We start from the raw sequence: 93314 nt of genomic DNA on the forward strand, positions 1-93314 counted from the left end.
GGCACACCGACGCTGAAGGGCGCTGTCGAGAAGCGCCGGTCCACGCCACCGAAAGGGGCAACCAGCACGCTGCCCGCGACGTTGACGAAGTGGATGGAGATCAGCCCGGCGCGGATCGCCGCCTCGCTGTAGTCGCCGACGCGGCCGATATGGCCAGCATTGCGCAGCGCGGTGATGCAGATGCCGTTCTGCGATGCGCGTTCGATGCCGAGTGCCACCGCCTGCGGCGCCACCGTCTGGCCGAAGCCGAACTTGCCGTCGAGCACCGCGAAGCTGCCGCCGTCGGTCACCACCTCCGCGGTCTGGCCGCGCAGCACATAGCCAGCCTCGCACCATTCGACATAGCGCGGCACGCGCACCACACCATGGCTGTCATGCCCGGCGAGATTGGCGCCGAGCAGGTGCGCCGCGATGCGCGAGGCTTCGGCTTCGTCGCATGCGGCGGCGATGAAGATGCTGCGGACCAGCGCCTCGAGTTCGGGTGCCGGGATCCGGACGTCATTGGGAGCCATGATATTCCGTACTCTCTACTCTCAGGGAAGGGCCGCGACCTTGCGGGCATTGGGTGCCAGGAGGCGCATATAGGTCGGCTGCACCAGCATCTCAGTTATGTTCACCCGCGCCGGCATGGTCGCGACGAAGAGCGCCATGGCAGCGAGATCCTCGGGCTGCAGCAGGCGTTCGACGTCCTCCTGCGGGACCGGCTCCGGCCGGTTGAGCAGGATCGGCGTCGCGACCTCACCCGGGCAGATGCAGCAGGAGCGGATGTTGTGGATGCCGTTCTCCTGGTTGATCGCCTGGGAGAGGGCCACGAAGCCGGTCTTGGCCGCGGTGTAGCCGGGGCCGGAGAGGAAGGAGACGTTCTTTCCCGCCATGGACGCGATCTGGATGATGAGGCCGCCGCCCTTGGCCTTCATCGCCGGCAGCACGGCGACCGAGGTCTGGAAGGGCGCCGTCAAGTTGCCGTCGACCAGGGTGCGGATCGCCTCCGGCGTGAGCTGGTGCAGGTAGCGGCGCGGCAGGTTCGTGCCGGCGTTGTTCACCAGGATGTCCGGACCGCCGAATGTCTCGGCGACGGTCTTCGCTGCGGCGGTAACCGCGGCGGCGTCAGTCAGGTCGAGCGGCAGGATATGGGCGTCGCCGCCGGCCAGCGCCGCGGTCTCCTCCAGCGGTTCCTTCCGGCGTCCGGTGAGGACCACCTTCGCGCCCTCGGCGGCGAAGGCGACGGCGATGGCGCGGCCGATGCCGCTGCCCGCGCCGGTCACCCAGGCGGTCTTCCCTGCAAGCTTGCTCATCATAGAACCTTGTCTGTCTCGGGATCGATAATGTGCATCTGGTCCATGTCGGCGGCCAGGGTGATTGGCTCGCCGACCGCCACCGGGCAGGCGGGATCGAGCCGTGCGCTGATCTCGTGGCCGTCGATCCTGAAATGCACCAGCGTCTCCATGCCCATCGGCTCGATCACCTCCGGCGTCGCCGGGAAATCGGCGATGTTGCGCTTGTCGGTGGGCTTCTTGTCGGTCAGGTGCTCCGGCCGGATGCCGAGCAGCACCGGGCGCGCCGCATGCGGCGCGTAGCGTGCGGTGCGTTCCGGCGGCACCGGCAGGATGACGCCGGAGCCGAGCACGAGGCGCAGCCCATGGGCGTCGCCCTCGAGCCGTCCGGGGATGAAGTTCATCGCCGGGCTGCCGATGAAGCCGGCCACGAAGCGCGTCGCAGGATGGTGGTACAGCTCCTGCGGCGGCCCGACCTGCTCGATCACGCCGTGGTTCATCACCACCACCCGGTCGGCGAGCGTCATCGCCTCCACCTGGTCGTGGGTCACGTAGACGGTGGTGGTGCGCACCGTCTGGTGCACCTTCTTGATCTCGGTCCGCATCTGCACGCGCAGCTTGGCGTCGAGGTTCGAGAGCGGCTCGTCGAACAGGAAGACCTTGGGGTCGCGCACGATGGCGCGGCCCATGGCGACCCGCTGGCGCTGGCCGCCCGAGAGCGCCTTCGGCTTGCGCTCGAGCAGCGGCACGATATCGAGGATGCGCGCGGCATTGTCGACGCGGCGCTTGATCTCGTCCTTCGGGAATTTCCGGAGCGTGAGCCCGAAGGCCATGTTCTCGAACACGCTCATATGCGGGTAGAGCGCGTAGTTCTGGAACACCATGGCGATGTCACGGTCGCGCGGCGGGATATCGTTCACGACCGTGCCGCCGATCGCGACGTCGCCGCCGGTGATCTCCTCGAGCCCCGCGATCATGCGGAGCGTCGTCGATTTACCGCAACCCGAAGGGCCGACCAGGACCACGAATTCATGGTCCGCGATTTCGAGGTCGATGCCTTTCACCGCCTGGACGTTGCCTTCATAGGCCTTGACCAGCTTGCGAAGCGAGACTTGTGCCATCTGGGTTCAGCCCTTCGTTGCGCCGGCCGTGAGCCCGGCGATGTAGTAATCCATGAGGAAGGCGTAGATCACGACGGGCGGCAGCGCCGCGAGCAGGGCGCCCGCCATGATCTGGCCCCAGGCGAAGGTGTCCGCACGCACGAGCTGGGAGACGATGCCGATGGTCAGCGGCATCTGGTCCGGCGTGGTGACGAAGGCCGTCGGATAGACGAAGGCCGCCCAGGACACGGTGAAGGCGAAGATCGTCGCCGCGATGATGCCGGGCATCGCCACGGGCACGAAGATCTTCAGCAGCATCTGCGACCAGGACGCGCCATCGATCAGCGCCGCCTCGTCCAGCTCCTTCGGGATCGAGGCGAAATAGCCGATCATGATCCAGGTGCAAAAGGGCACCGTCAGCGTCGGATAGACCAGCACCAGGCCCCAGATGCTGTTCAGCAGCCCGAGGCCGCCCACGATCTGATAGAGCGGGATGAACAGCAGCGTGTCTGGTACGAGATAGGTGAGGAAGACGCCGGTGGCCAATGCCTGGCTGCCGAAGAAACGCATGCGCGCCAGCGCGAAGGCGGCGAGCACCGAGATCACCATGGTGATCGCCACCACCAGCACGGTGACGATGGCGCTGTTGACGAAGAAGCGCAGGAACATCCCGTTGCCGAGCAGCGCCGAGTAGTTCTCGAGCGTTGGCGAACGCACCAGCCAGGGATTGCCCTGCATGTTGGCGATCTCGCCGCTGCTCTTCAGGCTGGTGATGAACATGTAGACCGGTGGCGCCAGGAAGATGATGGCGGCCAGGATCAGCGATGCATAGGCCGTCCACATGGCCCAGCGCCGCTCGCGCGAGAGGCTGCCGGCCTTGCTGTAGATGCCGGCGGAGGAAGCGGTGGTCACCGACATCACATCTGCTCCTTGTTCCGACGCGTCACGCCGCGCAGCACGAAGAAGGCGCAGACCGCGAGGATCGGCAGCATGAAGAGGGACACGGCCGCGCCGCGCGGGATGTTCCCGGACAGGATGCCGACCTGGAAGGCGTAGCTCGCGAAGACATGCGTCAGGTCGCGCGGGCCGCCATTGGTCAGCACGCGGACGATGTCGTAGTTCGCGAAGGTGACGATCAGGCTGAACAGCACCGTGATGCTGATGATGTTCGCCATCATCGGCAGGGTGACGTAGCGCAGCCGCTGCCAGCCATTGGCGCCGTCGATCGCCGCCGCTTCATAGAGCTGCTCCGGCACGCTCTTGATCGCCGCCAGGTACATGATCATGAAGAAGGGTGCGCCGTACCAGACGTTCACCATGATGACCGCGATCCGCGCCCAGATCGGCTCGCCGAGCCAGGGAACCGCGGGAACGGCGAAGATCGAGAGGACATAGTTGATCGAGCTGTAGGTCGGATCGAACATCCACCACCAGCCAAGCGTGGACAGCGCCGGCGGAATCACCCAGGGCACCAGCAGCATGCCGCGCCACTTGCGCTGCCCCTTGGCCGGGATGTGGTGCAGCATATGCGCCAGCCAGAAGCCGATCAGCGCCTTCAGCAACACCGCCGTGATGGCGAAGATGCAGGACTGCCAGGCGACGCTCCAGAAGGTGTCCGTGTCGAACAGGATCTCGTAGTTGCCGAAGCCGATGTTGCGGACCATGGTCCGGTTCAGCGTCGACAGGTAGATGCCGTAGCCCGCCGGATAGGCGACGAGGCCGACGATCACGGCCAGCAGCGGCAGGGTCATCAGGAAGGCGATGGTCGAGCGCCGTCGCGCGAAGCGCTGCAGGCTGCCGGATCCGGGGGCGTGGGTCGCGGGCGTTCTGCCAGCGGTGAGCGTATCGGCGGGCATCTATTCCTCCTGCCGGGAAGCGAGGCGGGCGGAGGCTGCGCCCCCGCCCGGACGCGGTCAGCCGCGCGCGAAGTTGCGGAGTTCGCGTTCGGCCCAGGTCAGCGCCTGGTCGACCGTCTCCCCACCCTGCGCCACGCGGGCGATCATCTTGGTGTTGATCGCCTGGTTGTATCCCTGCACAGCGATTTCCGCCGGAGCCGGCGCGAAGGCGATGTTCTGCTGCGCATTGTGGTGCGGCTTCAGCGGGTAGTTGAAGACGACGCCGGTGGGCGGGCCTTCGGTCGCCCAGATCTGGAAATCCGACATGGTGCCGAAGGGCGGGATGTCGTAGCCGCTGCTGGTCGTGGTCTGCGCCTCCGCCTGCTCGCGCTCGGAGAGGAATTCGAGCAGCCCCTTGGCCGCCGGCTTCTGGCGGCTGAAGCTCCAGATGCCCCAGAAATACGGCAGGTAAGGCGTGAAGCGGCCGGCCGGGCCGGCCGGCATCGGGAAGGTCCAGCACTTCTCGGCCACCTGCGGCGCGTCGCGCTTCGCCACCGCCCAGGTGGAGGGCGGGTTGAAGATGAGCGCTGAGCGGCCGGAGATCAGCGCGCGATTGTTGGACGCGTCATCCCAGGCATAGACATCGTTCGGCAGGAAGCGGCAGAGACGCACCGCGTATTCCAGCGCCGTGCGCACCGCCGGATTGTTGCGCACGGTGACGTTGCCGCGCTCATCGACCAGGTTCGCGCCATAGCTGCGGAACAGCGCGCCGACCCAGTCCACGGCATCGGTGAAGCTGCCCATCGGCAGGCCGAAGGGTACCTGCGCCTGGGCGCATTTCTCGGCGGCGACCAGGAAATTGTCCCAGGTCCATTGGTCCACGCCCGGGCCGACCTGGTTGGCCGCCGGATACATCGCCTGCACATCGATGCCGGCATGCTGCTTCAGCAGGTCGAAGCGGCCGAGCGAGGGCTTGTGCTGGCTGCCGGACACCGCCGGAATCCCCCGCCAGGAGCCTTCGCGCTTGGCCAGGTATTCGGCGATCGGGTTGATCGCGCCGTATTTGGCGACCAGGCGGCCGACCACATCGTCCACCGGCTCCAGCAGCCGGGCGTGGGCCGAGGGCTCCCAGGTCGGGAAGCTCAGGATGTCATGGCCGGAGCGGCTCTGCGCCTGGGCGGCGATGGTCAGCAGGTTCTGGTTGCCGACCGAGGTGATGAAGTCGATCTGCACCTCGACACGGTTGCGCTGGCCCCATTCGGCGCAGAGGCGGCGCATGACGTCGTTGCCGACCGGCACCCAGTGGTCCCAGAAGCCGCAGCGCAAGGTGCCGCCGGTGCCCTGCGCATGCACCATCGGTGCCGACAGGACGCCGGCCGCCAGGACGCCCGCGCCGGAGCGCAGGACGTTGCGACGGGAAACGCCATTGATCGTCCGCTTGGACATTCCCTAGATCCCTCCCCATCAGGCCTTTTCGGCCTGGTTTGCGCGGCCACGTTAGGCAGGGCCTGCATGGTTCTGCAATCCTGCACGAGCACTGGATTGCGCCTTCGCACCGGTAAGGGCAGCTTGCCGGCATGGAGCTGCACAATTTCGATGCGATCGTCATCGGCGCGGGCATGGCCGGCGCCACCGCCGCCGCGCATCTCGCCCCCACCCGCCGGGTCGCCCTGCTGGAAGCCGAGGAGACCGCCGGCTACCACACCACCGGCCGGTCCGCGGCGATCTGGATCCTGAATTACGGGCCGCCCGATGTGCGGGCGCTCTCCGGCGCATCCCGCAGCTTTTTCGAGACGCCGCCAGACGGTTTTCCGCCGCTGGCGCATCGCCGCGCGGTGGTGACCCTGGCGCCGCCGTCACAGGCCGCTCATCTGGCGTCCATGATCGCGGAAGGCGCCGGGATCGAACCCTTCCCACTGGCCGAGATCGCCGTCCAGGTCCCCGTGCTGCGCCCGGGCTATGCGGCCGCCGCCGCTATCGAGCGCGACGCCTTCGACATCGACGTCGCCGCGCTGCACCAGGGCTTCCTGCGCACGGTGCAGCGGAACGGCGTGCTGGCGCTGCGCCATCGCGCGTCCCTGATACGGCGGACGGACGGGCTCTGGCATGCGGAGACCAGCGGCGGCGCGAGTTTCGCCGCCCCGATCCTGGTGAACGCCGCCGGCGCCTGGGGCGACGAGGTCGCGCGCATCGCCGAGATCCCCACGATCGGGTTGCAACCCAAGCGCCGCACCGCGCTGATCGTCGATCCCGGGGCGCATGATTGTTCCGCCTGGCCGCTGGTGGGCGATTGCGACCACACCTGGTACGTCCGGCCGGAGGCGCGGCGGAAGCTGATGGTCAGCCCGGCCGACGAGACCGACAGCGATCCCTGCGACGCACAGCCGGAGGAGATCGACATCGCGATCGCGATCGACCGCATGCAGCAGGCGCTCGACATCCCGGTAACCCGGGTGGAGCACGCCTGGGCCGGGCTCCGCACCTTCACCCCGGACCGGAGCCTGGCGATCGGCGCCGGCAGCGCGCCCGGCTTCTTCTGGATGTGCGGCCAGGGCGGCTACGGCATCCAGACCGCGCCCGCCGCCGGCGCGCTGCTGGCATGCCTGATCGACGGTCGCGACCCGGGGCCGCTCGCGGCCATCATTCCGGCCGTCGATCCCCGCCGCCTGGAAAGAACCACATGAGCCAAGCCGCCCTGCCGGACCTTATGAATCAGGCCGCCCTGCCGGGCTTTGCCGATGTCCTCGCCGCCGCCGAGCGCCTGAGGGGCCACATCATCCGCACGCCGCTGCTGCGCCACCCGCTGCTGGACCAGCTCACCGGCGGCACCGTGCTGGTGAAGCCGGAGCCGCTGCAACGCACCGGCAGCTTCAAGCTGCGCGGCGCCACCAATGCGGCGCTGCTGCTGGCAGCCACAGGCGACCGCGGCGGCATCGTCACCCATTCCTCCGGCAATCACGGCCAGGCCTGCGCCGCGGCCGCGCATGCACTCGGCCTCAAGGCGACGATCGCGATGCCCGCCGACGCGCCAGCCATCAAGGTCGAGAGCACGCGCCGCTGGGGCGCCGAGATCATCCCCTTCGACCGCCACAACACCGACCGAGACGCGCTGACCGCCCGGCTGGCGGAGGAGCGTGGCGCGACAGTCATCCCGCCCTTCGACCACCCGCATGTCATCGCCGGCCAGGGCACCATGGCGCTGGAGCTGATCGAGGACGCCAGGGCGATCGGCCTCTCCCCGGATGCGCTGGCGATCTGCACCGGCGGTGGCGGGTTGATCGGCGGCTCGGCGCTGACCGCCGAGGCGCTGATCCCGGGCGCCGAGATCTGGGCGGTGGAGCCGGAGGGCTGGGACGACACCCGGCAATCGCTCGCCGCCGGGCATCGCGTCGCAGTCGATGGCAGCGGTCCCGGCCTCTGCGATTCGCTGCTGTCGAAGCAGCCGGGCGCGCTCACCTTCGCGATCAACCAGCCGCGCCTCGCGGGCGGCGTCGCGGTGACGGAGGCGGAGGTGTTCCGCGCCATGCGCTTCGCCTTCGAGCATCTGAAGGTGGTGGTGGAGCCGGGCGGCGCCGTCGCGCTGGCCGCGGTGCTGGCCGGCAAGGTCGACGCCCGTGGGCGCATCGTCGGGCTGGTGATGAGCGGGGGCAATGTCGATCCCGCGGTCTTCGCACGCGCCCTGGCCGCTTCCGCCTGATGCTGCGCGGGCTGCGCCACCGCCCCCTGCTGCTGGCAGCGGTGGGCACTGGCCTGGCCTGCGGCGGCCTGCTCTGGGTGACCGGCGTGCGGGTGCCGACGGCGGTGCTGCTCGGCTGGTGCGTCACGGTGCTGACGCATGCGGTGCCGACCACGATGTCCGCGCTGCGCGCGACGCCAGCGGCGATCCGTCGCCGTGCCGAGCTGCTGGACGAGGGCGAGACCGCCGTGCTGCTGACCAGCCTCGGCGCCGCCGGCGCATCGCTGGTGGCAGTGTTCTGGCATCTGGCTTCGGCCGATGGTGAAGCCAGCCCGGCGCATGTGGCGCTGGCGATCGCCGCCATCGCGCTGTCCTGGGGTTATGTGCATCTGCTCTTCGCGATCCGCTACGCGCATGAATACTGGCGCGCCGGCGGCGGCCTCGACCTGCCCGGCGGCGGCAAGCCGGACTTCCCCGACTTCCTCTATATCGCCTTCACCATCGGCATGACCTTCCAGACTTCCGACACCGGCCTGGCGACACGCGTCATGCGGCGCCTGGCGCTCGGCCATGCGCTGGTGTCCTTCGTCTTCAACATGATCATCCTGGCCGCCGCGGTGAACATCGCGGCCGGCCTGGTACATTAAAGGCCCGGCACGCCTGTCGCGCCGGGCCCGTCAGTCCAATGGATAAAAGTAAAAGAAGGGGTGCGGGGGAATTCCTTCCCCCGCTCTTCCTCACCCGCGATGGGCCTCCCGCCCCCGCTCGGCGCTGGCCCAGCGGTGCTCATGCACCAGGCCGTCATCGAAATCCGGCTCCGGCGGGCGGTTGACCAGGGCCGGACGGTTGCGTTCGCTGCTGGCCCAGTTGTGGCTGTGCACCAGGCCGTCATCATGGTCGTCGTTGCGGGGAATGGACATGGTGTCGTTCCTTCTCAATGCGCCGGCGCGAACTGCGCCGCTTCGGTGCTGTGGGCCATGGCGGTGGTGCTCGCCTGGCCGCCCGAGGCCGCCATCGCCACCGCGTCGAAGTAGGAGACGCCGACCTCGCGCTGGTGGCGGACGGCGGTGAAGCCTTCCGTCTCGGCCGCGAATTCGGCCTGCTGGAGCTCGCTGTAGGCGCCCATGCCGCGCTCGGCATAGCCGCGCGCCAGGTTGAACATGGACAGGTTGAGGCTGTGGAAGCCGGCGAGCGTCACGAACTGGAACTTGTAGCCCATGGCGCCGAGCTCGCGCTGGAACCGGGTCGCGGCCTCGACGCCCATCTTCCGCTGCCAGTTGAAGCTCGGCGAGCAGTTGTAGGCGAGCATCTTGCCCGGGAACTCGCGATGGATCGCCTCCGCGAAGGCACGCGCATCGTCGAGGTCGGGGTCGGAGGTCTCCCACCAGAGCAGGTCGGCATAGGGCGCATAGGCGAGGCCGCGGGCGATTGCGTATTGCTTGCCGACCCCAGGCCTGATCCGGAAGAAGCCCTCCGCCGTGCGCTCATTGCCGATGAAGGGGCGGTCCCGCTCGTCGACATCGGCGGTCAGGAGCTGCGCGCTCTCGGCGTCGGTGCGGCAGAGCAGCACGGTGGGCACGCCCTCCACATCGGCGGCGAGGCGGGCGGCGTTCAGGGTGCGGATATGCTGGCTGATCGGCACCAGCACCTTGCCGCCGAGATGGCCGCACTTCTTCTCCGAGGCGAGCTGGTCCTCGAAATGCACGCCAGCGGCGCCGGCATCGATCATCGCGCGCATCAGCTCATAGGCGTTGAGCGCGCCGCCGAAACCGGCTTCCGCATCGGCGATGACCGGCGCCATGTAGTGGGTGCGGTCGTCCGCCTTGCCGTCGGCGCGTTCCAAGGTCGCGATCTGGTCGGCGCGGCGCAGCGCGTTGTTGATGCGCCGGATCACGGTGGGCACGGAATCGACCGGGTAGAGCGACTGGTCCGGATACATGGTGGCGGCGGAATTGGCATCCGCGGCGACCTGCCAGCCGGAGAGGTAGATCGCCTTCAACCCGGCCTTGACCTGCTGCAGGGCCTGCATGCCGGTGAGCGCGCCGAGGGTCGGCACGAAGGGCTCCTCCTTCAGGAGTTGCCAGAGGCGGCGGGCGCCGCGGTCGGCCAGCGTATGGGCGATCCGGAAGCTGCCGGCGAGGCGGGCGACATCGGCCTCGCTGTAGTCGCGACGGATGCCGTCGAAGCGGCCGGGCTCGGGCGTATAGCCGCCGAAGCCACTGCCGTCGGGGGCGAAGGCGGGGTTCGGGGTGGGGCGCATGTCAAATCCTCCTGTCGCCGGTGACGGCCGGCGCTGGTGAATAATTCACATTGCACCGCCGAATTTCATCCCCGAAAACCCGTGATGCGTGGCAATCTGGTGTGGTCAGCGACAGCTAGACCCTCAATTTGGTAAAGGCTGTAAAGATATGTCCCGCCCCATGATCGGCCGGACGGTGCGGCGATTGCGCCAGGAGCGCGACCTGACCCAGCAGGCCCTCGCCGTCCGGCTCGGCATCTCCGCCAGCTACCTGAACCTGATCGAGCATGATCAGCGGGCGGTCACCGCCGGCCTGCTGATCAAGCTGACCGACGTGCTGCAGGTCGACCTGGCGCGGCTCTCCGGCCAGACCGAGCGCCAGATGGAGGCCGGGCTGCGGGAGGTGCTGAGCGACCCGATGCTCGGGCTCGAGGCGGTGCCGGAGAACGAAGTGACGGCGCTGGCGGCCTCCGCCCCCAATGCGGCGCGCGCGATGCTGACGCTCTATCGCGCCTGGCGGGTGGCGCGGGAGGATGCTTCCGGCATCGCGCTGCCGAGCGGGCGCCGCATGCTGCTGCCGACCGAGGAAGCGCGCGACCTGTTCCATGACCGCGCCAACCACTTCCCGCCGCTGGAGGCGCTGGCCGAGCGCATCGGCGCGGAGCTCGGCGCCGCACCCGCGGAGCTGAACCACGCGATCGCCGAGCGGCTGCGCCAGCGGCATGGGCTGCGCATCCTGGTCGGGCCGCTGGAAGGCGCGCTGCGCCGGCACGATTCCGCGACGCGAACCCTGATGCTCTCGGAATCGCTGCCGCGCGAGAGCCGCGGCTTTCAGATGGCCTTCACCCTGATGCTGCTGGAAGGGACGGAGGCGGTACAGGTGGCGATCGGCCCGCCGGAGCCATCCTCCACCGAGGCGGCGCAGCTGATCCGCATCGGGTTGCTGAACTACGCCGCCGGCGCGCTGCTGATGCCCTACGCGCCGTTCCTGGCCGCCGCGCAGGCGCTGCGCCACGACGTGGAGGCGCTGGCGGCGCGCTTCGGCGTCAGCTTCGAGCAGGCCTGCCACCGGCTGTCGACCCTGCAGCGGGAGGGCGCGCGCGGGGTACCCTTCTTCTTCCTGCGCGTCGACCCCGCGGGGAATGTGGACAAGCGTTTTTCCGCCGCCGGCTTTCCCTTCGCGCGCTTCGGCGGCAGTTGCCCGAAATGGATCGTGCACCGCGCCTTCGACGCACCAGGAGCGGTGCGCGTGCAGGTGGCGAAGCTGCCGGACGGCGCCGCCTTCCTCTGCTTCGCACGCCGCGTCGAAGGCCCGGCGCCGCGCTGGGGCGAACCGGCGCCGCTGCATGTCATCGCCATGGGCTGCGACATCGGCCGCGCCGGGGAGATGGCCTATGCGGACGGGCTTGACCTCGACGCCGCGGCGGTCGGCATCGGCCTGTCCTGCCGGCTCTGCGAGCGTGAGGATTGCCGGAGCCGCGCCTTCCCGCCGCTGGAGCACCGCCTGGCGCTCGACCCTGCCGTGGAATCCGCCAGCCCCTGGCGCTTCGAGCGCGGCCGGGGTTAGCTGGCCGCCACAATTGCGGGGGGAAGCGCGCATGCTCGAGGTCTTCGGCCGGGCGAATTCGATCAATGTCATCAAGGTGCTGTGGCTGCTCGACGAGCTCGGCACGCCCTATGCGCGCCATGACGCGGGCATGGCCTTCGGGCGCGTCGATGATCCCGACTACCGCGCGATGAACCCGAACGGCCGCGTGCCCACCATCCGCGACGGCGATGTGGTGCTGTGGGAATCGAACAGCGTGCTGCGCTATCTGGCGATGACCGCGGGCGAGCGCGGCCTGGCGCTCTATCCCGCGGATCCGGCGGCACGCGCCAGCGCCGACCGCTGGATGGACTGGCAGCTTTCCACCCTGAGCCCGGCGGAGCGCAACCTGTTCTGGGGCCTGGTCCGCACCCCACCCGAGAAGCGCGACATGGAGGCGGTGCGCGCCGCGGTCGCGGCGAGCGCTGCCTGCTGGCGCATCCTGGATGCCCGGATCGCGGCCGGCGGGCCCTATATCGACGGCGCCATGATGACGATCGCCGATATCGTGCTCGGCGCCTATGCACGGCGCTGGTTCGGGCCGGAGGTCGCGATGCCGGAGATGCCGCAATTCCCGGCCCTGGCCGCCTGGTACGCCAGGCTCGGCGAGCGCCCCGGTTTCCAGCGCTGGGTTAATCCGAAGTTATATTGAGCCTCAATCGCCGGCGCCGGCATCCGCCGGCTTGGCTTGCGCGCTGTCAGGGCGCATTGGCGACATCGGTCGGTCGCGCGCGGGGCCGCATTCGCGGCCCCGGAGCATCGGCTTCGCCTCGCTCCGCAGAAATCGAGGGCGGCCTGCGGCCGCGGGGTTCGGGCCTGGGGCCGATCCGGCTGTACGGGAGACGTGATGGAACTTCCGCCTTTCGGTCCGCTCGCAACGACGCTCTTGAGCGCGCTGGTCGCCGGGCTGGCGCGCGGCTTCTCGGGCTTCGGCGCGGCGCTGATCTTCATCCCGCTGGCGAGCGCCGCGGTCGGGCCGCGCGCCGCGGCGACCTTGCTGCTGATCGTCGACAACCTGACGACCCTACCGCTGATCCCACCCGCCTGGCGCGTGGCCGCACGGCGGGAGATCGCGGTGATGGCCGCCGGCGCGCTGGTCGGCGCGCCTTTCGGCGCGGCGCTGCTGCTGAACCTCGAACCCGTGCTGCTGCGCTGGGGGATGTGCCTGCTGGTCGCGGCGATGCTGGTGCTGCTCGCCTCCGGCTGGCGCTATCACGGCAAGCCGCGCTTCGAGCTTTCCCTGGTGATCGGCGCCGTCTCCGGCTTCTGCTCGGGGGCGGCGCAGATGGGCGGGCCGCCGGTCGTCGCCTATTGGCTGGGCGGCGCGATCCCGGCGACCCGCGTGCGGGCGAATATCGTGCTGTTCTTCGCGATCACCGGCCTGATCAGCGCGGTGGTCTATGGCATCGGCGGACTGCTCAACACGCAACTGCTCCTGGTCGCGGCCCTGATGGCGCCGATCTACGGCGCCGGGGTCTGGGCAGGCGGCCGGCTCTTCGGCTTCGCAAGCGAGGCGACCTTTCGCCGCGCCTGCTTCGTGCTGATCGGGCTCGCCGCCCTGCTCGGCCTGCCACTCTGGGACGGGCTGCGCCGGTAGCGAAGGCTCACCCCTTCACGTCCATCGCCTGCCGTAGCCCATCGCTCAGCATGTTGAAGCAGATCGAGGTGACGAAGATGCAGGCACCCGGCAGCACCGCCACCCAGGGCTGCACATAGATCGCAGTGCGCAGCGTGTTCAGCATCAGGCCCCATTCCGGCTCCGGCGGTTTGGTGCCGAGGCCGAGGAACGACAAGCCCGAGGACAGGATCATGCAGACGCTGATCAGACCGGTGGCATAGACGAAGATCGGCCCCAGCACGTTGCCCAGCACATGCACGCGCACGATGGTGAAGGCCCCCGCGCCGGAGGATCGCGCCGCATCCACGAAATCGAGGTTGCGGACGCTGGTGGTGACGCTTTCGGCGACCCGGATGATCTGCGGCACGAAGACCATGGTCAGCGCCAGGATGGCGTTGAAGATGCCCGCACCCAGCGCGCCGGAGATCGCGACCGCCAGCAGCACCGAGGGGAAGGCGTAGAAGACGTCGGTGGTGCGCATGATCGCCATGTTCACGCGGCCGCCGGCATAGCCCGCGAGCACGCCGAGCGTGGTGCCGATGACGAAGGCAAGCGCCACCGGGACGATGCCCATGAACCAGGAGAGGCGCCCGCCATGGATCAGCCGCGTCAGCATGTCGCGGCCGAGCTCGTCGGTGCCGAGTGGGTAGTTCGTGGTGCCGAGGCCGCGCAGGCGCCGGATCATGCTGCCCTGGTAGGGATCGTGCGGTGCCACCAGCGGCGCGAAGACGATGACCAGCAGCATCGCCAGCAGCACGATGGCGCAGGCGATGGTCACGGGGTCGCGCCGCACGCGCTTCCAGACGCCCGCCCAATAGCCCTGGGAGCGTACCGCCGCCTGGCGCGCCTGGACCGCGAGTTCGGCTTCCGCCGCGGTGGGTGTGGTGCTGCTCATGCGCGCTTTATCCGGGGATCGAGGGCGGTCTGCATCAGATCGACCAGCAGGTTCAGGGCCACGAAGAACATCGCCAGCACCAGGATCGTGCCCTGCAGCACCGGCAGGTCGCGCTGGAAGATGGCGCTGTTCAGCAGCAGCCCGGTGCCGGGCCAGGAGAACACCGTCTCCACCAGGATCGACCCGCCCATCAGGTAGCCGAGCTGCAGGCCCATCACGGCCAGCGCGTTCGGCGCGGCGTTCTTCACCACATGCAGGAAGACGTCCAGGCGACGCAGCCCCTTGCCGCGCAACGCCGTGACGAATTCCTGGTTCATGATCTCGGCGACGATGCCGCGCACCGTGCGGGTCACGATGCCCATCGGGATCACCGCGAGCGTCACGGCCGGCAGCACCAGGTGCTGCATATGCTCCCAGTTCCAGGCCCAGTCGCTGCTGCCACCGGGGCCTGCCCCCATCGCCGGCAGCCAGTTGAGCTGCACCGAGAAGATCACCACCAGCACCATGCCGAGCCAGTAATGCGGCACCGAGACGCCGGCCACCGCGATCGTGGTCGCCACGCGGTCGAGGATGGAGCCGCGGAAGGTACCGGCGACGCCGCCCAGCAGGCAGCCGATGATGAAGCCGAGCAGCGCCGCGCAGGTCGCCAGCATCAGCGTATTGCCGATCGCGGTCGAGAGGTCGGACCAGACCGGGCGGCCAGTGGCGAGCGATCGGCCGAGATCCCCTTGCACCACCTTGAAGAGCCAGAGCCCGAACTGCACCGGCAAGGGCTTGTCGAGCCCGTAGTCGCGCCGCACCTGCTCCACCACATCGCCCGGCGCGTCGGGCGGCACGATGGCGTTGATCGGGTCGCCCGGCGCGATCTGCACCAGCATGAAGCAGAAGAACCCGACCGCGAGGGCGATCGGCACGGCGTAGAGAATGCGCCGGATCAGATAGAGGAACATCGCGACCCCCAGGCTCGCTCCGTTGCCGAAGCAGGGAATGCGGCCGGCGGCGGATGCCGCCGGCCGCCACTAGACTACTGGATGCTCGGCAGCCGCAGGTCCACGAACCAGCTCTGCGGCTGCACGAAGCCGCGGACACGCGGGCTCATCGCCCGCGGGCCCACGTCATGGGCGATCCAGATGAACAGCGCCTCGTCGACCCCCGCCGCATGCAGGCGCGCCAGCGCCGCGTCGCGCTCCGCCGGTTCGAAGGCGTTGCGCGCGGCGGCGATCATCTGGTCGAAGCGCGGATCGTTGAAATGCCCCCAGTTGTTGGAGACCGGCGGCGCCATCTTGCTCTCCCAGAAGCGGACCATGGCGAAGAAGGGATCCATGGCGGCGAAGGAGACGTTGATGGCATGCGCGCCGCGCGCCGAGGCATCCTGGCAGCCGCGGCGCCAGTTGGTGAACAGCGCGTTCCATTCGATCACGTCGAATTCGATGTTGAAGCCGACCTGCCGCAGGTCCTGCTGCAGATACTCGTTCATCGACAGCGGCTGCATCTGGCCGGAGCCGGAGGCGCTGATCTGCACCTTGATGGTCACCGGCCGGTTCGGGCCATAGCCGGCTTCGGCCAGCAGGCGCCGCGCCTCGTTGCGGTCGGTGCGGATGTTGAAGCCCGGATTGCCCCACCAGGGATGGCCGGGCGCGACGGTGCCGACCGCCGGCGCCATGAAGCCGCCCAGCAGCTCCCGCAGGCCGTCGCGGTCGATCGCGAGGTTCAGCGCACGGCGGATGCGCACATCCGCCAGCGGGCTGCCCTGGGTGAAGCAGGGCTGCCAGGGCCAGACATGCGGCTGCGGGTTCTGCGCAATGACCATGTTGCGGGCGCGGAGCTGCGGCACGGCATCGGGCGACGGCGCCTCGATCCAGTCCACCTGGCCGGAGAGCAGCGCGGCGGTGCGGGCATTGGCTTCCGGGATCGGCAGCAGGACGATGCGCTCGGCGCGTGCCTTCTCGCCCCAGTAGCCGTCGTTGCGCGCCATCTCCGCCCGCTCGCGCGGGACCAGGCGGGTCAGGCGGAAGGGGCCGGTGCCGGAGGGCGCGGCAGCGAAGGCGTTCCAAGCGGCCTCGGCATTCGGCGTATTGGCGCGGTGCCGCTCCCAGGCGGCCGGCGAGGCCATGAAGAGATTGGTGAGGTTGATCGGCAGCAAGCTGTCCGGTTCGCTGGTGTAGAGCGCGACCGTGTGATCGTCGATCTTCTCGGCCCGGCGCAGCGTCGGCATGCGCGATGCGGTGAGGCCGACCTGGCGCGCGTCGTAATGCGGCGCCTCGCGGTCCAGCACCTTGCGGACATTCCAGATCACCGCATCGGCGTTGAACGGGCTGCCGTCATGGAAGGTGACGCCGCGGCGCAAGGTGAAGATCCAGCGGGTGCGGTCGGCCGGGTCGCTCCGCCATTCGGTGGCGAGGCCCGGGATCACCGTCGACGGCCGGTCGGCCGCGGACAGGTCCCACATGGTCAGGCTGTCGTAGAGCGGGATGCCGGTGAAGCGGTTGCCCTCGAAGCCCTGGTCAGGCTGGCCATGGGTGAGCGGGATATCGGCTGCGGTCATGCCGATGCGGATGGTGCCGCCCTGGGCATGGGCCTCAGGCGCCAGAGCAAGCGCCGGCAGCGCGGCCAGGCAGGCGGCGAGAACGAAGCGACGGAACATGGTGCGGTTGAACCCCCCTTCTTGTTTGGCCGCGACTTGGCGCGACCCCGGCGGGCAAACCGGCTCGCAAGGGTCGTGCCATGGTGCATGCACGGCTATGTTAGCGCAGCCGCCAGGGTCCCTGCCCAGCAAGAAGGCAAATGCCGCCAGATGAAGCTTCTGCTTGTGAACGGAAACACCGATCCGGCCATCACCGCGCTCATCCTGGCACGTGCGGAGGCAGCCCTGCCGCGGCTCGGGCTGCCGCATCTGAGGCTGGAGGCGGTCACGGCGCCCTTCGGGGCCCGCTACATCGCCAGCCGGGCGGCGGTCGCCGTCGCCTCCCATGCGGTGCTCGAGGCGCTGGCCGAGCACCTGACCCCTGCCCATGACGCCGCCATCATCGCCTGCTTCGGGGAGCCGGGGCTGGAAGCCGCGCGGGAGCTCTGCGCCGTGCCGGTGCGCGGCATGGCGGAGGCGAGCCTCGCGGTCGGCTTCCGCATCGCGCCACGCATCGCCCTGCTGACCGGCGGTGCCGCCTGGGTGCCGATGCTGGAGGAATTCTGCGCGTTGCGCGGCTTCGGCCGCGACCAGGTGCTGGTGCGCGCGGTCGCGCCCACCGGCGACATGATCGCGCGCGAGCCGGATCGCGCGCTGGCCCTGCTGGCCGAGGCGGCGCGGGACGCGGCGGCTGAGGGCGCGGCGGCGGTGGTGCTCGGCGGCGCCGGGCTCGCGGGTCTCGCGGAGCGCATCGCGGGCGAGGTGCCGGTGCCGCTGCTCGACAGCCTGGACTGCGCGCTGATCGAGGCGGCCGCCGGCTCGGCCACCGCCTGCCCCGCCTCGCAGGCGCCCCAGGCGGGGCTGTCGCCGACGCTTGCCGCGCTGTTCGGTCGCATGCCCGCAACCTGAAGGTCTCGTAAGGCCGTATCGCCTTTTTCCTGCGATGACGCGTGATAAGCTCCGCCGGCCAAAGCCCCTGATGTCAACGAGGGCTCAGCGAGGAAAACGTCCCATGCAACGTCGACACCTGCTCTCAGGGGCAGCCGCGGCCATGGCCGTCGGCGGTCGCCTTGCCGCCCCCGCCATCGGCGCCGAAACCAAGACGCTGATCCATGTACCGCAGGCCAGCATGGCCAGCCTGGATCCGGTCTGGACCACGGCGGTCGTCACCCGCAACGCCGGGGCGATGATCTGGGAAACGCTTTACGGGCGCGACGAGCAGCTCCGCGCCCGGCCCCAGATGGTCGAAGGCCACACGGTCGAGGATGGCGGCAAGCGCTGGACCATGCGGCTGCGCGAAGGGCTGCTGTTCCATGACGGCGAGCCGGTGCGCGCACGCGACTGCGTCGCCTCGGTCCGCCGCTGGATGAAGCGGGATCCGATCGGCCAGACCATCGAGGCGCGGCTCGATGCGCTGGAGGCGCCGGATGACCGCACCCTGGTGTTCCGGCTGAACAAGCCCTTCTCCTCGCTGCCCTACGCACTGGCGAAGACCCAGCCGACGCCGGTGATCATGCCGGAGCGGCTGGCCCTGACCAGCCCGCACACCCAGGTCGCGGAGGTCATCGGCAGCGGGCCGTTCCGCTGGGTGGCCAACGAGTTCGTGCCGGGCAGCCGCTCGGTCTTCGCGAAGAACGAGCGCTACAATCCGCGCAACGAGCCGGCGAGCTTCTGCGCCGGCGGCTATCGGGTGATGGTCGACCGGGTCGAGTGGCGCTTCATCCCGGATCCGGCGACATCAGGCAACGCCCTGATCAACGGCGAGGTGGACTGGATCGACCAGCCGCTGCCGGACCTGCTGCCGCTACTGCGGCGATCGCGCGGCGTCAGCGTCGAGGTCCTGGACAATTACGGCACCTTCGGTGCGATGCGGCCGAATTCCATGCAGGGGCCGACCGCCAACCCGGCAATCCGCCGGGTGATGCTGGCGGCGGTCGACCAGGTCGCCTGCATGACCGCGGCAATGGGCGAGGACCGTTCGCTGTTCCGTGCCCCGGTCGGCTTCTTCCTGCCCGGCACGCCCTCGGCAAGCGATGTCGGCATGGAGGCGGTGCTGAACCGGCCGAGCCTGACCGAGCTGAAGCGCATGCTGGCCGCGACCGGCTATGCCGGGGAGCGGGTGGTGCTGATGCACCCGACCGACCAGAGCTTCTACCACGCCATGACCAGCGTGGTCGCGGCGGGCCTGCGCGAGGTCGGCTTCAACCTCGACGAGCAGTCGATGGACTGGGGCACGGTGGTGCAGCGGCGGACCAGCATGGAGCCGCTCGAGAGGGGCGGCTGGTCGCTGTTCCCCTCTGGCTTCCCGGCGGCGGAGTACCGCGACCCGGTCTTCGCCTCCAACCTGCGCGGCAATGGCCGCGACGCCTGGTTCGGCTGGCCGGACGACCCGCAGGTCGAGGCGATGCGCACCGCCTGGATGGACACCACCGACGAGGCGGAGCAGCAGCGGCTGGACCGCGCGATCCAGCAGCGCAGCTTTGAGACGGTGCCCTTCATCCCGCTCGGCCAGTACCTGCCGCCGGCGGCCTTCCGGCGGAACATCACCGGCTTGCTGAAGGGCGCCGTGCCGGTCTTTTGGAATGTGAGTAAATCTTAGATGACTTATGTCTGACCTCAGGCGCCGGCGCCGGCATCCGCCGGCTTGGCTTGCGCGCTGTCAGGGCAGCTCCGGTGACGGCTGTCGGTCGCGCGCGGGGCCGCATTCGCGGCCCCGGGGCATCGCTGCGCTCGCCCCGCAGAGATTGGTGGCGGCCTGCGGCCGCTGGGGGGTTGGACTAGGCTGGGGCCTTTAGCGCCCGCTTAAGCAGGCGGTGCGCATGATCGCGCACGATGAGTGCAAAACGCAGGGGCCGCGGCGGCGGCACGATCGTCATCAGGCGCGAGGAATCCGGGGAACACGCCCATCACGGGGGTGCCTGGAAAGTCGCCTACGCCGATTTCGTGACCGCGATGATGGCGTTCTTCCTCCTGATGTGGCTGCTCAATGCCACGGACGAGGAGAAGCGCCGAGGCCTCGCGGACTACTTCTCGCAGGCCAACCTGCTCGGGCGCGGCGCCTCCGGCTCCGGCCAGCCCTTCGGCGGGCGAACCCCGCATGACCCCTCCCCGATGACCACGACCACCGGCGCGCCGCGTCTCCAGATGGGGACGGCCGTGGTGCTGGACATCGAGGAGGACGACAGCGACACGCCCGCCACGCCGATCGTCCGCCGCGAGGGCCCGCTCGGTGAAGACGAGGACGCGGAGGCGCGCCGCACCCAGGCGACCCCGGATGGCGCCCGCGCCGGTCCCGCGCCCGCGCATGCCGGCCCCGCGACCCGGCCCGCCGAGCTCCCCGATCCGGAGCGGCTCACCGATGCCGCACTCCATGCCGAGCAGGCCCGGCGCGAGCAGGCCGCTTTCGAACAGGCGGCCGAGCAGATCCGCCAGGCGGTCGCCGCCGACCCGGCGCTGGCCGATCTCGGGCGCCAGCTCATGATCGAACAAGTGCCGGAAGGGCTGCGCATCCAGCTCCTGGACGCGGAGCGGCAGCCGATGTTCGCGCTCGGTGGCGCCGCGCCCAATGACCGCTCCCGCGCGCTGATCGCGCGCGTCGCGCAGGTTGTCCAACGGCTGCCCAACGCCATCTCCATCGCCGGCCACACCGACGCCACCCAGTTCCGCGGCGCCGGCAGCAACTGGGATCTTTCGGCCGACCGCGCCAATGCCACGCGCCGCCTGCTGACCGAGGCGGGCGTCGCGGAGACCCGGATGCGCAGCGTCACCGGCATGGCCGACCGCGACCTGTTGATCGCCGACCAGCCGAACAACGCCGCCAACCGGCGCGTCTCGATCACCCTGATCCGGCAGGCGGGGGAGCAGGGCCGATGACCTCGATCGCCGGCCTTGGGCTGCTGCTCGGCGCCGTGTTCGGCGGCTACATGCTGGCCGGCGGCAAGTTCGGCATCATCATGCATGCCCTGCCCTTCGAGATGATGATCATCGGCGGCGCCGCCGCCGGTGCCTTCATCATGGCGAACAGCCTGAGCGACGTGAAGCACACGCTCAGCGCCATCGGGAAGAGCCTGAAGGGTGCCCGCTTCCGCAAGCAGGACTATCTGGAGCTGCTGAGCCTGCTCTACTTCCTGGTCCGTCTGGTGCAGACCAAGGGCCCGATGGCGCTGGAGCCGCATATCGAGAAGCCCGATGAGAGCACCGCCTTCCAGAAATTCCCGAAGCTCGCCGCCGATCACCACGCGACGCATCTGATCTGCGACTACCTGCGCATGGTCGGCATGAATGCCGACGACCCGCACCAGATCGAGGACGTGATGGCGCGGGAGCTGAAGAAGATCCACCAGGAGGAGCTGCACGCCTCCCACGCGCTGCAGAGCGTCGCGGATGCGCTGCCGGCGCTCGGCATCGTCGCGGCGGTGCTCGGCGTCATCAAGACCATGGCCTCGATCGACCAGCCGCCGGCGGTGCTCGGCGCCATGATCGGCGGCGCGCTGGTCGGCACCTTCCTCGGCGTGCTGCTCGCCTATGGCCTGGTCGGCCCCTTCGCCAGCCGGCTGAAGGGCGTGGTGGACGAGGAAAGCAAGTATTTCGAGGTGATCCGCGCTGTCCTGGTCGCGCATCTGCATGGCAATGCCCCACAGGTCGCGGTGGAGACCGGCCGCAAGATGGTCCCAAGCGACCAGATGCCGAGCTTCCCGGAACTCGAGCAGGCGCTGCAGGATCTGGTGATCGCTTGAGCCGACGGGCATCTTGACCTGCGGTGCGTGGCGGCACAATCAGCCGGGCCATGGACACCGCCCCCGACCACGCCGCCGCCTCCTCTCCCTTCCATGACCTGCTCGGGCTCGAGCTGGCCGAGTGGCGCGCGGGCTTCGCGCGGATGGTCTGCAGGCTCGGCCCGCAGCACATGAACCGCTCCGGCATCGCGCATGGCGGCGTGATCCTGGCGCTGATCGACCAATCGGCCGCCTTCTCCGGCCTTCATTGCACGGTGCCCGGCAATGTGCGGCGGGCGGTGACCGTCGACCTCGACTGCCGCTTCACCGGCCAGGTCTCCGCCGGCATCGTCAGTGCCGAAGGCCGCGTCGTCAGCGCCGGCCGCAGCATCTTCTTCTGCCGCACGGACGTCTTCGACGCGGAAGGCCGGATGGTGGCCTTCGGTGCCTCCACCCACCGCTACCGCAAAGGGAGCGAAGTGCCGGAGGGCGTGCCGGCAGGGACACCGGTGTAACCCTGTCCCGAAGTGGGCTCTGCCCTCTCCGGGACCGCGTCACACCAGCGCGTCCGTGTTCGCCCCGCACACCAGCACGCCAACCCTGGCGCCGGCCGGCGGCTGGAAGGCGCCGCAGACCAGCGCCGCCAGCGCGGTGGCGCCGCCGGGTTCCACGGCCAGGCGGCAGGCATCCCAGAGGCGGCGCCGGGCTTCGGTGATGGCCGCGTCCGGCACCAGCACGCTCTCGATGCCCTGCGCCTGGGCGGCGGCGAAGCCGAGCGCGCCGATCTGCCGTGCGCCCAGGCTGTCGGCCGCGACGCCGCCGACCGGGGCCGCCACCGGCCGGCCGGCGGCAAGCGCCAGATGCAGCGCCGGGCAGCCTTCCGGCTCCACGGCGACCAGCCGTGTCGCGCCGCCCCAGCCGGCGATGCCGCCGATCAGCCCGCCACCGCCGACCGCGACCAGGAGATGGGTCAGACCCGGCGCCTGGCGCTCGATCTCCGGCGCCAGCGTGCCCTGGCCGGCGAGCACGGCCGGCTGGTCATAGGCATGGATCAGGCGCGCGCCGGTCTCCGCCGCCCTCGCCTCGGAGGCCTGGCGGGCCTCGTCGTAGGTGGCGCCGCCGATCACCAGCCGGGCACCGAGTGCCGCGATGCGGGCGCGCTTGGCGGCACCGGTGATCTCCGGGACGAAGATCTCGGCGGGGACACCGAGGGTCCGGGCAGCGGCGGCGACCGCGGCGCCGTGGTTGCCGCCCGAGGCGGCGATGACGCCGGCACCCGGGACCGGCGCCGCCAGCAGGCTGTTGAAGGCGCCGCGCGCCTTGAAGCTGCCGGAGACCTGCAGATGCTCGAGCTTCAGGAGCAGCGGCGCGCCGGCGGGCAGCCCCAGCGCCTCCGGCGGCAGGGCGAAGACGGGGGTTTCACGGACATGGCCGGCGATGCGTGCGGCGGCGGCGGTGATTGCCGTGCGATCGGAATGATTCACATTCATCCCGTCAGGCTGGCAGGGCCCGGCCCGCAGCACAACCGCGCGGCGCTTCCCCCCTCGCCCCCTTTCTGCCATCTTCCGCACCCGCGAACAGGCGGGCGACCCCTTTGGAGGCGACATGACCTTCCACGGCGGTTGCGCGGCCCGGAACGGCGAGGGCGTGATGCTCCTCGGTCCGCCGGGGTCCGGCAAATCGGACTTGCTGCTCAGGCTGCTCGGCCACGGCTGGACGCTGGTGGCGGATGACCAGGTGGAGGTAGTTGCGCATGGCGGGTCCGGGCTCGTCGCTTGCGCCCCGCCCGCGCTCTCCGGTCTGTTGGAGGTGCGCGGCGTGGGTATTCGGAAGGACGTGCCGGTGACGCCGCAGGTGCCCTTGCGCCTGGTGGTGCGGCTGGTGCCGCGCGCCGATGTGCCGCGCCTGCCGGATGCCGCGGCCTGGACCCATGCCGGGCACGCCCTGCCGGTGCTGGCGCTCGATCCCTTCGCCGCCTCGGCCCCGGACAAGCTGGCGCTGGCGCTGGATGTCGCGCTCGGCAAGGCGCGCCTCGCCTCGGGCTTCGGCTGAGCACCTGACCCATGGACATCGCCCCCCCGTCCGATCCTGCATCCCCGTCCCAGCGCGAAACCGTCCTGGTCACCGGCCTGTCCGGTGCCGGGAAGGCGTCCGTGCTGAAGGTGCTGGAAGATCTCGGCTTCGAGACGGTGGACAACCCGCCGCTCTCGGTGCTGGAGGCGCTGGTCGGCGACGGCACCCAGCCGCTCGGCGCCGGCATCGATGCCCGCACCCGCGATTTCGAAGCCGCGACCGCGCTGCGCCTGCTGGACCGGCTGCGGATGCGTCCGGACATCGCGGTAACGCTGGTCTTCGTGACGGCCGAGGCGGATGTGATCCTGCGCCGCTATACCGAGACGCGCCGGCGCCACCCGCTGGCGCCCGGAGGCCCGCTCGGCAGCCGGGTCGCGGACGGCGTTGCCCGGGAAGCGGCGCTGATGGCGCCGCTGCTGGATGCCGCCGACATGGTGGTTGATACCACCGACCTGCCGTTGCCGGAGATGCGGCGGCTGATCGAGCGCCGCTTCCGCCCGGAAGGCGGGGGCCTCTCGCTCAGCGTGATGTCCTTCGCCTATCCGAAGGGGCTGCCGCGGGAGGCCGATCTGGTCTTCGACTTGCGCTTTCTGCGCAATCCGCATTACGACCCCGTGCTGCGCCCGCTGACCGGGCGTGACCCCGAGGTCGCCGCCTTCATTGAGGCGGACCCGGATTTCGCGCCCTTCTTCGCACGCATGACAGGGCTGCTGGATCCGCTGCTGCCGCGCTACACCGCAGAAGGCAAGAAATACCTGACGATCGCGCTTGGCTGCACCGGCGGGAAGCACCGCTCGGTCCTGGCAGCGGAACGCCTGACACACCATCTTCACGCAGACGGCTGGCGGGTGGCGCTCACCCACCGGGAGATCGGCGGCGGCATTTTGCCGGCCGCGGTCCCGGCCCCTGCCGCCGAACCCCGCAACGGCAGCGCCGCCGACGGGAAGACGGGTCGGGAGGCCCTGACGAAGACATCATGATCGGTCTTGTGCTGGTCACCCACGGCCGTTTGGCCGAGGAGTTGCGGCTCGCCATGGAACACGTGGTCGGCAAGCAGCCCGCCGTCGCCACCGTCTGCATCGGGCCGGAGGACGACATGGAACACAGCCGCCGCGATATCGGCGGCTGCATCGATGCCGTGGATCAGGGCGACGGCGTCGTCGTGCTCACGGACATGCATGGCGGCACGCCGTCCAACCTGGCCGTGCAGATGATGCAGGAGCGCGCCGGCGTCCAGGTGATCGCCGGCGTGAACGTGCCGATGCTGGTCAAGCTCGCGAAGCTGCGCGGCAGCGAAAAGCTGGCCGACGCCGTGGAGCATGCCAAGATGGCCGGCCGCAAATACATCGCCTGCGGCGCCGACATACTCAACGGCAATGTGAACGGCGTGGTGAAGAACGGGGGACGCGGCACGTGAACGAATGGCCGGATGATGCGGATGCGCGGCCAGAGCCCGTCATGACGCCCGTCGCCGCCGATGCCGGCACCACTGGCGGCGATCTGGTACTGCGTCGCACCATCGTGATCTGCAACGCCCGCGGCCTGCATGCTCGCGCCGCCGCCAAGCTGGTGGCGCTGGCCGAGCGATATTCCGCCTGCATGAACGTCGTGGCCAATGGTCAGACGGTGCCTGCCTGTTCCATCATGGGCCTCATGATGCTGGGGGCCGGGAAGGGCGCCCAGATCACGGTCGAGGCCGAAGGATGGGACGCAAGGGAAGCCCTGGACGCTGTGGCCGGCCTCATCGAGGCCGGCTTCCATGAAGACTGACGCGCCGAAGGAAGCGCCTTCGAAGGGGAAGCCGGGGAAAGGCAAGCCACGCGAGGTCCGGCTGACCGGCATCGGCGTGGCGCCGGGCGTCGCGATCGGCCCGGTCTACGACACCTCCGAGGCGCCGACCGAAGCTCCCCGGCGCTCCATCACGGAGGCGAAGGTCGAGGACGAGCGCGGACGGCTCGTCGCCGCCGTCACGCTGTCCCGCAAGCAGATCGCGAAGCTGCGCAACCGCATCTCCGTCCTGCCGGAAGAGGCGCAGGAGGAGATCGGGCCCCTGCTCGATGCCTATGGCCTCATGCTCGGCAATTCCCGACTAATCCGAGGGGCACGCAAGCGGATCGAGACCGACCTCCTGGCCGCCGAGACCGCGGTCGCCGATGAGGCGGAGGCGATCGCCGCCGTCATCCTCGCCGCCAAGGATGACGACAAGACCGGGCTGACCCGCCGCGCCGCGGAGGTGCGGGAGATCGGGCGCCGCCTGGTCCGCAACCTGACGGCCCAGCCTTTCCGCAGCCTCAAGAACCTGCCGGAAGGCTGCATCCTGGTCGCCGAGGAGCTGCGGCCGGCCGATGCCGCGCTGCTCGACCCCTCCCGCATCGCCGGCGTCGCAACCGAGGAGGGCGGCACCGACGGCCACACCGCGATCATGCTGCGCGCGCTCGGCATCCCTTCCGTCGTCGCCTGCACCGGCCTGACGGAGGCCGCCGTGCGCGGCGACATGGTGGCGCTGGACGGCGCCAGCGGCATCGTCGCCGTGCACCCGACGCCGTCCACCCTTGCCGGTGCGAAGGAGAAGCTCGCCGCCTTCGCGCGGGAGCGCGCCAAGCTTGCGAAGCTCCGCCGGCTGCCCGCCAAGACCACCGATGGCGAGCTGGTGGAGCTGCAGGCAAACCTCGAGATCCCGCAGGAGCTGCCGCTGATCGCTCAGGCCGGCGCCCAGGGCATCGGCCTGCTGCGCACCGAATTCCTGTTCATGAACCGCGAGGATCTGCCGGACGAGGAGGCGCAGGTCGCCGCCTATTCGCAGATCGTCGAGGCCCTGGCCGGCGATCCCGTCACCATCCGGGTGCTCGACTGGGGCGGCGAGAAGGACATGGAAGCGCTGGCGGAAGGGATCGTGCCCGCCCATGCCGGCCCCAACCCGGCGCTCGGCCTGCGCGGGCTCCGCATGCTGCTGAAGCGGCCGGAGCTCCTGGAAGTGCAGTTCGCCGCCATCCTCCGTGTCGCGGCGCGTGCGCCGCAGGGCGCGGTGCGCGTGCTGCTGCCGATGGTGACCATCCCGGACGAGGTGAAGCAGGCGCGGGAGATCTATGACCGCGTCGCGCGGCGGCTGCGCCGCCGCGGCGAGAAGCTGCCCGAGTCGCTGCCGATGCTGGGCGCGATGATCGAGACGCCGGGTGCCGCACTCGCCGCCGATGCCATCGCGCTGGAAGCGGATTTCTTCGCGATCGGCACCAATGACCTGGCGATGTACACCCTCGCCGTCGATCGCGCGGAGGCGGATGTCGCGCATCTCTACGACCCGCTGCATCCCGCCGTGCTGCGGCTGATGCAGTTCGCGACCGAGGCGGCGCTGCGCATCCGCATCCCGGTCTCCGTCTGCGGCGAGATGGCGGGGAATGCGAAGCTGGTGCCGCTGCTGCTCGGCCTCGGCATCCGCTGCCTGTCGATGAACGCCTCGGCGCTGCCGCGGGTGAAGCAGGCGGTGCGTGCGCTCGACATCACCGACTGTGCCCGCTTCGCCCGCCGGGTGATGGAGCAGAGCGACCCCGCCCGCATCCGGGAGCTGGTGAGCGAGTTCGGGGCGGAGAAAGCCTAGAACCCGCCCCCTCACGCGGGAGTGACCCTGCGCCCCCGCATGGCCGCATTTCCGTCGCCTCCCGGACATCGATGAGAATTCATCTTGGACCCGCGCGGAAGCCCGCGTGGCCTGCGGTGCAGCAGGCGGCCCAGAACCGGGAGCGGAGATCGATGTCGGGACTGACCAGGAAGATCCTGCTGCGCGGCGGCACCTTCGCGGCACTCGGGGCTATCGCCCTGGGGCGGGCCGCCCCGGCCGCCGCGGAGAGCCAATCCTCCGACAGCAATTCGGACTGCTCGAACGGTCGCTGCCGCCGGGTGGACCGGCTGACCATCGAGGATGAGCGCGGGCGCCGCGGCTATGTGCGGACCGAGCGCTGGCGGGAAGGCCGCCGCGACAGGGAAGAAGACGACGACCGCCGTCGCGCCGCGCCCTGGCGCAGCGGCCGCAGCCGGGATGACGACGACGATTGATGGCGGACGGAGAGGGGCAAGGTCCCTCCCGGCATGCCATCACCCGGCGGTGCGCCGCTTCTCCTGCGCGTTCCGCAGCAGCGCCAGGCCGCGATACACGCCGTGCACCATCTTGCTGTAGGGCAGCGCCACGAAGAGCGCGAGCACCAGGCCGAGATGGATCGCGAGCATCACGCCCATCGCCCCGGTGTGACGCACCGCGAGCAGCAGCAGCCCGGTCGCGCTGACCAGGAACAGCAGCAGCAGCATCGCGTATTCGCCGCCGAGCACCTGCTTCGCGACAGGCACCGGGTCGGTGACGATCTTCAGCCGGATCAGCCCGGCGGTGCCGATGCAGAGGAAGACGCCGCCCCAGGTGCCGAGCTGGACGGGCAGGCTGAGGAAGTCATAAGGCGAGTGCCAGCCGAAGATGTTATGGTAGATCGCGCCGACCGTGGTCGCGGCGAAACACAGCATGAAGCCGCCGAACATCGCCTGGTGCAGCCAGCGCTTCTGCATGGCGAAGCTGTCGTCGACGTCGTTGCAGCCATGCCCGCCGCCGCCGAGGTTGCGCAAGGTCACGATGTCGACCGCGGCATCCGCGACCGGCGCCGCCGCCAGCGGCGCGCCGCCGCTGCCACCGGTGCCGCGCCAGTAGCGGACGCCGCCGATCGCCATCGCGATAATGGCATAGCCGAAGGTGATGCCGGCGATGCCCATCATCAGCCAGAGCGGGATGACCCGGAAAAAGGCGCCTTCGCCGCGCTGCGCGCTGTAGAGCACCGTCGGGTCCTGCAGCGCCGCGGTCAGGATCAGCACCAGCGCGACGCCGAGGGCGGCGAGCAGCGACACCAGCGTGCCGTTGCGCTCGAAGGCGCCGCCCATGCCGGCGGGCCAGGCATAGGTGGCGTAGCTCTCCTGCCGGATGGTCGAGAAAGTCGCCGGCAGGTTGATGCCGAAGGCATGCGGCGGTGCGTATTGGCAGGCGTGGTAGCAGCCCTTGCAGCCGTGGCAGAGATTGGCGAGGTGGGTCAGGTCGCCGGTCGAGAATTCCCGCCGCATCGCCATCGCCGGGAACACCGCGCAATAGCTCTCGCAATAGCGGCAGGCATTGCAGACTTCGAGGTTGCGGCGCGCCTCGATCATTGCGTCAGATTCGCGCTCCGCGCGGGGGGCTTCAGTTTCTTGCATGGCGCGCGGCCTCCTCGCCCGCGAGGCGTCCGAAGACGGTGCCGATCGCCATCCCGAAGCCGGCCAGGTAGCCCTGGCCCAGGATATTGCCGGCCATGATCTCGCCCGAGGCGAAGAGGTTCGCCGAGGGCTTGCCGTCGGCCATCAGCACCCGCGCCCGGTCGTTCACCTTCACGCCGAGGAAGGTGAAGGTGATGCCGGGCCGCAGCGGATGGCCGTAGAAGGGCGGCGTATCGATGCGCCGCGCCCAGTGGCTCTTGGGCGGGGTCAGCCCTTCGGTGCGGCAGTCGTCGGGCTTCATCGGCGTGAAGGTGCCGTCGCGGACCGAGGCGTTGTAGTCGGCGACCACGCGTTCCAGCTTGCCGGCGTCGAGCCCGAGCTTGCCCGCGAGTTCCGCGATGGTACCGGCCTTCTCCGGCGGGAAGACGCTGGGCAGGTAGTTGTGCAGCGCCTTGCTGTCGGTGATGGCATAGGCGCGCTGATCCGGCTGCTGGGCGATCAGGCGGCCCCAGATGGCGTAGCGCTTCGGCCAGACATCCTCGCCCTCGTCGTAGAAGCGCTCCACGTCGCGGTTCACCACGATCGCGAAGGGCACGCAGTCGAGGCGCATGGCGAGGCCGCCATCCTCCATCGGCGCGCGCGCATCATTGGCGACGGCGTGGAACTGGGTGGGGTCGCCCACTTCCTGGATGCCCTGGGCGAGCAGGTCCTTCAGCACGGTGCCCTGGGCATAGGGGGTGCCGCGGATCTGGAAGTTATCGGCGGCGTCGCCCCAGTACTTGCGCAGCCATTCGCGATTCGCCTGGAAGCCGCCGGCCGAGGCGATGAAAGTCTTGGCCCTGACACGCTCCGGGAAGCCGCGGCAGCTCAGGATCGCTTCCGTCGCGAAGCCATCCTTCACCTCGATATGCTGCACCTCGGTATCGTAGAGGACGGCGATGCCGAGCTTCTCGGCGGTGCGGTACAGCGCATTGATCAATGCCTTGCCGCCACCGAGGAAGAAGGCGTTGGTGCGCGACAGCGACAGCGTGCCGGAGAGCGAGGGCTGAAACACCACCCCGCATTCTTCAAGGAAACCCGGCGCGTGCTGGGAGGCGCGGATGGTGGTGCGCGCCAGATGTTCGTCGGTGCGCCCGCCGGTGACCCGCAGCAGGTCGTCCCAGTACTCCTCTTCCAGGTAGCTCTCGGTCAGCACCCCGGTCGGCGCCGGATGCAGCGCCCGGACATTGCGCGTGTGCCGGCTGTTGCCGCCGCGCATCGCCTTCGGTGCATGCTCGGCGACCAGGACGGACGCTCCGGCCTCCCGCGCCGTGATGGCGGCGCAGAGCGCGGCATTGCCGCCGCCGACCACCACCACGTCCCAGATCCGGGTCAGGTCCACCATAGGGTCTCTCTCCTCGGGACGCCTATGTATCCACGGGTATCCAGTGAGGTCCAGATGGTTCTTCCAATCGGAGGGGCCGGTCCGCTACATGGGAGGCATGCTCCGCTCCCCGACGCCTCCCGCCACGCGCGACCTGGGTCAGGAAGCCTATGCGCGGATGCGCGACCAGATCCGGGACGGCTCCCTCGCCCCGGGCATCCGGCTGACCGAAACCGACCTCGCCGCCCGCCTCGGCGTCTCCCGCACCCCGATCCGGCAGGCGATCGCCCGGTTGGAGGCGGAAGGCCTGGTCACGCATGAGCCGCGGCGCGGCCTGACGGTCACCCGCCCCGACCACCAGCAGGTGGTCGAGCTCTATGTCATGCGCGAGGTGCTGGAAGGTGCGGCCGCGCGCCTCGCCGCCCAGCATGCCAGCGAGACCGAGATCGCCGCGATGACCGAGCTGGTGGCAAAGGAGCCGCAGTATTTCACCGATGCCCGCGCGCTCGCCGAGACCAACCAGCGCCTGCATGGGCTGCTCTACCTGGCGGCCCATAACCGCTACCTGCTGCGCAGCCTGGAACAGCTTTCGGCGACCATGGCGCTGCTGCCTTCCCTGCTGACCCAGGGCGGCCGGGCGGAACAGGCGCATGACGAGCACCGGACCATTCTCAAGGCACTGCGCCGGCGCGACGGCGACGCCGCGGAATCGGCGGCGCGGGCGCACGCGGTCGCCGCGCAACGCCACCGGCTGGCCTGGATGGTGCGCACCATCGGCGTGCCCATGGCGACGCCAGGCGGGTAAGCGCGTCCTCGGAAAGGGCACCGCCTTCCTGTCTAGCTTGGAGAGATACCAGGGGAGGCGACGTCAGCGATGGACCAACGCCGCCCTCACAGGACCATCCCCGTCTACGGGATGACGTAGCCGCGGGCGGCGCCGATGCTGCGGTTCCAGGTGGTGCTGCAGTCGGCCCAGACGCGGTTGCAGCCGTCGCGGAAGGTCGGCAGCACGACGGCAGTCACGGCGTCGCGGACACGGGCTTCGTCTTCGGGCGGCACGGCGGCGATGGTGGTCGAGAAGCGGCGGCCGGTGCAGGCGGGTTGGCCACCAAGGCAGGCCAGGGATTCCGCATCGCTGACCTCGGCGAGCTGCCAGAGCTCGCGCTCGAGCCGGGCGAAGGCGCGGGAGAGGGCTTCCTGCTGTTGGGGTGAGAAGCGGCGCCAGGCCTGGGCGCTCATGAAATGGCCCTGGATGCCGCCGGCGAGGGAGAGCGGCAGGACGTGGGTGATGACTTCACCCCAGTTGCCAGCATAGGCGGAGACGGCGGAGGTGATGCCGCAGGCGACGACGCCGCGCTGGAGGGCGGGGTAGACCTCGCTGAATTGCAGGCTGATCGGGCTGGCGCCGAGATGGGTGAGCAGTGCGGTCATGCTCGGCGTGTAGGAACGGACCTTGAGGCCGCGAAGATCGGCGACGCTGCGGACCGGCGCATTGCAGAAGAAGTATTGCGGACCGAAGGGCCAGAGGGCGACGGCGCGGGCGCCGAAGCGGTCCAGCAGGCGGCGATCGAAGGCTTCGCGGCCGGCATCGACGGCGGTGCGCAGCTCGGCGACGGTCGGGCTGACGCCGATGAGGTCGAGCCCGTCGAAGAAGGGCTCGTCGCGCGCAACCGGGCCGATCACCACCGACATCACGTCGAAGGCGCCGCTGCGCAGATGGCGCAACGCGTCGGCGGCCTGCACGCCGACCTGGTCCATCGGGTTGTAGGTGATCTGCAGGTTGATGTCGGTCTCCGCGGCGAGGCCGCCGTAGAAGGCGCGCTCGATGTCAATGTGCTTCTGGTTGGCCGCGAAATGCCCGGTGATGCGGAGCGGCATCGCCGGCCCTTGCTGCGCGGCGGCGGGGGCGAGCGGCAGCGCGAGGAGGCAGAGGGCCGCCACAGCGCGGCGGAGGTGGCGCAGCATTCCCGGATCTCCTTGATCAGTTCACATAGGTCAGGCGGGGCAGCCAGAGCGCCATGCCTGGGAAGGCGATCAGCAGCGCGGTCATCGCGACCATGGCGAGGAAGAAGGGTGCCGTGCCGGCGAAGACCTGGCCGATATGGCCTTCCCGCCGCACCGCCTGGATGACGTAGAGCGTCATGCCAACCGGGGGCGACAGCAGGGAGATCTCCCCCATCAGCACGATGAAGACGCCGAACCAGACGGGATCGATGCCGGCGGCGGTGACCACGGGGAAGACCACGGGCACGGTGCCGACCAGCATGGGGAGCGTCTCGAAGAAGACACCGAGCAGCAGGTAGAAGAGTGTGAGCGCGAGGATGAGCTGCAGGGGCGAGGCATCCATGCTGGCGACGAAAGCGCCGAGCGCCGGCGTCACGCCGAGCAGCCCCATGACGAAGTTCAGGTAAAAGGCGGCGGCGAGGATCAGCATGCTCATCGCCGTCAGGCTGGCAGTCGCGAGGAAGCATTCGTGCAGCATGCGGATGGTGAGCCGGCCGTAGAGGGCCGCGATCGGCAGCGCCGCCACCACCGCGAGTGCGGCGCTTTCGGTCACCGTCGCCCAGCCGGTGTAGATCGAGCCCATGATGATCACGAAGATCACCAGCGGCGGCAACAGATGCACGGCGCGGGCCAGGCGGACGCGCAGCGGATCGCTGAGCGGTTCCTGCCGCACCAGCCCGGGGCGTGCCCAGGCGATCAGCACGATGGTGGCCATGAAAAGCACGGTCATGACGGCACCCGGCACCACCGCGGCGGCGTAGAGCTGGCCGATCGAGGTGTTGGTCATGGCGCCGTAGACGATGAGCGCGATCCCGGGCGGGATGAGATTGCCGAGCGAGGCGCCGGCGGCGATGGAGCCGAGCACCAGCCGCTCGTCATAGGCGCGCTGCCGGAAGGAGGGGAGTGCCACCGTCGCGACCGTGGCCGCGGTCGCGACCGAGGAGCCGGAGACCGCGGAGAAGATCGCGGACGCGCCGACATTGGTATGCAGCAGCCCACCCGGCAACGGGTTCAGCCAATCCGCCAGGCTGCGGTAGAGGCGGTCGGTGCTGCCGCTGCGGACCAGGATCTCGCCCAGCAGGATGCAGAGCGGGATCGACAGCAGGACGTAATCCTCCATCGAGGCCCAGAGCTGGGTGCCGAGCGCCTCGACCAGCGCCGGGCTGAGATAGAGGCTGGCGCCGAGCACGGCGACCAGCAGCATCGCGATCGCGACATGCAGGCCGAGGAAGAGCAGCAGCACCATCAGTCCGAAGCCGAGGGCTGCTTCCGTCACGCCGATCATTCCGCCGGCTCCGCTTCCGGCGCCGTACGCGCGAGGATGGCGCTGGCTTCGGCGGCCACTTCCTCATCCAGGGTCATCGGGCCGTAGAGGAGGTTGAGGCGGCGCCAGTCGGTCAACAGCAGCCAGAGCGCGTGGCCAGCGAAGGCTCCCGCCGCCATGGCGAAGACGACGAGGCCGGCGAGCCAGGCGGATTGCGGGATCCAGAGCGCGGTCTGCAGCGGCGAATTGGCATGGGCCTGGAATTCGATGCTTTCCTCCAGCACGTGCCAGCCGCGCCAAGCGGCGTAGATCGCGCAGGCGGCAAGCAACAGGAAGGCGGCGGCGTTCAGCACCGCGCGTACCGGGGCTGGCATGCGGCCCAGCAGGAAATCGACGCGCGCATGTGACTTGGCGACCAGCGCCCAGGTGAAGGCCAGCGTCGAGAATATGGCGAGGGTATAGCCGCCGATCTCGTCGACGCCCTGCAATGACACGCCGAGCAGCTTGCGGCCCAGGATCTCCGCACAGGTGAGGAAGGCCAGCGCCATCAGCCACCAGCCGCCCAGGATCGCGAGCCAGCGCGCCGGCGCCTCCAGCACGCGGGCGACGGGGTTCTGCGCCGTCACAGCGCCGCCATCCGCCGCAGGCCGACCAGGCGGTCACAGAGGAAGAGCACCAGCACGGTCAGCAGGATCAGCAGGGTGGAGACGGCGGCGAGCGTCGGGTCCGGGCTGATCTCCAGGTAATTCAGGAGCTGGATCGGCAGCGTCTTGGTGCGGACATCGACCAGGAACATCGAGACCGGATAGTTGTCGAAGCTTGCGATAAAGGCGAAGAGCGCACCGGAGATGAAGCCCGGCAGAATGTTCGGCACCAGCACGCGCAGCAGCGCCCGTGCGTAGGAACAGCCGAGGGTGCGCGCCGCGTCCACCATCGCGAAGTCGAACAACGCCAGGCTGGCGAGCACGGTGCGCATCACGAAGGGCATGGTGATGACGACATGCGCCAGCAGCAGCGACCACCAGGCATCGCGCAGCCCGACCTCCCGCAGCGCCTGCAGCAGGGCGATGCCGAGCACCAGGCCGGGCAGCATGAGCGGTGAGACCATGAAAGCAGTGATCGCCGCCGACCCGGGCACCTGCCCCTTCACCAGCGCGATGGCGGCGAGCGTGCCGAGCAGCAACGCGATGCCGGTGGACAGTGCCGCGATCTGCGCCGAGAGCGCCAGCGCACCGAGCAGCCCGTCCACGTTGCGGATCTTCGCGTACCATTGCAGGGAAAAGCCTTCGGGTGGAAAGGCGAAGATCGGGGCTTCGGTGAAGCTCACGGGAATGACGACGACGATCGGCAGCAGCAGGAAGGCGATGGTGAGGAGGAGGGCGAAGCTGCTGACCCAGCGTGCGGCGCGATCCAATGGCCTCAGCTCCCCCGCGGCGTGGCGAGGCGCTTCTGCAGCCAGGCGGCGCCCACGACGACGGTGATCGCGACCGCCAGCAGCACCGTCGCCATGGCGGCGCCGAGTTGCCAGTCGCGCAGGTTCAGGAAGGCCTTGGCCATGACCATCGACATGGTCATGAAGCGGTCCCCCATCAGCAGCGACGGCGTGACGTACGCCGAAACCGCGAGCGAGAAGGTGATGGAGACGCCGGCGACCACGCCGGGCAGCGACAGCGGCAGGGTGACCCGCGTGAAGCGGAACCAGGGCGAGGCGCCGAGCGTCGCGGCGGCATCCGGCAGCCGCGTGTCCATCATGCGCACCACCGAGAAGATCGGCAGCACCATAAAGGGCAAGAAGACGTTGATCATCCCGGCATAAAGCGCGCCTTCGGTGAAGATCATGCGCACGGGCCGCTCGATCAGGCCGAGATTCTCCATCGCCCAGTTCAGAATGCCGTCGCGGCGCAGCACGATGCCCCAGCCGAAGCTCTTCACGATGATCGAGACGGTGAGCGGCAGGAAGATCAGGGCGAAGAGCACCACCTGCGCGTAACCGCGCGCCCGGGCCAGCGCGAAGGCCGCGGGATAGCCGAGCAGCAGCGCACCGCCGGTGGTGATGAGGCCGAGCTGCAGGGATTGCAGCATCACCTGCAGGTAATAGGCGTCGCCCAGAACCCGCGCATAGCCGTTGAGCGAGAAGCCGCCCGGCCCCCGGATCGAGGACCAGAGCAGCAGCAGCAGCGGCAGCAGGAAGACGACGCCCAGGAAGGCGAGCGCCGGCAGCACCAGCAGGGTCAAGCCGTCCGGGCGGCGCGGCGGTGCCGTCAGCGCCGTGGCGCTCATGGCGCGGGAAAGACCATGGCATCGGCCACGCGGAAGCTGAGCGGCACGGATGCGCCGGGCGCGATGCCATCCGGCAGGCGCGGCAGCTCGACGACGCCGCGGTCAGGTTCCACCAGGTCGAGATGAAGCTGGGTGCGGCTGCCAAGGAAGGAGATCTCGGCGACCCGGGCGGTGATGTGGTTGGCAGCCCCGTCCTGCGCCGAGCCGAGCGTCACCGCCTCAGGCCGCACGGCAACGATGACGGGGGAGCCGCGGAGGAAGCTGCCGGGCGCCCAGATGCGGCCGAGCGCGGTGTCGATGGCGATCTCGTTGGAGGCCGTTTCCACGACCCGGCCGGAGAGCCGCGTCGACTGCCCGACGAAATCCAGCACATAGAGGCTGGAGGGGCGGCCATAGAGCGCCGCGGGATCGGCGAGCTGCTCGATGCGCCCGGCATTCATGACCGCGATGCGGTCGGAGACGACCAGCGCTTCCTCCTGGTCATGGGTCACGAAGATCGCGGTGATGCCGACCTCGCGCAGGAGCTGCTTGAGCTCGACCTGCATGGTCTCCCGCAGCTTGCGGTCGAGCGCACTGAAGGGTTCGTCCAGTAGCAGCAGGGAGGGCCGCACCACCAAGGCGCGCGCCACAGCCACGCGCTGCTGCTGACCGCCGGAGAGTGCGGTGATCGCCTTATCGGCATGCGCTTCCATCCGCACCAGGCGCAGCGCCTCCGCGATGCGGGGTGCGGCTTCGCGCTTCGCGACGCCCTGTGCGCGCAGGCCGAAGCCGATATTCTCGGCGACCGTCAGATGCGGGAACAGCGCGTAGTTCTGGAACACCACGCCGACATTGCGCCGATGCGCGGGCAGCGTGGTGATGTCCGCCCCGCCCACCAGGATGCGCCCGGCATCCGGCCGCAGCAGGCCGGCGACACAGCGAAGCAGCGTCGTCTTGCCGCAGCCCGAAGGGCCGAGAAGCGAGACGAACTCACCCTTGGCGACCGCGATGCTGAGGTCGTCCAGCACCAGCGCCGCGCCGAAGCGCTTGGTCGCGCCGGAGACCGCGAGGTGGCCCGCCGCCCCGACACCGACGCTGACACCGCCATCCCTCACCGCGCGGCGATCTCACGCTCGAAGCGCTCGATCCAGCCATTGCGGTGATCGGCGAAATACTCCCAATCGAGCACCACGAGATCCGGCAGGCTGAGCTCCGCCGGCATGGTGGTCTTGGTGTTGGTCGGCTTGCTGAAGAAGGTGCGGGCGACCAGGGCCTGGGTCTCGGGGTTCAACAGCTCGTCGATGAACTTCATGCCGAGCTCGGCGTTCGGGCCATCACGGACCAGGGCTACGCCGGCCGGCATCGCGACCGTGCCTTCCCGCGGATAGGCGAGGTCGACCGGCGCGCGCTGGCTCTTGCGGAACAGCGTGGTGCGGCTGTCGGGGGAGAGGTAGAGATCGACCTCCCCGCTTTCATGGAGCTGCTGCGCCTGGGGCGGGTTGGTGGTGATCTGCAGGATGTTCGGCCGCAATTCCCGCAATTTGGCGAAGCCTTCATCGGCCAGGCGCAGGCATTCGCTGAGCGGCTTGCCGGTGGCGAGCTGGGTCGCCGCCAGCAGCGGCACCACCGCCTGGGTGATGCGCATGGAGATCAGGATGACCTTGTCGCGGTACTTGCGGTCCCAGACCTCGGCGTAGCTGGTCGGCGCTGGCCGGACGCTGCGCGTGTTGTAGGAGATGGAGGCGGCGGGGAAGCACCAGTTCACCCACATGGAATCGCGCGGCTTCGCATCCGCCTGCACATCCGCGAGGTTCGGGATCGCGGCACCCTTCAAGGTGGTGATGAGATTCTCGCGTTCCGCGAGGATGAGGACGGGGTCGTCCATCATCGTCACCGTCATCGTCGGCCGCGCCCGGTTGCTGCGCATTTTCTCGAGGTTGATCAAGCTGTTCGTGCCCTCGAACAGGATCTTGAAGCCATGCTTGCGCTCGATCGCCGGGAACAGGATGTCGGTGAGGCCCGGAGAAGCGGGGCCACCCACGAAGATCTCGGGCGTCTGGGCGCGCAGGATGGCCGGGGCGGCGAGCAGGCCGGCGGCGCCTTGCAGCAAGGCGCGGCGTGGCAGGCTGATGCGCATGACGGAACTCCCTGGCGGTCGCCCCCAGGGTCAGCAAGCCGCGTGCCGCGGATTGCGCTTCGATGACATCAAGGACAGACGCATCACCTGCCACGGGCCTGGGCAGAGGCTGCCCAGCCGCGGAGCAGCAGCGCTACAGAGTTATCCGCAGCTTCCCGGCGCTGCGCCCATTGCTGTCGCGGATGGGGTCCTCCACCGCTTCGATCAGCGCCGGCGCCGCGTCGCGCGCGAGCAGGCCGAGCTCCGCCAGCACCGCGACCAGCACCGCCATCTTCGCCCGCGATCCGCCATCGGCCATCTTGATCGCGATGCCGATGCCGCGCTCCGGCACGAAAGCCAGGTTGAAACCCTCCGCACCGCTCTTCAGCAGCACCCGGCCTTCTGTCGCACGGATGATCCGGCTGGTCGGCTGGTCCTGGCCGGAGAGATGGTCGGGATGGGCACGGATGGCGGCCTGGATGCGGCGGATCGCGGCGCGGCGCGTCTCGCTGGCGACGGCGGCCGCGGCGAAGCGGGCGGCGGCGCGCGCCATGTCCACGACCGGGAGGGCGAGCGCCGGCAGGCCGCAGCCATCGGTGCCGCGCGGCAGCGCCGCGGCGTCGCGGCCCACAAGCTCCGAGAAGGCTTCGAGGAACAGGCGCTGCGCCGGATGCGCCGGATCGTCATAGCCAGCCGCCGGCGCACCGATACGGCGTGCGAGGGTCAGGAAGCCGCAATGCTTGCCGGAGCAGTTGTGGAACACGCGGGAGCGGCCGCCGCCGGCCAGCAGCACGGCGCCGAGATCGGCTTCCCCGCGCGGCAGGTCGGGCCCGCAGACCAGGGCGGTCTCCGGCAGATCGAGCCGCGCCAGCCAGTCCCGCACCATCGCGGCCTGGAACCCCTCCGCCCGGTGGGATGCGCAGGCAAGGGCGATATGCGCCTCGGTCAGGCCGAGCGCGTCGATGGCGCCGCTCTCGACCAGGGCGATCGCCTGGAAGGGCTTCAGGGAGGAGCGCGGGAAGGTGACGAAGTCCGGATCGCCCCGGCGCAGCAGCAGCGCGCCGGAGGCGTCGGCCACCGCGACCACCCCCTGATGGAGGCTTTCGAGGCAGGGTCCGCGGTGGATTTCAGCAAGCGGGACGAAGGGCTTCGACATGCGCCCGAGAGTGCGGGGCCGCCCGCATGCTGTCGAGACCCTGCCGCATCCGCCGCCATGGCGCGCAAAAAAGAGTCAGGCGCCGCGTCCCGGCTGCCCTGATTTTAATCTCTTTGCCCACGATCCGCTCAATCTCTGCGATGCGGTGCAGCCGCGCAATGGATTCGCAGGGGGGTGCCGCTGGCATGGATATCGCAACGCCGCGAGCAACCACCGACGACGCGCCGGGCCGGCATGGCCTGGCGCGCCGAATACCCTGGAAGCCCAAGGAGATCGCACGCATGACCAAGCCGCTTGTCCCCTTCTCGCGCCGCGCCCTGATGGCCGGCCTTGGCGGCGCGCTGGCGATGCCCGCCATCCGCCCCGCCTTCGGCCAGGCCGCGCCGATCAAGGTGGGCGTGCTGCACTCCCTCTCCGGCACCATGGCGATCAGCGAGACGGCGCTGCGCGACACCGTGCTGATGATGGTCGAGTGGATCAACGGCCGTGGCGGCCTCCTCGGCCGGCGGGTCGAGGCGGCGGTCGTCGACCCCGCCTCCAATTGGCCGCTGTTTGCCGAGAAGGCGCGCGAGTTGCTGCAGGTCGCGAAGGTCGATGTCACCTTCGGCTGCTGGACCTCGGTCTCCCGCAAATCCGTGCTGCCGGTCTTCGAGGAGCTGAACGGGCTGCTCTTCTACCCCGTGCAGTATGAGGGCGAGGAGCAGAGCCGCAGCATCTTCTACACCGGCGCGGCGCCGAACCAGCAGGCGATCCCGGCGGTCGAGTACCTGATGGGCAAGGATGGTGGCGAGGCGAAGCGCATCGCGCTGCTCGGCACCGACTATGTCTATCCGCGCACCACCAATCGCATTCTGCGCGGCTACCTGAACTCCAAGGGCATCACCGATGCCGACATCATGGAGGAATACACCCCCTTCGGCCATTCCGACTGGCAGGGCATCGTCAGTCGGGTGAAGACCTTCGCCGCCCAGGGGAAGAAGACCGCGATCGTCTCCACCATCAACGGTGATGCGAACGTCCCCTTCTACCGCGAGCTCGGCAACCAGGGCATCAAGGCGGAGGATATCCCCTGCGTCGCCTTCTCGGTCGGCGAGGAGGAGCTGGCCGGCATCGACGCGCGGCCGCTGGTCGGCCATCTGGCCGCCTGGAACTACTTCATGTCGGTACAGGCGCCCGCCAACACCGAGTTCAAGAACACCTGGCAGGCCTACATCAAGAACCCGCGCCGCGTGACCAACGACCCGATGGAGGCGACGCTGGTCGGCTTCAAGATGTGGGCGCAAGCGGTGGCGCAGGCGAACAGCACGGCGGTCGATGCGGTGCGTGAGGCGATGTATGGCCAGAAGGTGGATGCCCCCTGCGGCTATTCGCTGGAGATGCACCGCAACCATCATCTGGCCAAGCCGGTGATGATCGGTGAGATCCAGGCGGACGGGCAGTTCAGCATCGTCTCCCGCACGCCGACGACGATCGTGGCCGAGAACTGGTCGCCCTTCATCCCGGAGAATGCGAACCGCCGCCGCGGCTGAGGTTTTTGACGCCTGAACCCGCGGGGCGGCGACGCTCCGCGGGCCGGATGACAGCATGACCCGCGCTCTGTTCCTGATTGTCCTGCTTCTCGCCGCATCGCTGCCGGCGCACGCGCAGGATGCTTTCCTCGATGCCCTCGCCGGCCTCGCCGGCGGCTTCACCCAGCAGGCGGAAGCCGCGGAACGCCTCGGCGCCGGCGGTGATCCCCGCGCCTTGCCGGTGCTCCGCGCGCTTGCCGACGGGCGGCTGCTGAAGCGGCCCGACAACACCCTGCTGATCCGCGCCGATGCCGGCGTGACCGAGGCCGCCACCGGCGCCGCGGCCGACGCGGCGGGGGCCGAGCCGGTGCGCATCAACAATCGCGTGCGCGTGGCGCTGCGCGGCGCGATCGGGCGCCTGGCCCTGGTCTCACCCGATGCGGCGGAGCGGGCAGCGGCGGCGGAGGCCGTGTACCGCACCCGCAGCGCCGAGAACATTCCCCTGCTCGAAGCGGCACTGGCGCGGGAAAGCGTGCCGCGCATCCGCGACCAGATGGCGCTGGCGCTGGCCGCATCGCGCCTGGTCGCGGCCGATGCCACCGTGCAGCGCCAGGGCATCGCGGCGCTGGCCGGCGCCGGCACCGAAGGCGCGCGCGCGCTGCTGCTGGAGGCCCGCAACGCGACGCCGGCGCTTGGCCCCGAGATCGACGCGGCGCTCGTCAGCCTCGACCGCGTCATCGCGGTGAAGCGCGCGGCGGAGACGCTGTATCAAGGGCTCTCGCTCGGCTCCGTGCTGCTGCTGGCCGCCCTCGGCCTCGCCGTGACCTTCGGCGTCATGGGCGTGATCAACATGGCGCATGGCGAGTTCGTCATGCTCGGCGCTTACGCCACCGTGGTGGTGCAGGATGCCTGCCGCGGCATTCCCTGGCTGGAGCCCTGGTCACTGCCGCTGGCGGTGCCGGCGGCTTTCCTGGTCGCCGGCCTCGCCGGCGCCATGCTGGAACGCGGGCTGATCCGGCACCTCTATGGCCGGCCGCTGGAGACGCTGCTGATGACCTTCGGCGTCGGCATGATCCTGCAGCAGGCGGTGCGCCTCGCCTTCGGCGCGCAGAACCGGGAGGTGATCAGCCCGGCCTGGATGATGGGCACGCTGGAACTGCCCGGCGGGCTGATGGTGACGCAGAACCGGCTCTGGGTGATCGTCTTCTCGCTGGTGGTGCTGGGGCTGACCATCGCCGCCATCCGCTTCACCCGCTTCGGGCTGGAGATGCGGGCGGTGACGCAGAACCGCCGGATCGCCGCGACCATGGGCATCCGCACCGGGCGGGTCGATGCACTGACCTTTGCTTTCGGCTCCGGCATCGCCGGCATGGCGGGCGTGGCGCTCAGCCAGATCGACAACGTCTCGCCCAATCTCGGCACCGGCTACATCATCGACAGCTTCATGGTGGTGGTGTTCGGCGGCGTCGGATCGCTTGCCGGCACACTGGTCGGCGCGCTGTCGCTCGGCGTCGTGAACAAGCTGCTGGAACCCTATGCCGGCGCGGTGCTGGCCAAGGTCGCGGTGCTGGTCGGGCTGATGCTGTTCATCCAGCGCAAGCCGCGCGGGCTCTTCCCGCAGAAGGGCAGGGCTGCGGGATGAGCGCCACCATCGCTACGCCGACGCCGTCCCGCCTGCGCCTCGGGCTCCGCGCCGCGACCATCGCGGTGATCCTGCTGCTGGCACTGATGCCGGTGCTGAACCGACTGCCGGCCGACCACGCGCTGCACATTTCCGACTTCGTGGTCAGTATCACCGGCAAATGGATTTGCTACGCGATCCTGGCGCTCGCGATCGATCTCGCCTGGGGCTATGCGGGGCTGCTCAGCCTCGGGCATGGCGCTTTCTTCGCGCTCGGCGGCTATGCGATCGGCATGCACCTGATGCGGCTGATCGGGCCGCGCGGCGTCTATGGCCATCCGGTGCTGCCGGATTTCATGGTCTTCCTCGGCTACACCGATCTGCCGATCTTCTGGTGGGGATTCCAATCCTTCCCCTATGCACTGTTCATGGCGCTCTTCGTGCCTGGCGTGCTGGCCGGCGTGGTCGGCTTCCTGGCCTTCCGCAGCCGCATCACCGGGGTCTATTTCTCGATCATCACCCAGGCGATGACCTATGCGCTGATGCTCGCCTTCTTCCGCAACGACATGGGCTTCGGCGGCAATAACGGCTTCACCGATTTCAAGGAGCTGCTGGGCATGCCGTTGAACGCCGGCGGCACCCGGGCAGCGCTGTTCTACGCCTCCCTCGCGACCCTGGTCGGCACCTATTTCCTCTGCGCCTGGATCACCCGCTCCAAGCTCGGACGGGTGCTGATCGCGGTGCGCGATGCCGAAAGCCGGGTGCGCTTCCTGGGATACTCGGTGACGCAAGCAAAACTCTTCGTCTTCGTGTTGTCGGCGATGATCTCGGGCCTCGCGGGGGCGCTCTATGTGCCGCAGGTCGGCATCATCAATCCCGGTGAGTTCAGCCCAGGCAATTCGATCGAGGCAGTGATCTGGGTTGCGGTCGGCGGCCGCGGCACGCTGATCGGCGCGGCGCTCGGCGCCTTCTCGGTGAACGCGATGAAGACCTGGCTGACGACGATCGCGCCCGACCTCTGGCTGTTTGCCCTCGGCGGGCTCTTCGTCGCGGTGACGCTGCTGCTGCCGAAGGGGCTGCTCGGGCTGCTGCGGGGGCGCCGGTCATGAGCACCAAGGGCCGGCTCTATCTCGACGGCGTCTCGGTGGTCTTCGACGGCTTCCGGGCGCTCAACAACCTCTCGCTGGTGGTTGAGCCCGGAGAGATGCGCGCGGTGATCGGCCCGAACGGCGCCGGCAAGACCACGATGATGGATGTCATCACCGGCAAGACCCGTCCGACCAGCGGCACGGTGCGCTTCGGCGATCATGACCTGACGCGGATGGATGAGGCCGACATCGCCAATCTCGGCATCGGCCGCAAGTTCCAGAAGCCAACCGTCTTCGATGCGCTGACCGTCTTCGAGAATCTGGAGCTCGCGCTCAAGGCGCCGCGCGGCCCCTTTGCCTGCCTGCGCTGGATCCTGACCGGGGAGGCCAAGGCCCGCATCGACCAGGTGATGGAGGAAACCGGCCTCACCGCCCGCGCCGGTGACCTGGCCGCGATCCTGTCCCATGGCCAGCGGCAATGGCTGGAGATCGGCATGCTGCTGATGCAGGACCCGCAACTGCTGCTGGTGGACGAGCCGGTCGCCGGCATGACCGACCAGGAGACCGAACATACTGCCGCCCTGCTGCGCCGCATCGCCGGCGAGCGCAGCGTCGTCGTGGTCGAGCACGACCTGGAATTCGTCCGTGCGCTCGGTCGCAAGGTGACGGTGCTGCATGAGGGCACGATGCTGAGTGAGGGCCCGATCGACCAGGTGCAGAACGACCCGCGCGTCATCGAAGTCTATCTGGGACGCTGAAATATGCTGCAGGTCGAAGGCCTCGAACTCTCTTACGGCGCCAGCCTCTGCCTGCGCGGCGTCGACCTAATGGCGGAGCCCGGCCGCATCACCTGCGTGCTGGGGCGCAACGGCGTCGGCAAATCCTCGCTCATGCGGTCGATCGTCGGGCTGGAGCGGGCACAGAAGGGTCGAATCACCTGGGAAGGGCGCGACATCATCGCGGTGCCGCCGGCCGAGCGCGCCCGCGCCGGCATCGGCTATGTGCCGCAAGGGCGGGAGATCTTCCCCTTTCTGACCGTGCAGGAGAATCTGCAGACGGCGCTGGCCGCGGCGCCGCGCGGCGCCATCGTGCCGGCCGAGATCTTCGACCTGTTCCCGATCCTGCGCCAGTTCCTGCGCCGGCGCGGCGGCGACCTCTCCGGTGGGCAGCAGCAGCAGCTCGCGATCGCGCGGGCGCTCACGGCACAGCCGCGGCTGCTGATCCTCGACGAGCCGACCGAGGGCATTCAACCCAACGTCATCAAGGATATCGCCCGGGTCATCGCCTATCTGGCCAGGGATCGCGGCATGGCGGTGGTGCTGGTGGAACAGTATTTCGAGTTCGCCCGCGACCTCGCGGATTTCATCGCCGTTATGGTGCGGGGCGAGATGGCGCTCGCCGGACCGGCCAAGGATCTGGACGAGGAGGCGGTGCGGAAGCTGCTGACGGTGTAATGTCGCGTTACTCTGCCCGATAGGCCAGCCGCAGCCCACCCCAATGGCGGCCGCGCACCGTGATCGGCGCCGAACAATCCTTCATTAGCGCGAAGACCCCACCACCCATGTCGCGGCGATAGGCCTGCAGCAGGAAGGGCCGCGTGCTCTCTGCCGCCGCCAGCCCGACGCGGTCGGCGAAGATGCGGCGGTTGCGCGCATTCGCCGTGTTCCAGGCGGTCTCGCCCGGCCGCTGCCGCTGACTGAATTTCGTGTTGTGCGTCGGCAGGTAACCATTGCGGTCCACCGCCGCGGCAAAGACCACGCGCGGATCGAGCGCCAGCAGTGGCTCCTGGATGGCGGGCAGCAGCCGGTCCGTCAGCGCCGTGCAGGGTGCCATCATCTGCTGCGGATCGGTCCCTGGAATCGGCCGATAGGTCGCATCGAACAGCGCCGCCTCGCTGATCTCGCCAGCCGCGATCGCCGCCTCGAGGGCCGCGCCGATCTCCGCCGCCGCGGTCTTCGCCGCGGTAATGAAGGGCGTGTCGGGTGTCTCGATGCCGGATTCGGCCAAGCCTTCCATCGCCTTCTCGCCCAGGGCGCGCAGCCGTTCGCAGCGCTCCGCGGCGCGCGCCAGCGCGCTCGCCGCCTCACCCGTCTCGACGCCATCGGCTTCGCAAGTCGCGCCCATGGCCGCGACCGCCTCACCGGTCCGACGCGCATCAGCGGCGATGCGCGCAATGTCGCCGGCCGCCTCCGCGCAGCGCCCCGACAGCGCGTCCGCGCCGCTGCGGATACGCTCGCCCGCAGCGCTGGCGGCTTCCGCCTCGCGCAGGTTGCCGGCCGCCGCCTTCGCGAGATCCGCCGCCACCTCGCGCAGCAGCACCACTGTCTGCGCGATACGCGCGGCGGCATTGCGGGCGCCTTCCGCCAGCGCCTTGACCTCGCCGGCCACCACGGCGAAGCCCTTGCCAGCCTCGCCGGCGCGCGCCGCCTCGATGGTGGCGTTCAGCGCCAGGAGGTTGGTCTGCCGGGCGATGCCATCAATGGACTGTGCCACCGCGGAGACATCGACCAGGCTGCGATCAAGCTCCTCGCAGCGCTGCCGCTGCCCGGACGCCGCCGCCACGACACGCCCGGCGGCGGCAGCGGCAGTGCCGGCGTCCTGCGCCAGCCCATCGCTCGCAGCTCGTGCCTCGATCATCAGCCGGTCCGCGCGCTCACTACCCTCGGCGATGCTGGTGCTGGCCGCCGCGATCGCCGCTGCCTCCCGTGACAGCGACACGGCGCTGCTCGCCCGCCGCGCCATGGCCGCCGTCAGGCTCTCCACGATCGCTGCCACATCCGCGGTTTCCACCGAAACACTGCCAATGCCCTGCGCCGCGGCGGCGAGGGCCGTCGGTGATGGCTCGGACGACATTATTTCCCCGTACTGATCGGTGCGGACAGCATGCGCATGGCGTGGTTAGCAAAGGGCTTATGGAGCCGAACGCTTCGTGAACGCAGGCGCATCGGCCAGCGCAATCTCCGTGCGCTCGGGCTCACTTCAGATGCTCTAGCCCTTTGTTTTGACGAGCAGATTCACGTCTGTGGGCGATTCCGCCCTCCGGCGATCTGCTCTAGGGTGGGCGGCGTCACGGAACGGGGTTGCTCATGTCCTTCGAATTCACCGGCAAGCGCGTCCTGGTCGCCGGCGGCAGCCGCGGCATCGGCCGCGCCATCGCACTCGGTTTCGCGCGGGCGGGCGCCGATGTCGCGATCTGCGCGCGCAGCCAGGGCCCGCTGGACGCAACCTGGGAGGAAATCGCGGCCCTCGGCGTCCGCGCGGCCGCGACCGCCTGCGACCTCGGCGACGGCGAGCAGGTCAATGCCTGGGTCGCGGCGGCGGCGGATGCGCTCGGCGGCATCGATGTGCTGGTCAACAACGCCTCCGGCTTCGGTGGGCCGGATACCGAGGAAGGCTGGGCGGCGGGGCTTTCGGTCGATGTGATGGCGACGGTGCGCGCCAGCCGCGCCGCCGCGCCCTACCTCAAGCTCTCGCGCGGCAGCATCGTCAATGTCAGTTCCATCTCCGGCTACAAGCCCTCGCTCCGCACGCCCGCCTATGCCGCGGTGAAGGCCCTGCTGATCAACTACACCCAGAGCCAGGCGGCGGCCTTCGCCCCCGACGGCGTGCGGGTGAATGCGGTGGCGCCGGGTTCCATCGAATTCCCCGGCGGCTCCTGGGAACAGCGGCGGCTCGCCGGCGAGCCGCTCTATGCCAATACCCTGGCCCGCATCCCCTTCGGCCGCATGGGCGAAGCGGAGGAGGTCGCGGATGTCGCGATGTTCCTTGCCTCCCCCCTCGCACGCTGGGTGACCGGGCAGACCATCGTCGTCGATGGCGGGCAGTTGCTGAGCTAGAGCATGATGCGCTCGCAAGCGCTCACGCATCATGCTCTGGCCCTTTGTTTGATCGCGTGATTCAGACTTTTCGGCGATTCCGCCTCAAATCATCACGCTCAATCCTCGACCGAGGGCCCGCGCAGCTTCTTCACGGCGCCACGCTTGGTCTTGCTGTCCATGCGCCGGCGCTGCGATCCCTTGGTGGGCTTGGTCGGCCGGCGCGGCGGCGGTGGCGGGGTGGCGGCTTCGCGGATCAGGTCCAGCAGGCGTTCCAGCGCATCCTCTCGGTTGCGGTCCTGCGTGCGATGACGCTGGGCGTTGATGACCAGCACGCCTTCCTTGGTCATCCGCCGCCCAGCGAGCGTCGCCAGCCGCGCCTTCACGGCGCCCGATAGGCTCGGCGAGTTGAGCACGTCGAAACGCAGCTCGACCGCCGTCTCCACCTTGTTGACGTTCTGGCCGCCGGGGCCGGAGGCGCGCAGGAAACGCTCCTCGATCTCGCGCGGATCGAGGCTGATGCGGGCGGTGACGCGGATCATGGCGTGGGCAGGATGCCCGCCGGCATCTCGTCCTTCAGCGCGACACCTGTCGCGCCGAGCGCCCGGGCGGCGCCGAGCAGCCAGAGGAGCTTGGCCGCCGCATCGCCGAAGCCGAGGCCGGCCGGGCGGATATTGCTGATGCAGTTGCGTTCCGCATCCGTGCGCCCGCGGCGCGGCGCCCAGGTGATGTAGGCGCCCATGCTGTCCGTGGCGGACAGCCCCGGCCGTTCCCCGATCAGCACCACGACGGCGGCGGCATCGAGCGCCTCCCCCACCGCATCGCCGAGCGCGACGCGCGCCTGTTCCGCCACCACGATCGCGCCGACATCGATCACCGGAACTAGGCGCGCGAGCAGCGCCGGCGCATGGCGCTGCACACCTTCGGCGCAGAGCCCGTCGGCGACCACCAGCACAATACGGCCGGACGCGGCCTCGCCAGCCAGCCGTGTCGCATCCGCCTCCGCGATGCGGCGGCCAAGATCGGGGCGCAGCAGGAACTCGCGCCGGTCACGCGCGAGACTGGCGACGCGCAGCACCGGCACTCCGAGCCCGGCGCATTCGGCTGCGAGCCGATCGCCATCGAAGGCGGACCATACCGCATCCCGTGCCCGGGCATGCGCTTCTTGGAAGTCGAGATGCGCCGCGGTCGGCACGGCATGCCCGGTGCGGCCGAGCCCGACCCGGGCCTGGGTGAAGCGCCGCAAATCCTGCCAGCGGGTCGGGGCCGTCATCCGAGCCCGATCAGCGCCGGCGACAGCGCGGGCGGGATCGCCTCCCCTCGGCCGATGCCCATGCGATCCAGCCAGGCCGCGAATTCCGGGGCCGGCGTCTTGCCCAGCACCGCACGTGCATAGAGCCCGTCATGGAAGGAGGTCGATTGATAGGCCAGCATCACGTCATCCGCCCCCGGCACGCCCATGATGTAGGTGACGCCGGCGACGCCGAGCAGCGTCAGCAAGGTGTCCATGTCGTCCTGGTCGGCTTCGGCATGGTTGGTGTAGCAGATGTCGACGCCCATCGGCAGGCCGAGCAGCTTGCCGCAGAAATGGTCCTCGATCCCCGCGCGGATGATCTGCTTGCCGTCGAAGAGGTATTCCGGGCCGATGAAGCCCACCACCGAATTGACCAGCAGCGGCGAGAATTCCCGCGCCACCGCATAGGCCCGCGCCTCCAGCGTCTGCTGGTCGACGCCGTGATGCGCCTCCGCCGAGAGGGCGCTGCCCTGCCCCGTCTCGAAATACATCACGTCCTGCCCGAGCGTGCCGCGATTCAGCGCCAGCGCCGCCTCCCGTGCTTCCTTGAGCAGCGCGAGCGAGACGCCGAAGCTGCGGTTCGCACCTTCCGTCCCGCCGACCGACTGGAACACCAGATCGACTGGCGCGCCGCGCTCCATCGCCAGCATGGTCGTGGTGACATGGGACAGCACGCAGCTCTGCGTCGGGATCGCGAAGCGGGTGCGCACCATGTCGAGCATCTCAAGTAGCCGCATCACTGCCTCGACATTGTCGGTCGCGGGATTGACGCCGATCACCGCATCCCCGGCGCCGAGCAGCAGCCCATCCAGCACGGAGGCCGCGACGCCGCGGGGATCGTCGGTCGGGTGGTTCGGCTGCAATCGGATCGAGAGCGTGCCCGGCAGCCCGATGGTGTTGCGGAAGCGCGTCGTCACCCGGCATTTCGCGGCAACCGTCACCAGATCGGCGATGCGCATGATCTTGCTGACCGCCGCCACCATCTCCGGCGTCAGGCCAGGTCGCAACGCCGCGAGCGCGGCACTGTCCGCGCCCTCCCCCAGCAGCCAGTCGCGGAAGCCGCCGACGGTCAGATGCGCGACCGGTGCGAAGGCGCCCAAGTCATGGCGATCCTGGATCAGTCGCGTGACCTCATCCGCCTCATAGGGGATCACCGCCTCGGCCAGGAAGGTCTTCAGCGGCAGCTCGGCGAGTGCCCGCTGCGCCGCCACCCGCTCCGCCGCACTCGCCGCCGCGACGCCGGCCAGCGTGTCGCCGGAGCGCGGCGGCGTGGCGCGCGCCAGCAGCGCCGCGAGGTCCCCGAAGCGGTAACGCGTGCCGCCGATGTCGTGCGCGTAGCCCATGCAAGTGAGAATGACGCGGGCCGGCGCGTCTTGCCAGCATCGCCGTACCGGCCGATGCTTCGGCCGCGAAGCGAGGAAACCATGGACCGAGACGCCCCAGAAACGCGTCCGGGCGCGGCCGAAGACTGGCCCGACCGGATCTACGACCTGCTCAAGCTGCACAATATCCGCCAGGTGGCGCTGGTGCCGGATGCCGGGCATTCCCGGTTGATCCGTCGCTGCCTCGCCGACAACACGATGAAGGTCGTGACCCTGACGACCGAGGAAGAGGGCGTCGCCATGCTCGCCGGCGCCTGGCTCGGCGGCGACCGCGGCGTGCTGCTGATGCAGAGCAGCGGCGTCGGCAACTGCATCAACATGCTGTCGCTCTCGCACATCCACCGCACGCCGATGCCGATGATCGTGACCATGCGCGGCGATTTCGGGGAGTTCAACCCGGCCCAAATCTCCATGGGCAACGCGACCCAGGCGGTGCTGGAGGCGATGGGCACGCTGGTGAAGCGCGCCGACACGCCGGAGGATATCGCGCCCACCGTCGATGCGACGATCCGCATGGCCTTCAACACCTTCCGCCCGACCGCGACCCTGATCGGGCAACGCATCATCGGCGCCAAAACTTTTGGGAAGGACTGACCCATGGTCGCACTCGGCAAGTCCGGCAAGCTGCACCGGCGGGAGCTGGTGAAGGCGGTCCTCGAGGATCGCGGCGACATGCTGGTCATCGCAGGGCTCGGCGCCCCGGCCTGGGACATCACCGCGGTCGGTGATCGGCCCGAGAACCTGCCGCTCTGGGGCGGCATGGGCGGCGCGGCGATGATCGGCCTCGGCCTGGCGCTGGCGCAGCCCAGCCGTAAGGTGCTGGTGATCACCGGCGATGGGGAGATGCTGATGGGCGTCGGCGCCCTGGCCACCATCGCGGTGCAGCGCCCGGCCAATCTCTCCATCCTCGTGCAGGACAACGAGCATTACGGCGAGACCGGCATGCAGGAGACGGCGACGAAGCACGGTGTCGACCTGGTCGCCATGGCCAAGGGCGCCGGCTTCGCCCGCACCCTGCTGGTGACCCGGCCGGAGGAGGTACCGGGGCTCCGCGCCGCGATCCACGCCGGCGGCGGGCCGCTCTTCGCGCTCGCCAAGATCGATGAAACGAGCCTGCCGCTGGTGCTGCCGCCGCGCGAAGGCGCCTTCCTGCAGGCGCGGATGCGGGAAGCGGTGATGGGGCCGGCCGCGCACCTGGCCTGAACAACGAGAAGAAAGGGGGGCGTCCGATGCGTCGTCGTGGTCTTCTGGCGGTCCTGGCGGCTGCCCCCCTTCCCGCCCTGGCGCAGCCTGCCTGCCGGACCTGCCGCGAGGGGGATTGGGCGCCGCAGCGTCCGGTGCGCCTGATCGTGCCCTTCGCGGCGGGCGGCAGCACCGACGTCACCGCACGGCTGGTGGCCGAGGCGCTCGGCCAACGCCTCGGCCAGCCGGTGGTGGTGGAGAACCGCGCCGGCGCCGGCGGCAATATCGGCGCCGAAGCGGTCGCCCGCGCGGCGCCTGATGGGCATACGCTGCTGTTCTCGACCAGTTCGACCCATGCCACCAATCCGGCGCTCTACCGCAACCTGCCCTTTCACCCGCTGCGCGATTTCGCCCCGATCAGCCAGATCGCTTTCATCCCGAACCTGTTCGTCGCGCATCCGGACGTGCCGGCGGGGAGCCTGACGGAGCTGGTGGCCCTGGCCAAGACACGGCCGGGCAGGCTGAATTACGGCAGCGCCGGCCCCGGCACCTCCCAGCATCTTGCCGCGGCGCTCTTCACCTCCAGGGCCGGGATCGAGGTCCAGCACGTGCCCTATCGTGGCGGCGCGCCGGCGGTGGCCGACCTGCTTGGCGACAAGATCCAGTTCATGGCGAGCCCGCTGGTCGAGGTGATCGAACATGTGCGCGCCAATCGCCTGCGCGCGCTTGCCGTCACCACGCTGCGCCGCTCCCCCCTGCTGCCGGAGACGCCGACGGTCGCCGAGACCTTGCCGGGCTACGAGGTCGCGCTGTGGAACGGGCTGCTGGCGCCCACTGGCACACCGGCCGACGCGGTGCGTCGCATCGCGCAGGAGACCCAGGCCGCGCTCCGCACCGCCGAGATGCGCGACCGCCTGGCCCAGCAGGGCAGCGAGCCGGTCGGCAGCGGGCCCGAGGAATTCGCCAGCTTCATCGCCGCCGAGATCCCGAAATGGGCCGAGCTCGTGCGGATCTCCGGTGCCAGCGCCGAATGATAGTCAACGGCACGAGTACTTCACTCGTGCCGAGCGCCCGAATGGGCGCCGCCGGCAGTCCGGCGAAGCCAAGGGGCGCGGATGCGCCCCGCCCGGCGTTTGAGGGGGCCTTGATCGTGCTTACGATCAAGGCCGCAAATATGAGGAATTGAGATGCCGCACGTCGTCTGCATGCGACCGATCCACCCCGATGCCATCCAGGCGCTGCACGACGCGGGCTGCACCGTCGAGATCCCGGAGGACAGTGCCGCCGCGCGCGCGGCGGCGCTGCCGAAGGCCGAGGCGATCATCGTCCGCCTGACCCCGATCACGCGGGAGGTGATCGCCGCCGCGCCGAACCTCCGCCTCGTTGCCCGCCATGGCGTGGGCTATGACGCGGTCGATGTGCCGGCGCTGACCGAGCGCGGCATCCCGCTGACCATCACGCCGGAAGCCAATGCCGTCAGCGTCGCCGAGCATGCGATGATGCTGATGCTCTCCGTCGCGCGCCGCGCCACCGGCTACGACGCGAACATGCGCAAGCCCATCTGGGGCGCGGTGCCGGAGCTGCCGACCTTCGACCTGGCGGGCCGCACCCTGCTGATCTTCGGCTTCGGGCGCATCGGCAGCCGCGTGGCGAAGCGCGCCGCCGCCTTCGACATGAAGATCCTGGTCAGCGACCCCAGGATGCCGCGCAACACCATCCGCGGCCTGGGCCATGAGCCGGTGACCGACATGGATGAGGCGCTCGCAGCCGCCGATGTGGTGACCCTGCACCTGCCGTCCAACGCCGAGACGCGGAACATGGTGGATGCGGCCTTCCTGGCGAAGATGAAGCCCGGCGCCATCCTGATCAACACCGCGCGCGGCACGCTGGTGGTGGAGGATGCGTTGGTGGCGGCGCTGAAATCCGGCCAGCTCGCGGCCGCAGGGCTCGACGTCTTCTACGAGGAGCCGGTGCAGACCCGGATCGGGCTGGCCGAGCTTCCGAACGTCATCCTGACGCCCCATTCCGCCGCCGGCACGGCGGAGAGCATGCGGCGGATGGCGATGAGTTGCGCGGAAAGCGTGCTGCAATGCTTCGCCGGGCGGCTCGATCCCGATAGTGTCGTGAACCCCGAAACTCTGCCGCGGAGGAATTGAAGCCATGAACCCGCTTCTCGTCCTGGCCGAGCATGCGGCCACCTGGCACGACGCCCCCCTGACCCCGGAGATCGAGCACCACGCCCGGCGCGCCCTGGTCGACTGGTTCGCCAATGTGCTCTCCGGCGCATCCCGCGCGCCCGCCACCTTGATGGCGGCGGCGCTCGAGGATGAGACGCGGGGCGGCGGCGGCGCGGTCTGCTACGTCACCGGCAAGCGCGTGCCGGTGCGGCATGCCGCGCTGATCAACGGCACCGCCAGCCATACCGTCGAGTTCGACGACATCTACCGCTATGCGGTCTACCATCCTGGCTGCCCGACCATCGCGGCCGCACTCGCCATGGCGCAGTCGAAGCGCGTGGGCATGGCGAGCTTGCTGCGCGCCATCGCCGGCGGCTATGAGGTCGGCTGCCGCATCGGCGTCGCGGTGCAGCCGAGCCATTACCGGTTCTGGCACACCACCGGCACCATCGGAAATTTCGGCGCCGCCGCCGCCGTTTCCATCCTTCTCGGCTCCGACGCCGAGCGTATCGCGCATGCGATCGCGACCGCCGCCACTATGGCGAGCGGGCTGCAGCAGGCCTTCCGCGGCGAGGGCATGAGCAAGCCGCTGCACCCGGGCCATGCCGCGGAAGCCGGCGCCATGGCGGCGATGGCGGCGGCGCATGGCATGACTGGCGCGCTGGACGTGCTGCACGGGCCGGCCGGCTTCGCGGCCGCGACCAGCGAGGACACCGGCAAATGGGAGAAGTCGCTGGCCAATATCGGCAAGCCTTTCGCCATCACCGACATGACCTTCAAGAACCATGGCTGCTGCGGGCATATCTTCGCCGCCCTCGATGCGGTGCGTGACCTGCAGCGGGAGAATGGGTTCAAGGCGGCCGAGGTCACCGGCGTCGCGGTCGGCGGCTACCGCGCCACCAAGGATGTCTGCGACCGCCCGAATGCGCGGACCGAGCAGGATTGCCGCTTCTCGACCCAATTCACGGTCGCGACCATGCTGCTGCATGGCGGCGTGCGGCTTTCGGCCTTCGAGCCGGAGCGCCTGGCCGATCCCGCGATCCGCGCGCTGATGCCGAAGGTCACGGTCGCGATCGACCCGGACTGCGAGGCAGCCTTCCCGAATGCGCGCAGCGCCAAGGTGACGATCACGCTGGCCGACGGCCGCGTGCTGGCCCGCCACCAGCCGACCCGTAAGGGCGACCCCGATGCGCGTCTCTCCGATGACGATCTCTCCGACAAATTTATGGAGCTGAGCGCGCCGGCGGTCGGCGAAGCGGCGGCGAAGGCGGTGCTGACCCAGCTCTGGCAGGGCGCCGATCTTCCAGGCGCGGTGCCACTGTTGAGCGCGCCTGTCCCGCGGGCGGCGGAGTAGCGGCGGCGGCTGCACGGAAAGCGGCTGAAAGGGCGATCCTCCGCGATGTTCACCGCATCGCTCGAAGGATTGGCCTCGCTCGGCCGCCAGGGGCCACGCGCGCTGGCAGCACTCGTGCTGATCGGCATCGCCTTTCCCCCGCTCGGCCGCCTGGTGCGGCCTTGGTTGGCGGAAGCGGTCTTCCTCCTGCTGGTGCTCTCCTTCCTCCAGCTCGACGTGGCAAGGCTGCGTGCGCATCTTCGCAGGCCGGGCCTCATCCTGGCCGCAACGGCCTGGACCGCGCTTGGCGTGCCGCTGATCTTCCATGCCCTGGCCGGGCTGGCGGGGCTGCGGGAGAAGGATCCGGGCCTCTTCCTCGGGCTGATGCTCCAGGGCCTCGCCTCGCCCATGATGGCGGCTCCGAGCCTCGCCGCACTGATGGGGCTGGACGCCACGCTCGTCCTCATCACCCTCGTCACGGGAACGGTGCTACTCCCATTCGTCGCGCCGGTCCTGACGCAGTTGCTGCTCGGCGAGGCGCTGGCAGTCTCGCCCACGGCACTCGGGACGCGTCTCGGCGCCATCCTCACCGGATCCGTGTTGCTCGCGCTGGTCCTTCGCCGCCTGATCGGCGTGGCGGCCATAGAGCGGCACCGGGATGCGGTGAACGGGGTCAATATCCTCGTACTGCTGGTCTTCGTCGCCGCCGTCATGGGGGACGTGGCCGTCATGGCCTGGGCCGACCCGATCGTCTTCGCTGGGATGACGGTGCTGGCCTTCGCCGTCTTCGCGGCGCTCCTGCTGGGAACGGCCTTGCTTTTCCGCTGGGCGGGCCGGATCGATGCCCTCTCCCTCGGGATTATGGCTTCGCAGCGGAACATGGGCCTGATGGTCGCGGCGGTGGGCGGCGCGCTTCCCAGCACGACCTGGCTCTATTTCTCGCTCTGCCAGTTTCCGATCTATCTGTCGCCGCTGTTGCTGCGGCCCCTGATCAAGGCCAGGCGCCTACCGGAACGGTAGAGCAGATCGCCGGAGGGCGGCATCGCCCGGAGGCGTGAATCTGCTCGGCAAAACACAATGCTCCAAAGCCACAGGCTTCACTGCGAGATCCGCTCCAGCGGCAGGTCGCGCGTGCGCGGTCCCATCAGGGCGATCGCCAGTGCGACGATCAGCATGCTGCCGGCGATGAGGGTGAACACGCCCGTGGTGCCGAAACGGCCGAGGAAGAAAGCGATCACGAAGGCGGTGAACACCGCCGAGAGCCGGCTCCAGGAATAGACGAAGCCGACCGCCATGGCGCGGATGCGGGTCGGGTAGAGTTCCGGCTGATAGGCATGGAAGGCGTAGGAGAGCAGGTTGCTGGCGAGTGTCAGCAGCACGCCGAAGATGATCAGCGGCACCCCGCCGCGCGCGCCAGCGAAGCACAGGCCGAAGATCGCGATTCCGGCCGCCGCGGCGACGATCTGCCATTTCCGCTCCGCCCTGTCGGCCAGCAGATAGCCGAGCGCCGGGCCGAAGGGCGAGGCGATCGCGATGATGAAGGTGTATTCCAGGCTGCGGGTGACATCGACGCCCTGGCTGATCAGCAGGGTCGGCACCCAATTGGCGAAGCCATAGAAGCCGACCGTCTGGAAGATGTTGAAGATCACCAGCATGATCGTGCGGTTGCGGTAGACGCCGCTGAACATCTCCAGGAAGCGGCCGCGCCCCGGAGGCGGTGCCGGATGCGGCAGCGGCGGCGGCAGGGCCTTGCCGTATTCCGCCTGCACGCGACGCTCCAGCGCGGCGGTGATGCGTTCCGCTTCCTCGAGCCGGCCATGGGCCGCGAGCCAGCGCGGGCTTTCCGGCACGGCGCGCCGGAGCCACCATACGAACAGGGCGGAGACGGCGCCGATCAGCACCAGCCAGCGCCAGCCGGGGAGGCCGAGAGGATCGAGCGGCACCAGCGCATAGGCGAGGAAGGCGATCACCGGCACTGCCGAGAATTGGATGGCCTGGTTCACCGCGAAGGCGCGGCCACGCAGCTCGATGGGCGCCAGTTCCGAGATATAGGTGTCGATCGTCACCAGTTCCACGCCGATTCCGACGCCGGCGAGGAAGCGCCACAGGTTCAGCCCGAAGGCGGTGGTCTGGAAGGCCATGGCGACGCTGCAGATGGTGTAGGCCAGCAGCGAAAAGGTGAAGATCGCGCGGCGGCCGAAGCGGTCCGCGACGAAGCCGAACACCATCGTGCCAATGAAGAGACCGGCGAAGAGCGCGGCGATGAAGCTGGCGATGCCCGAGGTGCCGAACAGGCCCGGCGTGGTTGGCGTCAATATGCCTTCGCGGAACAGGCCGGGCGCCACATAGCCGGTGAAGAAGAGATCATAGAATTCGAAGAAGCCGCCGAGCGAGAGGCAGATGATCAGGAACCACACGTGGCGCGTCGCCGGCAGGCGATCGAGCCGCGCGCCGATCTCCGACGCTGTGGGGAGGTGGCGTGGCCGGGCCACGCGAGCGGCTTCCGCGGCGATTGCCGCCACACCGATCAAGGAGCCCTGCGAGCCCATCGCTTCCCCCGATTTCGCCATTTGCATCGGGATGTCATTTAGGCCGTGGCGGCAGGCCCGCCATGGCGGGCAGGGTATATTGAGCAAACTTCATGAACGGGGCGCAGCGAGCTACCCCGCGCGTGCCCCGGTCTCGCGCAGGATCGGCAGCCATTTCGCCGCCTCCGCCCGCACATGACGCGATGCGGCCGCGGCGTCGCCCACCAGGACATCGACGCCCCCATCCTCGAAGCGGCGCTGCACGCCGGCATCGGCCTGGGCTTCCGCGACCGCCGCGGCCAATCCATCGATGATCGCTGCCGGCGTGCCGCGCGGCGCGAAGAGCGCCTGGAAGGAGGAAGCGGCGTAACCGGCGACGCCCGCTTCCTGCAAGGTCGGCAGCTCGGGCAGCAGGCGGGACCGGCGCGGCGTGGTGACGGCGAGTGCCCGGGTCCGGCCGTCGCGGGCCAGCGGCGCCAGCAGGGTCTGGCTGTCGATCATGAAGTCGACGCGGCCGGCGATCAGGTCCGTCACCGCTGCCGGCGTGCCGCGATAAGGCACCACGGTGAACTGCACGCCCGCCAGCTTCTTCAGGAGCTCACCGGCGAGGTGCGACGCCGCGCCGATGCCGGTCGTCGCGAAGGTCGCCTCGCCATTGCGGCCGCGCAGCCAGGCCAATAGCTCCGGCACGCTCCGCGCCGGCAGGTTCGGATGCACGCAGAGCAGGAAGCTCTGGTCGCCGAGCAGTGCGGCAGGCGTCAGGTCGGTAAGCGCATCGAAGCCTGCTTCCGGATAGAGCGCCGGGATCACCGTATGCGCGGCGCCGCTGACCAGCAGCGTGTAGCCGTCGGGCGTCGCGCGGGCGACATTGCGGGCGCCGATGCTCGATCCCGCGCCCGGCACGTTCTCGATCACGAAAGGCTGGCCGAAGCGGCGCGACAGCGGCTCCGCCACGATGCGCGCGACGACGTCGATGATGCCGCCCGCCGCGAAGGGCACCACGATCTTCACCGGCCGCTGCGGCCAGCTGGCCGGCCCGGGCCCCTGGGCCCGTGCCAAGGCGGGCATCGCGACAGCAAGCAATGGCAACTGGCGGCGGCGGATCATGGTGACCTCCGGCAAGGTTACGGCGAGTGTCGGCCTGGACAGGGAGAGGCGGCAAGCGGGAGTATCGCGGCCTTCGGCGCCCCGCAGCCCCAGGATCCTGATCATGCGCCTGCTTTTCATGCTGCTGCTGCTTGCCGCATCAGCGAACGCCGCGGAGCCGCCACTCCCCGCCATCAGGCAGATCGTGGTCTCCGCGCACCCCCTCGCCTCCGAAGCCGGGCTCGCCATGCTGCGACAGGGCGGCAGCGCCGCGGATGCCGCAGTCGCGGTGCAAGCGGTGCTGAGCGTGGTGGAGCCGCAGGCGAGCGGGCTCGGCGGCGGCGCGCTCGCGCTCTACTGGGACGCGGCGACGCGGCAGCTCACGCATCTGGATGGCATCGCCAGCGCACCTGCGAGCCTGCCGGTCGCACGCCTGATGGAAGGGACGGCGGGGCCCGCGACGGTCGCCCGCAGCGGTCGCGCCGTCGCGGTGCCGGGCGCCGTCACCATACTCGGCGCGCTGCATGCGGCGGAGGGGAAGCTGCCCTGGGCGCGGCTGCTGGAACCCGCGATCCGCGCCGCGAGCGACGGGTTCCCAGTGCCGCCCTATCTGCATCAGGCGGTGCGGGCGCGCAGCACGGAGCTCGCCCGGGTCCCGGCGCTCCGCGCCATGCTCTTCGACGCCGAGGGCCATCTGCTTCCGGTCGGCACCCTGATCCGCAACCCCGCGCAGGCGGAGGCGCTCCGCCACTTGGCAGAGGCGGGCCCGCAGGCTCTGCAACGCGGCCCGATCGCGGATGCGATCCTGGCTGCGATTGCCGCACATCCGGTCCCCGGCTGGATCACCGCCACCGATCTCGCAGGCTATGCGCCGCGCCGGCGCGAGCCGGTCTGCGTGGAGATCTTCGCGCGCCGCATCTGCAGCGCGGCACCCCCAGCTTCGGGCGGCATCAGCGTGCTGCAGCAGGTCATGATGCTGGAGGCGGCCGGCATCGCCCGCCGGGCGCCGGAGAGTGTGGACGCTGCGCATCTGCTGCTGGAGGCGAGCCGGCTCGCCGGCGCCGACCGGCGCCGCTGGATTGGCGACCCGGACCAGGTCAGCGTGCCGACGGACGGCCTGATCGACCGCGCCTATCTGGCCGATCGCGCCGCCCGCATCGATCCCACCCGCGCCATGGCTGAGACGCCCGCCGGGGAGCCACCCCGGCGCCACGGTGCCCTGCCGCCCGAGAGCGTGCCGATCGCCGAAGCCGCGACATCCCACATCGCGATCCGTGATGCGGCGGGGAATGCGCTGGCGATGACCACCACGAACAACCTGAATTTCGGCGCCGAGATCCTGGCCACCGGCTTCGTGCTGAACAACGGCATGACGAATTTCGCGACCAATCCCGGCACCGCTGAGGCCCCCGCGCAGAACCGAATGCAGCCCGGCAAACGGCCCGCGACCACCATGGCGCCGACCATCGTCTTCGGTGCCGATGGCACGCCGGAGATCATCCTCGGCGCCGGCGGCGGCGCCCGCATCATCGATGCCGTCGCGACCGCACTGGTCGAGATGTTGGCCTGGAACCGCAGCGCCGCCACCGCGGCGGCGCGGCCTCGCATCGGCGCCCAGGTCAACCCGAGCGCCGCCGAGGTCGAGGCCGGCACCGGCGCGGAGGCCTTGCTGCCGGCGCTGCGCGCGCTGGGACACACAGTGCAGGCAGCGACCATGAACACCGGCCTGCAGATCATTCAGCGCGACGGCGATGCCTGGATCGGTGTTGCGGACCCGCACCGCGACGGTGCGGCACGGGGGGATTGATCGGCTGACGGCGTCAGGCGTGTAGCCGGTCGATATGCCGGCCGACGAAGTCGTTTACGCCGATGCGCAAGGGTCGGACGCGGCCATTCTGATAATAGCGCTTGGAGTAGATCAGCCGCCTGCCCCGCACCACATTGCGCGCGGCATCGAGGACGAAGCGGTTGACCGCCGCCGTGTCCGCCGCCCAGGCGTTGAAGACGACGCAGTCACCGTCCGCAGCATCATCATGGCCGATGCCACGGCGGCCCAGCAGCCAGGCTTCGGCGCGGTCTTCGCTGGTCAGGGCCCATCCCAGGAAGCCGACGACGCGATTCTCTCCATTGACCACGAAGTAGTAGTGCCCGCGATTGATCTGCCCGACCAGGATACGGCCCCAGCCGCCCATCGGGAGTTGCGCGAAAGGGGCCTTGGTCATCAGGTGGCCGACAGCGAGGCCGAGGGCCGTCACCGGATTGCCTGGCCGAAACAGCCGCAGCGATGCGCCGGGCGCCGGGTGATCGACCGGCCGGCGATCGGAAATCGCCGTTGCCGCATGCATGATCATGGAGCTCTGTCCTCCTGCTGCGACCCGGCCGCCAGCCTGCTGGCGGCCGGGTGGTTCCTCGTGATTGGCGAAGCAGTCCGATCAGAAGACCATGAAGTCCGTATGGTTCAGGGCCTGCGTGACATCGAGCGGGTCAAGCGTCGCGAACCGGACTGCCGCAACGCCGCCGACACCATCGGCGTCATAGGACAGGGCGCCCGTCGTGCTGTCGTAGATGATGCGGTCACTCGCATCCGCAGCCGCGCCCCCCATGTGAAAGGCGGACGCGTTGAGCGCGCCGGTCGGCAGGGCGTTGAAGATCTGGCGGTCGAGCCAGATGGTGTCCTGTCCCAGCTTCATGTCGTCGATCTTGTCGACATTGGTGGCGGCGTTCAGGGCACTGTCGAAGTAGAACCGGTCCTGCCCAGCGCCGCCGATCAGCAGGTCCATGCCGCCGCCGCCCCAGAGCTGGTCACCGTCGTTGCCGCCCATCAGGGTATTCGCGCCGTCATTCCCGAAGAGCTTGTCGTCGAAATTCGACCCGGTCAGGTTCTCGATATTGCGCAGCGTGTCGCCAGTGGCGTCGCCGCCATAGGTGGCACCGACCAGGCTGACGGTCACGCCGGAGAGGGATTCATAGTACTCGGCGGTGTCGACGCCATCGCCACCATCGAGCTGATCGCCGTCACCGCCGCCCTCCAGCCGGTCATCGCCCGCACCGCCCAGAAGCGTGTCCGTGCCCACGCCGCCACGGAGCGTGTCCTGCCCGCCGAAGCCCTTGAGCGTATCGTTGCCCTGGGCGCCCTCCAGAACGTTCCCGAAGTCGGTGCCTTCGAACAGGTCGTCATAGGCGGAGCCGGAGAGGTTCTCGATGCCATACAGCGTATCGCCCTCGGCATCGCCGCCATAGCCGCGGCCGGGAGAGGAGTCAGGGGAGAGATAGACGCTGACGCCCTGCTTGGAGGCTTCGTAGACCGCCTTGTCGATGCCTTCGCCGCCGTCGAGGCGATCGGCGCCGCCGCGGCCATCGAGCGTGTCGTTGTCCCATTCGCCGTTGAGCTCGTCGCCGGCTTCATCGGTGCCGCGGAGATAATCCCGTCCGATGCCGCCATAGAGGCTGCCATGGGCCTTCAGGGTGTCGTCGCCACCCATGCCGAAGAGGGTGTCGCGACCGCCGCCGCCCTGGAAGTCGTTCGCGACGTCATTGCCGAACAGCAGATCGTCGTAGTAGGAGCCTGTGACATTCTCGATGTCGAAATACAGATCGCCTTCGGCGGTGCCGTAGAGGCCGCCGCCGCTATTGAGGCTGACATAGACCCCCACATTGGAATCGTCGTAGATGACGCGGTCATTGTCCGCGCCGCCATAGATCCTGTCGGCGCCAGCACCGCCCCGAAAGGTGTCGATGCCGCCGGCGCCCTTCAGGGTGTCGTCGCCGTCATAGCCCCAGAAGAAGTCGCTTCCTTCGGTGCCGCCAAGCTGATCGGCGCCGTTCGTACCGTGTTTGCTGGCCATGGATTGTCCCTTGCCTGTGTCGGATCACGTCCGGGCGCCGCAGGACGCCGCACCGGACAGACGACACTAAGCAGGGGCACCGGGCCGCCCTGTTCCGGTGGAAACAGGGCCGCCGCATCCGCGTCAGTCCAGCCGGATACTCGCGTTCCGGATCAGCTCCGCATAGCGCTGCGCGTCCCGCCGCAGCAGCGCAGCCGCATCATCCTGCGTCCCGCCGCCCGGCAGGAAGCCCGCTTCCCGGATGCGCGTGCGCAGCCCCTGATCGCCGAGCACCTTGTTCACCGCGGCCGACCAGCGCGCGGTGATCTCGGCCGGCGTATTGGCGGGCGCCATGACCATGTACCAGACGCTGGAATCGAAGCCCGGGAAGCCGAGCTCGGCAACTGTCGGCACATCGGGCAGCCATTCCACCCGTTCCGGCATGGTGATCGCGAGCGCTTTCAGCGAACCGGCGCGGATATGCGGCAGGTTGGTCGGCAGCGTGTCGATGTTGAGGTCGACGCGGCCGGCGATCAGGTCGTTCACCGCCTGGCCGGTGCCGCGATAGGGCACATGGGTCATGCTGATGCCGGCGCGGATGCAGAGCAGTTCCGATGCCAGGTGCTGGGAGGTGGCGGCACCGGAGGAGGCGAAGTTGAGCTTGCCGGGATTGGCCTTGGCGTAGTCGATCAGCCCGCGCAGCGTGTCATAGGGCGCGTTCCGCGGCACCACGGCGACCAGCGGCACGGTGCCGGCCAGCGCCACCGCGGTCTGGTCGCGGATGATGTCGAAGGGCGGCGGCGTCATCAGCGGCGGCACCACGGCGCTGGCGCTGATCGTCGTCATCAGCATGGTGTAGCCGTCCGGGCGCGCCCGCGTCATGGCCGAGGCGGCGAGCGTGCCGCTGGCGCCAGGGCGGTTCTCGATCGCGACCGGCTGGCCGAATTCCTCGGCGAGGGCAGGCTGCAGGAAGCGCGCGATGATGTCGGTGCCGCCGCCCGGCGCGAAGCCGACCAGCATGGTGACGGGACGGCTGGGATAGGCCTGGGCGTGCAGGAGGCGTGGCGTAGCGCTCAGCAACGCCGCCGCGCCGAGCGCGCGGCGGGTGATCCGGGTATTCATTCTTGAAGACTTCCTCTCGTCGTCTTGGTTGTCGTCAGCGGCCCTGCCAATTGGCCGGCCGCCGCGCGAGGAAGGCGTCGACGCCTTCCGCGAAATCGGCGCTGGTGAAGCACATGGTCACCAGGTCATCGCCGTGGGTGTTGCGTGCCGCTTCACGCAGGCGGCGCATCGCCTCCTTGGTGGCGCGCAAGGTCAGCGGCGCATGGCCCGCGACCAGCCGGGCCAGCTCCTCCGCCCGGGCATGCAGCGCCGCGGCATCGGGCAGGATCTCGTTCAGCAACCCGGCCGCCTTCGCTTCCTCCGCCTCGATCAGCCGTGCGGTGAAGACGAGGTCGATGACGCGCGCCGGACCGATCAGTGCCGCGAGGCGCGCATAATTCGCCATCGACAGGCAATTGCCGAGGGTCTTGGCGATCGGAAAGCCGATCTTCGCATTGGCCGCACCGATGCGCAGGTCGCAGACCCCGGCGATGGCGGCGCCGCCCCCGGTGCAGGCGCCGGCGATCGCGGCGATGGTCGGCTTCGGGCAGCATTCGATCGCGGTCACGATGCGGTCGATCTTCGCCTCATAGTCGAGCGCATCCTGCGGACCCGAAAAGCTGCGGAACTGGGAGATGTCGGTCCCCGCCGCGAAGGCCTTCTCCCCGGCGCCGGTGATCACCCACGCCTTCACGGCGGGATCGGCGCCGATCTCGCCGGCCAGGCGATAGAGCCCCTCATACATCGGGAAGGTCATGGCGTTGCGGGCCTGCGGCCGGTTCAGCACCGTCCAGGCGATGCCGCCATCCCGCACCTCGTGCAGCAGCTCGGGCTCGGCCGTATTGGTATCCATTTCCTGCGTTTCCCGGTTCGTCCATCGGGAGTCGATCCTCTGCGGCCGCCCCCGTCAAGCCGGCGGCTTGCCGAAGCCGCCGGGTGGTGCGAACAGAAGCGCGACCGGAGCCAGCGGGCCGGTAGTCCGGCGAGCCAAGCCGCGCGGATGCGCGGCGCCCGGCGTATGAGGGATCTGAGGAGACGACGCCGATGCGTATCGCCGATGTGAAGCAGGCCGTGGTGCCGATCAGCAGCGCCATCGCCAATGCCTATATCGATTTCTCCAAAATGACCGCCTCGGTCGTCGCGGTGACGATCGAGGATGGCGCCGGCCGCCGCGCCACCGGCTATGGCTTCAACTCCAATGGCCGCTACGCCCAGCCCGGCCTGCTGGCCGAGCGCTTCATCCCGCGCCTGACCGGCACGACGGAAGCCGAGATCACCCGCACCGATGGCGGGCTCGACCCGGTCGGCGCCTGGGCCGCGATGATGAAGAACGAGAAGCCCGGCGGCCATGGCGACCGCAGCGTCGCGGTCGGCGTGCTCGACATGGCGCTCTGGGACGCAGCCGCGAAACTGGAGGGGGTGCCGCTCTGGAAGCTGCTGGCCGATCGCTACCGCGGCGGCCCGGCCGACGAGACGGCCTGGGTCTATGCCGCCGGCGGCTACTACCATCCCGGCAAGGGCGTCGATGCCCTGGTCGAGGAGATGAAGCGCTACCTCGACATGGGCTACAGCACCGTGAAGATGAAGATCGGCGGCGCCCCCGGCACGCCGCTCAAGGAGGCCCTCGCCGAGGACATGGCGCGGATCGAGGCGGTGGTGAAGCTGCTCGGCGGCGAAGGGTCCCGCCTCTGCGTCGACGTGAACGGGCGCTTCGGCCTGCACGCCGCGCTGACCTATGCGGCGGCGCTGCAGCCCATGAATCTCCGCTGGTACGAGGAGCCGCTGGACCCCCTCGATTTCGCGACGCATGCGACCTTGGCCGAGCATTACCTGCCGCCGATCGCGACCGGCGAGAACCTGTTCTCCATGCTCGACGCGCGGAACCTGATCCGCCATGGCGGGTTGCGGCCGGACCGCGACATCCTGCAATTCGACCCGGCGCTGTCCTACGGCCTGGTCGAATATCTCCGCACGCTCGAGATGATGGCGGCCCATGGCTGGTCGCCGCGCCGCTGCGTGCCCCATGGCGGCCACCAGTTCGCGCTCAATATCGCCGTCGGGCTCGGCCTCGGCGGCAATGAGAGCTATCCGGAGGTCTTCGCGCCCTTCGGCGGCTTCGCCGACGACACGCCGGTCACGGACAGCCGCATCCGCATGCCGACCATCCCGGGCATCGGCTTCGAAGCGAAGTCGGCGCTCTGGGCGGTGCTCAAGGATCTCGCTTGAGCGATGCCAGCCTGATCGCCGCGACCGCCGCGCGCTATGCCGGCGCCGGCCGCTTCGCCCAGGGTTTTGTCAGTGGCAAGCTGCGCCGGGACCCGGCGACGGCGGCTATCCTGGCGCTCGGCGCTGACGGCTTCGGCCATCTGCTCGATCTCGGTTGCGGGCGTGGGCAGCTCGCGCTCGCGCTGCTGCTGGCGGGCCATGCGACTGATGTCACCGGGCTCGACCGCGCCGGCAGCAAGATCGCGGATGCGGCGCGCGCAGCGGAGGGCCTGGCGGCGCGCTTCGAAGCCGCCGACCTCGCCACCGCGCCGCTGCCCGATTGCGACACCGCGATGCTGATCGACGTGCTGTACCAGATGCCGGGAGGGTTGCAGCGCGACCTGCTGACCCGCGTCGCGCGCGTGGCGCGGCGACGGGTGCTGATCCGCGCCTTCGACCCGGACCGCGGCTGGCGCAGCGCGGTCGGGTTCGCGATGGAAGGCGCCGGCCGTCTACTGCGCGGGGAGATCCGCCGCGCAGCGATCGCGCCGCTGCCGCTGCCCGCACTCGCAGCACCCCTGCAAGCCGCGGGCTTCGCGGTTCGCATCACCCCTTGCTGGCAGGGCACGCCATTGCCCAATGTGCTGCTGGTCGCGGAGCGTCAGCCGGATGCGTCATAGCCATGTCATGCTTGCCATGCTTCTCCTGCTCGCCTCCGGCGCCGCTGCGGCGCAGGAGGTGCGGCGCCCGGTGCTGGAGCTCGGCCTCATCGGCGGCGGCGGCCATGTCCCGGATTATCCGGCGGCCGATGAAGGGCGGCTGCGCGGCATCATCGCGCCCTTCCTGATCTATCGCGGTGAGATCTTCCGCAGCGACGACCAGGGGGCGCGGCTGCGCGCGCTCAGGGGCGAGGATTTCGAGTTCTCGCTCAGCGCCTCCGGCTCCTTCCCGGTTTCCTCGGACGACAATGACGCACGGCGCGGCATGCCCGATCTCGATTGGATGGGCGAAATCGGGCCGACGCTCCGCCTCACGCTCTGGCGGGCCGGCGATGCCGCGTCGCCGCGCCGCATCCTGCTGGAGACGCCGGTGCGCGCGGTCTTCTCGACCGATTTCCGCTCCATCAGCCATCGCGGCTTCACCTTCGCGCCCGACATCGCCTTCGAGGCACGCAACTTCGTGCTGCCGAATGCCCGGCTGCGCGCCGGGATCGGCGTCACCTTCGGTGATCACCGCTTCATGGATTATTTCTACGGCGTCGCCCCGGAATTCGCCCGGCCGGGCCGCCCGGCCCATGACGCGCGCGCCGGCTATCTCGGCGCGCGGGCCAGCTTCTCCTACCGGGTGCCGATCACCGAACGCATCGCCGTCGTCGCCGGCGCCCGTGTCGAGTATTTCGGCGCCGCGTCCAATCGCGACAGCCCGCTGTTCCGCCGGGACTGGAACCTCTCGGTCGCCGCCGGCTTCTCCTGGTCGCTCTGGCGGTCCGAAGCGACCGTTGCCGTCGACGACGATCCCTTCGACTGACCGGGCCCGATGTCCGCCAAGCTCACCCTCCTCCTCGTCGCACTCCTGCTCGTGCTGCTGCCCTGGGCCCTCTGGCGCATCGCGGCGGTCCGCGCGGTGGCGCCGCTCGCGGTGGTGCAGATCCTGGCCGGCATCGCGCTCGGCCCCTCGCTCCTCGGGCGGCTGGCGCCGGAGCTGCATGCGGCGCTGTTCACGCCCACGGCACTCGCGGCGGTGAACGGATTGTCGGCGATCGGCGTGCTGCTCTTCGTCTTCGTCTCCGGCATGCATCTCGACATCGGCGCGCTGCGGCGCGATGGCCGCGGGCTGCCGGCGCTCGCCCTCGGCTCCTTCGCGCTGCCGCTCGCCCTCGGCGCCGGGCTCGGGGTCTGGGTCGCGGCCGCGGTGCCGGGTGCGCTCGGCCCGCGCGGCGGGCTGCCGGTCTTCGTGCTGGGTTTCGCGATCTGCATCGCGGTCACCGCGCTGCCGGTGCTGGCGGCGATCCTGAAGGAGCTCGGGCTGATCGGCACCCGCCTGGGTCAGACCGCGCTCGCCGTCGCGGCACTGAACGATGCCGCGCTCTGGGTGGTGCTGGCGGTGCTGCTGGCGCTGGTCGCCGAAAGCGGGTTCGGCGTCGGCGCCACCCTGGCGCTGACGGCGGGCTGGGCAGCGCTGATGCTCGGCGCGGTGCGGCCGCTGCTGGCACTGATGGCCCGCGGACCGGGCGGGGAAGCGCGCATGCTGACGCTCGGTGCCGCCACGGCGCTGGCGGCGGCGGCCAGCGCGGAGGCGATCGGCCTCGACTTCATCCTGGGCGGCTTCGTCGCCGGCGCCATCATGCCGCCCGGGGCCCGCGCCGCGCTGATCGCGAAGATCGAGCCGGTGACCGTCACCGTGCTGCTGCCCTTCTTCTTCATGGCGAGCGGCCTCGCGACCGCGATCGATCCTGCCTCCGGCGCTTTCCTGTCGGTGATGCTGCTGGCGACGGCGGCGACCATCCTCGGCAAGGTGGCGGGCATCGCCCTGCCGGCGCGCCGCGCCGGCGAAAGCTGGGCCTTCGCGCTCGCCCTCGGCGTCATGATGCAGACCAAAGGGCTGATGGAGGTCGTGGTGCTGACGGTGCTGCACCAAGCCGGACTGATCGGCGGCACGGTCTTCTCCGCCCTGATCGCCATGGCGGTGATCTGCACGGTGATTCCGGGGGCCCTAACCCGGGCGCTGGCGCGGCGGGCGGTTCAGAGCCTGCCGGCGAAGAGCGGCGCATCGGCCGCGAGCTGATCCAGCCGTTCGACGAAGGGGCGGGACTGGCGGCCGTCCAGCAACCCGGTCAGCCGCGGCGCCGCCACGTCCCGGTTGCAGCGCAGAAACAGCCGCGCCAGCAGCCCTCGATCGCTGTGCCCGGCCCCGGCCCGCGCCGTGTCCACGTCATAAGGGTGGCAATAGGACCAAAGCCCCTGGGCGTCCCGGTTCTGTTCCGAGAACTGCCGCAACCGCCAGGGCGGCAGGTAGCGGAGATACATCCCGCCCAGGAAAGGCAGCCCGAGCGGCCCGAGCCGTCCCAGCGGCACCGGGATCTCCAGCAGGCCGGAGGCGAAGCGGAAGGGCCGCCGCGGCGCCCCCGGCCAGCCATGCATCGGGTTCCAGGCCGGCACCACGGAAGAGGAGTAGCGGAACCCGGCTTCCGTCAGCACCGCCGCCGCCCAGGCGCTGCGCCGGGTCAGCGAGAACATCGGCGCCCGGAAGCCCAGGACCGGCCGGCCCGAGAGATCCTCCAGCAGCCGCTTGGCCTCGGTCAGTTCGGCGAGCAGCGTGGCCGGGGAGCCGTGTTCCAGCGCCCGATGGTACAGCCCGTGGCAGGCCACCTCATGCCCCCGCGCCGCGATCTCCTGGACGAGGTCGGGGCGCCGGGCCGCGAGCACGCCCAGGATGAAGAATGTGCCGTGCCCGCCGCCGGCCTCGAGCAGGTCCATCAGCCGGCGGGTCATGATGACGCAATCGCGATCATCCGCCGGATTCTCGGGCTCGACATCCACGGTGAAGGTCAGCTCGGCCGGCAGCTCGGCGAACAGGCGCGCGGCGCCGGTGGCTGCCCTTGTTTGGCCACTTGGCGCTTGATATCCTTGGTATCCAGTGGAGGCGGTCATGCGTTTTCCGCTTTCGGATCGGGCCGCATCTCTGGGTTGGCGTCGTTCGTTGCTCGTTCGTGAGATGGAGCCCCTCGGCTGCTCCATCAAACGGGCTCCGGATGACGCGACGCGGGCGGCTTGGCAAGCGGCGTGACCGGGAATGGTGCCGGCGGACAGGAGAACGTCCTTGAGTGCGAGCCTTGCCCTGGAAGCCGAGATGGCCAGGCTGATCGTTGAATCCCTCCATCTCGACGTGGATGCCGACGGCATCGACCCGGACGCCCCCCTGTTCGGGGAGGGGCTCGGCCTCGATTCGATCGACGCGCTGGAGATCGCGCTGGCCATCTCCAGGCGCTACGGCTTCCAGCTCCGTTCCGATGACGAACGCAATCACCGCATCTTCGCGAGCCTCCGGGCGTTGTCCGGCCATGTCGAGAAGAACCGGACGCGGTGAGAGCCCGATGCCCAGCCAGACCATCTCCGCCCCTTTCCCATACGGGCTCTGAGGCATGGCATCGCCGCTGATCGCGCGGCTCTGGTTGACCGTGCCGCTGGCCGGGGCCGGCATCGCATTGCGCGTCGCGGGGCAGGTCCATTGGGCCGCTGCGGCCGAGATCGCGCTGGTCAGCGCCGCCATTTTCCCCTCCCGCCGCCTGCCGGTGCTGGCCGCGGTCGCCGCTGTTACCGCCGGGCTGGCGCTCGCGCTGATGCGGCCGGGGGCGCCGGAGCTGGTCTTCAGCGCCTTGCCGCTGGTCGCCGACCTGTTGCTCGGCCTGCATTTCGGCGCCACCCTCGGCCCCGGGCGGGAAGCGCTGATCCATCGCTACATCCGCGCCGAGCAGGGCCGGGTGCCGCCCGAATGCGTCCGCTACGCCTGGCGGCTGACCGCGCTTTGGACCCTGGCTTTCGTCGGCTTCGGCCTGGTGCAGGCGCTGGCCCTGGTCGGGATCGGCCTGACCCCGCTTCAGGGCCTGTGGCTGCAGGCAGCGCTGATGCCGACCCTGTTCCTCGGCGAGCATCTGGTGCGGGCACGGCTCTTCCCGGCGCTGCCGGCATCTCCCGTCAGCACCATCCGCAGCATCCTCAGGGCATCCCATGCCGGCTGACCACCTGAAGCTGACCGAACGCGCGCCGGAGGAGGTGCTGTATCGCCGCGGGCCGGAGGCGATCACCGTCGCCGGCTTCCTGGCCGATGTCATGGCGACCGCGGCACTGCTGCCGGCCCGCGGCCCGGTCGCGAACCTCTGCACCGATCGCTACCTGGCCCTGGTCGGCTTCGCGGCCGCGCTGGTCGCGGGCCATACGACGCTCCTGTCCGCCGACCGTTCCCCGCGGCGGCTGCGCGAGCTGGCGGAAAGCCACGCCGCGACCATCGCGCTGGCCGAAGCGGCGGAGCCGGGCTGGGCGCTGCCGGTCCTGACGCCCCGCCGGGCGGGTGCCGTCTTCAGGGGCGCGGTTCCCGCCTTCCCGGCCGACATGATCGCCGCCATCGCCTTCACCTCCGGCAGCACCGGGGAACCGACCCCGCATGTGAAGCCCTGGGGGTCCCTGGTGCGGCATGCCCGGACCGCCGCCACGCGCTTCGGGCTGCGGCACGGGGACGGCGCCCCCGCGACCCTGGTCGCGACGGTGCCGCCGCAGCACATGTACGGCTTCGAGACCACCATGATGGTGCCGCTGGTCAGCGCCGCGGCGGGCTTCTCGGGCCCGAACTTCTACCCCTCCGACATCGCCGACGGGCTGGCGCAGGCGCCGGGCCGGCGCATCCTGATCACGACGCCTTTGCAGATGCGCGCCCAGCTCGAAGCCGCGGCGCCGCTGCCGCCGATCGATGCCGTGATCTCGGCCACCGCCCCGCTCGGGGTCGGGATCGCCGCCCAGGCGGAGCGCGCCTGGAACACCCGGGTGCTGGAGATCTACGGCGCCACCGAGGCGGGTTCGCTGGCCTCCCGCCGGACGCTGGATGGTGATGCCTGGCTGCCCTATCCCGAGATCCGCTTCGCGATCGAGGGCCGCTGCGCCATCGTCGATGTGCCGGGCCTGCCGCACCGCGTGCCGCTGGCCGATGAGCTGGAGCCACTCACCGGCACCGCCTTCCGCCTGCTCGGCCGGCGGACCGACATCGTGAAGCTGGCGGGCAAGCGCGCATCGCTCGCCGGGCTCAACCGGATCCTGACCGGGATCGAGGGTGTGCGCGACGGCGTCTTCCTGCCGCCCGAGGACCTGGACCGCAATCCGGCCGCCCGGCTCTGCGCCTTCGTCGTGGCGCCGGGCCGGTCCGCCGAGCAAATCATCGCGGCGCTGCGCGAGCGGGTGGAGAGCGTCTTCCTGCCGCGCCCGGTGCTCATGGTGCCCTCCCTACCGCGCGATGCGCTCGGCAAGCTCTCGCAGCGCGCGCTGGGCGCGCTCCGCGGGCAGAGCCCGTGACCGCCTCCGGCGCCGAAGCCGGCTTCACGGTCCCATCGGCGCATCCCAGCCTGCCCGGCCATTTCCCGGGGCATCCGCTGGTGCCGGCGGTGGTGCTGATCGACCTGGCGACCGAGGCGGCCCGGCATGCCTTCGCGCTCGGCCCATTGATCGCGATCACGCGCGGCAAGTTCCAGGCGCCGGTGCGGCCGGGGGAGGCGGTGGTGCTCCGCTTCACCCGCCGCGGCGACGCCACGGTCGGCATCGCGGGGCTGCGCGGCGGCACCCCCGCCTTTTCGATTGACGCCGAATTCGCACCAGGCGCGCCTGTGTGACCTGGACCACCCAACGCCAGCGCGGCAGTGCCGGCCCGCTGCGGCTGATGGCGGCGGTGGCGCTCGGCCTCGGCTGGCGCGCCGCGCATGTGCTGCTCCATCCCGTGACGCTGGTCTATCTGCTGTCCTCCCCGTCGCGGATGCGCCGGGCGTCGCGCCGCTACCTGGCGCGCGCGCTCGGGCGGCCGGCGCATTGGGGCGATCTCTGGCGGCTCTATTTCAGCTTCGCCGCGACCTTGCTCGATCGCGCCTTCCTGCTGACCGGCCGCACCGACCGCTATCAGTTCACCATCGAGGGGCTGGAGGCGATGCACGCGCATGCCGCGGCCGGGCGCGGCTGCGTGCTGCTCGGCGCCCATATCGGCAGCTTCGACGCGCTGCGCAGCATCGGCGGCGCCGATGCCTCGGTCGAGATCCGCGTGCTGATGCACCGGCACATGGCGGATGCCGCGCATGCGCTGTTCAACGCCCTCGACCCCTCCCGCGCCGCCAGCATCATCACGCTCGGCGATCCCGCGGCGATGATCGAGGCCAGCGAATGCCTGGAGCGCGGCGGCGTCATCGGCATCCTCGGCGACCGTGCGCCGCGTGGGGAACGCATGATCGCGGTGCCCTTCCTCGGGCGCGACGCGCCCTTCCCCGGCGGGCCGCTGCAACTGGCGGCGATCCTCGGCGCGCCGGTGCTGCTCTGCTTCGGCCTCTGGCTCGGGCCGCGCCGCTATGCGCTGCGCTTCGAGCCCTTCGCGGAGCGAGTAACCCTCGACCGCGCCAACCGCGATGCAGCGCTCACCGCCTGGCTCACGCGCTATGCCGCGCGGCTCGCCGAGCTGTGTCGCGCGCATCCCTATAACTGGTTCAACTTCTACGACTTCTGGCAGGAAGAGGAGGCAGGCCCGTGATCCGCCGTGCACTGCTGCTGCTGCCCGCCCTGATCGCCGCGCCGGCCCGCGCCGCGACGCTCGAGGAGGTGATGCGCGGCCTCGCCGCGGTGCGCGAGAGCCGCGCGACCTTCACGGAGGAGAAGGCGATCCCCGAGCTCGACCTGCCGCTGCCGGCACGCGGCACGCTCTCCTGGCGGGCGCCGGACCGGCTGGAGAAGCACACGACCGAGCCGGTCGAGGAGCGGCTGACGGTCGAGGGCGACCGCCTGACCATCGAACGCCGCGGCAACAGGCAGGAGCTGAACCTCGACCAGTCACCGGAGATCCGCGCCCTGGTGGAGGCGATCCGCGCGACCCTGGCCGGCGACCTGCCGCGCCTGCGAAGCTTCTATGACACGCGCTTCTCCGATGGGCCCGGCGGCTGGCGGCTGGTGCTGACGCCGCGTTCCCTGCGCCTGTCCGCCGTGGTGCAGAGCATCGAGATGTTGGGCCGGGGGGTGAGCATTCTCTCGATCGAGACGCAGGAGCGCGGCGGCGTCACCCGCATGCTGATCGATCCGCAGCCCTGATGCGCCGGCACTTGCCGCTCCTGTCGATCCTGCTGCTGCTGGCGGCAGGGCTGGTGCTGGCGCTGCGCGCCTTTCCGCTGCGCGGCGACCTCGCGGCGTTCCTGCCGCGCAGCGACAGGGCGGAGGCCGGCTTCCTGCTAGACGAGCTGCGGAGCGGCGCCGCCACCACCCTGCTGCTGGCCGGGTTCGAGGGCGCTGATACGGCCGAGCTCGCGCGCATCTCCCGCGCCGTCGGCGATACGCTCCGCGCCTCCGGCCGCTTCACCCTGGTGGCCAATGGCGCCGGTGCGGTGGGCGATGCGGAGCGGGACCTGCTGTTCGGGCATCGCTACCTGCTGTCCCCGATCATGACGCCGGCGCTGTTTGAGGAAGCGGCGCTGCGCCGGCAGATGGAGGGGCTGCTCGATGGGCTGCGCTCCTCCGCCGCGCCGCTGCTGCGGCAATTCGGCTTCGCCGACCCGACCGGCGCCTTCCTGGCCCTGGCGCGGTCCTGGCTCGGCGAGAGCCGGGTCGGGCTGCGGGACGGGGTGTGGTTCTCGGCCGACGGCCGGCGCGCCCTGCTGATCGCCCGCACCCGCGCCACCGGCCTTGACCCCGACGGCCAGCGCGACGCGGCAGAGACGCTGCGCCGCGCCTTCGCAGAGGCACAGCCGGGCCAGGCTCGGCTGCTGCTGAGCGGGCCCGGCATCTTCGCCGCCGAGGCGGCGGCCGCGATTCGCGGCGATGTGGAGATGATCTCCATCGCCTCGGCGCTGCTGATCGCGGCGCTGCTGCTCTGGCGCTACCGCTCGCTCGCGGTGCTGCCTGTGGTGGCGGTGCCGCTCCTGGCCGGGACACTGGCGGGTTTCCTGGCCGTCGCATTGGCCTTCGGCCAGGTGCAGGGCGCCGCCTTCGGCTTCGGCATGACCATGCTCGGCGTCGCGGTCGATTATCCCATCCTGCTGCTGACCCAGCGCCGGCCGCAGGAGCCGTTGAGCACCACGGCACAGCGCATCTGGCCGACACTGCGGCTGGCCGCGCTGGCGGCGATCATCGGCATGGCGGCGATGCTGGTCGCGGATTTCCCGGGGCTGCGGCAGCTCGGCCTTTTCGCGGCTGCCGGGCTGCTGGCCAGCGCGCTGGTTACCCGCCACCTGCTGCCACGCCTAGCGGGCGGCATCGCCATCACGGCGCGTCCGCTGCCGCCACCGGCGCTGGCAGCACTCGCCGCGCTGCCGCGCGGCCGGCCGGTCGCGCTGGTGCTGGTCGGGCTGGCGGCCCTTGGCCTGATCGCCATCGGCGGCCCACCGCGCGAGACCGACATCGCCGCGCTGAGCCCGGTGCCGGAAGCGTCGCGGAGCCTGGACGCGGCGCTCCGCGCCGAGCTCGGCGCGCCGGATGTGGGCAGCTTCGTCGTGCTGCGGGCGACCGATGCCGAAGCCGCACTCGCGGCCAGCGAGCGTGCTGCGGCGGCACTGCAACCCCTGCTTGAATCCGGCACCCTGACCGGCCTCGACCACCCCGCCCGCTACCTGCCGAGTGCGGCCACGCAACAGGCGCGGCGCGCCATGCTGCCGGAACCGGAGGCACTCTCCGCTCGCGTGGAAGCAGCCCGCCAGGGTTTGCCTTTCCGTGCCGCGGCCTTCGATCCGTTCCTGCGGGACGCGGCGCGGAGCCGCGACCTGGCGCCGCTGACGCTGGCGGAGCTCTCGGCCAGCACAGCGCTTTCGGCACGGATCGCGCCGCTGCTGGCGCCGGCGGGCAGCGTCTGGCGTGCGCTGCTGCTGCCGGCCGGCGTCACCGATCCCGCCGCATTGCGGGCCGCCCTGCCGCCGGAGGCGCTGCTGGTCGAGGTGAAGCCGGAGATGACGCGGCTGCTCGACACCGCCTCCCTCCACGCCGCCTGGGCGGCGGGTCTCGGCGTGCTGCTGGTGCTGGCGCTGCTGGCCATGGGCCTGCGCTCGGTCAGGCGCGCCCTGCGCACCGCCGCACCGATCGGCGGCGCGCTGCTGCTCACCCTCGCGGCCCTGGCGTTGCTGGGGGAACGGCTGAACCTTTTCCACCTCGCAGCGTTGCTCTTGCTGGCGGGCGTCGGCATGGACTATGCGCTGTTCATGGGAAGGTTGCTTTTCCGATCCAATGATGCCGAGGAGGATGCACGCGTGCTGGCGGCGGTGCTGAACTGCATGCTGACCACCCTGCTGACCTTCGGGCTGCTGGCCTTCTGCGCGACGCCGGTGCTGCGCAGCACCGGGCTGACCGTCGCCCTCGGGGTTGTGTTCGCCTTCCTGCTCGCCGCCACATTGGTGCCGCGGCGCCCCTCCAAGACGGCCGCATGACGCCGCTGCGCCTGTCCGCCTTCACGACCGTCAGCGCCCTGGGCGCCGGGACCCGCGCCGCGCGCGACGCGCTGCTGGCGCGGCGCGGCGGGCTGGCGCCCTGTACGCTGCCGGACATGCCCGCCGGCATCTGGACCGGGGAGGCCGCGGGGCTCGACCAAGTGAGGCTGCCGGCGCCGCTCGCCTCCTATGCCTGCCGCAATAACGTCCTGGCCGAGCTCACGCTCCGCCAGGACGGCTTCGCGGAGGCGGTCGCGGAGGCGGCCAGGCGCCATGGCGCGACGCGGGTCGCGGTGATGCTTGGCACCAGCACCTCCGGCATCGAGGAGACGGAGCAGGCCTGGCGCCGGCGCGACGCGGCGGGTGCGCTGCCCGGCGACCTGGACTATCAGCGGACGCACGACCTGCATTCGCTATCGCGCTATGTGCGTGCCCGGCTCGGGCTGCGCGGGCCGGCCTTCTCGCTCTCCACCGCCTGCACCTCGGGCGCGCGCAGCTTCCTGGACGGGGCGGCGCTGATCGAATCCGGCATCGCCGATGCCGTCGTGGTCGGCGGCGCCGATACGCTGTGCCGCCTGACCTTGCACGGCTTCGCCTCGCTGGAGCTGCTGTCGAGCGCGCAATGCCGCCCCTGCAGCGCGGAGCGGGACGGCATCAGCATCGGCGAGGCCGCCGCCTTCATGCTGCTGGAACGCGCAACCCCCGATGATGCCGGGCGGATCGGCCTGCTCGGCGGCGGCGCATCGAGCGACGGGCACCACATGTCCTCCCCGCATCCGGACGGGATCGGTGCGATCGGTGCCATGCGCGCCGCGCTGGAGAGCGCCGGCATCGAGGCCGACGCCATCGACTACATCAACATGCATGGCACCGGCACCCGCGCGAACGACGCCATGGAGGACCGCGCCATCGCGCGGATCTTCGGCGATGCAGTGCCGGCGAGCTCCACCAAGGGCTGGTCCGGCCATACGCTCGGTGCGTCCGGCGCGTTGGAGGCGGTGATCGCCGCGATCTGCGTCGATGCCGGGCTGATCCCCGGCTGCCTTGGCGTCGAAGTGCCCGACCCGTCCTTCGAGAGCCAGATCGCGACGCACAACCTGTCGCAGCGCGTCGATCGCGTGCTGTCGAATTCCTTCGGCTTCGGCGGCAGCAATTGCTGCCTGGTGATCGGCCGCATCCCATGATCCGGCTTTCGGTCCTCGGCGTCGCGGTGCTGGCACCGGGCTTGCCGGGCTGGGCAGCCTCCCGCGCCGTGCTGGCGGGCGCGGCGCCCTGGCAAGACGCGCCGTTGACCCCGCCGCCACCGATGCTGCTGCCGCCGACCGAGCGGCGGCGCACCAGCACCGCCGTGCGGCTGGCGCTCGCGGTGGCGGCGGAGGCGGCGGAGGCGAGCGGCATGCCGCCGGAAGCCCTCGACACGCTTTTCGCCAGCAGCAATGGCGATGGCCAGGTGATCGGGTCGATCCTGGAAGCCTTGCACGAGACCGAAGTCGCCATCTCGCCGACCCAGTTCCACAACAGCGTGCACAACGCAGCCGCCGGCTACTGGGGCATCGCGGTCGGGTCGGCGCGGCCATCGGTCAGCACCGGCGGGCATGACCAGGTCTTCGCAAGCGCCTTGCTGCAGGCGGCCGCGCGGATCGCGACCACCGGCGAGCCGCTGCTGCTCTGCGTCAGCGACGCGCCGCTGCCGCCGCCGCTCCATGCCAAGCGGCCGACCGGCTGCGCCTTCGGCCTGGCACTGGTGCTGGCGCCGGATGGCGCGCCGGGCGCCATGGTGCGGCTCGGCCTCGCCTACCAGCCAGAACCCGCGACGGAGCCACCGCTGCCGGAAGGGCTGGCGGCGCTTCGCGCCGCGAATGCCTCGGCGCGCGGGCTGCCATTGCTTGCCGCACTGGCCGCCATGCAACCGGCCGAACTGCGCTTCGGCATGCTGGAGGATGGCGCCCTGGCGGTAGAGGTGGCGCCATGCTGACGGTGCTGCCCGCGACCCGTGTCGCCATCGCGGCGCTGATCCCGCATCAGGGTGCGATGTGCCTGCTGGACTGCGTGGAACGGCTGGATGCCGACAGCATCCTCTGCGCCAGCGCCAGCCATCGCGACGCTGCCAATCCGCTGCGCCGCGACGGCCTGCTGCCGGCGGTCGCCGGCATCGAATACGCGGCGCAGGCGATGGCGCTGCACGGCGCGCTCAGCGACGGTGAGGCACAGCCGATCGGCTTTCTCTCCGCACTGCGCGGGCTCCGCCTCTCGGTCGAACGGCTCGATGACATCGCCGGCCCGCTGGCCGTCGCTGCGACGGTCGAAGCGCGGGAGCGCCGCGGCATGATCTACGGCTTCAGCGTCTCCAGCGACGGGCGAGCGCTGCTGGAAGGCCAGGCGGTGGTGGTGCTGCCGGAGCGCGGGCCATGAAGCGCGCTTTGGTCACCGGCGGGTCGAGCCCGATTGGCGCCGCTATCTGCCGCGCGCTCGCGGCCGAGGGGCTGCATGTGATCGTGCATGCCCATGCCTCCGCCGCACGCGCCGAAGCACTGGCGGCCGCCCTGCGGGCGGATGGCGCCTCCGCCGAGGCGGTCGCCTTCGACATCACCGACCACGCCGCCAGCACGGCGGCGGTCGAGGCGCTCTGCGAGCCCTCCCCCATCCAGGTCCTGGTCCACAATGCCGGCGCGCATGACGACGTGCCGATGGCCGGCATGAGCGAGGCGCAGTGGCGGAGCGCCATCGCTGTGTCGCTGGACGGCTTCTTCAACGCTGCGCGCCCGCTGCTGCTGCCGATGATGGGCACGCGCTGGGGGCGGATCGTCGCCATGTCGTCGCTCTCAGGCGTCATCGGCAATCGCGGCCAGGCGAATTACGCCGCGGCCAAGGCCGGGCTGATCGGCGCCGTGAAGTCGCTGAGCCAGGAGGTCGCGGCCCGCGGCATCACCGCCAACGCCGTCGCCCCCGGCATCATCGAAAGCCCGGCGACCGCGGCGATACCGGCCGAGCGCATCCGCGCCCTGGTCCCGGCCCGCCGCGCCGGCCGGCCGGAGGAAGTGGCCGACCTGGTCGCCTTCCTCTGCTCCGACCGCGCCGCCTACATCACCGGGCAGTGCATCTCGATCAATGGCGGGGTTGCCTGAGGGAGCGGACGAGCCCGACCGGGTCCATGCCCCGCGCCAGCAGCCGTCCCGCCACCATCAGCACGATGCGGGTGATGTCGGCGACCGGTCGGAAATGGCTGTGCCGCTGCATCGCGCCATAGAGCGCCGGGATATCGATCGCGGCCACGCCGAAGCCGCGCCGCGCCGCATCGATCAGGATCGCACTTTCGAAGGAGAAGCGCAGGTCGGCGCCGTCATAGCGCGCGAGCTCCGCGAGCGCGCCCGCCGGATAGGCGCGGAAGCCGCTTTGGGAATCCGCGATGAACTGTCCTGCCGCCCAGGAGACCCAGAAATCCGCGACCCGGTTGGCGCGCCGGCGCGCCGCCGGCGCATTCGCCTGATCCGCCCGGCGCGATCCGATGACGATGGCCTGAGGATGGGCCCGTGCGGCGGCGGCAAGCTGCGGCAGATCCTCGGCCCGATGCTGGCCATCCGCGTCCATGGTCAGCACCCAGGACGCGCCCTCCGCCAGCATGGTCCGCATGCCCGCGCGAAGCGCGGCACCCTTGCCGGCATTCCCCTCCAGGCGCAGCACCCGCGCGCCCGCCGCTTCGGCGGCAGCCCCGGTGCCATCGGTCGACCCATCATCGACGACCAGCAGCGGAACGCCGGGCATCGCCGCCCGGACGGCGCTGACGATGCCAGCGATGGTCGCCGCCTCTTGGTAGGCCGGGATCACGATCGCGAAGGCGGCGCTGGGCACCGGGCCGGCGGCGGGATCGTCGGTCATCGGGTTCGTGGCGCTCGTCATGCGGTTCGGCGGGACGGGCGATCCTATACAGGGGCCGCGCCGTCACGCCAAAGGCCGGGCCCGTGGTGGTGCCCCGGATGCGGGTTCATGCGGCAGGAGGCCTGACGGGATCGACTTTTGACCCAAGCCTCCCCGCTTGACGGCAGCCACGGTATGGTCAGCCGCCTGATCCGCGCCTTCTGGAACGTCGGGAAGCAATGAACATGACCAACCCCTATCATCCCGATCGCGGCGACTATCCGCGCGACATGGTCGGCTATGGACGCAGCCCCCCGGACCCGCGCTGGCCGGGGGCCGCTACCCTCGCCCTGCAGATCGTCGTCAACTATGAGGAGGGCGGCGAGAACTCCATCCTGCACGGTGATGCCGGCAGCGAGTATTTCCTGACCGAGCACATCACAACGGCGGCGGCCGGACGACGCCACCCGACGACGGAAAGCCTGTGGGAGTTCGGCAGCCGCGTCGGCTTCTGGCGGCTCTGGCGCGAACTGACCCACCGGCGGCTTCCGGTCACCTGCTATGGCGTCACCATGGCGCTCGGTCGGAATCCGGAAGCGGTCGCCGCCATGAACGAAGCCGGCTGGGAGATCGCGACCCATGGCCTGCGCTGGAACGTGGCACCGCCGGAAGCAATGGCCGCCGAGCGCGCGCAGATCGAGGAGACGCTGGCCTTGCACGCCAACATCTGCGGCAGCCCGGCGCTCGGCTGGTACAATCGCTCCAGCGCGCAGACCTATCGCATTCTCAGCGAGCTCGGCGGGTTGCTCTATTTCGCCGACAACTACGCGGATGAGCTGCCCTTCTGGGCGGATGTCAACGGTCGGCCGGAGCTGTTCGTGCCCTATACGCTCGATGCCAACGACATGCGTTTCGCGACGAGCAACGGCTTCGCGGAGAGCGAGCAATTCTTCATCTATCTGCGCGATACCTTCGACACGCTCTATCGCGAAGGGCTGGAAGGTCAGCCGCGGATGATGAGCGTCGGCTTGCACGGCCGCCTCTCGGGGCGGCCGGGACGCACGGTCGGGCTGCTCCGCTTCCTGGATCATGTCGCGAAGCATGACCGGGTCTGGACCGCGACCCGCGCCGACATCGCCCGGCACTGGCGCCTGCATCACCCGCCGGGACCACTCAAGACCGTCTGGTAAGCGCCGTCCCGCGGCGGAAGGCTCGATCCGACCGTATCAGGTCTTCCGCACGTCCCAGAAGAATGGCACGGGCGCGCTGATGATGCCCTCCACATTGCGGCGGTAAGCGGTCGGCTGCTTCATCTGGCCGAGCGGGACGAAAGGCACCGTCTCGAAAGCGCGCCGCTGGATCTCGGCCGCGATCGTGCGCTGCTCGGCCTGATCGGTCGCGTCGAGGAAGCGTGTGCGCAGCTCCTCGAGCTTCTCGTCGGTGGGCCAACCAGCCCAGGCGGCGGTGCCATGGGCGCGCAGCGGCAGGTGGATGACAGGGCTTGCCACATCCGGCCCGACCCAGGAGGTGTGGAAGATGTTCCAGCCGCCCCGGTCGGACGGATTGCGGTTGGACCGGCGGGCCAGCACGCTGCTCCAATCCGTCGCCACCAGCTCGACCCGCATCCCGAGCCGCCGCAGCAGATCGGCGGTGACGATGCTCATCGCATTGGTGGTCGGGAGATCGGTCGGGCTGATGATGACGACGTTCTCGCCGGCATAGCCGGCCTCCCGCAGCATCCGGTTCGCCTCCTCAAGCCGGCCGGGCATGGCCTGCGCCCCCTGGTCGCTGCCGAGCGGCGTATCGCAGGCGAAGAAGCTGCGGCATTCGGCGGCATAGCTGGGATTGCCGACTGCCGCTTCGAGGTAGTCGCGCTGGTTCACAGCAGCCTGCACCGCGCGACGAATGCGGACATTGTCAAAGGGCGGATGGAGATGATTGAGGCGCATCATCATGAGCGAACCGATCGGGTCGGTCAGTTCGATGCGGATGTCGCGATTGCGCGACAGCACGGCCAGCAGATCGAAGGCTGGCTGCTCCCACCAATCGACCTCCCCGGTCTGCAGCGCCGCCGCGGCGGTCGCTGCATCGGGGATGATGCGCCACTCCACGCGGTCCAGCAGCACGCGCTTGCCCCCCGACGCGCCGCGCGTCGGCTCGGTGCGCGGGACATAGCCCGCGAAGCGCTCGAACACGGCGAGGCTGCCGGGCACCCATTGGTCGCGCAGGAAGCGGAATGGGCCGCTGCCGATGGTTTCCGTGTTCGGCACCATCGGGTCACTCTGCGCCACGCGCTCCGGCACGATGAACAGCGCCTGGGTGGAGAGCTTGCCGAGCGCATCGAGCATCAGCGGGAAGGGCCGCTTGAGGCGGATCTCGAAGTCGCGGTCGCTGGTGGCGCGGATCTCGTCCACCGCCAGCATGAGCGTCTGGCCCATGGTGTCGCGCGCGCCCCAGCGGCGGATCGAGGCGGCGCAGTCGGCGCCACGCACCGGCTGGTCGTCATGGAACTTCAGGCCTTCGCGCAGGCGGAACCGCCAGATGCGGCCATCGCCCGTGACCTCGTGGCCTTCGACCATTTGCGGCTGGACGCGGAAATCCGGATCCACGGCGAACAGCGTGTCGTAGACCATGAAGCCGTAGTTGCGGACGATGTAGCCCGAGGTCGCCACCGGATCCACGGCGGCGAGATTGCTGTGCGGGATGAAGCGCAGGGTGTTGCGGGCGGCGCCCTGGGCAAGGGCGGGTGCTGCCAGCGGACTGGCGGCCAGGACAGCGGCGGCGGTGATGGCGGAGCGACGGGACAGGCGCATCTGGGCGGCCTCCGGAACGCCGGAGGACTGTGTCCCATCACATGGAAGTTTGTCCATGTATAATGAACCCGGCTGCCACGGCCCCGCCTCGCAGGACCGCCGACGATCCGGGCGCGCTCCCGGCAGGAGCGGCTCCCGCTACTGCCAGAGCCAGCTCATCATCAGCCCGCCCTGGTTCCAGAGCCGGTTCAGGCCGCGTTCCAGCCCGAGGCCCCGGGCCCCGGCATGCGTCTCGTACAGCGTCCCGTAGTCGCCGACCTGGCGGACGATCTGGAAGGCCCAGTCGTCGCGCAGCCCGAGGCCCGCGCCGACATTCTCGCTGAGGCCCAGGAAGCGTCGGATTTCCGGATCGGCGGTGCTCGCGCGCGTCGCCACCACATTCTCCCGCGTCAGGCCGAATTCCTCGGCCTGGATCAGCGCGAAGATGCTCCAGCGCACCAGCACCGCCCATTCCGCATCGCCATTGCGCACCAGCGCGCCCTGCGGCTCCTTCGAGATCAGCTCGGGCAGCAGGATGAAGGCATCGGGATCGGGCGCCGAGAGGCGGTTGGCGCTCAGGCTGATCATGTCGTTGCTGATCGCATCGCAGCGGCCCGCGATGAAGGCGGCGACGACATTCGCCTGGGTGTCATAGGCGATGGTGGTGAGGCGGATACGGGCGCGCTGTGCGAAATCGGCCAGGTTGCGCTCGACGATGCTGCCCTGGGTGGAGCAGACGGTGGCGCCGTCGAGCTCCGATGCATGGCCGACGTTCAGGCTCCGCCGCACCAAAAAACCCTGGCCGGTGTAGAAATAGGGCGCCACCTGGCTGAGGCCCATGGTCGCGTCGCGCGCGAGCGTCAGGGCGGTGACATAGACCAGCAGGTCGACCTCCCCGCTCTGCAATGCCGTGAAGCGGCTCTGCGCCGTCACCGGCACGAAACGCACCTTCTCCGCATCGCCAAGTGCTGCCGCGGCGACGGCGCGGCAGATATCGGCGTGCAGCCCGACCCAGCGCCCCCGCGAGTCCGGGCGCGCCATGCCCGCGACCGCGGTCGGGACGCCGCAACGCACGACGCCGTTCTGGCGCACCGCATCGAGGGTCTGCCCGGCCAGGGCCGGGATGGCGGCGAGGGCCAGCAGCCCCGCAACCAAGCCCGCAAGGAGCCGTGCGTGCATCAGCCGGTCACCCCATCGGCGCGCAGCAGCTCCGCGCGGTTCTCCGCGAAATCCGCGACGGCAGCGACGAAGCGATCGAGATCGGCGTCTGCCACCGGCAGGCTGAGCGCCACCATGCCGCGCCGCGCCAGGTAGATGCCGGCCTCCAGCATGTCGAAGAAGAACAATTCACGGAGCTGCTCCTCGCCCGGCGTCGGGACATAGGGCCTGTCCGGGGCGGGGATGCGGAACTGCGCCGTCAGCATGGAGCCGATGCCGGTGAAGGAGAGCGGCACGCCGGCCGCCGCGCCCACCGCATTGAGCCGCGCCCGCAGCGCCTCGCCCCGCTGATACAAGGCTTCCGCGACCTCGGCGGTGAAGATCTCGCCCATCGCGACGCCGCCGGCGGCCATCGAGAGCACGTTGTTGTTGAAGGTGCCGGCATGCGGCAGCTTGCCCCCGAACAGCGCCATGATGTCGGCGCGGCCGCCGAAGGCGCCGAAGCTCATGCCGCCGGCGATGTACTTGCCGAGGGTCGTCATATCCGGCGTGATGCCGAGCCGCGCCTGCACGCCGCCCGCGGAATGCCGGCTGGTCATCACCTCGTCGAAGATCAGCACCGCGCCGGTCTCGTCCGCGAGCGCACGCAGCGTCGCGAGGAAATCCGGCCGCGCCGGGATGCAGCCGCCGGAGCCCTGCATCGGCTCCACCAGGATCACCGCCAGATCCGCGGCATTGGCCCGCGCGACCGCGGCCGCGCTGTCATTGTCGTTGTAATCAGCCATGACGAAGGGCAACGGCAGCGTGGCGAGGCTGGCGCCGGTGATCGGGAAGGTCAGCACCCCGCCATGATAGCCGCCGCGGAAGGCCATGATCTTGGCGCGGCCGGTGAAGGCGCGCGCCGCGGTCAGCGCCATCAGGTTGGCTTCGGTGCCGCTGTTGGTGAAGCGCACGCGCTCGATCGACGGGAAGCGCCCGCAGATCAGCCGCGCCAGCTTCTCCTCCCCCGGGCCGACCGAAGCGAAGTTGATGCCCCGCCTGAGCACGGCATGCAGCGCGTCATGGATGCGCGGCTCGGAATGGCCGAACAACCCGGCAGTGTATTCGCCGCAGAGATCGAGATAGGCGTGGTCGTCGAGATCCCAGAGCCGGCAATCCTCGCCGCGCACCATGGCGGCAGGGAAGGGCTCATAGGCGATGACGGTGCGCGTGTTGCCGCCGGCCAGCACCTCCAGCGCGCCGGCATGCAGCGCGGCACTGCGCGGCCGGCGGGCAGCGTATTGCGCCCGCGCCGCCTCCACCGCTTCGGGCAGGTCGAGGCTGTTGCGGCGGAGCTCCGGGGCGGCGCTCATGAGTGCACCCCGGCGGCAGGGCGATCTGTTGAGACGGGCATGGCCAGATGCTCCTTCTGTTGGGACGTCGCCGATAACGGAGACCAGGTGCGACACAGAGCTTAGATCTCACCTGCGACCGTATCGTGATCACGATATCCAATCAATATGAATCACAATTCTGTCCCACCTTCCGGAACACCGTGCACCCCCGCGGGCCAGGGCCGCCCAGCAGGTGCTCAGCCTCCCAGAGCCCGCGCCTGCGGCCGCTTGAGAGCGGCAAGCCGGTCCTTCGGCGCGTCATCATCCGCGAAGCGCATGGCGCCTTGGATGAAGAGACTGGCGTCGGTGATTTCCTGCCGGAGCGCCGCGGAGGCGGCCGCGATCTGGCCGCCGCGGAGTGCCAGCAGGATTTCGCCATGGGCGTGGCGCATGCCGCCGGCCGCCAGCGCGGCCCAGCGCAGTTCCCAGAAGATCGGGCCGCGCCGCAGCCACAGCGTCTCGATCAGGTTGAGCAGGAGAGGTGCCTGCGCGGCACGGTAGATCGTGAACAGGAAGTCCCGGTCCAGGCGCCGCACGGCATCACTGTCGCCCCGCGCGCGCGCCTCATCATGCCCCGCCACGATCGCCGCCAGGCCGTGCAGGGCCGCGCCATCGAGGTGCGGAGCAGCAAGGCGGAGGGCCAGCGGCTCCAGCTCGGCGCGGATGGCGCTAAGCTCGATGAAGGCGGGCCGGGTGAGCCGCGGTACGACGGCGGTCCCGGTGGGCAGAAGATCCAGCGCCTGCTCCGCGGCCAGGCGGCGCAAGGCGGTGCGCGCAGGCATGCTGCTCATGCCCAGCGCATCGGCCACCCGGCGGATGGAAAGCCGATCGCCCGGCAGGAAGGCGCCACCACCCAAGGCCTCCCGCAGACGGCGATAGGCGAGTTCCTCCAGAGCCAGCCCCTCTTCCGCATTTTTCGGCTGGACGGTCAGTGGCATTTCGTGATCACATTTTTATGGCGATCGATATTTCGCATAAGCTTCTCACGTCATCTGAATTCGGACCCAAGTTAGCACCACGGCGGCGCGCGGCATTCGCTTTCTCGAGGAGGCCTGATCGATGCATCGCCGACGGTTCATCGCGACCGGAGCCGGCCTCATGATGGCCATCGCCGCGCCGCCGGCCCTCGCGCAGCGGCGGGACCAACGGGTCCTGCGCTTCGTCCCGCAGGCCAATCTGACGGCACTGGACCCGATCTGGACCACGGCATCCATCACCCAGACCCATGGCTATACGGTCTTCGACACGCTCTACGGCATTGACGATGCCGGCCGCGTCCAGCCGCAGATGGCCGAGGGGCACAGCGTCTCCGACGATGGCCGCGTCTGGACGATCCGGCTGCGCGACGGGCTGCGCTGGCATGATGGAGAACCGGTGCTGGCGCGCGACTGCGCCGCCAGCCTGGAGCGTTGGGCCAAGCGCGACGTCTTCGGCGGATCCCTGGCCACGCGGGTGGAGAGCTGGGGTGCGGCGGACGACCGTACGATCCGCATCGGGCTGCGCTCGCCCTTTCCGATGCTGTTGAGCGCCATCGCCAAGACGGCGGCCGTCTCCGCCTTCATGATGCCGGAGCGCCTTGCCCGGACCGACCCATTCCGGCAGGTGACGGAGATGGTCGGCTCCGGCCCCTACCGCTTCGTCGCTGACGAATACAATTCCGGCTCGCGCGTGGTGTACCGGAAGTTCGACGGCTACCTGCCGCGGCAGGAGCCGGCGCAGAACACCGCCGGCGGCAAGATCGCGCATTTCGAGCGCATCGAATGGGCCGTGATGCCCGACAGCGGCACCGCCTCCGCCGCGCTGCAGGCCGGCGAAGTCGATTGGTGGGATCAGGTGAACCCCGACCTGACGCCGCTGCTGCGGCGCAGCCGCAATGTCACGGTCGCGGTCAACGACCCCGCCGGCTACATCGGCACGCTGCGCTTCAATAGCCTGCATGCGCCCTTCAACAACGCGGGCATCCGGCGTGCGCTTCTCTACGCGGTGAACCAGGACGACTACCTGCGCGCCATCACCGGCAATGACCCCGAGATCTTCTCGGAATGCCATTCCATGTGGCCCTGCGGCACGCCCTATGGGCGGGAGACCCGGCCCGCAGAGCTGCGTGGGCCGCCCGATCTGAGCCGCGCCAAGGCGATGCTGCGCGACGCCGGATATCGCGGCGAGAAGGTGGTGATCCTCAACCCGAGCGACCTGCCGAGCATCGGCCCCTTCGGCCAGGTGACCCATGACCTGCTGCGCCGGCTTGAGATGAATGTGGAGCTGGTGGAGACGGATTGGGGCTCCGTGGTGCAGCGCCGCGCCAGCCGCGAGCCCGTCGAGCGGGGCGGCTGGAGCATCTTCCATACTTGGTGGCCGAGCCCCAGCATCCTCAACCCCGCGATCAGCCCGATCCTGCGTGGCCAGGGAACGGGTGGCTGGTTCGGCTGGTACGAGAATCCAAGGGTGGAGGCGCTGGCGGAAGAGTGGCTCACCACCGCCGATGAGGCGCGCCAGGCGCAGCTTGCGGAGGAGATCCAGCAGGAGAGCTTCCGTGAGGCACCGGTGGTGCCGCTCGGCCGCTACTTCATCCGCACGGCCTATCGCACGGGCCTGACCGGCTTCCTCAAGACCGCCTCAAGCTATCCCTGGAATCTGCGCTGGGCCTGAGCCCTGAGAAGGAGGACCGATGACACGCCTGACGCGAGACGAGATGCGAGGGAAGGCCCAGACCGTCCTGGGATTGATCGACCCGGCCGAGCTTGGCCCCACCCTCATGCATGAGCATCTCATCTGGGACATCACGGCCCCGGCCAAGCGCGATCCCGCTGCGACCGGCGGGCCCGAGCCAAGCCAGTACTGGTCGCTATTGAACAGCCATGTCAGCGATATCCGCAACACCAGCCAGCGCGACCGCGCCATGGCGGCCCGCGCGACCGCCGAGATGGTGGCAGCCGGCGGCAAGACCATCGTGGAGCTGACGATCGGCGGCCTGGTTCCCGATCCTGAAGGGCTGGCGCAGGTTGCGCGCGAGACCGGCGCGCATGTCGTCATGGGCTGCGGGCACTACGTCCACGACTACCAGGATCCCGCGAATGCCAACCGCACGGTCGACAGCTTCGCCCGGGAGATGATCGATCAGGTGCAGCAGGGCGCCTGGGGCACCGGCGTGCGCGCCGGGATCGTCGGCGAGATCGGCTGCCAATGGCCATGGACCGATCTGGAGAAGCGCGTGCTCGCGGGCGCCGTCATCGCGCAGCAGGAGACGGGTGCCGCGCTGACGATTCATCCCGCGCGCCACGAGGACCATCCCTGGATGCTGGTGGAATTTCTGCGCGCGCATGGCGCGGACATGACCCGCACCATCATCGATCACATCGACCGCACGATCTTCGACGACGACCGGCTGTTCCGTCTGGCCGATGCCGGCGTGATCCTGGAATGGGACCTCTTCGGGCAGGAGAACACCTATTACGCCCATTCCGATATCGACATGCCCAATGACGGCATGCGGCTTCGCACCATTCGCCGGGTGATCGGACGCGGCCATCTCGAGCAGATCGTCATCAGCCACGACATCTGCCACACGATCCAGTTCAGCGAATTCGGCGGGCACGGCTACGCCCATATCCAGAAGACGGTCCTGCCGCATATGCGCAAGCGCGGCTATACCGAGGCCGAGATCGACGCGATCATGGTGGGCAATCCGCGCCGCCTGCTGACCTTCATCTGATATCCATCGATCGATCACGCTCGAGGGTCACTCCGCCGGCCCGTGCACCGCGCCGTGCGGCCCCTCGTCATGCGCCGGGGTCGAGGAGCGCCGCCCCAGCAGCCGGCTCAGCCGGTCCAGGTAGAGGTAGACCACCGGCGTCGTGTAGAGCGTCAGCACCTGGCTCACCAGCAGCCCGCCGACCATGGCAAGGCCCAACGGCCGGCGGATCTCCGATCCTGTCCCGTGACCGAGCATCAGCGGCAGGCCGCCGAGCAAGGCCGCCATCGTCGTCATCAGGATCGGCCGGAAGCGCAGCAGGCAGGCTTCCCGGATCGCCTCGGCGGGCCGTTTGCCCTGGCTGCGCTCCGCCTGCACGGCGAAGTCCACCAGCATGATGCCGTTCTTCTTGACGATGCCGATCAGCAGGATGACGCCGATCAGCGCCACGATCGTGAAGTCGACGCCGGCCAGCCGCAGCATCAGCAGCGCGCCGAGGCTGGCCGATGGCAGGGTGGAGAGGATCGTGAGCGGGTGGACGAAGCTCTCATAGAGCATGCCGAGGATGAGGTAGATCACGATGACCGCCGCCGCGACCAGATAGGGTTCGCTGGCGAGCGAGGCCTGGAAGGCCTGCGCGCTGCCCTGGAAGGCCCCGGTGAGCGCGCCGGGCACGCCGAGCTCCCGCTGCGCCGCCTGCACCGCGGCGACGGCATCACCGAGCGCCACACCCGGTGCCAGGTTGAAGCTGATGGTCACCGAAGGGAACTGGCCCTGATGCGCCACGGACAGCGTGGTCACCGGCGCCGTCGTCCAATGCGCGAAGGCCGAGAGCGCCACCGGCTGGCCGGTCAGCGGGGAGCGGATGCGGATCTGGTCGAGCATGGCCGGGCTGCTCTGCACCTCCGGCAGCACTTCCAGGATCACGTGATAGGCGTTCACCTGGGTGAAGTACTGCGCCACCTGGCGCTGGCCGAAGGCATCGTAAAGCGTGTCGTCGATGAGCTGCGCCGGGATGCCGTAGCGGGCGGCTTCGTCCCGGTCGATCGCGATCGTCAGCGTCGTGCTGCCGGCCTGGCGATCGGTCGCGACGTCGCGGAGCTGCGGCAACTGGGCCAGCCGTGCATGGATGCGGGGCGCCCAGGCATCGAGCTCCGCGAAGTTCGCATCCTGCAGGGTGTACTGATATTGGGTCGAGCTCGGGCGGCCGCCGATATTGATGTCCTGGGCCGCCTGCAGCAGCGTCACCGTGCCTTGCAGTTGCGCGAGCTGCGGCCGCAGCCGGTTGATGATCTGGTCGGCCGAGGTTTGGCGCTGGTCATGCGGCTTCAGCGTCACGAACATGCGCGCCTGGTTCAATGTCAGGCCGCCCGATGCGCCGACCGAGACGCCGACCCCGGCGATATCGGGGTCGCGCAGCATCACCTCGGATGCCGCACGGGTCCGCCGCGCCATCTCGTCATAGGACGTCTCCGGCGCGGTCTGCACGGTACCGATCAGCAGGCCGATATCCTGCTGCGGGAAGAAGCCCTTGGGGATGGTGACAAACAACCAGCCGGTCGCCGCCAGCGTCGCCAGGAAGACCAGGAAGGTCACGCGATGGAAGCGGAGCGCGAGGTCGAGGCTGCGGCGGTAGCCGGCGAGCAGGGCATCGAAGCCACGCTCGACCACGCGGTAGAACCGGCCGTGCTGCGCATGGTGCGCCGGCTTCACCAGGCGCGCGGCCATCATCGGCGTGAGCGTCAGCGAGACAAAGGCGGAGACCACGATGGTGGCGCTGATCGTGATGGCGAATTCGCGGAACAGCCGGCCGACCAGGCCCGACATCAGGAACAGCGGGATGAACACCGCGATCAGCGACAGGCTGATCGAGATGATGGTGAAGCCGATCTCTGCCGAGCCTTCCATCGCCGCCTGCATCGGCGGCTTGCCGTCCTCCATGTGCCGGACGATGTTCTCCAGCATCACGATGGCGTCGTCGACCACGAAGCCGACGGCGATCGACAGCCCCATCAGCGACAGGTTGTCGAGACTGTAGCCCAGCATGTACATCACGCCGAGGGTCGCCATCAGCGACAGCGGCACCGTCACCGCCGGGATCACCGTCGCCCAGAAGCTGCGCAGGAACAGGAAGATCACGCCGACCACCAGTCCGATGGTCAGGACCAGGGTGAACTGCACATCATCGACCGAGGCGCGGATGGTCTGGGTGCGGTCCTGCAGCACGGAGACCTGGATGCCCGGCGGCAGCGCTTCCCTGAGGCGCGGCAGCTCCCGCATGATCGCATCGACCGTGTCGATCACGTTGGCGCCGGGCTGCTTGAAGATCGCCAGCAGGATGGCCGGCTTCCCGTTCGCCCAGGCATGCAGCATCAGGTTCTCGGGCGCATCCACCGCCACCCCGATGTCGCGCACCCGAACCGGCGCGCCTTCGTGGTAGGCGACCACGGCGTCGTTCCACTGCGCCGCCTCGGTAAGCTGGTCATTGGCATAGACGGTGAAGCTGCGGAGCGCGCCTTCGATCTGGCCCTTCGGACCGTCGGTCGACAGCGCCACGATGCTGCTGCGCAGATCCTCGAGCGAGAGGCCGAGGGCGGCGACGCGCGCCGGGTCGATCTGGACCCGGATCGCGGGCTTCTGCTGCCCGTTGATCGAGACCTGGGCCACGCCGTTGAGCTGGCTCAGGTGCTGCGCCAGGATGTTCTCGGCCTGGTCGTCGACCTCGGTCAGCGGCAGCACGTCGGAGCGCACCGCCAGCAGCATGATCGGCGCATCGGCCGGGTTGATCTTGCGGTAGCTCGGTGGTGCCGGCAGCGTGCGCGGCAACTGCCCGCCGGCGGCGTTGATCGCGGTCTGGATGTCCTGCGCCGCGGCATCGATGTTGCGCGAGAGATCGAACTGCACGGTGATCGAGCTGACATTCTGCGTGCTGCTCGAGGTCATCAGGGTGACGCCGGGGATCTGCGCGAATTGCCGCTCGAGCGGCGCCGTCACCGTCGCGGCCATGGTCTCCGGGCTCGCGCCGGGCAACTGCGTCGTGACCTGGATGGTGGGGAAATCCACCTGCGGCAGGGGGGCGACCGGCAGCAGCGGATAGGCGACCACGCCGACCAGCAGCAGCGCCATCATCAGCAGCGTCGTCGCGACCGGCCGCCGGATGAAGCCGGAGGAGAGGCTCATCGGTCAGCGCCCCTGGTCCTGGCCGGCCACCGGAGCGGCGGAGGCGACGCTCGGCTCCTGCACCTCGATCCGGGCCCCCGGCGCCAGCCGGTACTGGCCCGCCGCCACCACCTGCGCGCCCAGCTCCAACCCGTCATCGATGACGGCCATCCGGTTCGCATAGCGCCGCACCCGGACCGGCTGCATCGCCACTGTCTGGTCCGGCCGGACCACATAGACGAAACTGCCGTCGGGACCGCGCTGGATCGCGGAGGACGGCACCGTCCGTACGCCTTGTTCGATCCGCACCTGCAGTCGCGCATCGACATACTGCCCGGGCCACAGCGCGTTGTCCGCATTGGGGAACACCGCCTTCAGCCGCACCGAGCCGGTCGCCTGGTCGATGCGGTTATCGACCAGCGCGAGTTCGCCCTCGGCCAGGACCGCACCCGACTGCCCATCCAGCGCCGTGACCGCCAGCGAGCCCGCCGCCATCGCGCGCCGGATCTCGGGCAGGCGCGCCGCCGGCAGGGAGAAGATCACCGCGATCGGCTGCACCTGGGTGATGACGACCAGGCCACCGGTGTCGGTGGCGTGCACGATGTTGCCCTGGTCGAGCAGGCGGATGCCGGTGACGCCATCGATCGGCGAGGTGATGGTCGCGTAGCCGAGCTGGGTGCGGGCATTGTCGATCTGTGCCTGGTCGCCCGCGATCGCCGCCTGGAACTGCTCCACCAGGGAATGCTGGGTATCCCGCTGCTGGCGGCTGACGGCATCGCCGCTGGCGAGCTGCATGTAGCGCTGCAGGTCGCGCTGCGCATTGGCGAGTTGGGCCTCGTCCTGCGCCTTCCTGGCGACAGCCTGATCGAGCGCCGCCTGATAGGGGCGGGGATCGATGCGGGCCAGCACGTCGCCGGCATGGACCACCTGGCCTTCGGTGAACAGCACCTGCTGCAGCTCGCCATCGACGCGCGCCCGCACGGTCACGGTGTTGTAGGCCTGCACGGTGCCGAGCCCGTCCAGCAGCATGGGGACATCCGCCGCCCCTACCGTCGCGATCTGCACGGGCACCGCCGCCGGCGGCTGCGGCCCGCGTTGCGCCTCCGCGGGTTCGCGGATGTCGAGCCCGAGCAGAACGACGGCCGCGAGGATCGCGGCGGCCGCCGATCCGAACACCAGGCGGCGACGGAAGGGCTTCCGGGCTGGATCGGTCATGCTGCTGTCTCCCGGTCGAATGCCCGTCGGTGGAGGCGATCCCGTATGGTCGGGTGCGCAGGCCCGGGAGGTGGTACTGGATGGTCGCTTCTCCTCCGAGTTACCAATAATCACCGGCGCGGCAATGAAGCGGCTTGAATGGTCATCCTGTCATGCGGGCGCAAGGCGTGGCTCTCGCGACATCGCACCTCGGCCCGGCGCCACATAACCTGCGACGCCGCGCGGATGCTGAGGGTGGATAGTTTGCGAGGCCTCTGCCGTAGGTGGTTCAATACCGCCGAAGATGAGAAATTCTCAATCTTCCGGCTATATTCACCTCAACGGATGCGCGCCAGCATCGCCCGGTTCCGCGTCGCCACGGCATAGGCCTCCCCCACCCGATACCAGTGCAGGAAGAAGGCCTCCCGCAGCAGGTCGAGCAGATGGAGGCGCGCGGCATCTTCCGCGCCGCACGGCAACAGCACGAGGCCGAGCCCCTGTGCCATGCGCAGGCTGCGCGCCAGGTGCAGGCGGCTGGTGACCAGCAGGTCGGGCCGGGCACCGGAGGTGAAATGGGCGCGGAAGGCGCGCAGATTCTCGAGCGTATGGCGGGAGCCGTCCTCGATGACGATGCGCGGCGGCGCGACGCCCAGGGCGATCAGTAGGTCGCGCCCGACCGCCGCTTCGGAGGGCAGCCCGGCGCGCGTCACGCCGCCCAGCACCACCAGCACCAGCCCCGGATCCGCCGCCGCCAGCCGCGCCGCGCGCGTGAGCCGGGCGCGGTAGACGGCG

At 69.9% G+C, this 93314-nt stretch carries 90 protein-coding genes (1 of these 90 running past the window's edge); 49 read left to right on the forward strand and 41 right to left on the reverse strand.

Annotated features, from left to right (window positions below; genetic code table 11):
* The 6 genes in view from GXW71_RS13250 to GXW71_RS13275 are tightly spaced (at most 57 nt apart) and all read right to left on the reverse strand, a layout consistent with a single transcriptional unit that may run on beyond the window.
* Window positions 1-512 carry the start of a malate/lactate/ureidoglycolate dehydrogenase gene (locus tag GXW71_RS13250; protein WP_246526536.1) on the reverse strand. 568 nt of this gene lie to the left of the window's left edge, so 512 of the gene's 1080 nt are visible here — the first part of the coding sequence; it begins with the start codon at window positions 510-512; its stop codon lies off the left edge, out of view.
* Between the two features lie 21 nt (window positions 513-533).
* Entirely contained in the window at window positions 534-1295 is a 762-nt protein-coding gene (locus tag GXW71_RS13255) for an SDR family oxidoreductase (RefSeq protein WP_211852995.1), read from the reverse strand.
* On the reverse strand, window positions 1295-2395 hold the full coding sequence (locus GXW71_RS13260; RefSeq protein WP_211852996.1) for an ABC transporter ATP-binding protein: 1101 nt from the start codon (window positions 2393-2395) through the stop codon (window positions 1295-1297). Before GXW71_RS13260 ends, GXW71_RS13255 begins: the two co-directional genes overlap by 1 nt.
* A 6-nt stretch (window positions 2396-2401) precedes the next feature.
* Complete coding sequence (locus tag GXW71_RS13265; protein ID WP_211852997.1) at window positions 2402-3292, reverse strand: carbohydrate ABC transporter permease; 891 nt, start codon at window positions 3290-3292, stop codon at window positions 2402-2404.
* Window positions 3292-4230, reverse strand: coding sequence for a carbohydrate ABC transporter permease (locus tag GXW71_RS13270; RefSeq protein WP_211852998.1), 939 nt, complete (start codon window positions 4228-4230; stop codon window positions 3292-3294). The genes GXW71_RS13265 and GXW71_RS13270 overlap by 1 nt, the downstream gene beginning before the upstream one ends.
* 57 nt (window positions 4231-4287) lie before the next feature.
* Window positions 4288-5655: an ABC transporter substrate-binding protein gene (locus GXW71_RS13275; protein WP_211852999.1), complete on the reverse strand. Its 1368-nt coding sequence runs from the start codon at window positions 5653-5655 to the stop codon at window positions 4288-4290.
* A gap of 131 nt (window positions 5656-5786) precedes the next feature.
* Between GXW71_RS13275 and GXW71_RS13280 the strand changes: the two genes are divergently transcribed.
* The 3 genes from GXW71_RS13280 to GXW71_RS13290 are packed head-to-tail and all read left to right on the forward strand — an operon-like array spanning window position 5787 to window position 8532.
* Complete coding sequence (locus GXW71_RS13280) at window positions 5787-6893, forward strand: NAD(P)/FAD-dependent oxidoreductase (protein WP_211853000.1); 1107 nt, start codon at window positions 5787-5789, stop codon at window positions 6891-6893.
* Window positions 6890-7906 carry a threonine ammonia-lyase gene (locus GXW71_RS13285; protein WP_246526537.1) on the forward strand — a complete coding sequence of 339 codons (1017 nt, stop codon included), beginning with the start codon at window positions 6890-6892 and terminating at the stop codon, window positions 7904-7906. Before GXW71_RS13280 ends, GXW71_RS13285 begins: the two co-directional genes overlap by 4 nt.
* The gene (locus GXW71_RS13290) at window positions 7906-8532 is read left to right on the forward strand and encodes a DUF1345 domain-containing protein (RefSeq protein ID WP_211853001.1); all 627 of its coding nucleotides are present in this window, start codon (window positions 7906-7908) and stop codon (window positions 8530-8532) included. The genes GXW71_RS13285 and GXW71_RS13290 overlap by 1 nt, the downstream gene beginning before the upstream one ends.
* A 90-nt stretch (window positions 8533-8622) precedes the next feature.
* On the opposite strand, the gene GXW71_RS13295 is transcribed toward GXW71_RS13290, so the two are convergent.
* Window positions 8623-8805: a hypothetical protein gene (locus tag GXW71_RS13295; RefSeq protein WP_211853002.1), complete on the reverse strand. Its 183-nt coding sequence runs from the start codon at window positions 8803-8805 to the stop codon at window positions 8623-8625.
* A gap of 14 nt (window positions 8806-8819) precedes the next feature.
* The gene (gene aceA, locus GXW71_RS13300; protein ID WP_211853003.1) at window positions 8820-10145 is read right to left on the reverse strand and encodes an isocitrate lyase; all 1326 of its coding nucleotides are present in this window, start codon (window positions 10143-10145) and stop codon (window positions 8820-8822) included.
* Between the two features lie 148 nt (window positions 10146-10293).
* Here aceA and GXW71_RS13305 point away from each other — a divergent pair, with 148 nt between their 5' ends.
* From GXW71_RS13305 to GXW71_RS13315, 3 genes are all read left to right on the forward strand, one after another.
* Complete coding sequence (locus GXW71_RS13305; RefSeq protein ID WP_211853004.1) at window positions 10294-11691, forward strand: helix-turn-helix domain-containing protein; 1398 nt, start codon at window positions 10294-10296, stop codon at window positions 11689-11691.
* Window positions 11692-11722: 31 nt separating this feature from the next.
* Entirely contained in the window at window positions 11723-12361 is a 639-nt protein-coding gene (locus GXW71_RS13310) for a glutathione S-transferase family protein (protein WP_211853005.1), read from the forward strand.
* A gap of 195 nt (window positions 12362-12556) precedes the next feature.
* The gene (locus GXW71_RS13315) at window positions 12557-13306 is read left to right on the forward strand and encodes a sulfite exporter TauE/SafE family protein (RefSeq protein WP_211853006.1); all 750 of its coding nucleotides are present in this window, start codon (window positions 12557-12559) and stop codon (window positions 13304-13306) included.
* 7 nt (window positions 13307-13313) lie between these two features.
* On the opposite strand, the gene GXW71_RS13320 is transcribed toward GXW71_RS13315, so the two are convergent.
* The 3 genes from GXW71_RS13320 to GXW71_RS13330 all read right to left on the reverse strand — a co-directional run bounded on the left by GXW71_RS13320 (window position 13314) and on the right by GXW71_RS13330 (window position 16866).
* Complete coding sequence (locus tag GXW71_RS13320; protein ID WP_211853007.1) at window positions 13314-14222, reverse strand: ABC transporter permease; 909 nt, start codon at window positions 14220-14222, stop codon at window positions 13314-13316.
* A complete protein-coding gene (locus tag GXW71_RS13325) occupies window positions 14219-15172 on the reverse strand; it encodes an ABC transporter permease (protein ID WP_211853008.1) in 954 nt (317 codons plus the stop codon). The genes GXW71_RS13320 and GXW71_RS13325 overlap by 4 nt, the downstream gene beginning before the upstream one ends.
* Before the next feature lie 74 nt (window positions 15173-15246).
* Entirely contained in the window at window positions 15247-16866 is a 1620-nt protein-coding gene (locus tag GXW71_RS13330) for an ABC transporter substrate-binding protein (RefSeq protein WP_211853009.1), read from the reverse strand.
* A gap of 150 nt (window positions 16867-17016) precedes the next feature.
* Between GXW71_RS13330 and GXW71_RS13335 the strand changes: the two genes are divergently transcribed.
* The 5 genes from GXW71_RS13335 to GXW71_RS13355 all read left to right on the forward strand — a co-directional run bounded on the left by GXW71_RS13335 (window position 17017) and on the right by GXW71_RS13355 (window position 22075).
* Complete coding sequence (locus tag GXW71_RS13335) at window positions 17017-17754, forward strand: aspartate/glutamate racemase family protein (protein ID WP_211853010.1); 738 nt, start codon at window positions 17017-17019, stop codon at window positions 17752-17754.
* A 103-nt stretch (window positions 17755-17857) separates the two neighbouring features.
* Window positions 17858-19444, forward strand: a complete 1587-nt coding sequence (locus tag GXW71_RS13340; protein WP_211853011.1) for an ABC transporter substrate-binding protein — start codon at window positions 17858-17860, stop codon at window positions 19442-19444.
* Between the two features lie 233 nt (window positions 19445-19677).
* A complete protein-coding gene (locus GXW71_RS13345; protein WP_211853012.1) occupies window positions 19678-20718 on the forward strand; it encodes a flagellar motor protein MotB in 1041 nt (346 codons plus the stop codon).
* The gene (gene motA, locus GXW71_RS13350) at window positions 20715-21581 is read left to right on the forward strand and encodes a flagellar motor stator protein MotA (protein WP_211853013.1); all 867 of its coding nucleotides are present in this window, start codon (window positions 20715-20717) and stop codon (window positions 21579-21581) included. The genes GXW71_RS13345 and motA overlap by 4 nt, the downstream gene beginning before the upstream one ends.
* Before the next feature lie 50 nt (window positions 21582-21631).
* Window positions 21632-22075, forward strand: coding sequence for a PaaI family thioesterase (locus tag GXW71_RS13355; RefSeq protein ID WP_211853014.1), 444 nt, complete (start codon window positions 21632-21634; stop codon window positions 22073-22075).
* A gap of 39 nt (window positions 22076-22114) precedes the next feature.
* Here the strand turns inward: GXW71_RS13355 and GXW71_RS13360 are convergent, their stop codons facing one another.
* A complete protein-coding gene (locus tag GXW71_RS13360; RefSeq protein ID WP_367617301.1) occupies window positions 22115-23044 on the reverse strand; it encodes a serine/threonine dehydratase in 930 nt (309 codons plus the stop codon).
* A 121-nt stretch (window positions 23045-23165) separates the two neighbouring features.
* On the opposite strand from GXW71_RS13360, the gene GXW71_RS13365 reads away from it, so the two are divergent.
* The 6 genes from GXW71_RS13365 to GXW71_RS13390 all read left to right on the forward strand — a co-directional run bounded on the left by GXW71_RS13365 (window position 23166) and on the right by GXW71_RS13390 (window position 27683).
* Entirely contained in the window at window positions 23166-23612 is a 447-nt protein-coding gene (locus tag GXW71_RS13365) for an HPr kinase/phosphorylase (protein WP_211853016.1), read from the forward strand.
* An 11-nt stretch (window positions 23613-23623) separates the two neighbouring features.
* On the forward strand, window positions 23624-24613 hold the full coding sequence (gene rapZ, locus GXW71_RS13370) for an RNase adapter RapZ (protein WP_211853017.1): 990 nt from the start codon (window positions 23624-23626) through the stop codon (window positions 24611-24613).
* On the forward strand, window positions 24610-25050 hold the full coding sequence (locus GXW71_RS13375) for a PTS sugar transporter subunit IIA (RefSeq protein WP_211853018.1): 441 nt from the start codon (window positions 24610-24612) through the stop codon (window positions 25048-25050). The genes rapZ and GXW71_RS13375 overlap by 4 nt, the downstream gene beginning before the upstream one ends.
* Window positions 25051-25091: 41 nt before the next feature.
* A complete protein-coding gene (locus GXW71_RS13380; RefSeq protein WP_211853019.1) occupies window positions 25092-25403 on the forward strand; it encodes an HPr family phosphocarrier protein in 312 nt (103 codons plus the stop codon).
* Window positions 25393-27228: a phosphoenolpyruvate--protein phosphotransferase gene (gene ptsP / locus GXW71_RS13385; protein WP_211853020.1), complete on the forward strand. Its 1836-nt coding sequence runs from the start codon at window positions 25393-25395 to the stop codon at window positions 27226-27228. The genes GXW71_RS13380 and ptsP overlap by 11 nt, the downstream gene beginning before the upstream one ends.
* Before the next feature lie 152 nt (window positions 27229-27380).
* On the forward strand, window positions 27381-27683 hold the full coding sequence (locus tag GXW71_RS13390; RefSeq protein ID WP_211853021.1) for a hypothetical protein: 303 nt from the start codon (window positions 27381-27383) through the stop codon (window positions 27681-27683).
* 39 nt (window positions 27684-27722) lie between these two features.
* On the opposite strand, the gene tcuB is transcribed toward GXW71_RS13390, so the two are convergent.
* Both tcuB and tcuA read right to left on the reverse strand, forming a co-directional pair.
* Entirely contained in the window at window positions 27723-28853 is a 1131-nt protein-coding gene (gene tcuB / locus GXW71_RS13395; protein WP_211853022.1) for a tricarballylate utilization 4Fe-4S protein TcuB, read from the reverse strand.
* Window positions 28840-30237, reverse strand: coding sequence for an FAD-dependent tricarballylate dehydrogenase TcuA (tcuA, locus tag GXW71_RS13400; RefSeq protein WP_246526538.1), 1398 nt, complete (start codon window positions 30235-30237; stop codon window positions 28840-28842). The genes tcuB and tcuA overlap by 14 nt, the downstream gene beginning before the upstream one ends.
* 97 nt (window positions 30238-30334) lie before the next feature.
* Here tcuA and GXW71_RS13405 point away from each other — a divergent pair, with 97 nt between their 5' ends.
* Window positions 30335-31021 carry a GntR family transcriptional regulator gene (locus GXW71_RS13405; RefSeq protein WP_211853023.1) on the forward strand — a complete coding sequence of 229 codons (687 nt, stop codon included), beginning with the start codon at window positions 30335-30337 and terminating at the stop codon, window positions 31019-31021.
* Between the two features lie 104 nt (window positions 31022-31125).
* On the opposite strand, the gene GXW71_RS13410 is transcribed toward GXW71_RS13405, so the two are convergent.
* The 8 genes from GXW71_RS13410 to GXW71_RS13445 all read right to left on the reverse strand — a co-directional run bounded on the left by GXW71_RS13410 (window position 31126) and on the right by GXW71_RS13445 (window position 39015).
* A complete protein-coding gene (locus tag GXW71_RS13410; RefSeq protein WP_211853024.1) occupies window positions 31126-32181 on the reverse strand; it encodes a TRAP transporter substrate-binding protein in 1056 nt (351 codons plus the stop codon).
* A 16-nt stretch (window positions 32182-32197) separates the two neighbouring features.
* Entirely contained in the window at window positions 32198-33505 is a 1308-nt protein-coding gene (locus GXW71_RS13415; protein ID WP_211853025.1) for a TRAP transporter large permease, read from the reverse strand.
* On the reverse strand, window positions 33502-34110 hold the full coding sequence (locus tag GXW71_RS13420) for a TRAP transporter small permease subunit (protein WP_211853026.1): 609 nt from the start codon (window positions 34108-34110) through the stop codon (window positions 33502-33504). The genes GXW71_RS13415 and GXW71_RS13420 overlap by 4 nt, the downstream gene beginning before the upstream one ends.
* On the reverse strand, window positions 34107-34898 hold the full coding sequence (locus tag GXW71_RS13425; protein ID WP_211853027.1) for an ABC transporter permease: 792 nt from the start codon (window positions 34896-34898) through the stop codon (window positions 34107-34109). Before GXW71_RS13425 ends, GXW71_RS13420 begins: the two co-directional genes overlap by 4 nt.
* Window positions 34899-34903: 5 nt before the next feature.
* On the reverse strand, window positions 34904-35764 hold the full coding sequence (locus GXW71_RS13430; RefSeq protein ID WP_211853028.1) for an ABC transporter permease: 861 nt from the start codon (window positions 35762-35764) through the stop codon (window positions 34904-34906).
* Window positions 35761-36858 (reverse strand): ABC transporter ATP-binding protein, encoded by a 1098-nt coding sequence (locus GXW71_RS13435; protein WP_211853029.1) that lies wholly within the window; start codon window positions 36856-36858, stop codon window positions 35761-35763. Before GXW71_RS13435 ends, GXW71_RS13430 begins: the two co-directional genes overlap by 4 nt.
* Entirely contained in the window at window positions 36855-37880 is a 1026-nt protein-coding gene (locus tag GXW71_RS13440) for an extracellular solute-binding protein (protein ID WP_211853030.1), read from the reverse strand. The genes GXW71_RS13435 and GXW71_RS13440 overlap by 4 nt, the downstream gene beginning before the upstream one ends.
* A 133-nt stretch (window positions 37881-38013) precedes the next feature.
* Window positions 38014-39015 (reverse strand): asparaginase, encoded by a 1002-nt coding sequence (locus GXW71_RS13445; RefSeq protein ID WP_211853031.1) that lies wholly within the window; start codon window positions 39013-39015, stop codon window positions 38014-38016.
* A gap of 281 nt (window positions 39016-39296) precedes the next feature.
* On the opposite strand from GXW71_RS13445, the gene urtA reads away from it, so the two are divergent.
* The 5 genes from urtA to urtE are packed head-to-tail and all read left to right on the forward strand — an operon-like array spanning window position 39297 to window position 44686.
* Window positions 39297-40544, forward strand: coding sequence for an urea ABC transporter substrate-binding protein (urtA, locus tag GXW71_RS13450; protein ID WP_211853032.1), 1248 nt, complete (start codon window positions 39297-39299; stop codon window positions 40542-40544).
* A gap of 55 nt (window positions 40545-40599) precedes the next feature.
* Window positions 40600-42165, forward strand: coding sequence for an urea ABC transporter permease subunit UrtB (gene urtB, locus GXW71_RS13455; protein WP_211853033.1), 1566 nt, complete (start codon window positions 40600-40602; stop codon window positions 42163-42165).
* The gene (gene urtC / locus GXW71_RS13460; protein WP_211853034.1) at window positions 42162-43253 is read left to right on the forward strand and encodes an urea ABC transporter permease subunit UrtC; all 1092 of its coding nucleotides are present in this window, start codon (window positions 42162-42164) and stop codon (window positions 43251-43253) included. The genes urtB and urtC overlap by 4 nt, the downstream gene beginning before the upstream one ends.
* The gene (urtD, locus tag GXW71_RS13465; protein WP_211853035.1) at window positions 43250-43990 is read left to right on the forward strand and encodes an urea ABC transporter ATP-binding protein UrtD; all 741 of its coding nucleotides are present in this window, start codon (window positions 43250-43252) and stop codon (window positions 43988-43990) included. Before urtC ends, urtD begins: the two co-directional genes overlap by 4 nt.
* A 3-nt stretch (window positions 43991-43993) precedes the next feature.
* The gene (gene urtE / locus GXW71_RS13470; protein ID WP_211853036.1) at window positions 43994-44686 is read left to right on the forward strand and encodes an urea ABC transporter ATP-binding subunit UrtE; all 693 of its coding nucleotides are present in this window, start codon (window positions 43994-43996) and stop codon (window positions 44684-44686) included.
* Window positions 44687-44693: 7 nt separating this feature from the next.
* Here the strand turns inward: urtE and GXW71_RS13475 are convergent, their stop codons facing one another.
* Window positions 44694-46085 carry a methyl-accepting chemotaxis protein gene (locus tag GXW71_RS13475; protein ID WP_211853037.1) on the reverse strand — a complete coding sequence of 464 codons (1392 nt, stop codon included), beginning with the start codon at window positions 46083-46085 and terminating at the stop codon, window positions 44694-44696.
* A gap of 233 nt (window positions 46086-46318) precedes the next feature.
* Between GXW71_RS13475 and GXW71_RS13480 the strand changes: the two genes are divergently transcribed.
* The gene (locus tag GXW71_RS13480) at window positions 46319-47068 is read left to right on the forward strand and encodes an SDR family NAD(P)-dependent oxidoreductase (protein WP_211853038.1); all 750 of its coding nucleotides are present in this window, start codon (window positions 46319-46321) and stop codon (window positions 47066-47068) included.
* A gap of 98 nt (window positions 47069-47166) precedes the next feature.
* On the opposite strand, the gene arfB is transcribed toward GXW71_RS13480, so the two are convergent.
* The 3 genes from arfB to GXW71_RS13495 are packed head-to-tail and all read right to left on the reverse strand — an operon-like array spanning window position 47167 to window position 49684.
* The gene (gene arfB / locus GXW71_RS13485) at window positions 47167-47589 is read right to left on the reverse strand and encodes an alternative ribosome rescue aminoacyl-tRNA hydrolase ArfB (RefSeq protein WP_211853039.1); all 423 of its coding nucleotides are present in this window, start codon (window positions 47587-47589) and stop codon (window positions 47167-47169) included.
* On the reverse strand, window positions 47586-48320 hold the full coding sequence (gene eutC, locus GXW71_RS13490) for an ethanolamine ammonia-lyase subunit EutC (protein ID WP_211853040.1): 735 nt from the start codon (window positions 48318-48320) through the stop codon (window positions 47586-47588). The genes arfB and eutC overlap by 4 nt, the downstream gene beginning before the upstream one ends.
* Window positions 48317-49684: an ethanolamine ammonia-lyase subunit EutB gene (locus GXW71_RS13495; RefSeq protein WP_211853041.1), complete on the reverse strand. Its 1368-nt coding sequence runs from the start codon at window positions 49682-49684 to the stop codon at window positions 48317-48319. Before GXW71_RS13495 ends, eutC begins: the two co-directional genes overlap by 4 nt.
* A gap of 81 nt (window positions 49685-49765) precedes the next feature.
* Here GXW71_RS13495 and GXW71_RS13500 point away from each other — a divergent pair, with 81 nt between their 5' ends.
* From GXW71_RS13500 to GXW71_RS13525, 6 genes are all read left to right on the forward strand, one after another.
* On the forward strand, window positions 49766-50317 hold the full coding sequence (locus GXW71_RS13500) for a thiamine pyrophosphate-binding protein (protein ID WP_211853042.1): 552 nt from the start codon (window positions 49766-49768) through the stop codon (window positions 50315-50317).
* 3 nt (window positions 50318-50320) lie between these two features.
* Entirely contained in the window at window positions 50321-50926 is a 606-nt protein-coding gene (locus GXW71_RS13505; RefSeq protein WP_211853043.1) for a thiamine pyrophosphate-dependent enzyme, read from the forward strand.
* Between the two features lie 26 nt (window positions 50927-50952).
* Window positions 50953-51939, forward strand: a complete 987-nt coding sequence (locus GXW71_RS13510; protein WP_211853044.1) for a tripartite tricarboxylate transporter substrate binding protein — start codon at window positions 50953-50955, stop codon at window positions 51937-51939.
* Between the two features lie 153 nt (window positions 51940-52092).
* Window positions 52093-53061 carry a hydroxyacid dehydrogenase gene (locus GXW71_RS13515; RefSeq protein ID WP_211853045.1) on the forward strand — a complete coding sequence of 323 codons (969 nt, stop codon included), beginning with the start codon at window positions 52093-52095 and terminating at the stop codon, window positions 53059-53061.
* A 4-nt stretch (window positions 53062-53065) separates the two neighbouring features.
* Window positions 53066-54436: an MmgE/PrpD family protein gene (locus GXW71_RS13520; RefSeq protein ID WP_211853046.1), complete on the forward strand. Its 1371-nt coding sequence runs from the start codon at window positions 53066-53068 to the stop codon at window positions 54434-54436.
* Window positions 54437-54481: 45 nt separating this feature from the next.
* Entirely contained in the window at window positions 54482-55435 is a 954-nt protein-coding gene (locus tag GXW71_RS13525; RefSeq protein WP_211853047.1) for a hypothetical protein, read from the forward strand.
* A 77-nt stretch (window positions 55436-55512) separates the two neighbouring features.
* Here the strand turns inward: GXW71_RS13525 and GXW71_RS13530 are convergent, their stop codons facing one another.
* Together GXW71_RS13530 and GXW71_RS13535 are read right to left on the reverse strand one after the other, a co-directional pair.
* On the reverse strand, window positions 55513-56907 hold the full coding sequence (locus GXW71_RS13530; protein WP_367617302.1) for an MFS transporter: 1395 nt from the start codon (window positions 56905-56907) through the stop codon (window positions 55513-55515).
* Window positions 56908-57075: 168 nt separating this feature from the next.
* Window positions 57076-58155 carry a Bug family tripartite tricarboxylate transporter substrate binding protein gene (locus GXW71_RS13535; protein WP_211853048.1) on the reverse strand — a complete coding sequence of 360 codons (1080 nt, stop codon included), beginning with the start codon at window positions 58153-58155 and terminating at the stop codon, window positions 57076-57078.
* Between GXW71_RS13535 and GXW71_RS13540 the strand changes: the two genes are divergently transcribed.
* A complete protein-coding gene (locus GXW71_RS13540; protein WP_211853049.1) occupies window positions 58154-59836 on the forward strand; it encodes a gamma-glutamyltransferase family protein in 1683 nt (560 codons plus the stop codon). The two genes, GXW71_RS13535 and GXW71_RS13540, sit on opposite strands and share 2 nt — an antisense overlap.
* 13 nt (window positions 59837-59849) lie before the next feature.
* Here the strand turns inward: GXW71_RS13540 and GXW71_RS13545 are convergent, their stop codons facing one another.
* The 4 genes from GXW71_RS13545 to GXW71_RS13560 form a co-directional block, all read right to left on the reverse strand.
* Window positions 59850-60380 (reverse strand): hypothetical protein, encoded by a 531-nt coding sequence (locus GXW71_RS13545; RefSeq protein ID WP_211853050.1) that lies wholly within the window; start codon window positions 60378-60380, stop codon window positions 59850-59852.
* A gap of 81 nt (window positions 60381-60461) precedes the next feature.
* A complete protein-coding gene (locus GXW71_RS13550) occupies window positions 60462-61874 on the reverse strand; it encodes a calcium-binding protein (protein WP_211853051.1) in 1413 nt (470 codons plus the stop codon).
* Between the two features lie 123 nt (window positions 61875-61997).
* Window positions 61998-62975, reverse strand: coding sequence for a Bug family tripartite tricarboxylate transporter substrate binding protein (locus tag GXW71_RS13555; protein ID WP_211853052.1), 978 nt, complete (start codon window positions 62973-62975; stop codon window positions 61998-62000).
* 34 nt (window positions 62976-63009) lie between these two features.
* Window positions 63010-63807, reverse strand: coding sequence for an enoyl-CoA hydratase/isomerase family protein (locus tag GXW71_RS13560; RefSeq protein WP_211853053.1), 798 nt, complete (start codon window positions 63805-63807; stop codon window positions 63010-63012).
* Window positions 63808-63998: 191 nt separating this feature from the next.
* Here GXW71_RS13560 and GXW71_RS13565 point away from each other — a divergent pair, with 191 nt between their 5' ends.
* The 4 genes from GXW71_RS13565 to GXW71_RS13580 are packed head-to-tail and all read left to right on the forward strand — an operon-like array spanning window position 63999 to window position 67943.
* The gene (locus GXW71_RS13565; RefSeq protein WP_211853054.1) at window positions 63999-65180 is read left to right on the forward strand and encodes an enolase C-terminal domain-like protein; all 1182 of its coding nucleotides are present in this window, start codon (window positions 63999-64001) and stop codon (window positions 65178-65180) included.
* Window positions 65177-65839, forward strand: coding sequence for a methyltransferase domain-containing protein (locus GXW71_RS13570; protein WP_211853055.1), 663 nt, complete (start codon window positions 65177-65179; stop codon window positions 65837-65839). Before GXW71_RS13565 ends, GXW71_RS13570 begins: the two co-directional genes overlap by 4 nt.
* Before the next feature lie 16 nt (window positions 65840-65855).
* On the forward strand, window positions 65856-66686 hold the full coding sequence (locus GXW71_RS13575) for a MipA/OmpV family protein (protein ID WP_211853056.1): 831 nt from the start codon (window positions 65856-65858) through the stop codon (window positions 66684-66686).
* Window positions 66687-66695: 9 nt separating this feature from the next.
* On the forward strand, window positions 66696-67943 hold the full coding sequence (locus GXW71_RS13580) for a cation:proton antiporter domain-containing protein (RefSeq protein WP_211853057.1): 1248 nt from the start codon (window positions 66696-66698) through the stop codon (window positions 67941-67943).
* Here the strand turns inward: GXW71_RS13580 and GXW71_RS13585 are convergent.
* The gene (locus GXW71_RS13585; protein WP_211853058.1) at window positions 67901-68809 is read right to left on the reverse strand and encodes a polysaccharide deacetylase family protein; all 909 of its coding nucleotides are present in this window, start codon (window positions 68807-68809) and stop codon (window positions 67901-67903) included. The genes GXW71_RS13580 and GXW71_RS13585 overlap by 43 nt on opposite strands.
* Before the next feature lie 169 nt (window positions 68810-68978).
* Here GXW71_RS13585 and GXW71_RS13590 point away from each other — a divergent pair, with 169 nt between their 5' ends.
* The 11 genes from GXW71_RS13590 to fabG are packed head-to-tail and all read left to right on the forward strand — an operon-like array spanning window position 68979 to window position 78425.
* Complete coding sequence (locus GXW71_RS13590; protein WP_246526539.1) at window positions 68979-69245, forward strand: phosphopantetheine-binding protein; 267 nt, start codon at window positions 68979-68981, stop codon at window positions 69243-69245.
* A gap of 55 nt (window positions 69246-69300) precedes the next feature.
* Window positions 69301-69897 carry a COG4648 family protein gene (locus GXW71_RS13595; RefSeq protein ID WP_211853060.1) on the forward strand — a complete coding sequence of 199 codons (597 nt, stop codon included), beginning with the start codon at window positions 69301-69303 and terminating at the stop codon, window positions 69895-69897.
* Window positions 69887-71218, forward strand: coding sequence for an AMP-binding protein (locus tag GXW71_RS13600; protein WP_211853061.1), 1332 nt, complete (start codon window positions 69887-69889; stop codon window positions 71216-71218). The genes GXW71_RS13595 and GXW71_RS13600 overlap by 11 nt, the downstream gene beginning before the upstream one ends.
* On the forward strand, window positions 71215-71532 hold the full coding sequence (locus GXW71_RS13605) for a hypothetical protein (protein WP_211853062.1): 318 nt from the start codon (window positions 71215-71217) through the stop codon (window positions 71530-71532). The genes GXW71_RS13600 and GXW71_RS13605 overlap by 4 nt, the downstream gene beginning before the upstream one ends.
* Entirely contained in the window at window positions 71529-72431 is a 903-nt protein-coding gene (locus tag GXW71_RS13610) for an LpxL/LpxP family acyltransferase (RefSeq protein WP_211853063.1), read from the forward strand. Before GXW71_RS13605 ends, GXW71_RS13610 begins: the two co-directional genes overlap by 4 nt.
* Window positions 72428-72982, forward strand: coding sequence for a LolA-related protein (locus GXW71_RS13615; protein WP_211853064.1), 555 nt, complete (start codon window positions 72428-72430; stop codon window positions 72980-72982). The genes GXW71_RS13610 and GXW71_RS13615 overlap by 4 nt, the downstream gene beginning before the upstream one ends.
* Before the next feature lie 11 nt (window positions 72983-72993).
* Window positions 72994-75300, forward strand: a complete 2307-nt coding sequence (locus GXW71_RS13620; protein WP_211853065.1) for an MMPL family transporter — start codon at window positions 72994-72996, stop codon at window positions 75298-75300.
* Window positions 75297-76484, forward strand: a complete 1188-nt coding sequence (locus GXW71_RS13625) for a beta-ketoacyl-[acyl-carrier-protein] synthase family protein (protein ID WP_211853066.1) — start codon at window positions 75297-75299, stop codon at window positions 76482-76484. The genes GXW71_RS13620 and GXW71_RS13625 overlap by 4 nt, the downstream gene beginning before the upstream one ends.
* A complete protein-coding gene (locus tag GXW71_RS13630; protein ID WP_211853067.1) occupies window positions 76481-77275 on the forward strand; it encodes a beta-ketoacyl synthase chain length factor in 795 nt (264 codons plus the stop codon). The genes GXW71_RS13625 and GXW71_RS13630 overlap by 4 nt, the downstream gene beginning before the upstream one ends.
* The gene (locus tag GXW71_RS13635; protein ID WP_211853068.1) at window positions 77269-77712 is read left to right on the forward strand and encodes a phosphotransferase; all 444 of its coding nucleotides are present in this window, start codon (window positions 77269-77271) and stop codon (window positions 77710-77712) included. The genes GXW71_RS13630 and GXW71_RS13635 overlap by 7 nt, the downstream gene beginning before the upstream one ends.
* Window positions 77709-78425: a 3-oxoacyl-ACP reductase FabG gene (fabG, locus tag GXW71_RS13640; protein WP_211853069.1), complete on the forward strand. Its 717-nt coding sequence runs from the start codon at window positions 77709-77711 to the stop codon at window positions 78423-78425. The genes GXW71_RS13635 and fabG overlap by 4 nt, the downstream gene beginning before the upstream one ends.
* Here the strand turns inward: fabG and GXW71_RS13645 are convergent.
* Entirely contained in the window at window positions 78406-79197 is a 792-nt protein-coding gene (locus tag GXW71_RS13645) for a glycosyltransferase family 2 protein (RefSeq protein WP_211853070.1), read from the reverse strand. The genes fabG and GXW71_RS13645 overlap by 20 nt on opposite strands.
* Window positions 79198-79400: 203 nt before the next feature.
* Here GXW71_RS13645 and puuE point away from each other — a divergent pair, with 203 nt between their 5' ends.
* Window positions 79401-80345: an allantoinase PuuE gene (gene puuE / locus GXW71_RS13650; protein ID WP_211853071.1), complete on the forward strand. Its 945-nt coding sequence runs from the start codon at window positions 79401-79403 to the stop codon at window positions 80343-80345.
* Window positions 80346-80381: 36 nt separating this feature from the next.
* Here puuE and GXW71_RS13655 read toward each other — a convergent pair whose 3' ends face one another.
* The 4 genes from GXW71_RS13655 to GXW71_RS13670 all read right to left on the reverse strand — a co-directional run bounded on the left by GXW71_RS13655 (window position 80382) and on the right by GXW71_RS13670 (window position 85416).
* Window positions 80382-81968, reverse strand: a complete 1587-nt coding sequence (locus tag GXW71_RS13655) for an ABC transporter substrate-binding protein (protein WP_211853072.1) — start codon at window positions 81966-81968, stop codon at window positions 80382-80384.
* 138 nt (window positions 81969-82106) lie between these two features.
* On the reverse strand, window positions 82107-83126 hold the full coding sequence (locus GXW71_RS13660; protein ID WP_211853073.1) for an amino acid ABC transporter substrate-binding protein: 1020 nt from the start codon (window positions 83124-83126) through the stop codon (window positions 82107-82109).
* Window positions 83126-84457, reverse strand: a complete 1332-nt coding sequence (locus GXW71_RS13665; RefSeq protein ID WP_211853074.1) for an aspartate aminotransferase family protein — start codon at window positions 84455-84457, stop codon at window positions 83126-83128. Before GXW71_RS13665 ends, GXW71_RS13660 begins: the two co-directional genes overlap by 1 nt.
* 218 nt (window positions 84458-84675) lie before the next feature.
* Window positions 84676-85416, reverse strand: coding sequence for a GntR family transcriptional regulator (locus GXW71_RS13670; RefSeq protein ID WP_211853075.1), 741 nt, complete (start codon window positions 85414-85416; stop codon window positions 84676-84678).
* A 121-nt stretch (window positions 85417-85537) separates the two neighbouring features.
* Here GXW71_RS13670 and GXW71_RS13675 point away from each other — a divergent pair, with 121 nt between their 5' ends.
* Both GXW71_RS13675 and GXW71_RS13680 read left to right on the forward strand, forming a co-directional pair.
* On the forward strand, window positions 85538-87127 hold the full coding sequence (locus GXW71_RS13675; protein ID WP_211853076.1) for an ABC transporter substrate-binding protein: 1590 nt from the start codon (window positions 85538-85540) through the stop codon (window positions 87125-87127).
* 19 nt (window positions 87128-87146) lie between these two features.
* On the forward strand, window positions 87147-88190 hold the full coding sequence (locus tag GXW71_RS13680; RefSeq protein WP_211853077.1) for a phosphotriesterase family protein: 1044 nt from the start codon (window positions 87147-87149) through the stop codon (window positions 88188-88190).
* A gap of 27 nt (window positions 88191-88217) precedes the next feature.
* On the opposite strand, the gene GXW71_RS13685 is transcribed toward GXW71_RS13680, so the two are convergent.
* The 3 genes from GXW71_RS13685 to GXW71_RS13695 form a co-directional block, all read right to left on the reverse strand.
* The gene (locus GXW71_RS13685; protein WP_211853078.1) at window positions 88218-91349 is read right to left on the reverse strand and encodes an efflux RND transporter permease subunit; all 3132 of its coding nucleotides are present in this window, start codon (window positions 91347-91349) and stop codon (window positions 88218-88220) included.
* 3 nt (window positions 91350-91352) lie between these two features.
* Entirely contained in the window at window positions 91353-92543 is a 1191-nt protein-coding gene (locus tag GXW71_RS13690; RefSeq protein WP_211853079.1) for an efflux RND transporter periplasmic adaptor subunit, read from the reverse strand.
* A gap of 317 nt (window positions 92544-92860) precedes the next feature.
* Window positions 92861-93314 (reverse strand): YdcF family protein (locus tag GXW71_RS13695; protein ID WP_211853080.1); only part of this gene is annotated, 454 nt, incomplete at its 5' end.

It is taken from the genome of Plastoroseomonas hellenica (genome assembly GCF_018129085.1).
GTDB classification, from domain to species: domain Bacteria; phylum Pseudomonadota; class Alphaproteobacteria; order Acetobacterales; family Acetobacteraceae; genus Plastoroseomonas; species Plastoroseomonas hellenica.

Coding starts and splice junctions, on each gene's coding strand:
- GXW71_RS13415 (WP_211853025.1), bottom strand. CDS start 33,505: ATGATCGGCGTGACGGAAGCAGCCCTCGGCTTCGGACTGATGGTGCTG.
- GXW71_RS13565 (WP_211853054.1), top strand. CDS start 63,999: ATGCGTATCGCCGATGTGAAGCAGGCCGTGGTGCCGATCAGCAGCGCC.
- GXW71_RS13545 (WP_211853050.1), bottom strand. CDS start 60,380: ATGATCATGCATGCGGCAACGGCGATTTCCGATCGCCGGCCGGTCGAT.
- GXW71_RS13660 (WP_211853073.1), bottom strand. CDS start 83,126: ATGCACGCACGGCTCCTTGCGGGCTTGGTTGCGGGGCTGCTGGCCCTC.
- GXW71_RS13520 (WP_211853046.1), top strand. CDS start 53,066: ATGAACCCGCTTCTCGTCCTGGCCGAGCATGCGGCCACCTGGCACGAC.
- GXW71_RS13500 (WP_211853042.1), top strand. CDS start 49,766: ATGGACCGAGACGCCCCAGAAACGCGTCCGGGCGCGGCCGAAGACTGG.
- GXW71_RS13375 (WP_211853018.1), top strand. CDS start 24,610: ATGATCGGTCTTGTGCTGGTCACCCACGGCCGTTTGGCCGAGGAGTTG.
- puuE (WP_211853071.1), top strand. CDS start 79,401: ATGACCAACCCCTATCATCCCGATCGCGGCGACTATCCGCGCGACATG.
- GXW71_RS13535 (WP_211853048.1), bottom strand. CDS start 58,155: ATGATCAGGATCCTGGGGCTGCGGGGCGCCGAAGGCCGCGATACTCCC.
- GXW71_RS13330 (WP_211853009.1), bottom strand. CDS start 16,866: ATGTTCCGTCGCTTCGTTCTCGCCGCCTGCCTGGCCGCGCTGCCGGCG.
- GXW71_RS13560 (WP_211853053.1), bottom strand. CDS start 63,807: ATGGATACCAATACGGCCGAGCCCGAGCTGCTGCACGAGGTGCGGGAT.
- GXW71_RS13515 (WP_211853045.1), top strand. CDS start 52,093: ATGCCGCACGTCGTCTGCATGCGACCGATCCACCCCGATGCCATCCAG.
- GXW71_RS13655 (WP_211853072.1), bottom strand. CDS start 81,968: ATGCGCCTGTCCCGTCGCTCCGCCATCACCGCCGCCGCTGTCCTGGCC.
- GXW71_RS13625 (WP_211853066.1), top strand. CDS start 75,297: ATGACGCCGCTGCGCCTGTCCGCCTTCACGACCGTCAGCGCCCTGGGC.
- urtD (WP_211853035.1), top strand. CDS start 43,250: ATGAGCACCAAGGGCCGGCTCTATCTCGACGGCGTCTCGGTGGTCTTC.
- GXW71_RS13390 (WP_211853021.1), top strand. CDS start 27,381: ATGTCGGGACTGACCAGGAAGATCCTGCTGCGCGGCGGCACCTTCGCG.
- GXW71_RS13505 (WP_211853043.1), top strand. CDS start 50,321: ATGGTCGCACTCGGCAAGTCCGGCAAGCTGCACCGGCGGGAGCTGGTG.
- eutC (WP_211853040.1), bottom strand. CDS start 48,320: ATGACGGCCCCGACCCGCTGGCAGGATTTGCGGCGCTTCACCCAGGCC.
- GXW71_RS13270 (WP_211852998.1), bottom strand. CDS start 4,230: ATGCCCGCCGATACGCTCACCGCTGGCAGAACGCCCGCGACCCACGCC.
- urtE (WP_211853036.1), top strand. CDS start 43,994: ATGCTGCAGGTCGAAGGCCTCGAACTCTCTTACGGCGCCAGCCTCTGC.
- GXW71_RS13285 (WP_246526537.1), top strand. CDS start 6,890: ATGAGCCAAGCCGCCCTGCCGGACCTTATGAATCAGGCCGCCCTGCCG.
- GXW71_RS13475 (WP_211853037.1), bottom strand. CDS start 46,085: ATGTCGTCCGAGCCATCACCGACGGCCCTCGCCGCCGCGGCGCAGGGC.
- urtA (WP_211853032.1), top strand. CDS start 39,297: ATGACCAAGCCGCTTGTCCCCTTCTCGCGCCGCGCCCTGATGGCCGGC.
- tcuB (WP_211853022.1), bottom strand. CDS start 28,853: ATGCAAGAAACTGAAGCCCCCCGCGCGGAGCGCGAATCTGACGCAATG.
- GXW71_RS13410 (WP_211853024.1), bottom strand. CDS start 32,181: ATGCTGCGCCACCTCCGCCGCGCTGTGGCGGCCCTCTGCCTCCTCGCG.
- GXW71_RS13555 (WP_211853052.1), bottom strand. CDS start 62,975: ATGAATACCCGGATCACCCGCCGCGCGCTCGGCGCGGCGGCGTTGCTG.
- GXW71_RS13310 (WP_211853005.1), top strand. CDS start 11,723: ATGCTCGAGGTCTTCGGCCGGGCGAATTCGATCAATGTCATCAAGGTG.
- GXW71_RS13595 (WP_211853060.1), top strand. CDS start 69,301: ATGGCATCGCCGCTGATCGCGCGGCTCTGGTTGACCGTGCCGCTGGCC.
- GXW71_RS13335 (WP_211853010.1), top strand. CDS start 17,017: ATGAAGCTTCTGCTTGTGAACGGAAACACCGATCCGGCCATCACCGCG.
- GXW71_RS13405 (WP_211853023.1), top strand. CDS start 30,335: ATGCTCCGCTCCCCGACGCCTCCCGCCACGCGCGACCTGGGTCAGGAA.
- GXW71_RS13440 (WP_211853030.1), bottom strand. CDS start 37,880: ATGCGCATCAGCCTGCCACGCCGCGCCTTGCTGCAAGGCGCCGCCGGC.
- GXW71_RS13680 (WP_211853077.1), top strand. CDS start 87,147: ATGACACGCCTGACGCGAGACGAGATGCGAGGGAAGGCCCAGACCGTC.
- tcuA (WP_246526538.1), bottom strand. CDS start 30,237: ATGGTGGACCTGACCCGGATCTGGGACGTGGTGGTGGTCGGCGGCGGC.
- GXW71_RS13430 (WP_211853028.1), bottom strand. CDS start 35,764: ATGAGCGCCACGGCGCTGACGGCACCGCCGCGCCGCCCGGACGGCTTG.
- GXW71_RS13585 (WP_211853058.1), bottom strand. CDS start 68,809: ATGACCGCCTCCACTGGATACCAAGGATATCAAGCGCCAAGTGGCCAA.
- GXW71_RS13260 (WP_211852996.1), bottom strand. CDS start 2,395: ATGGCACAAGTCTCGCTTCGCAAGCTGGTCAAGGCCTATGAAGGCAAC.
- GXW71_RS13345 (WP_211853012.1), top strand. CDS start 19,678: ATGAGTGCAAAACGCAGGGGCCGCGGCGGCGGCACGATCGTCATCAGG.
- GXW71_RS13675 (WP_211853076.1), top strand. CDS start 85,538: ATGCATCGCCGACGGTTCATCGCGACCGGAGCCGGCCTCATGATGGCC.
- GXW71_RS13630 (WP_211853067.1), top strand. CDS start 76,481: ATGATCCGGCTTTCGGTCCTCGGCGTCGCGGTGCTGGCACCGGGCTTG.
- GXW71_RS13575 (WP_211853056.1), top strand. CDS start 65,856: ATGCTTCTCCTGCTCGCCTCCGGCGCCGCTGCGGCGCAGGAGGTGCGG.
- GXW71_RS13550 (WP_211853051.1), bottom strand. CDS start 61,874: ATGGCCAGCAAACACGGTACGAACGGCGCCGATCAGCTTGGCGGCACC.
- GXW71_RS13365 (WP_211853016.1), top strand. CDS start 23,166: ATGACCTTCCACGGCGGTTGCGCGGCCCGGAACGGCGAGGGCGTGATG.
- GXW71_RS13600 (WP_211853061.1), top strand. CDS start 69,887: ATGCCGGCTGACCACCTGAAGCTGACCGAACGCGCGCCGGAGGAGGTG.
- ptsP (WP_211853020.1), top strand. CDS start 25,393: ATGAAGACTGACGCGCCGAAGGAAGCGCCTTCGAAGGGGAAGCCGGGG.
- GXW71_RS13510 (WP_211853044.1), top strand. CDS start 50,953: ATGCGTCGTCGTGGTCTTCTGGCGGTCCTGGCGGCTGCCCCCCTTCCC.
- arfB (WP_211853039.1), bottom strand. CDS start 47,589: ATGATCCGCGTCACCGCCCGCATCAGCCTCGATCCGCGCGAGATCGAG.
- GXW71_RS13495 (WP_211853041.1), bottom strand. CDS start 49,684: ATGGGCTACGCGCACGACATCGGCGGCACGCGTTACCGCTTCGGGGAC.
- GXW71_RS13295 (WP_211853002.1), bottom strand. CDS start 8,805: ATGTCCATTCCCCGCAACGACGACCATGATGACGGCCTGGTGCACAGC.
- GXW71_RS13340 (WP_211853011.1), top strand. CDS start 17,858: ATGCAACGTCGACACCTGCTCTCAGGGGCAGCCGCGGCCATGGCCGTC.
- GXW71_RS13580 (WP_211853057.1), top strand. CDS start 66,696: ATGTCCGCCAAGCTCACCCTCCTCCTCGTCGCACTCCTGCTCGTGCTG.
- urtB (WP_211853033.1), top strand. CDS start 40,600: ATGACCCGCGCTCTGTTCCTGATTGTCCTGCTTCTCGCCGCATCGCTG.
- GXW71_RS13320 (WP_211853007.1), bottom strand. CDS start 14,222: ATGAGCAGCACCACACCCACCGCGGCGGAAGCCGAACTCGCGGTCCAG.
- GXW71_RS13355 (WP_211853014.1), top strand. CDS start 21,632: ATGGACACCGCCCCCGACCACGCCGCCGCCTCCTCTCCCTTCCATGAC.
- motA (WP_211853013.1), top strand. CDS start 20,715: ATGACCTCGATCGCCGGCCTTGGGCTGCTGCTCGGCGCCGTGTTCGGC.
- GXW71_RS13315 (WP_211853006.1), top strand. CDS start 12,557: ATGGAACTTCCGCCTTTCGGTCCGCTCGCAACGACGCTCTTGAGCGCG.
- GXW71_RS13685 (WP_211853078.1), bottom strand. CDS start 91,349: ATGAGCCTCTCCTCCGGCTTCATCCGGCGGCCGGTCGCGACGACGCTG.
- GXW71_RS13265 (WP_211852997.1), bottom strand. CDS start 3,292: ATGTCGGTGACCACCGCTTCCTCCGCCGGCATCTACAGCAAGGCCGGC.
- GXW71_RS13280 (WP_211853000.1), top strand. CDS start 5,787: ATGGAGCTGCACAATTTCGATGCGATCGTCATCGGCGCGGGCATGGCC.
- urtC (WP_211853034.1), top strand. CDS start 42,162: ATGAGCGCCACCATCGCTACGCCGACGCCGTCCCGCCTGCGCCTCGGG.
- GXW71_RS13380 (WP_211853019.1), top strand. CDS start 25,092: ATGACGCCCGTCGCCGCCGATGCCGGCACCACTGGCGGCGATCTGGTA.
- GXW71_RS13325 (WP_211853008.1), bottom strand. CDS start 15,172: ATGTTCCTCTATCTGATCCGGCGCATTCTCTACGCCGTGCCGATCGCC.
- rapZ (WP_211853017.1), top strand. CDS start 23,624: ATGGACATCGCCCCCCCGTCCGATCCTGCATCCCCGTCCCAGCGCGAA.
- GXW71_RS13645 (WP_211853070.1), bottom strand. CDS start 79,197: ATGACGAGCGCCACGAACCCGATGACCGACGATCCCGCCGCCGGCCCG.
- GXW71_RS13690 (WP_211853079.1), bottom strand. CDS start 92,543: ATGACCGATCCAGCCCGGAAGCCCTTCCGTCGCCGCCTGGTGTTCGGA.
- GXW71_RS13445 (WP_211853031.1), bottom strand. CDS start 39,015: ATGTCGAAGCCCTTCGTCCCGCTTGCTGAAATCCACCGCGGACCCTGC.
- fabG (WP_211853069.1), top strand. CDS start 77,709: ATGAAGCGCGCTTTGGTCACCGGCGGGTCGAGCCCGATTGGCGCCGCT.
- GXW71_RS13275 (WP_211852999.1), bottom strand. CDS start 5,655: ATGTCCAAGCGGACGATCAATGGCGTTTCCCGTCGCAACGTCCTGCGC.
- GXW71_RS13525 (WP_211853047.1), top strand. CDS start 54,482: ATGTTCACCGCATCGCTCGAAGGATTGGCCTCGCTCGGCCGCCAGGGG.
- aceA (WP_211853003.1), bottom strand. CDS start 10,145: ATGCGCCCCACCCCGAACCCCGCCTTCGCCCCCGACGGCAGTGGCTTC.
- GXW71_RS13290 (WP_211853001.1), top strand. CDS start 7,906: ATGCTGCGCGGGCTGCGCCACCGCCCCCTGCTGCTGGCAGCGGTGGGC.
- GXW71_RS13255 (WP_211852995.1), bottom strand. CDS start 1,295: ATGAGCAAGCTTGCAGGGAAGACCGCCTGGGTGACCGGCGCGGGCAGC.
- GXW71_RS13670 (WP_211853075.1), bottom strand. CDS start 85,416: ATGCCACTGACCGTCCAGCCGAAAAATGCGGAAGAGGGGCTGGCTCTG.
- GXW71_RS13665 (WP_211853074.1), bottom strand. CDS start 84,457: ATGAGCGCCGCCCCGGAGCTCCGCCGCAACAGCCTCGACCTGCCCGAA.
- GXW71_RS13635 (WP_211853068.1), top strand. CDS start 77,269: ATGCTGACGGTGCTGCCCGCGACCCGTGTCGCCATCGCGGCGCTGATC.
- GXW71_RS13480 (WP_211853038.1), top strand. CDS start 46,319: ATGTCCTTCGAATTCACCGGCAAGCGCGTCCTGGTCGCCGGCGGCAGC.
- GXW71_RS13540 (WP_211853049.1), top strand. CDS start 58,154: ATGCGCCTGCTTTTCATGCTGCTGCTGCTTGCCGCATCAGCGAACGCC.
- GXW71_RS13305 (WP_211853004.1), top strand. CDS start 10,294: ATGTCCCGCCCCATGATCGGCCGGACGGTGCGGCGATTGCGCCAGGAG.